This is a genomic window from Actinoplanes sp. NBC_00393, from assembly GCF_036053395.1.
Taxonomy (GTDB): Bacteria; Actinomycetota; Actinomycetes; order Mycobacteriales; family Micromonosporaceae; genus Actinoplanes.
In genome coordinates this window covers 8,087,884-8,201,516 of sequence record NZ_CP107942.1, presented here as the reverse complement: position 1 = coordinate 8,201,516, position 113,633 = coordinate 8,087,884, and the positions used below count along the sequence as shown (strand labels likewise).

The following is a 113,633-nucleotide window of genomic DNA, read 5'->3' as shown; positions in this document are numbered from 1 at the left end:
CCGGCAGTGTTCCCCGGTTTGTCGCGTCCGACGCGACTGCCGGTCGGTCGATCGTGGCCGACCGTCCGACGCTCGCCGCCCGAACCGATGGCCATCCCTGAAGCAAGGGGTCAGGTGTGAGTGCCCGGATGGTGTCCGTTGCGGCGACGACCTCGCCCAAGGCGGTCGGTGCGCCGATACAACCGAGCTGCAACCACCGGACCTTTCAACCGGCCGTGCCGTCGAGCGATGAGGCAGACCCGATCAACCGCATCGCCCGACCACGAAGTCTCACCCATGATGGCGGCCGATCGGCGTTCAAAATCTGTGAGAGGCAGGCTGTGAGAAATCGCTTCGTCCCGTCTGCCCCGGGCACGGGCACGTCGCCCCGCGGCGGGCGTGCCGGGAGGCTGATCGTCGCGCTCGTGGCGCTGACCCTGGCCGGAGGCGCGAGTTTCGGCGCTGCGCCCGCATACGCGGCCACCATGGCGCAGCGGCAGGCGATCGCGGGTGGCTACACCGTTTCGCCGGCCACCGGCGGCTTCACCCGGGCGGTGCTCGCCGCTGATGCCACCACCGCGGCCTTCCAGGACCGCTTGGACGACGCTTTGCAGCACATGCTGGACACCGTGCTCGGCCCCGGCCGCTCGACGGTCACCACCAACGTGGAACTCGACCTCGACCAGGTCGCGACCTCCAGCACCACCTACCAGCAGGATCCGTCCGCCGGCGCTCTGTCCGAACGGATCAGCGAGCGCTCCTACATCGGCGACAACGGCGGCACCCGGCACGACAGCAGCAGTGCGTCGCGCGTCAACGCCCTCGACGAACTGCACGAGACCCGCCGTGAAGCCCCCGGCGACATCATCAGACTGAGCGTCGCCGTCGTCGTCGACGAAGCCGCCGCGGCGAACCTCGACCTGGCTCAGGTTCGTGAACTCATCGCCGTAGCCGCCGGTGTTGATGCTGGCCGCGGCGACCGGGTGACGGTCGCCGCCATGCCCATGCGCACCGCTACAGCCACTCCCACCGACAACGCCGTCGCGCAGCCCGGCATCGAATCCCCTGCCGCGCTACGGACTGCACTCATCGCCGCGGTTCTGATCCTGTTGACTTGTGCCGCGCTGCTGGCCGTCGGCAAGCAACGGCGCCGGGCCGCGGCGGCCTCGGCGGCAGCCGACCGGCGAGAGCTGCTCCGTGCCCAACTGCACGTCCAGCGCACTTCGGTCCCGGCTGCGGCAATCGCTACTGCACTCGACGAGGACAGGCGGCAGCAACGGGCGGTCGGGTCGATCGACCCGGCGCAGGCCGCGCAGCAGCTGCGAGAATGGATCGACCCCGGTCGGTAGGAACGGGCGGCCGGCTCAGGACTTCACGAGGCGGGCGATCGCCGCGCTCGCCTCCTTGATCTTCGCGTCCACGTCGCCCTCCGCCGCGGCGTGGACCACGCAGTGCCTCAGGTGATCTTCGAGCAGGCCGACGGCTACCGCGTGCAAGGCGCTCTTGGCGGCCGAGATCTGGGTCAGGATGTCGATGCAGTAGGTGTCCTCGTCGACCATCCGCTGCAGTCCGCGGATCTGCCCCTCAACCCGCTTCAGCCGGGCCATCAGTGCCTGTTTCTCCGCCGAATACCCGTGCGGACCGGCCGGTTTCGCCTCACTCATGCCGTGCAAGATACCCGGCACCGGTATCAGCCGGTGCGGCTGCGGACACGTCCCGGCAGTCGCCGCGCCCGCCGGAGTGACCCGGCGGCCACCGAGCCCGCGATGTCGTAACCTGGCCCGGTGAGCCGATCCCGCCCGCCGGCAGCCCTGTGGCTGCTGCGCTGGCTGCTGGTCGTGATCACCCTGTCCGGTGTCGGGCTCGTGCAAAGTGCACACTGCGCCGACGGGCCGACCGGCGCACATGATGCGGGGCATTCGGCTACCGCAGGGCATCACCACGGCGTTTCGGATCACGGCGTGGCGGCGACCGGGCAGCACGTCACGGCAGGCCGGACGGCAGACACCACAGCCGGGCACTGCGAGGTCAGCGCCCCTGTCGCCGAACCCGCCGTGCGAGCCGGCACCGTCGCGCTTCCGGCGATGACCGCCTGCGCCGATACCAGCGCACCCCGTACGGCGGTGCCACCGATCGCGTCCCGGGCACCCGCCGTCGCCCTGACCCAACTCGGTGTAAGCCGCATATAGGACACCGCGCACGCCCACGCATCCCGGCATCGCCGGATGCGCGCTCGTGCCTGCTCGGCGGCCCGGCATACGTGGCCGTCACGCCCCCGCCCGGCGGTGGTGTCCACCTGTTCCCTGCGCGGAAAGCCGAACCCTCGTGAACCTTCACGCCCTCCCCGCTGCCCTGCTCACCCATCAGCGCCAACCCCAGCCGCATCGCTCGAGCGGCGGCCGCCACCTGCCGGACGCGGGGGCGCTGCCGTGACCGAGACCCTGCCGCCGCTGCGCACCACCCGCCTGTTCGACGCCGCCGGTGGACGGTGGTGCTTCGACCTGTGGGCCGGGACCGGCCGGCCGGTCGTCTTCATCCCCGCGGTGCTGTTCGACCGGACATGCTGGTGGCCGACCGCGGCCGACCTGCGCCCGTACGCCACCGTCGTCGCCGTCGACCTGCCCGGGCACGGCGGTTCACCTGGCCGGGACCGTTACGAACCCGACGACCTCGTCGACGATCTGGCCATGCTCGTCGACAGCCTGCAACTGCGGCGCGCCCCGGTGATCGTCGGGCACGGCGCGTCAGCGACGCTGGCGGCCCTGTTCGCGGCACGCTACGCCACCCACGCCGTGGTAGCCGTCGACCCGATACCCGCCGCGGGCCTGTGTGCCGACGTCGACACCTATCTGCGCGGCCTGCAGCTCACCGAGATCCCCGAGCAATACCGCGGCCTCGTGCGAACCTCGCATGACCCGCGCCTTTTGGCCGCCTACGCGACCGGTCTGCGGCACGGGCGCCCGGCGACCGCCACGATCGGCGTCACCCCGACCCGGCTCGCCGTGCACAGCCGGCCACCGTCCGAGCCCGAGACGGATCCGCAAGCCGCCGGCACGTGGCGACAGGAAATCTACGACGTTCCGGGCAGATTCGCGTCCCTCGCCGCAGGCCGCAGGTTCATCACCGACCTGCGGACACTGCTGTGACGCGGCACTGGGGGCATGCCGAGCTGGTCGCCCGCGCGCAGCGCCGCTGATCAGCGGAAATGAGGACGTCCCTTGGCGGGAGAGCGGACGGCGTGCCCTCCCGCCAAGGCCGTACTGACGCCTTCGGTCAGCGCACCAGCTGATAGCCGGCTGCGGCGACGGCCGCAGCCACGCTGTCATCGTCGAGCGCCGCGGCGCTGGTCACCGTGACCGCGCCGGTGACGACGTCGACGCTGACGTCACGCACGCCGGGAACATCGGTGAGTTGCTGACTGACCCGGCTGGCGCAGCCGCCGCAGGTCATCCCGGCGACCTGGTACATCGTTCGGGTGCCGTCCGGCGTCGTCGCCGGCTCGGTGACCGGGGTCGTGGTGGCGCAGGCGCAGGCGGTGTTGCTGCCGCACATCGGCTTCTCCTTGCTGTCGTATGACCGGTACTGAGCTGGGGAGCAGGTCACGCCCGCACGAGGCGGGCGATGGCGTCGGAGGCTTCCTTCAGCTTCGCGTCGGCGTCCGGCCCGCCCTCGCGGGCCGCGTCGACGACGCAGTGCGCGAGGTGGTCGTCGAGCAGCCCGAGCGCCACGGTCTGCAGTGCCTTGGTCGCGGCGGACACCTGCGTGAGGATGTCGATGCAGTACGTCTCGTCGTCGACCATGCGCTGCAGGCCACGGATCTGGCCCTCGATCCGGCGCAGCCGCTTCAGGTAGTCGTCCTTGTCCGTGATGTAGCCGTGAGCCATGACCCGGCTCCCTCCAACCGTCGCTACCGTACCCCCCTAGGGTATCTCGGTAAAGCGGCACGTCCAACGCTGTGACGCGGAAGCCAATCGACGCACCCCCTTGACCTCCTATACCCCCAGGGGGTAACAATGACGCCGTAAAGCAGATACCCCCTGGGGGTACCAAGGAGGTTCGGTCATGTCCCGCAATCCGCACCGGTGGTGGGCGCTCGCGCTCATCGCCCTCGCCCAGTTCATGGTCATCATGGACACCTCGATCATCGGTGTCGCCCTGCCGAAGATGCAGAACGACCTCGGCTTCACCCCGAGCAATCTGTCCTGGGTCTTCAACGCCTACGTCGTCGTCTTCGGCGGCCTGCTGCTGCTCGGCGGCCGCCTGTCCGACCTGTACGGCGCCCGCCGCATCTTCGCCACCGGCTGGGCCGTCCTGCTCGCCGGGTCCGCTGCCGCCGGGCTGGCCGGCACCGTCGAACTCGAGCTCGCCGCCCGCGCCGTCCAGGGCGCCGGGTCCGCCCTGATCGCCCCGTCCGCGCTGACCCTGCTGATGATGCTGTTCGGTGACCGGCCCGCCGAGCTCACCAAGGCGCTGGCCCTGTACGGGGCGGCAGCGCCGGCGGGCGGCACCGCAGGGGTGTTCCTCGGTGGCGTCATCACCGAGTACGTCAGCTGGCCGTGGGTGTTCTACCTCAACATCCCGATCGCGTTGCTGGCCCTGATCGCCACTCCGGCGCTCATGCCCTCCGGCGGTAAACGGCCCGGCAGCCTCGACCTGGCCGGCGCTCTCACCGTCACTGGCGGCTTGGCCGCCGCCGTCTACGCCATCGTCCGCGCCCCGGAGGTCGGCTGGAACTCCGCCTCGACCTGGCTGACCCTCGCCGGTTCTGCGGTCCTGCTCGCAGTGTTCCTGCTCATTCAGGCGCGTCGTCGTCAGCCGCTGATGCGGCTGGGTATCTTCACCAGCCGCAACCTGACGGCGGCGAACCTCGCCCAGCTGCTGCTCGGCGCGGCGTGGATCCCGATGTGGTTCTTCCTCAACCTCTACCTGCAGCAGGTCCTCGGCTTCAGCGCGTTCCCCAGCGGCGCCGCGCTGCTGCCGATGACCGTTCTCATCATGGTCGGCATGATCGTCCTGGCCCCGCGCGTCATCGGCCGGTTCGGCACCAAGACCACCCTGGTCGCGGGTCTCGCGGTGCTGGCCGCCGGTCTGGGCTGGCTCGCTCTGATCCGCCCGACCGGCAGCTACCTGACCGACGTGCTGCCCGCCTCCCTGGTCGCGGCCCTCGGCATGGCGCTGGCGTTCATCCCGTCGCTGGGCACCGCTCTGTCCAGCGCCCGCCCGGAGGAGGGCGGGCTCGCCTCCGGCATCGTCAACACCAGCTACCAGATCGGTTCCGCCCTCGGTCTGGCCGCCATGACGGCGCTGGCCGCAGCCAACGGCGCTGACGCCCTCGGAGACCCGGCCGCCCTCACCGGTGGCTACTCGGCAGCCCTGCTCGGCGCCGCCGGCATCGCCCTTGCGGCCGCCGTCCTCGCCGCGATCACCCTCACCGGCCGCGACGGCAAGCCGGCCGCCACGCAACCCGAGAACACGCCGGCCACCCGATGACCACCGGGTGTGCTGTCCCAGCGCTCCGCCGGAGCCCTCTCGGCTCCGGCGGAGCACCGGCCCCCTGCCCCACCCGCTTACCCGTGACCAAGAGAGGCGATCGAGATGCCCACTCTCCTGACCGGCACCAGTACCGAGCTGACCCACGCCACCGCGTCCAGCGGCAGGGCAAGACGAGCCGCCCGCGCCGGACTATGGGCACTACCGGCCTACGGATTACTACTCGGTTTGAGTACCTGGACCCACCAGCCGTCGATCGACGACTTCGACGCCTACGCCCGCTATGTCACCACCGAGGTGTTCTTGATCAGCCATCTCGGCGCGAGCATCTTCGGCGCAGCTCTGGCCGTCCTTGGCGCTGTCGCGGTCACCGTGCTGATCGCGCATGGCCGCGCCGCCCGTACCGCCATCACCGGATTGGTCCTGACCACGGTCACCAACGTGTTCCTGGCCTCGACCTTCGGCAGCGCCACCTTCGTCCAGCCCGGCATCGGCCGCGCCCACCTCGCAGGGGCGCCCGGGATGCCGGCCCTCAACGCCGACACCGCCTACGGGCCCACGTTCTTCGTCGTCGCCCTGACCGCCACGTTCTTCCTGATCGTGTCCGCGATCGTCCTCGGGACCGCCGTCGCCCGCACCGACCGGCGGCTGCGCTGGCACGGCATCGCCTACGCCGTCCTGCTCCCGGCCTTCGCCGTCACGGGCTTCGCGCTGCAAGCCGCCCAGCCGTGGACCGGCTTCGCCCTCGCCGCCGCAACCATCGCCCTGGCCGTACAGCTGAACCGGCTTGATCAATGACCATTGCGACCGCATCCCGGTAGAACCCGTCCGTATGCCACTCAGGCGTCGGGAAACCGCGGCGAACGGCGTCGGCCTGGTCGGCGAACATGACCCCGCGTTACGCCGGTAGCTCATCGATGTCCTACGCGGCGTCGAAGCTGACGGGCGATGCTCGGCCTTACCCACTCCACTCCACGATCTACGGCACGCCACGGCATGCATCGGCTCGACCACCGACCTGCATGGCTACGGATCGGTGCGGTGGGTCAGCTCGATGAGGCGGCGCAGGCAATGCTCACGTAACGGTTCAGGGAAGTCGGCGGCGAGCCGGTAGTAGATCACTCTGCCGGCGCGGCGGGTGGTGACCAAGCCGGCGCTGCGCAGCATCCGCAGTCCGTAACCGGTGGCGTCCATGCTGCTTTGCAGAGCGAGAGCGAGGTCACCCACGCACAGCTCCTCGACCGTGTCGAGGGCGTAGATGATCCGGGCACGGGTCGGGTCAGCCAGCATCCGTAGCAGGGCCGTCAGGCGCTGCGCGTCATCGTGGCTGATCAGCCGCGCCCGGGCGGCGGCCACCCGACCAGGGTCGACCGGATGGCTGTGCTCGGTAGCCGGCCGTTGTTCGGATGACGACATCAAAACCTCCCGCCTTCGGCGTTACCCGCGCACTCGTACGGGTATGCGGTCGAAGTCCCATCCCTGACGTGGAGGTCGTCATGACGAGCACCACCCTGCCCATGCTGGAGACCTACCCGCAGTCCATCAACCTGGACCGGCGCAAGCTGGCTGCCACCATCGATGCGCTGATCGCCTGCAGTGAGGCGTGCACCGCGTGCGCCGACGCCTGCCTGAGCGAAGGTATGGTCGCCGAGCTGACCAAGTGCATCCGTACCAACATGGACTGCGCCGACATCTGCGGTACGACCGCGCGGGTGCTCTCGCGGCACACCGGCTACGACGCCAACATCACTCGCACCCTGCTCGAAGCGTGCATCATGGCCTGCAAGTCCTGCGGCGACGAGTGCGCCAGCCACGCCGACATGCACGAGCACTGCCGGATCTGTGCTGAGGCGTGCCGGTCCTGTGAGCAGGCCTGCCAGGACCTGCTGGCCACCATCGCCTGACCCGCTCGAACCGTCAGACCTCAGAGAGCTGGCACGTCAACCGGCTCGCCGGGGCGCGGTGACCCTCGCCGCCACGCTGATGCCCGCGGGCTACAGCGCTCCACCGTCGTGCCGGTCCCCCGCCTCGGTACCGATCATCGCCGCCCCGGCCGTGGCATTGGCCGTCACCGTGCCGGTCAACCGGGGCACCGGTCCGCCACAGCACGCCACTCGTCGATCGAATGGCTCGCCCGAGCGCCGGTTGACGACGATCAAGCCCGAGGCAACCGGAAACGGACCGCCTCGCCATACGGAGGAAAGTCAAGACCTCGCGACGAAGGAACGGAGCCCGAAGCGGTGATAGACACGCAGAACGCAGACAAAGCCGGCCACGGCGGCGGGAAGTCGCACGACAAGAAGATGTACCTGCGGTTCGGAGCGATGATCTTGACCGCCATGGTGGTCATGTACGCCACGATGTTCGTCAGCAGCTGGCAGTGGGGCCATATCCGGTTCAGCGAGAGCCGGGTGTTCATGGCGCTGACCATGGGCGGCACGATGGGCCTGATCATGCTCGGCTACATGCTCAACATGTACCGCAACACCAAGGCGAACCTGGGCGTCGTCGCGGTGAGCTTGCTCCTGCTCGGCGGAGGCGTGTTCCTCGACCGCAGCCAGACCACAGTGCAGGACAGCGGGTGGATGAACTCGATGATCCCGCACCACTCGATGGCCATCACCCGCTCCGAGTACGCCGAAATCTCCGACGTGCGGGTCTGCGAGCTCGCGAGGCAGATCAGCAAGGCTCAGCGCGAAGAGATCCTCGAGATGAAGTGGCTCGTGGAGGACATCGAGCGCAACGGCGTGGCGGCGACCGCACAGGAGGCGCAGGCCCGGCCGGTTCCCGCTTTCGAGGAGCACGCCGATCGCCAGTGCGCGACAGAGTGAGCGAACCTCAGAAGATTAGGGGTTCAGTCCCTTCGGGCGCACAAGATTTAGTCGGGTCTGAACTGCGGAAACGTGGGTCAGGCCCCTCTTGTTGTCCGGCCTTGTTGAACGGTGGGTGTCAGTTGGGTGCCACATGGGTGTCATCACTTTCCGTGACGGATTGGGTTGCGGCGAGCGCGTGACCTGCGGTTGCGCTTCTTGGCGGTGGGCCGTTTCGCCGAAGGTGTTTGCTTTTCGTGGCGTCCGGCGGGCCGGTTCTTGGCCGTCTTTTCCTTGATGCGTTTGCGGGTGTGCCGGGCCGCGGCCAGGACCAGGGCGGCGGTAGCGTCGGCGCTGGGAATCGGGGAGCACGCTGGTGTAGGTGTCGGCGGTGACCACGATGCTGGAATGCTCGAGCAGATCCTGAAGCGTCTTCAGATCTGCGCCGGCCTCGTGGGCCAGGGACGCAGCGCCGTGCCGCAGGTCATGCAGCCGGACCGGCGGCAGTCCGGCACGTTCGGTGAGTTTCCGGAATCGGGTCGTGGCGTAGTTCGGGTTGATCGGCTCGCCGTCTTTGCGGGTGAACACGTATCCGGAGTCGGTCCAGAACTTGCCGGCGGCGTGTCGCCGGTCGCCGAAGTTGCGTTGTCGGCTGCGGTGGGCGCGCAGAATGCTGACGGTGTGCTTGTCGAGGGCGACGGCCCGGCGTCCGGCGGCGGTCTTCGGGTCACCTTCGACCACGGTGTAGCCGGCGGTGGTGCGCTGCCGCTCAACGAACAGCAGGCCGCGGTCGAGGTCGACGGCCGCCCATCGCAGGCCGCAGAGCTCGCCACGTCGCAGGCCGCGCAGGGCGGCGAGCCACCAGAACGCGAACAGCGAGTCCTCGGCGTTGGCTTCCAGGAAGGTGGCAAGCTGTTTCGCGGTCCAGACCGCCACTGACGGGTGTTCGCCGGTGCGTTCCCAGGCTTCGACGCGGCCGTCGGTCCAAACCTGGGCATGCGGGCGCCGGTAGCCGTGGATCTCGATGTGCCGGGCCGGGTTCGCGCCGATCAACTCTTCCCGGACGGCGAGGTTGAGCGCGGCGCGCAGGGTGCGCAGGTGGTTGAGCGCGGACGGCGACTGCGGGAGCCCTTTGGCGTTGGTGGTCTGCGCGATGTCGGCGAACACCGCCCGCAGCAGCGGCCCGTCGAGGTCGGAGAGCCGGTAGTGGCCGAGGTGGGGGATGAGGACGAGTTCGACGTCGCGGGTGTAGTGCAGCCGGGTGGTGGGCCGGATCCGGGTGCGGGTGTCGAGCCAGTGCCGTAGCCACCGTTCGACGGTCCAGCCGGCGCCGGTGCGCCGCGCAGCGCTGTCGGCCAGGGTTTTGTCGCGGGCTTGCCGGGCGGCGGCCTGTGACGGGTAGCCGCCGCGGCGGATGCGCTCGGAGCGGCCTAACAGGTTCGGAGCGGAGCAGTGGAAGTACCACGAGCCGTGACCTCGCTCGCTCAGGCGCGGGCAGTTCTGTTCCAGCCGCTGGCCTCGGCTGTTGCGGCATCCGCATCGTTTGAAGGTCTTGCCTGTCGTGGTCATCGCTGTCCTCCGCCGTCGCGCTTGTTGTATCGAGCGTGATGCCTGCGGGTGCTGTGCAGGATTCCCCTGGCGAGGGACATGAGCGGGTCGTGCCGCCGGCGCGGGCCCGGGGTTTGGCCCCGCGCCGGTGACGAACGTCAGACCGCGGCGGGTGCGGTGGCCAGTTGCCAGGCTGCGTAGCCGCCGAGCAGGTCGGAGACGTCGGGGTGGCCGGTGGCGCGCAGCAGGCTGGCGGCAACGGAGGAGCGGTAGCCGCCAGCGCAGTGCATGACGACCGGCCGGTCGGTGGGGATTTCGGTGAGCCGGCGGGGCAGTTCGGCCAGGGGGATGTGCGTTGAGCCGTCGATGGCACCGTGTTCGCGTTCGCCGGCGGTCCGGACGTCGAGGATCACGGGTGGTTGCGGGTTGTCGAGGGCGGTGCGCAGGTCGGCGGCGGTGATGCGGCTGGCGCGGGTGAGTTCTGCGGCCATCTGCGGCAGGGTGGTCTCGGGTTCGCTCAGGTAGCCGAGGACCTGGTCGAAGCCGATGCGGGCGAGGCGGATGAAGATCTCTTCGGCGCGGTCGGGGTCGGCGACGACGAGCAGGGTGTCGCCGGGTTGGGCGACGGTGCCGGCGGTTTCGGCGAACCGGCCGTCGGCCGGGATGTTGAGTGCGCCGCGCAGGTGTCCGGCAGCGTAGTCGTGTGGGTCGCGGGCGTCGATCACGAGGGCGCCGGCGGTGCGGGCGGCGGTGAAGTCGGTGACGGTGAGCGCCTGTGGTGCGGTGGTGTGGTCGAACAGGTCGCGGGCCTGGCGGTTGAGGGCGGCGTCGAAGGCGAAGTAGCCGGGTGCGGCGGGCTGTCCGGCGGTGACCAGATCGAGGAACTGCTCGACGCTCATCGGGGCGCAGGCGTAGTTGGTGCGGCGCTGCTCGCCGATGGTGGACTGCCGTTCGGTGGACAGGTTCTTGCCGCAGGCGGATCCGGCGCCATGGGCGGGGAACACCCGCACCTCGTCGGGCAGGGCCATGAGTTTGTGCTGGACGCTGTCGTAGAGCATGCGGCCGAGTTCGTCGGCGGTCACCCCCGCGGAGGCGAGCAGGTCCGGGCGGCCGACGTCGCCGATGAATAGCGCGTCGCCCGTGAGCACGCCGTGCGGCACGGAGTCGGTGGCGTGTTCGAAGACGAGCACGCTGATCGACTCGGGCGTGTGGCCGGGGGTTTCCATGATCTGCAGGGTGACGTCGCCGAGGCTGATGCGTTCGCCGTCGGTGAGTTTGCGGATCTCGTATTCGGTGTCGGCGCGGTGGCCGTAGCCGATCCAGGCGCCGGTGGCGGCGGCGACTTCGAGGTGTCCGGCGAGGAAGTCGGCGTGGAAGTGGGTGTTGATGACACCTTCGATGGTCAGGCCGTGGGTGCGGGCGTCGGCGAGGTATTCGCCGATGTCGCGGCGCGGGTCGACGAGCACGGCCCGGCCGGTGGTCTCGTCGGCGATCAGGTACGAGGCCTGTGACAGGCAGTCGAGGTAGTACTGCGTGAACAGCATGGTCTTCTCCCGTGGCCGGTGGTGTGAGGTCTCGGAGTGGGTCAGACGAGCCGGCCGGGTCGGCCGCCTTTGGCCTGCAGCGGCAGTCCGGCGCTGGTCCAGGCGCGCAGGCCACCGGTGAGGTCGTGCACCTGCCGGCCCTGGCGGGCGAGCAGGGCGGCGGCCTGCAGGGAGCGAGCCCCGGACCTGCAGACCGTGATCACGGGCAGGCCGGCGGGCAGCTCGGCGAGCCGGGCGGACAGCTGCCCGAGGGGGATGTGCCGGGTCCGTGGCGCGTGCCCGGCACGCCATTCGGCTGGTTCGCGCACGTCGAGCAGCACCGCCCGGTCGGCGACCAATGCGGCCGCCTGCTGCGGCCCGACGGACTGGTATGGCTTGCGGAACAGCTTGGTGAGCAGCGCGGCTATGGGCATCGGGTTCCCCTGGGTGCGTGGCTGGCGTGGGACGTACGGGCCTGACACTCATCCCATCGGATACCCCTGGGGGTATCTGAGAAAGGTGGGTGTGGCCTGCGCCATCCCGGGATCTGCCGGGGACGGTGGGTCAGGCCGTGACGGGGTTGATGATCGCCTGGATGGCGACGAACGCGGCGATGGCGATGACGAGCCAGGCGAAGGCGCGTTGCAGCTGTCGGGTGGGCAGCCGGGTGGCGATGCGGCCGGCGGCGAGAGAGCCGGTGATGGCGGCGAGGGTGAACGCCGCGGCGATGCGGTAGTCGATGGCTGCGTCGCCGGCGTGCGCGGCGAACCCGGCCGCTGAGTTCACCACGATGATGACCAGCGAGGTCGCGACGGCGGCGGGCATGCTCAGGCCGAGCAGCAGCACGAGGGCCGGGATGATCAGGAAGCCGCCGCCGACGCCGAACAGCCCGGTGAGGAAGCCGACCCCGAGGCCGGCGGCGATGGATTTGGGCAGGCAGCCACGCCAGTTGATCCCGCCGCCGGGCAGGGCGCAGTCGCCGCCGCAGTCGTCGGTGCCGCCCAGCATCCGCCACCCGGCGACCACCATGAGCACCGCGAAACCGGCCAGGACCAGCCGTGGGTCGAGCAGCCGGTTGACCGCGGCTCCGGCGAACGCCGCCGCGGCTCCGGTGCCGCCGACGATGGCGGCGATCCGCCACTGCACCAGCCCGGCCTTCAGACGCGGGAGCAGGGCGGTGGCTGACGAGATGCCGACCACCAGCAGCGAGGTGGGCACGGCCGCGGCCAGGGTGAGTCCGGCGCCGTAGACCAGGGCGGGGACGGCGAGGATCGAGCCGCCGCCGCCGAGCAGGCCGAGCAGGATCCCGATCAGCGCCCCGAACCCGACAGCGGCGATCACGATGGGTTCCGGCCCGCACGGGCCGGCCGGAAGCCGATACCGCGGTGACAGTGCATCGCCTCTACCGCCGGTCGCCGGTCAGAGCGGTGACGACCTGGTCGAGGTCGGTGCGCGGGCCGCGGTTGTAGGGCAGCTTGGCCAGCAGCATGCCCATCGCGCAGGTGTTGGTCAGCGCCGCAACCGTCAGGCCGGCGCCGATGAACGCGGCCACCCACTTGATCGGCTCGGCCAGGGTGCTGGCGAGCACGGCGAGCAGGACGATGCTGCCGGCGACGAGGCGGACCTGCCGTTCCAGGTCCCAGCGTGGTGTGCCGGTGGTGACCGGGGCGTGGGCGGTTTGCCAGGCGGTGATGCCGCCGGTGAGGACCCGCAGGTTGGGCAGCCCGGCGCCGGCGAGGGCTTGTTCGGCCTGGGCGGCGCGTTGCCCGGAGCGGCAGACCAGCACGACCTGCTCGTCGAGGTGGTCACGTAGTTCGTCGCGGTGTTCGCGCAGCAGGTCGAGTGGGACATTGTAGGAGCCGGGGATGTGTGCGGTCTCGAACTCGGCCGGGGTGCGCACGTCGATCAGCCGCGGCGCGTGGCCGGTGGAGAGCAGGTGTTGCAGGGCGGGGACGTCGAGGGCGGCTGGGGTGCCGGTCGGCGAGGTGGTCATGGGGTGTGGTGCTCCTGTTCAGTGTCCGGGGACGATGGGCAGACCGGCGCCGGCGGCGTCGGCGTAGGCGTCGTCGATGTGCACGACGTGGCGGCCGGCGCGTTGCAGCAGGCTGGTGGCGGCTGCGGCGCGGTAGCCGGAGCCGCAGTGCACCCACACCGTGCCCGCGGGCACGTCGGCGAGCCGGTGGGGCAGGTCGGGCAGCGGGATGTGCACGGCGCCGTCGATGTGGTCGGAGCGCCACTCGTTGCTCATCCGCACGTCGAGCAGCACATCCGCCTCGGGAAGACCGTCAGGCGCGGTGCCGGTGCGGGCTGCGGCCAGGTCGGCGAAGGTTGCGGTGGTGAGTTGGGTGAGGCGGGTGTCGTCGCCGCCGGCCCACTGCTCGGGGTCGCCGGTGGCCGCTGCGGCGGGCCGGTCGATACCGATGCGGGCCAGTTCCCGCTGGGCGTCGGCGACCTGCTGCTCGCTGTCACCGAGCAGGGTGACCGGGGCACCCCACGGGGCCATCCAGCCCAGCCACGTCGACATCGGCCCGTCCAGGCCGAAGCTGAGCGTGCCGGCCAGGTGCCGGTGCGCGAACGCCTTGCGACTGCGCAGGTCGACCACCCACTCGCCGGCCGCTATCCGGGCCGCGAGTTCGGCCGGGTCGGCGGCGGCCACCGGGGTGAGGTCGATCAGGTCAGCGCCTGCGGTGTTGCGGGCGCCCATGTGCGCGTAGTACGCCGGATAGGCGTCCAGGCCGGCCAGGGTCTCCCGCACGAAGTCGTCGGTCTCCAGGCGCAGCGCCGGGTTGGCGGTACGTTCCCGGCCGATCGTCGACTCCGGCGCGTCGGACTGAGTGGCGGAGCAGAAGCTGCCGAAGCCGTGGGTGGGCCACACCTGCGCGCCGTCGGGCAGCAGGTCCGCCAGCCGCCGCACCGAGGCGTGCTGGTGCTCGGCGAGGGTGTGGGCGTGCTGCTGGCCGAGCAGGTCGGTGCGGCCGGTGGTGCCGAACAGCAGCGACCCGCCGGTGAACACCCCGACCGGCCCGGCGGCGCTGTCGAGGACGTAGGACAGGTGGTGGAAGGTGTGCCCGGGCGTGGCCACCACCCGCAACCGCATCCGGTCGGACACGGTGATCTCGTCGCCGTCGGCCACCGGCCGCCGCTCGAATCCGACCTCGTCATCCGCGGCCACCAGGTAAGTGGCGCCGGTCAGCTTCGCCAGAGCGAGGCCGCCGGAGACGTAGTCGTTGTGCAGGTGCGTCTCGGCGACGTGCGTGATCCGCACGCCGAGCCGCCCGGCCAGGGCCAGGATCCGGTCGATGTCACGCTGCGGGTCCACCACGATCGCGACCCGCCCGTCATGGGCCAGGTAGGAGCGGTCACCCAGGGACGAGGTCTGCACGACCTCCACGCTCAGCTCAGTCATTGCACTCTTCTCCTCGCTCGGATGGCCGGTGGTCAGCGGCCGGTCTCGACCGGATGCCCGGCGCGCTGCCATGCCTCGGTGCCGCCGGCTAGCGACTGCACCCGGGCGCCGGCCGCGGCCAGCATCTGCGCGGCGGTCAGGCTGCGAGCACCGGAACGGCACACCGTCACCACGTCCTGCCCGGCATAGCGGGCGGCGACCGCGTTCAGCTCGTCGAGCGGCACGTTCACCGCGCCCGGCAGATGGCCCTCGGCGTACTCGCCGGGCCCACGGACATCCAGCAGCACCCCGTCGGTGCCGGCCTGGTGCAGCTCACCAACCGGGATCTGTCGTACGGTCACGATAAAACTCCAATCAGTGTATACCCCTGGGGGTATGCAAGAGACACAGTGCGGCCAAGGTCTCATCGTCCCGCCACCTCCGTAGGCGGCGAGGATGATTCGATCAGGAAAGGGAAAGGAACAGCTTCTCGAGTTCCTCGTCGGTCATCGGCGGCTCCTCGCCGCGCTCGCGGGCGGCCTGGCACTCGCGCATACCCGTCGCGATGATCTTGAAACCGGCCCGGTCGACGGCACTGGACACGGCGGCCAACTGGGTGAGAACCCGTTTGCAGTCGTCACCGTTCTCGATCATCGAAATGACTGCGCCGAGCTGCCCCTGCGCTCGCTTCAGCCGGGTCAACGCATCCCTGAGCAGGACCGGACTCATCTCCATGGGGTACCACCTCCATTGCAAAGATACCCCAGGGGGTATTAGAGGCCGGGCCGCCCCTCGTGTGAGGGCATAGGTCAACCGGCTGCGTTGTTGGCTGTCGCCAACCGGCGGTCCGCGTCTTGCGGAAGAGCCACGGCGCCCGTCGGTCGCATTGCCAATATACCCCCAGGGGTATGGTTGGCGGCAAGGTGACTTGAATCCCTCGAGTGCAAGCCGCAGTGAATTCGCACCTCACCTGCCGTCAGCTCGCGGCCATCGGCGTCTTCCGGCGTCCGTCCGAAGATACCCCCCGGGGGTGCTCCGATTGTGATCGCCGCAGTGTAGCCAGGAAGGCAAAGCCCGAGGAGGCGGTCATCGTGGGGTGCGGTGGCCGCAGGCATGTCGGCGGCATGGTTGCGCCGCCTCGATCCGTCTGGAACGGCCGGGGCCGGCAACGCCAAAGATCATGTCGTGATCCGTATCAGAGCTCACTAGTCGCCCTATGCCGGCGACCGGCCCCGTCCGCAACGTGGCCGACGTCGGCTCTCGTGGTAGCCCTGAGAGGAGTGGACTTGCGAGCCCGCTTGCGTTCGTACATAGCGGCGTCGGCGGCGGCGATCAACTCATCCGGCGAGAGGTTCCCGTCCTGGACGCTGGTAGCGGTTCCGACCGTCACGCCGATGCTCAGCGTCGTACCGTTCCAGAGAATCGGTTCCTTGAGGGCGTCTTCGACGCTGTGTCGCAGCGATCCGGCGGCGGTTCGGTCGACGCCGGGGCAGTACGCGAGGAACTCGTCACCACCGACGCGAGCAACGATGTCGCTCTCGCGCAGAGTGGCCGCGAGGCGGCGGGCGACGCATCGGAGCACCTCATCGCCGGCTTCATGGCCGTAACGGTCGTTGATTGGCTTGAAGTCGTCGAGATCGCAGTACAGCACGGTGGCCATCGAGGGTGGGCTGTGCGTTGCCCTCATGAGGGCGTGCTTGACGTCGGCGAAGAGCTTTCGCCGATTGACCAAGCCGGTGAGGTCATCATGGCTGGCCTGGTACTCCAACTCGTCTCGGTCTTGTGACCGCTGAGCCAGAAGCTGACGAGCACGGATCAGGACCATCGGCACCATGGCCAGGGGCCCGAGAGTAAGCAGTAACCCGTCTGGGGCCTGTCCGAACAGTTGTGGGATCCCGCCAACGACAGGAATGGCGATGAGCGCGCCGCCGAACAGGCTGAATCGGGTCTTGGTGGGCGCCGCATCGTTACTCGCAGCGCGTGTCGTGAGGGTGCCGGCCGTCGGGTGCAGGGCCGCCGCGCCCATCAGCAGGTAGCCGGCCATGTAGCACAAGCCGGTTACCGCCGAGGCGATGCCGGGGGTGTTCCCGGTGGTCGTGAAAGACACGTCGCCCGCGACCGCGCATGCAAGTGCGCCGAAGAACAGCCACACGCTGACCTGCTGACGACCGGCCGCCTGAGCGATACGCAGCATTGATCCAAGAATGCCCATCAACGGTAAAATCTGCACCAAAACACCGATATGTACATAAGTTGGTGTCTTGGCGGCCAATAATGCGGGGCGCAGCACATATTCCCAGACCGGTGCGGCGGCGGCAATGCCAAGGACTGCCGCATCGATGACCTCGCCGCTGTCATCGCGGGCACGTCGCCTCACCACCAGCAGACTCGCCGCCAGAAGAGCCAGGTAGCCGGCGATCTGGAACGGCGCGATCGGCCAGACGGAGACACCTCCATGCAGGGTGTCTCCCACCCAGGACAGGGCGTTGACCACAGTCAGCAGCGACAGCCCGAAAGCCACCAGGTTCCACGGCAGCCGGTACGCATGGCGATGTATGCGCCCAGCCGTCACGACCGCGACCAGGGCAGCGACACTTGCCGAGAGGAGCGCCATCTGATGCCAGGTCGCACCACCCGCGGCGAAAACCGTCACCAGCGCAGCAGACACGATCATGAAGTACACGGTCGCCGTGCGGCCGGGCTGGCGTGCCGGAGGATCCTCTCGAATTGCCACACCCGTGTATCGGCGCTGCGGGTCGAATTCTGACGATCGTGGCGAACGACGATCTACGCTATGGATCAGATGCTTCCTCGCGCTCGCTGTCAGCAACAGACTTCGGTGGCGGCTCGGGGTGATGGGCCGCGACCGTGTCTCGGATGGTGATCCGCAGGTGATCGCATGTCGCTACGGCGGATGTCACGAGGCAGTAGCCTCGGTAGCAGGGGCGTTGGCACTTCGCCCTGAGCAGCCCGATTGAAGCGGGCCTACACTGTGTGATGGTGTTGCGTGGTGATCCGGTGGTGATCGGACGTCGGTGACCGTTTCAGCACGGGCGCGACTAAATCAGCACGCGCGAGCGGCGGCTATCGGTGTGGGAGGCAAGTCAATCTTGGACTCGGCCTCGGCCTGCGGAAACGCAGAGTCGCCCTGAGCTGGTAATATGTCTTTGGGAACGGCTTTGAGTGCGCACGTAGCAGAGTGTACTCGCGACCACCTACGGATCAGAAGGTTAGGGGTTCGAGTCCCTTCGGGCGCACAAGATTTAGATGGGTCTGAACTGCGGAAACGTGGGTCAGGCCCTTCTTGCTGTCCGGCCTGATTGGACGATGGGTGTCAGTTGGGTGCCACATGGGTGTCATCACTTTCCGTGACGGATCGGGTTGCGGCGGCCACGTGACCTGCGGCTTCGCTTTTTGAGGGCGGGTCGTTTCTCCGAGGGTGCTTGTTTTTCGCCGCGGCTGGCGGGCCGGTTCTTTGCCGCCTTTTCCTTGATGCGCTTTCGGGTGTGCCGGGCCGCGGCCAGCACCAGAGCGGCGGTCGCGTCGGCGCAGCGCCGCTGGGAGTCGGGCAGCACGCTGGTGTACGTGTCTGCGGTGACCACGATGCTGGAATGCCCGAGCAGATCCTGAAGCGTCTTCAGATCCGCCCCGGCCTCGTGGGCGAGGGAGGCGGCGCCGTGGCGCAGGTCGTGCAGCCGGACCGGCGGCAGCCCGGCCCGTTCCGTGAGTTTGCGAAACCTTGTGGTGGCGTAGTTCGGGTTGATCGGCTGGCCGTCTTTACGGGTGAACACATACCCGGAGTCGACACAGATCTGGCCGGCGGCGTGGCGGCGGTCGCGGTGGTTGAGTTGCCGGCTGCGGTGGGCCCGCAGGATGCTGACAGTGTGTTTGTCGAGTGCGACGGCGCGACGGCCGGCTGCGGTCTTCGGGTCGCCTTCGACAACCTGGTAGCCGGCGGTGGTGCGCTGACGTTCGACGAACAACAGCCCTCGGTCGAGGTCGACAGCCGCCCACCGCAGGCCGCAGAGCTCGCCGCGGCGCAGGCCGCGCAGGGCCGCGAGCCACCAGAACGCGAACAGGGAGTCCTCGGCGTTGGCTTCCAGGAAGGTGGCGAGCTGCGTGGCGGTCCAGACCGCGACGGACGGGTGTTCACAGGTGCGTTCCCATTCTTCGACGCGGCCGTCGGTCCAGACCTGGGCGTGCGGGCGCCGGTAGCCGTGGATTTCGATGTGCCGGGCCGGGTTGCTGTCGATCAGCTCTTCGCGGACGGCGAGGTTCAATGCCGCGCGCAGGGTGGTGCGCAGGTGGTTGAGCGCGGACGGCGATTGGGGCTTGCCCTTGGCGTTGGTGGTTTGGGCGATCTCGGCGAAGACCGCGCGCAGCAGCGGTCCGTCAAGGTCACTGAGCCGGTAGTGGCCGAGGTGCGGAATGAGGACGAGTTCGACGTCGCGGGTGTAGTGCAGCCGGGTGGTCGGCCGGATCCGGGTGCGGGTGCCGAGCCAGTGCCGTAGCCAGCGTTCGACGGTCCAGCCGTCACCGCAGCGCCGGGCCACGCTGTCGGCCAGAGTCTCGTCTCGCGCGTGGCGCGCGTCCGCCTGGGACATGAATCCGCCGCGGCGGATCCGCTCGGAACGGCCGAACAGGTTCGGTGCGGAGCAGTGGAAGTACCAGGAGCCGTGCCCGCGCTCGGCGAGTCTGGGGCAGTGCTGTTCGAGCCGCTGCCCGTGATCGTTGCGGCATCCGCACCGTTTGAAGAGCTTTCCTGTTTCTGGCATCGCGCACCGCCCTGCTCGTTGTTCTTTGTTTCCAGGGTGAGTGGTGTGGCGCGATCGGGCAGCCGCCCGGCAGAGTGACCTCCGTGATTGGGTAGCGGCGTCGGGGTGGCGGATTGGCCGTTCAGTAGGTGAAGCGGGAGATCGCGGTCTGTAGTTCGGTGGACATGCGGGTCAGTTCGTTCGCTGACTGTTCCGCGTCGCCGACGGATTCGGCTGTGGCGCGGGCGGTCTGCGCGACGTTGTCGATGCTGGCGCTGATCTGTCCGGTGGCGTTGGCGGCTTCGGTGACGTTGCGGTTCATCTCGGCGGTGGTGGCGCTCTGTTCCTCGACGGCGGAGGCGATGGTGGTGATGTAGTCGTTGACGCTGCCGATCACTTCGGCGATCTGCTGGATGGCGGTGACCGCGTGTCCGCTGTCGGATTGGATGGCCTGGACTCGCTGGGAGATGTCTTCGGTGGCGCGGGCTGTCTCCTGGGCCAGGTCTTTGACCTCGCTGGCCACGACCGCGAAGCCTTTGCCGAGTTCTCCGGCGCGGGCGGCCTCGATGGTGGCGTTGAGGGCCAGCAGGTTGGTCTGTTCCGCGATCGCGGTGATCGTCTTGATCACGTCGCCGATCTGGCGGCTGGATTCGCCGAGGGTGGCGATCGTCTGGTTGGTCGACTCGGCTACCGCCACGGCCTGTCTGGCGACCTCGGCGGCTGCGTTGGCGCTCTGCGCGATTTCGCTGATCGCAGCGCCCATCTCCTCGGAACCGGCGGCGACGGTGCTGACGCCCGCGGATACTTCTTCGGAGGCGTCCGAGACGACCTTGGCCTGGGTCGACGCCTGTTCGGCGTTGCGGCTGATGCGAGTCGCGATCTCGGTGGTCTGCGCTGAGGCCGCGCTGAGGCGGGTCACCGCGCCGGCGACTGATCCGACGACGGTCCGTACCTCGGTCTGGGCGCGGTTGAGCATCTGTGCCATCTGGCCGACTTCGTCGTGGCTGGTCACCGTTGCCGCCACGGTCAGGTCGCCCTGTTCCATGGCTGCCAGTGAGCGGCGGACGCCGGCGAGGGGCCGCACGATCAGCCGGGTGACGTAGAGACCGAGCAGGACGGCCAGGGCCAGGCCGACGATCAGCACGATGATCAGGAGGCGTTCGGCTGCGTGCGCGGTATCGGTGTTCGCTTCGGTACGTGCTTTTGCTTTCGCGGCTTGAGCTTCGTTCTCGGCGTCGAGGGCGTCTGATGCCGTGGTGATGATCGGTAGCAGGGTGTCTCGGTAGTTCTTGGCGAAGGCCGCGGTGTTGCCCTTGTCCGCCAGCGGGAGCAGGGTGTTCTGTGAGTAGTCGACGAAGTCGGCGAAGTTGTCGCTGAAGACCGCCATCTGGGCGGGGTCCGCCGCATACGGCAGGTAGGCGGTCACACCGTCGGTCACCCGGGTCACCCGGGATTCGATTTCCTCGCGTAGATCGGCGCGTGTCGCGGTGGAGGCGACGCCGTACTCGAGGACCCGGCCCCGCATGCCCTGGAACGGCTGGTAGAGCGCTGCCAGATCGACGATGGGTTCGATACTGTCGGTGTAGAGGGCGTGGCTCTGGCGGTCCAGTTTCTGTAGCCGGGTGAAGCCGGTGTAGGCGATCGCCATGGAGGCGACCGCCATGACCGTGACGATCGACATGATCTTGAGGTTGACCGGCCGGTTGGCGAACCAGCCTCCTGGGGACCGGGTTGCCGAGGCGACGTCTGTTCCCTGATCGCGTGGTGTCATCGCATCTCCCGTGTCGAAGCCGACCGTGTTTCCTATCGGCGACAAGGGCAATGCGCTGAGCTGGGTGCTTTCGTTCGGCAGCCGGTCCGCCGTCCGGTATCCGGCTCAGCCGTCGAGGTGTCCGGATCCGGCGGGAAGTACGACGACGCCGTCGTCGTCGCTGACGACCTGGGCGCCGGGTGTGAATCGGCAGCCGCCGAATTCGAGGACGATGTCGCGTTCTCCGGCGCCGGTCTTGGCGCTCTTGCGCGGGTTGGAGCCGAGCGCCTTGATGCCGACCGGGAGTTCGCGCAGGGCCGCCACGTCGCGGACCGCGCCGTTGATGATGACGCCGGCCCAGCCGTTGTCGACGGCGAGACCGCCGATGATGTCGCCCATCAGGGCCGTGTGCACCGAACCGCCGCCGTCGACCACGAGCACCCGGCCGGCGCCGGGTTCACTGAGAACGGATTTGAGCAGGGCGTTGTCCTCGAAGCAGGAGACGGTGACGGCGGGACCGTGGAAGACGGGGGTTCCGCCGTATTGGCGTAGCTGGGTGTCGCAGGAGCCGAGCTTCTCGCCGTACTGGTCGTACAGGTCCGCGGTATTAGTCATGGTCGTTCCTTTCGGTGGGGTGCAAGCCCCCGGCGGCGATGGCCGCGCCGGCGAGACCTGCGGCGGTGAGGGCGAGGACACCGGCTGCTCCGGCGCCGATCGCCAGTAGTCCGGCGGTGCTGGGGATGACGACCTGGCCGAGGCGGTTGCCGGTCAGGCGCAGCGACATGGCTCGCCCGCGTAGGCCGGGTGGTGCGGATTCGGCCAGGAAGGACATGGTGAGGGGCTGGCCGGCGCCGAGACCGAGGCCGGTGACGACGATCAGGACGGCCATCAGCCACAGCGGCATGGGCGCCAGCATCAGGGCCAGGCCGGCGGCGGAGAGGGTGACGGTGCCGACGAGCAGGTGCCGGCGGCCGACGGCGGCGGCCAGCCGGCCGAGGAACAGCCGCGAGGTCATCGAGGCGACGGCGCGCAGGGTGAGCAGGATGCCGATGGTTCCGGCGGCGATGCCCCGTTCGGTGCCGAGGGCGGGCAGGTAGACCAGGGTGATGTCGACGGCGGCGAGCACGACGCAGCTGACCGTCAGCGCGCGGACGAGCCCGGGGCGGGCGAGCAGGTCACGGAATCCGCCGGGCTGCGTGCCGGCCTGTCGGCCGTGCTGGCCGGAGGGGCGCAGGAACAGCGAGACGGCGAACAGCGGGACGCTGACGGCGAGTGCACCGATGAAGATCAACCGCGTGTCGGGTACGGTCCGGTCGCCGCCGAAGAGGATGATCAGGCCGGGCCCGAGCGCCTGCCCGAGCGAGGCGGCGAAGGTGTAGTAGCCGAATGCGGTGTCGTATCGACCGGCAGCGGTGTTGTTGGCAACCAGTGCCTGCTGCCCGACCACGGCGCACAGGTGTCCGGTGCCGAGCAGCATGGTGGCGACGATCAGCCCGGCGACCGTGTCGCCGAGGGTGACGAACCCGGCAGCCGCGACGGTCAACAGGACCGGCCCGGCGATCAGCATGAGGCGTTCGCCGAGCCGATCGACGAGCTGTCCGGACGGTGCTGCCAGCAGCAACGGCACGACGGCGAAGCTGGCGCCGAGCACGCCGAGGTAGGCGGCGGGAACGTCGAGGTCGAGTGCCTGGTAGGTGGCGGTCGGCCGCATGACGAAGGTGAGCGCCTGGACGAGCACCGTGTGCATGATCAGCAGAGCTCGTTGCATGGTCAGGGTGTGGCGTCGAGCTTCTGCGCGTTGAGCCGGGAGGCGGCCTTGGCGCCGAGGCTGGTGTCGATGTGCCGGCGCATGACGTCGGCGGCGCCGTCGGCATCCCGGTTGATCACACAGTCGAGGAGTTCCTGGTGCTCGGCGGCCTTCTGGTCGCGTTCTTCCTGGCTGCGTTCGACCTCCAGGCCGAGCCGCCGGTAGCGGTCGGCCTTGTCCCACAGCGCGTCGAGCGTGGTGGTCAGGATTTCGTTGTGCGACGCGGTGTAGATCGCGGTGTGGAAGCGGCGGTGAGCGACCAGGTCGACGAAACCGGGGTTGTGCAGCAGCGGGCGCAAGCCCTCGATGGCGTCGCGGATCTCGCGGATGTCGGAGGTGCTGCGGCGCTCGGCGGCGAGAGCGGCGGCGAGCGGGTCCAGCGACATCCGGATCTCGAGCAGGTCGCGTGCCTCCTCGCCGGTCAGCGGGGTGACCCGGGCGTCGCGGTGCGCGTCGAGTTCCACCAGACCCTCGGACTTGAGCCGGCGTAGGGCTTCGCGCAGCGGGGTGGTGCTGATCCCGATCGTCCGGGCGAGGACGGCCTGGTTCAGCACGGTGCCGGGCTCGTATTCGCCGGACAGGATCAGCTCGCGCAGCCGGCTGTAGGCGAAGTCGCTCTTGGTGGAGTAAGGCTCCGTCATGCACCCTCCCGAGGTCGCTTATAACCTACACGATCCCGTCGGCCGGAGAAGCCGGGTGCATTGGATCCATATTTAACCCGCTTTACGGCGTTTACCCCTACGCTCTTTGAAGATTCTTCGGGCTGAGCTGTTGACGGCTATAGGTTATAACCTCCATCGTGAGTGGCGTTCCCCACAGCGATGTTTCCTCCGCATCAAGGAGCTGTGAATTTTGTCCAGTCCTCTTCGCCACCCCGCCACGCGGCGCCGCCTGCTCGCGTCCTTCATCGCCGTCACCGTCACCGCCGCTCTAGCGGCCTGCGGGGGCTCCGACGAGCCGGCCGCCCCGACCAACCAGATCGCCGAAGGTACCGCGCCGGACTACTACCCGGCCGAGTACAGCCAGCTCATCGAGTCCTCCAAGGGCGAGGGCGGCGAGCTGACCATCTACTCCAACACCGACCAGGAGAACTGGGCGCCGATCTTCCGGGACTTCCAGAAGAAGTACCCGTGGGTCACCAAGATCTCCGCGAATAACCTGGACAGCGATGAGGTGTTCCAGCGGGCCCTCGCCGAGCAGGCCACCGGCAACTCGCCCGCCGACATCCTGGTCTCCAACGCCGCCCAGGCCTGGGCCGAATACAACGAGCAGGGCAAGGGCCGCCTGCTGGAGTACACGACGCCTGAGGCCGCCAAGTTGCCGGACTTCGCGACGCTGATGCCCAACGTCTACGCGATGTCGATGGACCCGCTGACCATCGCTTACAACACCGCCCTGGTGCCCGAAGCCCCGACCGGACTGGCCAGCCTGGCCGCGCTGGTGAACAAGGACCGCAAGAAGTTCCAGGACAAGATCACCACCCGGGACGTCAAGGGCGCCTTCGGGTTCACCGTCTCCCGCGCCTTCGCCGAAGCCGACCCCAACAGCTGGAACACCCTGCAGCAGCTGCTCCCGCTGGCCCGGCCCGAGACCTCCTCGGGCACCCAGACCGAGAAGATCCTGGCCGGCGAATACCTGGTCGGCTTCTTCATCTCCGCCGCACCGGCCTACCCGGTGGTCAAGAACAGCGGCGGCCTGTTCAAGGTCACGTTCCTCGACGACGGCACCGTGGTGCTGCCGCGCGGGATCGGCATCGCGCCGAAGGCGCCGCACGCCGCCACCGCCAAGCTGTTCACCGACTTCGTCCTCTCGTCGGAAGGACAGCGAGCGGTCGCCGAAGGCGGGCTGACGTCCTACCGCGACGACGTGCCACGGGCCGAAGGTCTGCACACCTACCAGGAAGTCGTCGAGACGGTCGGCGAGGCTAAGGTCATCCGCGCGAAGTACGAGCTGGTCCCGGACGCCGAGGTCCAGGAGTTCGTGACCCGCTGGAACGGTCTGCTGGCACAATGACGACCGTTCTCGAAGCCCCCCGATACCGGCGCTTTCTCGGCGCCGGCCGGGAGTTATGGGTCCAGTACGCGGTCCTCGCGCTGCTCGCACTGCTGGTCCTGGCTCCCGTCGTACCGACTCTCTACCAGTCGTTCCTGGACCGCCCCCTCTACGAGGCGGGCGGGATCCTCACCGCCGACAACTACGTCCGGCTCTTCACCGACGCCGGGTTCGGCACCGTCATCCTCAACACCGCGCTGTTCGCCGTCGGTACGACCGTGCTGACGCTGCTCATCGCTGTGCCGATGGCCGTCATCGTGGTCCGCACCCAACTACCCGGGGCGCGGTTCTTCGCGGCGGCGATGCAGTGGCCGTTCTTCATCTCCTCGCTGATCCTCGGCTTCGGCTGGATCACCCTGTACGGACCGGCCGGATTCGTCAGCACCGAGATCCGGACCTGGATCGGCACCGTGCCGTGGAACCTGTACTCGATCCCCGGCATGGCGGTCACCGAAGCGGTGGCGTTGGCGCCGATCGCCTACGTCTTCTGCGCCAACGCGCTGCGCCAGTCGGACGCCTCCCTGGAGTCCGCAGCGCAGGTCTGCGGCGCGAAGCCGATGCGGATCCTGTTCTCGGTCATCGTGCCGATGCTGCGCCCGCCCATCGTCTACAGCTCGATCCTGGTGTTCAGCATGTCGGTGGAGACGCTCAGCGTCCCGCTGCTCTACGGCCAGCCGGTCGGCATCTCGGTGTTCTCCACCTTCCTCTACAGCAACGGCCTCCAGTCGATCGACCCGGACTACGGGGTGCTCGGCGCGGCGTCGGCGCTGATCCTGGTGGTCACCATCGGCCTGGTGGCGATGCAGGCCAAGCTGCTCAAGGACGCGCAGCGGTTCGTGTCGGTGCGCGGCAAGGCGACCCGTCCGCGCCGGCTCGACCTGGGCTGGCTCAAGTGGGTCAGCATCGCCGCGCTCGGTGTCTACGTGATCTTCGGGGCACTGCTGCCGATCGGCGGGCTGATCTTCCGATCGTTCACGCTGATCTTCACGCCGTTGCAGTCGCCGTTCCAGACCCTGACCACGGCCAACTACGAGCGCATCTTCTCGTTCGAGGCATACACCCGGTCGATCGTCAACAGCCTGATCATCGCGGCGGTCGGGGCGGTCCTGGTCAGCGCCCTGTCCGTGCTCGCCGTGGTCGTGGCCCGCCGGTCCACGTTCCGGTTCCGCCGGGCCGTCGAATACCTGGCCCTGGCCCCGCAGGCGATGCCCGGCATCATCATCGGCATCGGCCTGTTCTGGGCCTTCGCCTACGCGCCGTTCGGCGCAGGTGGTCTCATCCAGGGCACCCTGTTCGCACTGATCATCGGCTTCGGGCTGCGGGCACTGCCCAGCGGCTTCGGCTCGATCGCCCCCTCGGTGATGCAACTCGGCGCCGAACTCGACAACGCCGCCCGGGTGTCCGGCGCCGACTGGCTGCGCACCTTCACCCGCATCCTCGGCCGCCTCATGGTGCCCGCCTTCGCCGGCGCCATGATCCTCACCTTCGTCACGATGCTCAAGGAGTACTCGCCGGCGATCTTCCTCGGCTCCGCCGACACCAACATCCTCGGCACCACGATGCTCGAGCTCTGGGTCCAGGGCAACACCGGCTCCGTCGCCGCCCTGGCCACTCTCCAGATCGCCATCACCGCCGCATTCGTCGGCCTCGCCGGGCTGCTCATGAAGGGATACCGCGATGCCTGAGGTCACCGTCAGCAACCTCTACAAGAAGTTCGGTGACGTCACCGTCCTGCACGAGGTCGACTTCACCATCCGCGACGGCGAGTTCTTCACTCTGCTCGGCCCCAGCGGCTGCGGCAAGTCCACCACCCTGAACTGCATAGCCGGCCTCGAACAGCCCACCGGCGGCCGGATCACCGTCGGTGACAACACCTTCGTCGACACCAAGAGCAAGATCTTCCGTACGCCCGAGGAACGCAACCTCGGCATGGTCTTCCAGTCGTACGCCCTGTGGCCGCACATGACCGTGGCCGCGAACCTGGCCATGCCCCTGACCATCCGCAAAGCCAGTAAGAAGGACAAGCAGGAGCGGATCGCCGACGCCCTCGACAAGGTCGGCCTCGCCCACCTGGCCGACCGCTATCCGCACCAGCTCTCCGGCGGGCAGCAGCAGCGCGTCGCCCTGGCCCGCGCCCTGGTCTATTCGCCGTCGGTGCTGCTGCTCGACGAGCCACTGTCGAACCTCGACGCGAAACTGCGCGAACAGGCCCGGGCCTGGCTCAAGCGGCTGCAGGAGGAACTCGGCATCACCACCGTCTACGTCACCCACGACCAGGACGAGGCCCTGGCCCTCAGCGACCGGATCGCGGTGATGTCCGAAGGCCGGATGATGCAGATCGGCACCCCGAAAGAGATCTACGAAGCCCCGGCCGCACCCGAGGTGGCGGCGTTCGTCGGCCGCTGCAACTTCCTGCTCGGCCGCGTCGAGGACACCAGCGGCGGCCGCAGCCAGATCCGTCTCGACGCCAGCGGCGACGTGGTCACCGTCCAGAGTGACCTGCCGGTCACGAAGGGGCAGGACGTCACCGTCGCCATCCGCCCCGAACGCCTGCAGGTGAGGCCGAAGGGTGAGGCCGGCAGCGGCCCCAACCACCTCACCACCGACATCCTGACCAGCTCCTACGTCGGCTCGCGCTACGAGTACGACCTCAAGCTCGGCAGCCACGTCGTGCAGGTGTCGACGTCCCGGCCCGGCCTGACCGGCAGCGTGTCCCTGATCTTCGAACCGGACGCGGCCCTGCTCTACCCCAAGGCCGTGGTGCCGGACGCCGAAGCCGCCGAACTGCTCACCATCCCTTCCTGAAAGCGAGATCCACAGAGATGACCAACTACTCCCTCGGGGTCCTGCACGGTGACGGCATCGGACCGGAGATCGTCCCCGCATCGGTGAGCGTTCTCGACGCCGCGATCGCCGCCGCCGGCGCCGCCGCGATCGACTGGGTCACGCTGCCGCTGGGCGCCGCCGCGATCGAGGAACACGGCACAGCGGTGCCGGAGCAGACCCTGACCGCGCTCGCCGCTCTGGACGGCTGGCTGCTCGGACCGCACGACAGCGCCGCCTACCCAGAGCCGCACCGCTCCAAGCTGAACCCCAGCGGCACCATCCGCAAACACTTCGACCTGTACGCCAACATCCGTCCCGCCAAGAGCTTCGAGCGCGGCAACGCCATCGTCGAGGGCACCGACCTGGTCATCGTGCGGGAGAACACCCAGGGCTTCTACGCCGACCGCAGCACGTACGCCGGCACCGGCGAGTTCATGCCGTCCCCGGACGTGGCCATCGCGCTCGGCATCATCACCCGCCCAGCCGTCGAGCGCATCGCCCGGTCCGCGTTCGAACTGGCGATGCGGCGCGACAAGCGGGTCACCATCGTGCACAAGGCCAACGTGCTGAAGATGACCACCGGCCTGTTCCGCGATGTGTGCCGCGAGGTCGCGAAGGACTACCCGGAGGTGGCCCTCGACGACTTCCACATCGACGCGATGACCGTGCACCTGGTCCGGCGGGCCAACGCGTTCGACGTCATCGTCACCGAGAACATGTTCGGCGACATCCTGTCCGACCTGGCCGGTGAGATCGCCGGATCGCTCGGCATCGCCCCGTCCATCAACTCCTCCGACACCCACGCGATGGCCCAGGCCGCGCACGGCTCGGCCCCCGACATCGCCGGACGGGACATCGCCAACCCGATCGCCATGATCCTGTCCAGCGCGATGCTGCTGGACTGGCTCGCCGCCAAGCACGACGACGAGAAGCTGCGTGATGCCGCCCGCCGTGTCGAGGCCGGTGTCGAATCCGCCGTCCGCGCCGGTGTCAGCACCCGTGACCTCGGTGGCACCGCATCGACCAGCGGTTTCACCGCGGCGGTCGTCGACGCGATCCGCGCGGCGTGACACCCCGGGCCGGCGGTGACCGGGACACCGTCGGCCCGCATCTGGAAAGGACACCCGTGGCCGACAGCACTCCCCTCATCGCCCTCATCCACGCCACCCCCGCCTCCGTCACCCCCGCCGGCCAGGCGTTCACCGCCGAGTTCGCCGCCGCACGTCTCTGGAACCTCCTCGACGACCGGCTCATCAGCGAGGCCGAGCAGGCCGGCGGACTCACCGCCGGGCTTCACCAGCGGATGCAGAACCTGATCGGGTACGCCGTGGCCGGCGGCGCCGACGCGGTGCTGCTGACCTGCTCGATGTACGGGCCGGTCGCCTACGACGTGGCGTCGACCGTGAGCGTTCCCGTCCTCGCGTCCGACCAGGCGCTGTTCGACGAGGTAGCGTCTCGCGACCCGCAGCGAGTCGCGGTGCTGGGGCCCGTCCAGACGGGGGTCGACGACACCGCCGCACGGCTGCGGTCGCAGCTGCCGGGGCCGCAGATCACCGGATCGGTCATCGCCGGGGCCCGGTCCGCGACATCCGCCGGTGACCTCGAAGCACTGGATCGGGCCGTGTGCGAGGCCGCTCAGGCCGTACCCGATGATGTTGATCTGATCGTTCTCGGCCAGTTCTCCGTGTCGCCGGCGCAGCCGGCCGCGCAGCGGGCCGTGACCGTTCCGGTGCTCAGCCCGCCGCACCTGGCCGCGCAGCGGCTGCGGCGTCACTTCGGCGGAGCCGGCCGATGAGGCTCGGGTGCATCGCTGACGACTACACCGGCGGCACCGACGTCGCCGCCGCACTGCGACGGGCCGGGCTGCGCACCGTGCTGCTCTTCGGCACCCCGGATCCAGCACTGGAACTACCGGACTGCGATGCCGTCGTGGTCGGGTTGAAGACCCGGACCGTCACGGCTACCGACGCCGTCCAGCAGAGCCTGCACGTGCGCGACTGGCTCACCCGACACGGGGTCGACCGGGTCTACTTCAAGTACTGCTCGACGTTCGACTCGACCGACGACGGCAACATCGGGCCGGTCACCGATGCGCTGCTGGACACGGCGGACGAGGCGATGACCCTGATCTGCCCGGCGTCACCCGAGCACGGGCGCACCGTTTACCAGGGGCATCTGTTCGTGAACGGGGTGCTGCTGTCGGAGTCGCCGATGCGGCACCACCCACTGACGCCGATGACCGACCCATCGCTGGTACGGGTGATGAGCAGGCAGACACCGCATCCGGTGGGACTGCTCACCCTGCCGGTCGTGCGCGCCGGACACGAAGCGGTCCACACCGAGTTGGACCGGCTGCGGGCCGACGGTGTCCGGCACGTCGTCGTCGACGCCACCCAGGACAGCGACCTTGACACCGTCGCCGCCGCCGCGCAGCGATTCGGCGTGCTGACCGGCGGCGCCGGACTGGCCGGCGCCTACGGCCGGGTGGCCTTCCCGGCCCGCCTCGCCGCTGACACCACACCGCAGCCACCGTCCGGCGGCCCGGGCATCATCCTGGCCGGCAGCTGCTCGGCGGCGACCCTCGAACAGGTCGCCCGGGCACGCTCGGTGTTCCCGGCCTATCGGCTCGACCCCGCCGCCGAACCGGACCTGCTGAGGCGGGCCACCGCCTGGCTGACCGCCAACCTCGGCGAGACGCCCGTGCTGATCTACTCCTCCGCGCCACCGGAGCAACGCGTACCCGGCGCCGCGGACCTGCTCGAACGCACGCTCGGCGCGTTGGCCCACGCCGCCGTAGACCTCGGCGCCCGACGCATCGTCGTGGCCGGCGGGGAGACCTCCGGAGCGGTCGTCTCCGCGCTGGGCATCGGCGCCGTCATCGTGGCCGGCGAGGAGGACCGCGGAGTGCCCTGGTGCCACACCACCGGCACACCGGCGCTGCGCCTACTGCTCAAATCCGGCAACTTCGGCAGCCCTGACCTGCTCGTCCGAGCTATGAAAGAAGCATCATGAGCGACACCCGGCAGCAGATCGCCGACCTCGGGGCCTCCCTGTTCGCCCGCCGGCTCACCTTCGGGCGTACCGGCAACATCAGCGTCCGCGACGGCGAGCACATCCTGCTGACCCCGACCGGCGCCAGCCTCGGCAACCTCGACCCGCAAGCCCTGTCGGTCATCGACGTCAACGGCGACCACGTCGACGGACCCCGTCCGTCGAAGGAAGGGTTCCTGCACGCCGCGGTCTACCGATCCCGGCCCGCCGCCGGCGCCGTCATCCACCTGCACAGCACCTACTCGGTCGCCGTCTCCTGCCTCGACGGGCTCGACACCACCGACGTGCTGCCACCGCTGACCGCCTACTACGTGATGCGCGTCGGTCGGCTGCCGCTGCTGCCCTACCACGCTCCCGGCGACGCCACACTGAAAGACATCGCCGAGAACGTGGCCCGCGATCACCACGCGTTCCTGCTGGCCAACCATGGCCCGGTGGTGGCCGGGGCCGACCTGGCGGCGGCCGCCGACGCGATCGAGGAGCTGGAGGAGACAGCCCGGCTGTTCCTGCTGCTCGACGGCCGCAAGACCCGGCCGCTGACCACCGAGCAGGTCAGCGCCCTCCGGGAGGTCCGATGACCGACCTGATCGAGCTGGGATCGCGGATCCTGCGGTCGGTCGGCGTTCCTGAGGCCGACGCCCGGCTCGTCAGCGACAGCCTGGTCACCGCCGACATCTGGGGTCACCCGTCGCACGGGATGCTGCGCCTGCCCTGGTACGTCGCCCGGATCCGGTCCGGGGCGATGCGGGCGGTCACCCGGCCGCGCACCGTCACGGACGGCGGTGCCACCGCCGTCATCGACGGCGACGACGGCATCGGCCAGGTGATCACGCATCACGCCTGCCGGGAGGCGATCGCCCGGGCCGCTGTCCACGGGGTGGCGGCTGTGGCGGTCCGCAACAGCAACCACTTCGGCACCGCCGCCTACTGGACGCGGATCATGGCCGACGCCGGCTGCATCGGGATCCTGACCACCAACGGCAGCCCGGCGATGGCGCCGACCGGGGGCCGCGAGAAGAGCGTCGGCGCGAACCCGTGGTCGATCGCCGCGCCCCGCCCGGACGGGCACGTCGTGCTGGACATCGCTAATACCAGCGTGGCCCGCGGCAAGATCTACGCCGCCCGGGAACGCGGCGAACCGATCCCGCCGGACTGGGCGGTCGACGCCGACGGCGTGGCGACCACCGACCCGCAAGCGGCCATCGACGGCGTGCTGGCCCCGATGGCCGGGCACAAGGGGTACGCCATCTCGTTCATGATGGACGTGCTCTCCGGAGTGCTGACCGGCAGCTCGTACGCCACGGACGTGGTCGGCCCGTACGTGCCGGACCAGCGCAGCGGTTGTGGGCACCTGGCCATCGCGCTGCGCATCGGGACGTTCCTCGACCCGAACGCTTTCGGGCAGCGCCTCGACGACCTGATCGACGTCACCAAGCGAGTGCCACTGGCCCGCAACGCCGACGAGATCTTCTACCCGGGCGAGATCGAGAACCGGCGCAACGGCGTGAACCTGGCCCCGAAGACCCTGGAAGATCTCCGCGCCCTCGCGGACTCGTGCGGGGTGGCGTTCGACTGATGTTCACCGTGATCGTCACTCTCGACGTACGGCCCGACCGGCTGCCGGAGTTCCTGGACGGCATCGCCGCCAACGCGCGGGCCGCACTGCGCGACGAGCCCGGTTGCCTGCGCTTCGACGTGCACCGGGTCAACGACGAGCCGAACCGGTTCCTGCTGCACGAGATCTACCGCGACGAGCAGGCCTTCTTCCAGGCGCATCGGGCGGCGCCGCACTACGCCGAATGGCTGAAGGTCGTCGACCGGTGCGTGCAGACCAAGACGAACCTCTACGCGACACCCGTCGACCTTTCGGAGCGGCCATGAACTCCTTCAACACCGCTGCCACCTTGCGGGTCGGCGACGACAGTCATCGCATCCACCGCATCGACGAGCTGGCACCGGCGAACCTGCCCTACAGCCTGCGCATCCTGCTGGAGAACCTGCTCCGGCACGGTCACGACGACCAGGTGCAGGCGCTGCTCGGCTGGGACGGCACACCGGTCCCGGAGACAGCCGTCGACCTTCACCCGTCGCGGGCCTTCCTGCACGACACCAACGGCGTGCCCACGCTCGTCGACCTCGCCGCGATGCGCGACGCTATCGGCGGGCTCGGCGGTGACCCGGACCAGGTGAACCCGCTGATCCCGTCCGAGCTGGTGATCGACCACTCGGTGATCGCCGACGTGTTCGGCCGCCCCGACGCCCGCGACCGCAACGTCGAGATCGAGTACGGGCGCAACGCGGAGCGGTACCGGTTCCTGCGGTGGGGGCAGCAGAACCTGCGCGACTTCGCGGTCGTGCCGCCGGGCACCGGGATCATGCACCAGGTCAACATCGAGTATCTGGCCCGGGTCGTGATGGCCGAGGACGGCTGGGCGTTCCCCGACGTGTGCCTGGGCACCGACTCGCACACCACCATGGTCAACGGCCTCGGTGTGCTGGGCTGGGGCATCGGTGGCATCGAGGCCGAGGCCGTCATGCTCGGCCAGTCGCTGTCGATGCTGCTGCCCCGGGTCGTCGGAGTGCGGCTGCACGGGCGGCTGCCCGAGGGCTCCACCGCCACCGACCTGGTGCTCACCATCACCGAGCGGCTGCGCCGGCATGGCGTGGTCGGTAAGTTCGTGGAGTTCTCCGGCCCCGGCGCCGCCGAGATAACCCTCGCCGACCGGGCCACCATCGCGAACATGAGCCCCGAGTTCGGGTCCACCTGCGCCTACTTTCCCATCGACGACGAGACATTGCGCTATCTGCGGTTCACCGGACGGTCGCCGCAACGGGTGGCGCTGGTCGAGGCGTACGCCAAGGCACAAGGCCTCTGGCACGATCCGGCGCGCCCGGTCGCGTACACCGAAGTCGTCGATCTTGATCTCGGCTCGGTGGTGCCGTCACTCGCCGGACCGCGCCGGCCGCAGGACCGCGTCGCGCTCACCGACGCGAAGCGGGCCTTCCGTGAAGCGACACACGACCTCGCGGCCGCCGCAGTTCCGGTCTCCCTGCACGGGCAGGAAGCCGTGATCGAACACGGTCACGTCGCCATCGCGGCCATCACCTCCTGCACCAACACGTCGAACCCGGCGGTGATGGTGGCGGCCGGGCTGCTCGCCCGCAACGCGGTGGCGCTCGGGCTGCGCAGCAAACCGTGGGTCAAGACATCGCTGTCGCCCGGTTCCCGGGTCGTCACCGACTACTACGACAAGGCCGGGCTCACCGAACCCCTCGAAGCCCTCGGCTTCCACCTCGCCGGGTACGGGTGCATGACCTGCATCGGCGCGTCCGGACCCCTGATCCCGTCGGTGACCGAAGCGGTCCGTGAGCACGACCTCAGCGTGGTGTCGGTGCTGTCCGGCAACCGCAACTTCGACGGCCGGATCAACCCCGACGTGCGGATGAACTACCTGGCCTCGCCGCCGCTGGTCGTCGCCTACGCCATCGCCGGGACCATGGACATCGACCTCACCACCGAACCGCTCGGATTCTCCGGTGATAGGCCGGTGTACCTGCGCGACATCTGGCCGTCGCCGCGCGAGGTGCGCGAGGTCATCGACGCGACCGTCGAGCCCGCGATGTTCACCGACGCCTACGCCGACGTGTTCACCGGCGACAGCCGCTGGCAGGCCCTCGACACCCCGGCGGGGGCCACCTTCGCCTGGGACGATTCGTCGACCTACCTGCGACGGCCGCCCTACTTCGACGCCGTGACCACCTCACCGCCCGGCGCCGCCGACATCGTGCGAGCACGGGTCCTGGTCAAACTCGGCGACTCGATCACCACCGACCACATCTGCCCGGCCGGAGCGATCCCCGCGAACACCCCCGCCGGCCGCTACCTGACCGGCCTCGGCGTCGGCCCGTTCGACATCAACACTTATGCCTCCCGGCGCGGCAACCACGAGATCATGATGCGCGGCACCTTCGCCAACGTGCGCCTGCGCAACCAGCTCGTCCCGGACGTCGAAGGCGGATACACCCGCCTGGCCGGCTTCGACACGATCATCCCCGTCTACGACGCCGCCATGGCCTACCGGCAGACCGAAACTCCGCTGATCGTCCTCGCCGGCCGCGACTACGGCACCGGATCCTCCCGCGACTGGGCAGCCAAAGGCCCCGCCCTGCTCGGCGTCCGCGCTGTCATCGCCGAATCATTCGAGCGCATCCACCGCTCGAACCTCATCGGCATGGGCATCCTGCCCCTCCAGTTCCAGCCGGGCGATACCGCTGCCGGCCTCGGCCTCACCGGGGACGAGGAGTACAACATCACCGGGCTGACCGGGGCCGGGCCGGCGCCGCGCTCCGTCACCGTCACGGCTGGGGCGATCACCTTCACCGCGATCGTGCGGCTCGACACCGACCGGGAGGCCGAGTACTACCGGCACGGCGGCATCCTCCCGTACGTCCTGCGGACTCTGGCCCTCGTCAGAGATGCAGCGGCCGGTTCTCGACGACGGTCTTCATGACCAGGGTGGAACGCATCCGCTGAACTCCCGGCAGGGTGGCGAGCTGCCCGTCATAGACCTCCTGGAATGCGGGCAGGTCACGCGTGATGATCCGCAGCAGGTAATCAGGGTCGCCGAACAGCCGCTGGACCTGCTGGATCTCGACGACCGCGGCTACGGCCTGCTCGAACGCGTCGAGGGTGCGCCGGTCAGCGCCGTGCATGGTGACGAACACCAGGGCCTCGAACGTCAGGCCGAGTGCCTTGGCATTCAGATGGGCGCGGTAGCCGCTGATCGCCCCCGCCTGCTCGAGGGCGCGCAGCCGGCGATGACACGGCGAGACACTCAGCCCGACACGTTCGGCGAGCTCGGTGACCGTCAGCCGGCCATCACGTTGAAGCTCAGCAAGAATCTGTCGATCCAGCGCATCCATGAGGCAGATCTTCCCCCAATACCGGCCTGTCGACGAGATAGTCGCAAACATCCTCCTCGATTTTGCGCATAGCCTTTCCCGTAGGGACAACACGGTTCCGCTCCGCCGGAGAAGGACTGCTTCATGGCTGTCAGCACCATCGCCGCGTTCTGGGCCGTGTCCTTCCTGTTCGTGATCACGCCCGGCGCCGACTGGGCCTACGCGATCGCCGCCGGGCTCCGCCATCGCACGGTGCTGCCGGCCGTCGGCGGTCTGCTGGCCGGGCACCTGCTGGCGACCGCTGTCGTCGCGGCCGGGGTCGCGGCGCTGGTCGCCGGATCACCGATGGTGCTCACGGTGCTGACCGTGGCCGGCGCCGGCTACCTGGTGTGGCTGGGCGTCGGCATGCTCCGCCAACCCGCAGCATCACCGGCAGCCAGCGAGGAAGCACCACACTCCTGGGTCCGGCAGGCGGTGAAGGGCCTAGGGATCAGCGGCCTCAACCCGAAGGTGGTCCTGCTGTTCCTGGCCATGCTGCCACAGTTCACCCGGCCGACGGCGAGCTGGCCGATCGCGGTGCAGATCATCGCCCTGGGCCTGGTGCACGTGGCCAGCTGCGCGGTGATCTACCTGCTGGTCGGGAGCGGGGCCCGGCGGATCTTACGAGCCCGGCCGACGGTGGCCCAGGCCGTGACCCGCTTCTCCGGAGCTGCGATGGTCATCATCGGCGGCTTGCTCCTGGTGGAGCAGGCGGTCCGGTAACACCGACGGAATGTGATGCACGCTTGCGGGTGATCGCGCCGTCCTACACAAGGGGAACCGATGGAGCATCGCGACCAGGACCAGGTGAACGCCGAGGTTCGTGAACGCATCGAGGCAAGCTTCGCCCGGCAAGGCTTGATGCGTCATCTCGGCGCCAGGCTGACACAGATCACGGCGGGACGCGTGCACATCGAACTGAACAGCCGCCCGGAAGTGACCCAGCAGCACGGCTACATCCACGCCGGGGCCACCAGCGCCATCGCCGACAGCGCCGGCGGATACGCGGCCCTCACCCTGTTCCCGGCCAACACCGAAGTACTCACCGTCGAATACAAGGTCAACCTCCTGGCGCCCGCCGTCGGCGACCACATCGAAGCCGTCGGCACCGTACTCAAAGCCGGTAGGACCTTGACCATCTGCCGACTTGAGGTCTTCGCCTTTCCAGACGGCCAGCAGCGGCTGATCGCCGCCGGCCAGCAGACGCTGTTCCGCGTCCCGGACCCCGGCAGCGACGGCACCCAGCGACACTGATCATTGTTGCTGCTGGCGGGGTTGTGAAGGGCGTTGCGGTGGCGTGGATCATCGCGGGAGCTGACAAAGCGCGTTTTGAAGGTGGTGGCGTTCCGGACCGGAGGCTGCCCGGTGCCCCTTCCGGGAGCACCAGGCTGTCCGCATTCGGTGTTCAGCCGCGTGCTGCGGCTGTACGTCGGGTGGCCGCTCGCCTGTGAGGATGTCATGACCAGGCCCGGGATCTTGACTCAGCACGGTGAACGCCGGGGTCCGGAGCGTTACGGATTGACTTCTCCGCGTTGCTCCCGTTCGGCCGGCTATCGACCCAGTCGAATGACCTGGTAGGGAACGCCGATCTCGGGCATCACACGACGCAGGAGCTCCCGGGAACCGGCGTGCTCGATCGGTGCGCTCAACGACAGCACCGACACCCCGAGACCGGTGGCCACGAGCGAGCCGGTGGAGAGGGCCTCGCCGGCGTGCAGCCAGTCGATGTCTCGATCACCCGGTCCGTGCAGGACCGCGAAGGTCGCGGCCCGGTCGTGATCGCCGTGGGCGATGGACGGCTGTGCGATTCCGGTGGTTCCGGCGATCCGGTCACTGCCGGTCCACAAGGCGAGTTCCGCATGCCATCGGGCCTCAGCCGGACCGGGTTCCGAAACGTTGGCAGTCGTCAAAGTGAGGTCCAGGAGCTGGTCCGGGCGTAGCACCGCGAGGCGAACGTGCTGGGACTCCAATGCCGTGCCGATGGCCCGCAAAACCTCCGGTCCGATCGGATCGCCGGTGACCGGGCGTCCGTCGCTGGACCGGACACGGATGCAGCGGGCCAGGTTGGCGGTGGCCGGGCTCACCGGGGCGCGCCCGTCGATGTGCAGGCTTGCCAGCAGGCCCGGCACGCCGGGGTCGGGCAGCCGGGAGGTCGTCACGCGCCATCCGCGCGCCGCGAGAGTCACCCGGGCGTGATGCAGGGCGGCGCCACAGCCGAGCATGGTGAATCTGCCGTCCGGGTCGGGCAGACCTGACATCCGGGCTGGGGCGGCGAACAACTCCAGTGCTCCGCGGTTCAGGCGCCATCGCCACGGTCGCCGGTCGTGCGCCGACGGCGCCCGGTTGGCGGCGACGACAGCCCGGGAGAAAGCCTCGTTGACGATACGAGGGGTGACCGGGCGGGGCACGCGGGCCGCGAGGGGGGTCATCGGACCGCTCGCACGCGTGACAGGCCGAGACCGCCGCCCTCGGTCTCCCAGGTTTCCGTCTCCAGCCTTGCTTCCGTGCCGTCCGGGGCCGCAGGACCCGGGCCGGGCGGAACCACGCGCATCGTGAAGGTGCCCCCGTCGACGCAAACGACGGTCATCGTCCACGGTGGCGGGTTTGCTAGATAGTCGACGTCGACCGTACGCCCGTCCACGACCACCCGGTCCGGACCGTTGGCCCAGCCCTCGGCGCTCAGGGCCAGGCGTCGCACCGGTCCACGGACATGATCGAGCATCGGCAGCAGAACGCGCAGCTCGACATCGGTGTCGAGCGACTGGGGCCACCAGGTGCCGTCGAACGAAGCGCAATCGGGCCGCTCGGTAGGTGACAGGAATGCCGGGCGCAGGGTCATGACGTCACCGTCGTTCTCGACGATCGGGAGACGGCCGCGCCCGCGCGGTCGGCGGCTGCGGCGGCGTCGACGCTGAGGTCGGGGTGGTCGGCCGGTTCGGGCACGCACAACCAGAGCGCCTGCGGCATGACCTCGACGATCAGCCGGTCGCCGCTCTCGATGAGATCGCCGTCGAGTTGGCGCGGCTGTGGCCGGTTGCTGAGCACCTCGATGCGGCTGCCGCGGAAGACCTCCAACGCGGGAACCCGGCCGGTGCGCCGGAGGAGGCCCCACCCCAGCGCCATCCAGGTGCGCAGCTTGTTGGGGGTCAGGACGGCGACGTCCAGGACCCCGTCGTCCGGTTGAGCCTCGCTCAGCAGCCTCAGCCCGCCCTGCAGGCGGCCCACGTTGGCGACGAGGACCGACCGGGCGCGCCGGCGCATCGGCGTGCCGCCGTCGATGCGGATGGTGACCCGCATCGGCCGGTCCTTAAGATGCTTCATGGCGCCGAGAATGTACGCGGGCCATCCGATGTGCTTCTTCGCGGTGTCCGAGGTTGCGTCGAGCATGTGCGCGTCGAAGCCCATGCCCGCCATCACCGCGAAGTGCCGGCCGTCGAGAGTGCCGACGTCCAGGCGTCGCAGCCCGCCCTCCAACGCGACCGCGAGACCGGTCGCCAGATCCGTGGACAGCCCGAGGTTGGCCGCGAGCAGGTTGCCGGTACCGGCGGGCAGGACGGCCATCGACACCTCGGTACCGGCCAGCGCCGACACCGCGGACATCACGGTCCCGTCTCCGCCGCAGACGAACACCACCTCGGCGCCCGACTCGACAGCCGACCGTGTCTGGCCGAGCCCGGGGTCGTCCTCGGTCGTCTCGAACCATCGCGGCGCGGGCCAGCCGGCTCGGATCAGCGTGTCGTCGACGGTGCTGCGCAAACCGTCCCAGTCGTCGATCTTGGCGGGGTTGGCGACGACCGCCGATCGGGGCGCTCGGTTGGTGTGGCTGGTGGTTTCGGTCATCGTGACGGCCCGCTTTCGATGGGTGTTCCGGTGGGTGCTGGGTCGCTGCTGGGAACTGCGGGCTCGGCCGGCTCGGTCCCCGGCGGTTCGTGGTCCGGGGTGGGCTCGCCGTCCGGGTGGCTGAACAAATATCGGATGGCGGTGTTGAGGACTGCGAGCAGTGGTATGGCGACCAGCCCGCCGACGATGCCGGCGACAACCACGCCGATAGCGATCGCCAGGATCACGGCGAGCGGGTGCAGCGCGACGGCACGCCCCATGATCAGTGGCTGCAGGACGTGGCCTTCGATCTGCTGGACCGCGAGGACCACTCCCAGCACGATCAGCGCCTTGACCGGTCCGACGGTGACGAGCGCGACCAGGACGGCGACTGTGCCGGACAGGGTGGCGCCGATGACCGGGATGAACGCGCTGAGGAAGACCAGCGCGGCCAGTGGCAGGGCGAGCGGCACGCGCAGGATGGCGAGACCGATCCCGATACCGGCGGCGTCGACGAAGGCGACCAGCACCGTGGCCCGTACGTAGGAGACCAGGGTGTGCCAGGAGTAGTGCCCGGCCCGGGCGGTGGGGAGCCGGGCGGCGCGCGGCAACACGCGGCAGACGAACGTCCAGATCTGTCCACCGTCACGCAGGTAGAAGAAGAGGGTGAACAGCACGAGGAGGAATCCGGCCACGACTTCACCGAGCGTGGCGGCGGTGTTCCAAGCCCCGGAGGTCAGCGTTCCCTGGTTGTCGGTGATCGCTGTACGCAACCGTTCGAGCCCGCCGCTGAGCTGACTCTGCGACAGGTGCAGCGGACCCTGTGACAGCCAGCCTTGCACCTCGGCGAGACCGTCGGCGACCTGGGCGCTCAGGTCGTCCAACTGCGAGATGACCGTCTGCACGATCAGGGTGAGACCACCGAAGACCACGAGCAGACCGCCGACCAGTACGAGACCGGCCGCGAGTGAGCGATTGACGCCCCGGCGCCGCAGGGCGGCCGACACCGGTTCGAGGAGCGCGGCCAGCAGCAGGGCTATCGCGATCGGGACGACCACGATCTGCAGCAGGCTGACGACCCGGATCAGCAGGTAGGCGCAGGTGATGAAAAGGATGACGCGCCAAGCCCAGGCGCCGGCGATCCGTACGCCGTCCGGTAGCCGGTCGTCCACCGACGGGGCTTGTTCGACCAGGACGACGGATGACTCACCGAGCGCGGGATCCGCCGTGAACGGCGGTGGTGTCCAACCTCGCCGGGCAACGGCGAACCGGTCCAGCGTCTGCTTACGGGCGATGTCGGCCCACACCGGGGCCATCCTCAGGCCGCCTTGAGCGGGGACACGATGACGACGTCGTTGCTCATGGGGCGACTCCTTGAATCCTGCCGGCCGTGAATGGTGAGGCGAGGTCACATCGGGCAGACGATCGGATGCGGCCAAGAAGGGCCGCGGGAGTCTGGGCGGCCGCCGTGATCACGTAGGCGACATGGCCACGACATGGGGTTCGATCACATCCGTCATACCCCGCTACCCGGCCGGCGAAACGGCGCGGAGAGAGGCGTGCCGCTGGAAGGTGGCGATCAGGGCGAGAGTGGATTCGGCGCCTTGATTGAGGTTGGGCCCGGTTGGGGTGAGACCGTCGTATCCGCCGCCGGTTGAGGCGTCCCACATGGGTCGGCCGATGTCGTTGTCACCGAGGAACCACGCGATGCACCGGTGTACACCCGTATGCCAGGCCGGAGCGCCGGTGACGGCGGCGGCGGTGGCGCAGGCGTCGGCCAGTGCCGCGACCTCGATCGGTTGCTGGTCGTACCGCAGCCGCGGGGTTCCGCGTCGCCAGCCTGTCGCCGGCAGTACCGACAGGTGGCCGTCGCTGGTCTGGACGTCGAGCAGCCAGGTGAGCATGCGCAGGCCGGCGGCGAGGGCCGAGGGATCGCCGAGGAGATCGCCGGCGGCGATGAGCGCCTCGGCGAGCGCGGCATTGGCGTAGGTGAGCCGTTCCTCCGGCCATGGCCAGTGCGGATCGGAGCAGGGATGCCCGATCACCGTAGCGGCCGCCGACAGGAGCGAGGCGGCCGGTTCGTCGCCCGGATCGGCGCGGAGCACTTCGGCGGCACCGAGCGCGGCGAATGCCATGGCCCGTGGGCTGCCGGACCGGCGTGAGGCGCCCTGGACGAAAGCGTGGTGGGCCTCCTGGCGGATCCACGGGGCGGGGCAACGTGCCGCGGCGGTCCCGAGACCCCACAGGGCACGGCCCCACCAGTCCCCGAGACCGGGTTCATCCGACCACACCCGGTCGAATCCGAGCCGGTTACGGAAGGTGCCGGTGGCGTCCTGTGCGTGCGTGAGGAACGTCAGATAGCGCTCCGCGAGATGCAGCGCCTCGGCGGACGGGTCGACCTCGCGGCTGATGACGACCAGCCCTCGGGCGGCATCGTCGGTGCAGTAGCCGTGCTCGCGGCGGGCGACGGCGTGCCGGGCATGCTCGAAGAGGCCGGTGTCGTCGGTCAGCCGGGCCAGGTGGGTGAAGGTGACGGAGAAGAACCGGGCCGAGTCGGGTTCCGGCGTCGTGCTGATGGTCCTCGTGGTCACTTGCCGGCCACGGTGGTCAGGTGGCGGTCGGCAACGAGGGTCGCAGCCAGTTCGTGGTAACGCCGAGCCACAGCGGGCCAGCGCAGTGCCGGTTCGGCGTGCCCGCTGCGGTCGCGCAACGTGGCGGCGAGGGCAGGTTCGGTGAGGATGCGCCGGACGGCGGTGGCGAGCGCAGCGGGGTTCTTGTGCGGGACGAGCAGGCCGGGGCCGTCGGTGAGCAGTTCGATCGCGTGCGGGAAGGCGGTCGCGACGACCGGGATCCGTGCCGCCACCGCCTCGACCAGGACGCCTGACGTGACCTGCTCAGTGGAGTCGTACGGCAGCACGACGACATCGGCGGAGCGGATCAGACTGCCGAGTGCCTCATCGTCGAGGTAGGCCGACGCATAGCGCACCTGGTGCGCGATGCCGAGAACCGCGCCGAGTTTGTGCAGTCCGGCCCGATAATCCTCGCCGTGGAGTTCGGCAACCTTGGGGTGAGTTCGACCAGCCACCGTATACACGGGCACGGGTTTCAGGTCGCGTAGCCGGGCCAGGCCGCGCAGGGCCCATTCGATTCCCTTGCCCGGACCGAGCAGACCCCAGGTCAACAGGTGCGATTCCGAGTGCCGGCGGTTCGAGGGGCCAGCGTAGTCGGAGGCGCCGTGCGGGATCACCGAGATCTTCGTGGCATCGACGGCGTAGCCGTTGAGCAGCCGGTCGTGTGCGGCCCGGGTGATAGTAACGACCGCGCTGGCGTCCGCCACGATCTGTTCGAGCAGCGACTTCTGATTCGGGGTGGGATGAGTGAGCACGGTGTGCAGGACGACGAGGCTCGGTACGGTGAGCCGACGCAGCACGGACAGGACCTCGCCGCCGTCATGGCCCGGGTAGATGCCGTACTCGTGCTGAACGACCGCGATGTCGAAACTGTTCAGCGCCTCCGCGCTGTCGCGCCACCCAGCCGCCGTTCCGGCCGTCCACGTGTGCACCACCTCGGCCCCGGGTGTGAGGTCGTCGCCGTGCGCCGCAACCCGCACGACGCCGACAGCGGCGGCGGACCGGTCGAGGTGGGTGACGAGCGCGGAGTTGAACGTCGCGAGGCCGCATCGGGTAGGCGGATGGGTACTGAGGAATCCGTACTTGATGGTCATGAGCCGTACCCTCTGTCGGTCGGCCCGCCGCGAATCACGTGACGGGGCCTCACACGGCGCCGGCGCACCAACGCCGTCGGCACCGTTCGTCCTGTTGGATCCCACAGCCGAGGAGCAGGTGCCGAACCTCACACCTGGTCGGGTCCGGCCAAGGTGGAGAGATCGAGATGAAGCATGGCCAGCAGTCCGCCGTGATGTGACGGATCGATGCGGTCGGGCAATTCGCGTTCGACGAAATCGGCTCGAATCTGCTGGCCGCGTTCGCGGAGCACCGCGACCACTGTCGCCTTCATGATGATCATTGTCCCCGCTCCGAACGTTGCCCATGGATGAGGCCCACGGATGGGGGCCAACGAAAAGGGTCTCGAGCCGCCGGAGTCTGGAGCGACATCAGTCAGACTACGCCTGAATGACCCGAAGGGCCGAGCTGTGCTTCGGGAGGTGCTGCTCGCGGTGACGCGACACGGCCGTGACCATGACCGGCTCAGCCGTGGCCGGAACCGCCCGCGTCGTTGTGGTAGCACAGCCTCACCCGGGTGCCCGTGGTGTCCGTGGTGATATCCATGCTGGTGCAAGCGCGTTCGATGAGCTGGAATCCGGTGACCCGCCGCTGCCGCACGCCGGTTCGGGGGCGGTCGGCGTGAGCGGATCGCAGGGTCGTGCCGATTCCGGCGCCGTGGTCGCTGATCTCGCACCAGAGGCGACTGTTGCGGCCCCACAGCAGCAATTGGCCGAGGCCGCCGCCGTGCTGCACGGAATTGGCCATGGTCTCGTGCACGGCCAGCGCGAATCGGTCCGCGTCGGCACGGACCAGGCCGTGACGGATGCTGACGGTGTGGACCCGGATGCGCACCCGTCTCATCGAGGCATGGTCGAACCAGCGGACCAGTGGCGGCACGGCGGCAGTGGCATCGGTCCGCCGCGAGGTCAGGGCGATCGGCATGCCCGCCCCGGAAGCGTCCTGCCGGGCCTCGGTGAAGGCGCCGGTCCAGTCCAATCCGAGGCGTTCCAGGGTGAGCAACTCGGTGGCCGCAGCGGTCAGTTCCGCCGCGGTGGCCTGATCGGCGCGGGAAAGACTACCTGGCGTACGCCGGTACAGGTCGACGGCTCCGGCATGCCGGACGCCGCCGGCGTGTAAGGGCAGAGCGAACACCGCCCGCGCCCCGGAGTGCAGCGCTGCCGGGGTGAACCGCGGCCAGTGCTCACGCCACCACGGATCGCTCAGATCGGCGGCGTGCACCGGCCGGCGGGTGGAGGTGGCGTCGCGGCACGGGCCGTCGTCCAGTCTCTCCTGGGCGTCCTCGAGACTGGCGCTGCCCTGGTCGCTGCTGAATCGGATCTGCGGGAACGGGTCGCCCTCCGGGCCGGCCGAGAGACCGATCCCCGCGACATCCGGTATGAGTGCCGAGCCCGCGCGGCACAACCCGGTCAGGTCCGGGCCGTACATACGGATCAGGTTCCACACATGGCCCGGACGTGTTCCGCCGAAGTCCATGGCGCCGTGCTGGTACATCGCTGCTCCTTGACTGGGTGGCAGCGCTACCAGGGTCTGGGGCAGCGATTTCGACGCAGACCGAACGGGGTCCGTGGATCTGTGCGCATCGTAGGTCCTGGTGATGCCCGGACGATGCGGGTCACATTAGCGCGACGCAGTGAAGGCCGACGGACATTTCGTACGCCTGCCGTGTGGTGGCCCGCGTCCCGGATCGGGACTACGATTCGGTGTGCCGTCGGGGTGCTGATGTCTCGCAGGTGTCCCAAGTGTTGCAGCGGTGGACTGCCGTTCCCGGTGTCCCGCTGTCGGTGGTGGCGAGGCGGTGCTCACGATGACGGTGTCGGACCTCGGCCCGGAGGCCTGGGTGACGGTGCATCCGCCGGTCGACGGAGTGATCTTGGTTGTCGTGGCGGGTGAGCTGACACGGCCCGTGGACGCCACGGTGATCGAGCAGTTGATGGGCGCACTCGACCAACCAGGGCACCTGTTGCGGCTGGATCTCTCCCAGTTGAGTTTCTGCGATCTGGCCGGGCTGCGAATGCTGATCAGCTTTCAGGAGCGAGCCGGCGCTCGCGGGGTGCGGGTGCGGGTGGTCGCGATCTCCGAAGCGGCGCGGATGCTGGCCGACCTGACCGGCATGCAGCCTTTCGGTCAGTTGGGCGGTTCCGAAGACGAGCCCGGCCCGGCGGAATGACCTCGGACCCGGTGCGGCCCCAGCGCACCCGAGCCGCCTCAGCATCACGCACGTCAGGCGTGAGGTACCGCATCCGACGCTCCGAGTCGATATGTGAGATTTATGGGCACAACTGCGATCTTCGGCCTGCCGGTATAACGTTGGGCCGCGACGGTGTCCCATCGTCGTTCGCTGCTCCGGACCCAGGCGGCGCGCCTTCTGAGTAGGTGCCCTGGAGCAGCCGTGGATTCCGTAACACGTCCGGTGTACACCATGCTGGCCGCGCCGCCGGGTGCGTGGAGCCTTCTCCCACCCGGTCCCGGTGCGGGCGACGGCGGCCGATGACCGCCGTGGAGCGGCGCGAGGGAGCACCGCCCCTTCGATCGCCGTATCTGGTGGCGACGGTCACTGACCGTCGTGGGGTATCGGTGGGTGTCGTCGCCGATGCGAGCAGCAGCGTGGTCGAGATCAAGGTGCACGGTCACTGGTCGCAGCAGCTCGGCGAGCAGATCATCGCGGGACTGGAACTCTGCCTCGCCGGGCCGTCCGAGGCCATCATCATGGACCTGCGTGACTTCAGCGATCTGCACGGACTGAGCCTGCGGTACTGGCTGGCGGCACAGCGGAAGGTACAAGGCGGCGCGCTGCCGGTCATTCTGGCGCTGTGCATGCCACCGGCGACGATGCTCGGATACCGGTTGCGGCATCACGACGGGAACTCGTTGCCGCTGTTCGCCACGATGGGTGAGGCGCGGGCCGCGGTCGTCGGCAGGCTGAGACGAAGTCACCGGTGGCAGACCCGTCTGGCGCCGGTCCCGGTCTCCGTCCGGGCGGCCCGTGGGCTGGTGGAGCGGGCATGTGATGCCTGGCAGTTGCACGATCTGCGGCAGGGCGCCGCACTGGTCATGTCAGAGTTGGCCGCTAACGCCGTCGAGCACGCCGGCACGGATTTCGTGCTCACCGTGCTCCGGCGCGGCCGGGATCTGCATCTGGCTGTCCGGGACGGTGACACCCGCTATCCGCGTCTGGTCGAGTCCACCCGCGCGGGTCAACGGCTTCCGATCACTGAGGGTGGGCGGGGTCTGATGCTGGTGCATGCGGTCGCCGCGAGGTGGGGTGCCATACCGGCCCACGGTGGCAAAGTCGTGTGGGCGACGTTTTCCGCGTGACAAACGCCTGTCGATCGGCGGGCGCGCTCGATCACGGCGGGGTGTCGGGAAACCGGTAGTCACGTCGCCCTAACCATGTCCACGCCGTGGCACGGCGCCTGCCGAGTGAGGAGCCACACGTTCACGTGTGGTCGACGGAGGGAACCGTGGCTATCTTCCGGGTGACGACCGGCATGCCGGAGCAGGCTGAAGCCGTAGCGTCATCGGGTGAAGGACCTACGCATGTCGCTCCAGACCTCGGCGGCACTCCCACTCGCCGTTGAATGGAGCACCATGACGGACATCAGAGACGGCCCGGCCAGAAGAACACCTTCCGCCGGCATCAATGGCGACTCAAGCGACACCATGTTGCTCGAAGCGGTCTCGAAGGGCAGCGTGCTCGCGTTCCGCGTCCTGGTCGAGCGGACGTCGGGGGTCGTCGGCGCCGTGCTGGCAGAACTCCTGTCCGACCGTGTATGCCGAGACGAAATACTCGCGGCCACCTATCTGGAGGTGTGGTGGCTGGCCGGCTGTCACGTTCAGCCGGACATCGAAGCCGCGAAATGGATTCTCGGGATCGCGCGGCGACGGGCGGCGGAGACCTGCGCCGACCCCGTGCCGGGCGGCGAAGGGCCGCGGACCGGGTACGCACACTTGGAGTTCGCCACTCTGCTCCGCCGGCCGGACAGTGCCCCGCCGGTGACGGTCAGGGCTGCGCCAGACCGGGCAGTGATGCCAGATCGGTGACGATCAGCGCGGCAACCTCGGTGAGACGCCGGTTGTGGTTGCGGGCGTAGGCGCGGATCCGGCGGAACGCCTCATCGACGCTGACGTCGTGGACCTGTGCGAGAGCACCCTTGGCCTGCTCGATGATGATCCGGCTGTTCAACGCCCCCTGTAGTTGTTCGGTCAGCGCCTCACTGCGGCGGATCGCGCGTTCCTGCATCAGCCCGATGGTCGCCACGTCAGCGAGAGCCTGCATGATCGGCACATCGGCGGCCCCGAAATCGCCGCCGGTGGTGCTGCCGAAGATGTTGAGAGCACCGATCACCTGGGAACGCAGCCGCAACGGGAAGGCGTGCACGGATCGGAAGCCCGCCTCCGAGGCCCGGGGCGCGAAGCGAGGCCAGCGGCTTGCCGCCGCCGCCAGGTCGACGTTGATGACCGGCTGTCCGGTCCGGTACGCCTCCAGGCAGGGGCCCTGATCATTCTGCAGCTGGAACAATTCGATCAGGCGTACGTTCTCGTCCGAACCGGCCATGAACTCCAGCCGTCCGCGTTCGTCGGCCAGCATCAGTCCGGCGGCGGCCGCGTTCACCAGACTGCGGGCCCGGTCGGTGAGCATGTGCAGAAACTCGAGGAGGTCGAACTCGTCGACCAACGTGTCGGCGACCTCCACGAAGATGCTTGCCAGTCGCTCAGCCGAAACGCCGCTCATGCCCTGTCTCCCGGTAGTTCGGTACCCAACAGCCACTCATCCGTGTCAACCGTCAAATCGCAGCCGGCGCTGCACGATGTCGTGGGCGACATCCTCCAGGCGACGGTTTTCGGCGAAGGCATATGCCCGGATCCGTACCAGAGCCTCACTGATGGATACCCCCAACTGCATCATGACCATCCCCTGTGCCTGGAACAGTTCAGCCCGGCGCCCGACGTCCAGAACCGTGGCACCGTCGTCAGCGGCGGTCTCATCCTGCTGCAGGTCCAGCAGGACCTTCACGGTGAGCTCCGCGAACGTGAACGCCAACTGCAGTTCCGCGCCGCTCATCGGCCCGACCCGGTCCCGGAAGACGTCCATGACACCGAGCCGGGCGGCGCCGACCTGCAACGGGAAGGCGAAGACAGCCTGGACGCCGGCGTCCTGGGCGGCCGGGGTATAGACCGGCCAACGGCGGCCACCCCCGTCGGACAGATCCGCCGCGAGAACCGGACGGCGAGCGGCGAAGGCATCGATACAGGGCCCCTCGCCGAGAGTGAACTGCAATTCCTCGACACGTTCGCTGACCGGATCCGACGTCGCACACACCCCGCGTGTCCCGTCAGCGGTCATCACGCTGATCCCGGACCCACTCGCCGACAACGCCCCGACGGCGGCGAGACAGATCCGCCGTAACAGACCCCCATCCGCCGGCTGGGCCTCGACGAGACGCCGGACGAGCGCACCGTGGTCATCGCCGCGGGCAGGCGAGGTCATGATGCCGCACCGTCTGGGCTGGAACGGAACGATCCGCACGTCAGTGCCGACACGGCCGCCCCTTCCCCGCACAGACGCCGAGGACCAGGGCGGCTTGAGTCAATAGATAATTACACCTTACGCCCGGCACCGGCGCGAACCGGCACAGGAACTTGCCCACGCTTACCGATCAGACGGTTGGTCGAAGCGGTCACGCCCGAAGTCGCTCGTGATGGTGTCGAGGCCGGTCGGCTCGGCTCGGGTGCCGGCGGCGGTCCTCGGTCAGTGGGCGTCTCGCAGCGGTGCCCCGACCTCGTGCAGGTAACGCAGGGCCTGACGGTACGACTCGATCAGCCCGGTCTGCTCGTAGGGCACACCGATCTCCGCGCAGTACTGCTGAACGATCGGCTGAACCTTACGCAGGTTGGCCGTCGGCATGGCCGGGAACAGGTGGTGCTCGATCTGGTAGTTCAGGCCGCCGAGCGCGACGTCGACGAACCATCCGCCGCGGACGTTGCGGGAGGTCAGCACCTGTTTGCGCAGGAAGTCCTCGTCACCGGTGGGATGCGGCATCCCCTTGTGATTCGGTGCGAAAGTCATGCCCAGGTAAACGCCGAACAGACCCTGATGCACCACCAGGAAGACCAGCGCCTGCAACGGCGACAGCACCAGGAACAGCGCGCCGAGATAGCAGACCGCGTGGACCACGAGCAGCCCCGACTCCAGGACCGGGCGTTTGACCGCGCCTGCTCGCAGCGCCTTGATGCTGGAGATCTTCAGATCGAGGCTGAGCAGTGTCAGCAGCGGAAAGAACAGGCCGGCCTGGTGACGGGTGACGAAGGCGGCCAGCCCGCGGCGGCCGACCGCTGACTCGGTGGCCCAAATCAGCACCTCCGGTGCCACGTCCGGGTCGAGGTCGTCATGGTTGGGGTTGTTGTGGTGGCGCGTGTGCTTCTCCATCCACCAGCCGTAACTCATGCCGATACCGAGGTTGCCGGCGATGCGGCCGGCGATCGCGCTCGGGCCCTTGGTGCGAAAAACCTGCCGGTGAGCGAGATCGTGGGCGACCAGACCCAGCTGGGCGAACGCGACGGCGAGCACCACCGCGACGGCCAGCGTCCACCAGGAGGACCCGATGACGAAGAACGCGGCCCAGCCTCCGGCGGCCAGCAGACCGACCAGCGCGAACCGCAGAATGTAGTAGGCGGGCTGACGCCGCATCAGGCCGAGAGCGTTGACCCGGCGGTTGAGTTCCGCGAAATCGCTGCCGGCCGGTGAGGTACGCCGGAGTGTGGTTGCCGTCATCTGCTCAGTGTCGTCTCGCAAGACCGAATGGTCAGGAGTATCAGCGCCCCACCGGATTGGGGTGTTAACACCCCTTGCCGTGGCCTCGGCACCATCCGTGGATACGCGAGAGGATGGTGACATGTCGTTGCGGGATCGATGTCGCGCCGGCCTGTCCGCGACCGGGCACGGCGTGTTCGCGATCGGTCTCGGCTTACTCAACGGGCCGGTGCTCGCCTTGTGGTTGGTCGCTCTCGTGCTCAGCCCGGTGCCGATGCTAGGCGCTGACCTGCTGCATATCGCCACCATCGTCGTTCGGTGGCGGGCCGACATCGAGCGACGCCTCGGTGCCCTGGCGGGGGTGCCGATCCGTCGCCCGTACTGGCCTTCGCCGGATCGAGCCGAGCTGGGCAGCCGCCGGTGGGTCAGGTGGATCATCACCGATCCGGCGACCTGGCGTGACACGGCCTGGTTACTGCCGGGCGCGGTGGTCGGGGTGACACTCGGTGTGATCATGGTGGCGATTCCGGCGTACGGCCTGGTCGGCGTCGTTCTGCTTCCGCTGTGGCTGTTTCTGGGCGACGTGTGGTTCGGGTACGGCGTGTTCTGGCCGACCGCGACCCTCGCCGAGGCCTGGCTGGCGTTTCCACAGGGCCTGATTCTGGTGGTCGTGAGCCTGGGCGCGGCCCCGTTGCTGCGCCGCACCGACATATTGTTCGCCCGGCTCTTCCTCGCCCCGACCAAAGCGGCTGAGCTGCGCTTGAGGGTCGCCCATCTGACCACGACCCGAGCCGATGCCATCGGCGCGCAGGCCGCAGAGCTGCGGCGCATCGAGCGGGACCTGCACGACGGCGCGCAGGCCCGGATGGTGGCGGTCGGCATGACGATCGGGCTCGCCGAACGCCTCGTTCTCCGGGACCCGGGCGCCGCGCTCAAACTGCTGGCCGAGGCGCGCACGTCCAACACGGCCGCGCTGGTGGACCTGCGGCATCTCGTCCGGGGCATCCACCCGCCGGTGCTCGCCGAACGCGGGCTTGAAGGCGCCGTCCAAGCGCTGGCGCTGCACCTGCCGGTACCCGTCGAGGTGACTTCGCAGTTGCCGGGCAGGCTGGAGACGCCGATCGAATCGGCGGTCTACTTCGCGGTGGCCGAGGCGCTGGCCAACATCGGCCGGCACAGCCGGGCCGGCTCGGCCTGGGTTCACCTCCGGCACGCTGAGGGACGGTTGTTCGTCGAGGTCGGTGACGACGGGGTCGGCGGCGCCGACGCGACCCGCGGAACAGGTCTGCACGGCATCGAACGGCGGCTGGGTACTTTCGACGGCACGATGATGATCACTTCGCCGTCGGCCGGCCCGACCGTCATGACCATGGAGGTACCGTGCGCGTTGTCATCGCCGAAGACCTGACGCTGCTGCGAGACGGGCTCACCCGCCTGCTCGAGGCGTTCGATTTCGAAGTGGTCGCGGCCGTCGACAACGGGCCCGCGCTGCTTCCCACCCTGCTGCAACACCGGCCGGACGTGGCCATCGTCGATGTACGGCTGCCGCCGACCTACACCGACGAAGGCCTGAAGGCCGCCATCGCCGCCCGCATAGCGATTCCCGGACTACCGGTCCTGGTGCTCTCCCAGCATGTCGAGCCGCTCTACGCCCGCGAGTTGCTCACCGACAGCGGCCGAGGCGTCGGCTACCTGCTCAAGGACCGCATCTCCGACGTCGAACAATTCGTCCAGGCGGTCCAGCAGGTCGCCGCGGGCGGGACAGCCCTCGACCCGGAGGTCGTCAGCCAGCTCCTGGCCCGCCGGGAACCACTGAAAGGCCTGACCCCACGCGAGCACGACGTCCTCAAACACATCGCCGAGGGACGCTCGAACGCGGCCATCGCAGCCCAACTGTTCATCACCGAAAAGGTGGTCAGCAAATACATCAACAACATCTTCAGCAAACTCGGCATGCCGCCGTCCGACGACGACAACCGGCGCGTGCTGGCGGTTCTTCGATACCTCGACGTTTGATCACCGTGGATCGTCGGACCAGGATGTGCCACCTGGAGCGTGAATCGATCAGCGGTGTCCGGGCGGTGAGGCATCGGACGGGTGCACCGTGAGCTGGTAGCTCGTTGCCTGGGTGTCCAGTTCGACCGGTATTGTTGTCCGGCAGGTCGCCCTGTGGTCGGCTACGCAGGACTGCGGGGCTGCGAGGTTCGCGGATGTCGGGCTTCATCGCGTATGGCGTGACAGTTAACTCAGTGGAAAACCAGCAGGCCGCGTGGATCATCTCGGACTGTTAGCGTCGTGATCACTTTCGGTGGCGAGGGTGAGGGGGACGAGGTGTCGGGGCTGTATGCGGCAAGCCCGGCCGGCGAGGAACGCTGGCAGGTCAACTGGGTGCCGGTGGAGCGGCGTCTGCTGGGCCTGGACAGACGGACGCTGCTGCCGGCGGCGTTGGTCGCGATGTTGTTCGCTGTTGCGGGCTGGATCCTGCCGGCGATCAATGACCAGATGACGGTCGATGACCCCATCCGTGCCGGAGATGTCGTTCAGATCGGTCCGGATGTGCAGTTCGTGCCGGTCACCGGAGCGAATCTGGTGAGCGGCCTGCGGCAGGGACAACCGGATGTGGCCGGGTATCCGCGCGCTGCGGCGGTCACCTACAGCGGCATAGTGTTCCAGGTGACCACGGACACCTTCCGGGGAACACCGGTGCAGCTGCTGGAGCAGATCAGGAAGACCGACGACGGGCTGCGTATCCCGGGCGACGCGGGCTTTCACGTCACCAGCGACCCGGTGACCATCACCAACGGAGCCGGTCAGCACGGTGCCGCCGCGCATCTCGACGGGACCAACGCGGTCGGGCTGGTGGCGGCCTTCGTTTTCGGTGAGACCGGGGTAGAGATCCAGGCGATCGGCCCGCAGGCCGCTCCCGGCGCTGTGTCCGCGCAGGTCGCGGCCATGCTTCAGTCGGTACGCCCGGTCGAGGGGAGTGGCTCGTGACCGCTGTTTCGCAACCTGTTCCGGTCGACGAGCCGGACCCTGCGATCACGGCTCGGGAGGCTGCGATCGAGCGGACCGGCTCGGGCAACCTGGTCTACCTGTGGCAGCCGCGTAACGCGTGTTTCTGGGTCTATGTGTTCGGGGTCGCCTATGGCCTATGGGTGTTGTACGGCCAGATCAATGCGGCGATTCGGCTCTACGCGCCCGCTCTGACGGCGAGCGCGATCATTTTCGCGGTCTACGGCATGCTGTTCTGGTGGTTCACGGTCCGCATCGACCGTTACTCCCGTCAGCCGCTGCGGCTGGTGATCGCGGCGTTCGTGTGGGGTGGAGTGGCCGCGGCCTGGGGCATCGCGTTGTCGGGCAACAGTGCGCTGCTCAGCATCTACCAGAAGTTGTTCGGTCAGGCTTTCCAGGTGGCCTGGGGCGCGGGTCTGACCGCGCCGCTCTTCGAGGAGCTGGGCAAGGGCGCCGGCGTGTTGCTGCTGGTGTTCCTGGCGCCCCGCGTGGTCCGGACCGCCTATGACGGGTTCATCCTGGGCGCGTTCGTCGGCTTGGGCTTCGAGATCCTCGAGGACATCTCCTACGGTTACAACTCGGCGAACGAGCAGTTCGGCAGCGACCAACTGGGCACGAGCCTGAGCACCGTGGGAATGCGGCTGTTGACCGGCTTCTCCTCGCACATCCTCTACTCGGCGCTGGTCGGCGCCGGCATCGTCTACCTTCTCGGCACGGTGGCGCAGCGCCGACGCGCCGGATTCGGCACCATGCTGATCGTGGTGGCGATGCTGCTGCACGGGGTGTGGGACGCCAACGCGGGTATCAGCGGCGGCAACGGCGCGCTGCTGCTGCCGCTGTTGATCGGGGAGATTCTCATCAGCCTGGCCGTGGTGATCGGGTTGTTCCATTACACCGTCCGCCCGGAACGCGCGGCGATGCGTGCCGTGATGGCGCCCGAGGCCGAACAAGGTGTGATCACCACCGAAGAACTCGACGCCCTGTCCGGCGGGTGGAAGCAGCGACGGGCGTACCGCAAGGCGGCGAACAGCCGAGCCGAAAGCCGGGTACGGCGACACCGGCTCGAAGCGGCGCACGATCTCGCCGATCAGATCGCGGCTTCGGCGGGCGCCGAGACCGACCGTGTGCGATTCGCCCGTGCCGAACTGGTTCGGCTCGAGTCGGCTTGACCGGCGGACCGACATGACTCGCGGGGCCCGCACATCGGGATGTGCGGGCCCCGGATCGTCTCCGACGTGAACGGACTCCGCCACCTGCCGTACGCGGGGCGCTCTTCGTCTGTCAATTTTCGCCCTCTCGTCTGTCCAGCAGGTGAGCTCGGTGATCGAGTGCTGCCTGCCGGTCGTCGAGCACGGCTTCCCGCTGTGCTTGTGTCTCGTCACGGCGGTCGGCGGCTTCGGCCCGCTGGTCGAGGGCGTCGTGACGCCGGTCCGCGGCCTCCTCCCGCCGGTTCGCGGCGTCGGATGCGCTCGCGGTGGGCTGTCGGTCATGCCGGTCGGCTTGGCGATCATTGCTGACCCGGCGGAGCCGCTCCAACGATGCCGTCATCTCGGTGGTGAGGTGGTCCTCGGACATGGATTCACTGTGCACCATGACGGTCGGGTCGCGGGCAGTGATCGCACTGTCCACTGGACCGCCAGAATCAGTCGGCCGACCCGCCGGTGATCCGAGACGCCGTCAGCTGAACGCAGTTCGCTCGCAGGCCCGGTCAGTGCGAGGATCACGTGGTGAAGCGATACCCCCCTGGCACTGCTCGCATCGTAAGGCCATGAGCGAGCCGGCTCGTCGGCCCTCCGACGACCTGCCGGCGATACTGCACCGCCCGACGCAGGAGGCCATCTTTCCGGCGCTGCTGGAGGACGACATCGATGACCTTTACGACAACGCGCCGTGCGGCTTTCTCTCCACCCTGCTGGACGGGACGATCGCCAAGATCAACGCCACTCTGCTGGCCTGGCTCGGTCACTCTCGCGACGACCTGGTCGGCAGGCGGCGTTTCGCCGATCTCCTGGCATCCGGCAGTCGCCTCTATTACGAGACGCACGTCGCGCCGCTGCTGCGGATGCAGGGAAAGGCCAGCGGCATCGCGCTGGAGGTGCTCACCGCCGACGGGACGAGACTGCCGGTCCTGGTGACCTCCGCCGTCAAGACCGGCGGTACCGGCGAGCCCGTGCTGATCCGGATCACCGTCTTCGACGCCCGCGAGCGGCGCGCTTACGAGCAGGAACTACTCCGGGCGCGACAGAGCGCCGATCACGATCGCGAACGGCTGCGCCTGCTCGTGGCCGGATTGCAGCGCAGCCTGTTGCCGGCCACGCTGGCGGTGCCGCCGGGCATGGCGACCTCCGCCCTCTATCACATGGCTTCGCCCGATGAGGTGGGTGGCGACTTCTACGATCTGTTCCCGCTGGGCGGTGACCGGTGGGGTTTCTTCCTCGGCGACGTACGCGGCAAGGGGATCGGCGCCGCGGCGGTGACCGCCGCCGCCCGCTACACGCTGCGAGCCGCGGCTGTCTACGACCCGGAGCCCGCCGCGGTACTGGCGAACCTCAACGCCGTGCTCTACCAGGACTATCGGAGCCAGGAACACCGGCATTGCACCGTCATCTTCGGCGTGCTCGAACGAGACGGCCCGGGATACACCGCCTCGATCGCCGCCGGTGGGCATCCGCCCGCCCTGCTGGTTCGGGCGAACGGTGCCACCGACTATCAGAGCACCGACGGCGGTGCCCTGATCGGCATCCTGTCCGAACCGCGGGTGGCGACCCGCACGATCCGGCTGGAACCCGGTGACACGTTGATCCTCTACAGCGATGGGCTCACCGAGGCGCGCACCGCTCCGCACGGGGAGCGCTTCGGCGACGACGCGCTGCGCGATTTCGTCCAGCGCCAGGGCCCTACCGAGGCCGCCGCCGCCGTTCGGGCCCTCACCGGCCTGCTCGCCGACATGGCGGATGTCGATGACGATGTAGCCGTCATGGCATTCAGTGTGTCCGGCGACTGAACCGTCAGTGGACGGAACCGGTGGCCGGTTCGGCACGGACTGCGAACGGGTGGCGGAGCTTGTGCATCGCCTCAGCTCGGTGGTCGGCCGCCGGAAGAGCCCGGCTGTTCCGCTGAGCGTCCTGGCTGGAGGCCGGCGCTACGAACAACGTGGCCCGGTGGTAGGTCGGTGTCATGCAGGTCCTTGTCGTTCGATTCGTGGGGATGAGGCTTCAAGGTGGCGCTCACCCGTGGGAACGGCGGTATCGAGCGCGGCGCCGACGGCGCACGACCTCGAAGACTCTCGGTGATCACCGAAGAGATCTTGTGCGGCTGGGCCGGCCGGCTTCCGGCGGGCGAAGACGACCGCCGCGCCTACTGTACGCGTCTTTGCCGGTACCCGGCGTACAGTGGTGGTCAACGACCTCTCCACGATCTCCGACGAGCGCAAATCAGCGCCCGCCCTCGGCGGTGCGGAGGTCGTCCATCGAGAGGTAGCCGCCATGGCACCGACCACCCTGTCCACCCCACCGCAAACGCGGAATGACGCCGTACGTCTGCTGATGGACCCGCATCCTTCCCGGGTGACCGTCCTCGACGGCGCCTGGTGGCCCCGGTCAACGGACGTGACGGCCGAACTTCCCCGGCTGGTGGACGCCTTGACGGGCCTGCGCGGCAGGATCACGCATGTGCTGATGAGCTCCGCCGAGTGGGACCTGCCCCACTCGCCACGAGTCGCCGTGGGCGGCGAGTCGGTGCGGATCGGTTGGTACCTCTCTCAGCCGGCCGGTCTGGTCACCGTCATGACCGATTTCGGGAACGACCGCTTCGACCTTTTCGTCGTGCCACCAAACGCCACCCCGGCATCGGCCGACGCGGCCCTGGCCGCCGCGGCGGCCGCGAGCGACAGACGCCGTGCACCCGACCTGCTCACCGACATCGAATACACCCGATGATGTGCTCTCAATGACCGGAACGCCCGGCGGAAGGGTAACGGTGTTGCGTGGTGATCCGATGGTGATCGGACGCCGGCGACTGTTCCGGAACGGGCGTGACCAAATCAGCACGTTCGAGCGGAGGCTATCGATCGTCGAGAAGCTCGAATCATGCACTCGGCCTCGACCAGCGGAAACGCAAAGGCGCTCTGACCTGGCAGATTGCCTTCGGTACGGTCTTGAGTCCGAGGGGTGACAGAGTGCACTCGCGACCACTAGTCATCTGACTACGGATCAGAAGGTTAGGGGTTCGAGTCCCTTCGGGCGCACAAACATGATTAGGCCGTCAGGCGCGGAAACGCGGCTGGCGGCCTTGTTGCTTTCCGTGGCGGCTCTCGATTCTGGCCGGGCGGGCTGCCGGGTGTTGCGGAGGCACCGCGGAACCCGGGCGGATGAACCGGGGCGAAAGCGGCTGAGCACCCCTAAACATGATCGTTACGGTGCGGGGGTGACCATCGAGAGAGATCTTGAGAACGGCGGCCTCCGGCGACGCGTCGGCCGGGGTGTCGCTGTGGCCGTGATCGGGCTGCTCGCCTCCGCCACATATGCCACCGCCGCGTACGCCGACCCGGGACCCGCGCTCGCCCCGCATGCGGACGCCGCCCGCGTGGGCGTCGGCGCCGGGTCCCGCAGTGTCATGCCTGGCATGGCCGGGATCATCGCTGTGCGTCCGGACGGGGAAGTGTTCGCCACCGTCGGCCACGGGAAGGTGAAGCTGTGGGACATGGCTACCGGCCGCCGGACCGGGCCGGCCTTCGCCGCTGACACCGGGGCCATCTATTCCGTCGGGTTCAGTCCGGACGGCAAGCTGCTGGCTGTCGCCGGCGAGCGGGAAGTAGCGCTGTGGGATTCCGCCACCGGACGGCGCTCCGGGCCGGCGCTGGCCGGGCACACCGGGCCGGTGCGTTCGGTCGGCTTCAGCCCGGACGGGGAGCTGGTGGCAACGGCCGGGGACGACGGCACGGTTCGGCTGTGGGATGCCGCCACCGGGAATGCGGTGCGCACTCTGACGGGGCATTCCGGCAAGGCGCGTTCGGTCGTGTTCAGCCCGGACGGTGAGCTTCTCGCGAGTGCCGGCGCCGACGACAACTCTGTGCGGCTGTGGCAGACCGGCACCGGCCGGCCCGTCGGTGAGCCGCTCACCTTGAGCCCCGGCCCGGTGCACGCGCTGAGCTTCAACCCCGCGGGGACTCTGCTGGCCACCTCCGGCGGCGGCAACGCTGTCCGACTGTGGAACCCGGTCACCGGTGCATCCGTCGGCCAGCCGCTCACCAGCAGTGCCGGGCCGGTGTACGCCCTCACGTTCAGCCTCGACGGAAAGCTGCTGGCGACCTCGTCCGGCGGCGACAACACCGTTCAACTGTGGGATGTGGCGACCCGTCAACCGGCTGCCGGCCCCCTCACCGGGCACACCGGGCCGGTGCGGGCCATGCGGTTCAGCCCGGACGGGAAACTGCTGGCCACCGGCAGCGACGACGGGACCGTGCGGCTGTGGGACGCGGCCACCGGACGCCTGGACGGGACGCCGCTGACCGGGCATGACGGGCAGGTGTGGGCGCTGCGATTCAGCCCGGACGGGGAGCACCTGATCACCGCCGGCGCGGACGACGAGGCGCGTCTGTGGCACCTGGCCGAGAGAGACGCGGCCTGACATTCGAAGGCCCGGCCCACCCGGTTTCGGGTCGGCCGGGCCTCGCCGGATGATCAGCCGAGCGTCAGGTTGAGACGCTTCGTCTTGGCAGCCGGGATGTTCACCGTGGTCGCCGTGCTCTGGTCGGTCGCGTGGTCGTACCAGCCGGAGGCGATGGTCTGCCCCTCGGACCGCGCCGTCCAGCGGATCTTCACCTGCTGGCCGCCGATCACCGGCATCTCGTAGGCGCCGTCCGGGCCGACGTTGTAGCTGTCGAACTCGGCCATCTCGTCGCCGGTCACCGCGTTGATCACGGTGAGCCGCCAGCCGTCCGCCGGGAGGCCGGCGGCGAGCGTGACCTTGCCCTGCAGGGACGAGGTACGGGTCAGCGCGATGTCGTACGTGGCAGTGCCGCCGGCGGTGACGGGGATGTGCACCGCCTTGAAACGGTTGCCGACGTTCCCGGACCACTGCCGCGGGTGACCACTCGCGGTCACGGAGAGCGGCCAAGCGTACGGGCCAAGCTTCTCGATCGTGTATTTGCCCTTCTCGTCCGTGCTCACGCTGTGCGAGGAGCCGGCCCCCAGGCTCCAGGCGGTGAACGAGACGTCGGCGTCGGCGATCGCGGCGCCGTCCGCCCCGGTCACCACGCCGGTGATCGAGCCGGCCGGGTCGAGCCGAGCGGCCGGAGCCGTCACCGTCTTGCCGGCCTTGACGACGATCCGGGCCGCAGCCTTCTGGTTCCCGGTGCCGCCGGTCGCGCCGACCCACTGGTGCCCGTACGTGCCCGGGGCGAACGCGAACGCCTCATAGGTGCCCGGCGCCAGCGTGCCACCGACCAGCTTGCCCTGGGCGTTGGTGCAGTCTCCGGTGCCGTCCGGCAGGCCGCCGCTGCCGATGGTCTCCAGGACGAAGCAGGTCTCCTCCACCGGAGCCCCGGTTGCCTTGTCAGTGGCGGCGAAGGAGACCTTGCCGCCGGTGGCGAGCCGCACCGTGGCGGTGGCCGTCTGGCCCGCGGCGAGCGTGACCTGCGTGTCCTCGTTCAGGTAGTAGCTCGCCGCGTCCGGCGTGATCTCGAGGCTGTACTTTCCGGCAGGCAGATCGGTGACGGTTGCCGTGCCGTTCGTCGTGCATTCGCCGGCGCCCTCGATCTGGGCACAGAAATCGGCCACGGCGGCGCCGGTGACTGCGTCCACGGCCTTGACCGTGAGCGTCGCGCCGGGCAGCCAGGTGTCGTTCACGGTGACCGACTCCCCGCCGGCGATCGAGAAGACCTCGGCGTCCTCGGCCTTGGACTTGCCGTACGCGTACTGGGTGCGGCTCCACGACGGGTTGTTGAAGGACACGCGGTAGTCGCTCGGCTGCACGTCCGTCACCCGCCAGCGACCGTCGGAATCGGTCAGGTCGCCGTAGCCGTACTCGTCATCGGTGGAACTGACGAAGACCTGGAAGCCGGCCTGCGGGCGCCCGGCGGAGTCGACCAGCCGACCCTGCACGGTCGCCGGGCCGACCACCGAGTCGTCGGCGACGACGGTCTGCCCGGCGGCCACGGTGTGGACGCGTGCCTTCGACAGTTCCGAGGCGCCGGGAACGAACTGTTCCGGACCGTTCCACTCGGCCCGGAACGACACGACGTAGTCACCGGGGAGCACCGGGAACGAGTAGCCGCCGTCTTCGTTCGTGCTGGTGGACGCGATCGACTCGGCACCGCGGTAGAGGAAGACGTCGACATAGGCCAACGCTGTGCTGCCGTCCTCGCCGGTGAGCCGTCCGCCGATCGTGCCGGTCGCCAGCAACTGCTCGTCGAGTTCGACGCTCCCGCCGGCCACGACCGTGTAGGTGTCGGCATCCTTCTCGTCGGCCGCTCGCGGCGCCCACTGCCGAGCCGACTCCGGCCCGAAACCGACGTGATAGTCACCGGTCCACGCGGTGATCGAGTACCGGCCGGTCTCGTCGGTGTAGGCGTTCACGTGGCCGCTGGTTTCCAGCTCACGCGCGTCCACCAGCACCCCGGCGGCAGGCGTGCCGTCCGAGCCGGTCACCACGCCCGAGATCGTGCCGGTGGGCAGGCGCCGCTCGTTGACGGTGACCGTCTCGTCGGCCACCACCCGGTAGGCACCGGCGTCCTCCTGGCTGAGCTTCCCGGGCGCCCACTGAGTCAGCCCGGCGCTGGTGAACGACACCTTGACGGCACCGGCCGGCACATCGGTCGCCTGGAAGCGGCCGTCGCCGTCGGTCGCCGCGTAGGTCAGCCAGCCACCGTCCTCGGCGGAGAAGATCTCCACCCATCCGTCGGCCACGGGCGAGCCCGCAGCATCGGTGAACACGCCGTCGACGGTGCCCGTCCCGGCCGCCAAGGCAGGCGTGGCAAGCCCGCCCACCGCTAGTAGGCCGGCAGCGACCGCGCTGCCGAGCCGCACAACAAAGGATTTGATCAAGGGAAGCCCCCGCAGTCAGGTCAGGTCGACGCGGCTGCCCATGAATCGATGACCATCGCCGCGTTCGCGCGGAAGCATAGATCAGAGCCGAAACCCAAGCCACGACGTACGACCGGAGCGTGGCACTGTGTCAGTGGTGTCATACCCGTGGACTTCGGCCGGTCAGCCGGTCGGTGGGTCGTAGCGGCAGGTGACACCGGTGCGGACGGTGCGGTCCAGGTAATCGCCGAGGTCCGGGTGGACCTCGGCGATGTGGCGGATGGCGTCGCGTACCCGTGCTGTGACGGCTTTGCGGGCGCGCTCGGTGGCGCTCGGTCCCAGCGGCCGGGCGGTCCCGCCCGGCCGGGTGGCCCGGCGCAACTCCGCGAGCAGCTGTTCCCGTTCGTCGGTGGCGCGCTGCCGGCGGGCCTCGTCGTGCAGGGTCTGCGCGCTGTCCAGCTCGTCCTCGAGATCGGCCAGCCGTTGGCGGTAGGCCTGCAAAGCCCGCCGGTCGAGCATCGGGTCCTGGCCGTGCGGTTCGGTGGGGTACGCCGGGCCGGCCAGTTGCAACGCGGGCACGGCCTCCCCGGGCCAGCTGAGCAGGGCTGCCAGGTCGTGCACCTCCAGTGCCCGGCGCAGCCACTGCTCGGCCTCCTGCGGGTTGCCCAGTGCCGAGTACAACAGGCCGACGCGATGGGCGTGGGCGCCCATGAAACAGACCAGCGCAGCGTTGACGGCGCAGGTCTCCGCGTGCGGGAGCAGGTCGTTCAACAGCCTGGCGCAGAGTGGCCGGTCGGCCAGCGCGATCGCGGCCGTCACGAGTTCTCCGACGAACACCGACCACAGGTACGAGCGGTCGGTCCGCCACTCCTTCAGGGCGAGCACGGTGTCCACCTCGCGCCGGGCGGCGGTGAGGTCACCGGCTCGGGCGTAGAAACCGGCGGCGACCGCGTGCGCATGCGCCGGGGGCGCCGATCCACCATTCGACGGCGGCCGCGGCGGTCGCCCGCAACTCGGCCGGGTCGGCCCGGCACCGGACGATCTCCAGGCGCTGCGACATCCGTACGTTTCCGGTGTCACTGTCGCCGACCGCCTCGCCGAGCCGGGCCGCCTCGTCCGCGAGTCGTTCGCCGAGATCGATGTCGCCGTCGAGCAGTGCCTGCGCCGCCTCGCGAATCCGCAGGTAGTAGGTTTGGCGCGGCTGGCGGAGTCGCTCGGTGACGTAGCCGTACTGGTTCAAGGTGGCCCGGAACGCCGCTGACCCGGACTCCAGCTGCGCGGTGGCGGTGAGCAGCAGCGCCTGCGCGTGCCGTTCCGAGTCACCGGCGCGGCGGGCCAGTTCGGCGATCTCCGTCGCGATCGCCTCGCGCGCGCGGGCCGTGCCGGCCGTCCACAGTGTGTCGTGCTGTGCCAGCAGGCAGGTCGCCAGGGTGACCGGGTCGTCCAGATCGCGGGCGATCGCCACGGCCCGCTCGGCCAGGAGACGCGCCTGCTGCCGATCCACCGACACGGAGTGCTGTAGCTGCCGGGCGATTGCCGCGATCACCTGCGCCTCGGCCGAGGTGCCCCGGCCGGCCAGCCCGGCCCGGGCGGTCTCCAGGACAGCGACCAGGTCGGTCCGCGGCATCGCGAACCGGGCGCCGATCCGGTCCAGGCCGAGCGCGACCGCGCCGAGCAGGTCGGCATCTCCGGTCGGCTCCGCTCTTGCCCATGCGGTGTCCAGGAGAGCCCTTGCCGTCCCGGCGTCGCCGCCGCGCAGCCGCAGGTCGGCCTCCTCGGTGAGCAGCAGCACCAGCTCGGCGGCGGTGAGCCGGTCACCGGCGTCGGTGACGGCCTCCCGGGCCCGGGCCAGCTGGCCGGCGGCGTCGGTGAACGCGTACCCGGCCCGGTCGGCGTCGGCGGCGGCCCGTGCCCAGCTCAGCGCCGCGGCGTCCAGCATCACCGTGCACGCCGTCGGCAGGCGGGCCAGCCGGCGGCCGATCGCCTCGCGGACCGCGACCGGCACCGCAGCGCGCCACGCGTCGTCGCCGTCGGCGGTGAGCAGCCGGCACAACTCCCCGGCGAAGAACGGGTGCCCGCCGCTACGTTCGTACACCGGGCCGGCCCACTCAGCTGCCGCCGCGTCCCCGGCGATGGTGCGGACCAGATCGGTGACGTCGCCGGCCGGCAGTCCGCGCAGCGGCACCAGCTCGGCGGCGTTGGACAGCTCGGACAGCGCCACCGCGACGACGTCGCGTGCCTCCCCCTGCCGGTACGCCCCGACCAGCACCACCCCGCCGGTCCGCGGCCGGTGCGCCAGGAAGCGGATCAGGTCGACCGTCGACCGGTCGGCCCACTGGAGGTCGTCGAGCAGGACGGCCACCGGTGCGGCCCGGCCCACCCGGCTGAGCAGGCGACCGACCGCGTCGAAGACCTCGAACTGCCCGGCGGTGCCGACCGGCGATGCGCCGCCCAACTCCGGCACGATCGCCGCGAGCGCCGGATCCGCTTCGGCGCGCAGGCCGTCGTGCTGGTCCAGCAGCGCGCGCAACGCCTGCGTCCACGGCCACCAAGCGGGGGCCTGATCACCGTCCCAGCAGGTGCCCCACGCCACCGTCGCACCGCGGGCCGCCGCGTCGGCGGCGAACCGGGTCAGGAGCGCGGTCTTGCCGATCCCGGCCTGGCCGGTCACCAGCACCAGGCCGGCCGGGCTGTCCGGGACCGCGGACGCCTGACAGACCGCGCTGAGCCGGGCCAGCGGCTCGGCCCGGCCGACGAAGAGGGCCACCCCCGGATTGTCCACCCTGCCAGCCGGTTTCTGGCGGCTCGCCAGGCCGGTTCTGGCGCGGTACGGGTGTCAACTCATCGACTCACCGGAGGACCCGATGACCACCGCATTCGACCCGCAGAAGTACAGGGAGACCACCCGCGTCCAGTGGCAGGACGCGGCCGAGGCGTGGCACCGCTGGGGGCCGACGATCGAGCGCTGGCTCGGTCCGGCCACCGAGCGGATGCTCGATGCCGCGGGCGTGACCCGGGGCAGCCGGGTGCTGGACGTCGCCGCGGGCGCCGGAGGGCAGAGCCTCGTCGCCGGTCAGCGGGTCGGCCCCGACGGCGAGGTGCTGGCCACGGACATCGCCCCGGCGATCCTGGCGTACGCCGCCAAGTCCGCGACCGACGCCGGTCTCAGCAACGTCACCACCGCCGAACGCGACGGCGAACAGCTCGGCCTCGACGGCGCCGGCTTCGACGCGGCCATCTCCCGGGTCGGTCTCATCTACTTCCCGGACCAGCAGGCCGCGCTGTCCGGCGTCCGGGCGGCGCTGCGGCCCGAGGGGCGGTTCTCCGCGATCGTCTACTCCACCGCCGACCGCAACGGCTTCTTCGCGGTTCCGGTCGGCATCATCCGCCGCCGGGCCCAGCTGCCGCCGCCCGTTCCGGGTCAGCCCGGCCCGTTCAGCCTGGGTGCCCCCGGTGTGGCCGAGCAGGCTTTCCGCGCGGTGGGGTTCCGGGACGTCACCGTCGAGACGATCCCGTCGCCGGTGATGATGGCGAGCGCCGCCGAGTGCGTCCGCTTCGAGCGCGAGTCGTTCGGCGCGCTGCACCAGATGCTCAGCGGCCTGCCGGTCGCCGAGCGGGAGGCCGCCTGGACCGAGATCGAGGAGGCGCTCGGCCAGTTCGAGGGACCGGGCGGATTCGTCGGTCCCTGCGAGATGCTGGTCGTCACCGGCACTCGCTGACCGAGATCGCGGGGCGGCGTAAAAGATCGACTTAAGCCAGAATCGGGCCGTGTACGAGCGTGCGGGGGACTGGATACGGGGGCTGCCGCCGTGGGCGGTGGATGTCGGGCTGGCGGTTGTCGCGCTGATCGCGCAGCTCGCTCCGTTCGTTTCCGGTGACGGGGAATGGCCGGTCTCCGCGTACGCCGTAGCTGTTGCCGTTTCTCTGCCGTTGATCTGGCGTCGTAAGGCGCCGTTCGCCGTGCTCCTGGCGAGCGAAGCTGCCGCGGCCGCCTACGCGCTCGTGCCGGACGGCCCGCGCCAACCGCTGTGGTACGGCGCGCTGATCGCCATGTTCACCGTCGCCGCGCAGGCGCCGCGCTGGCAGCGGATCAGCGCGATCGTGATCATCGGCTGGGGTGCGTTCATCCTGACCGGCTCGCTGGAGACCGCGGCCCGGGGTGCGCTGCTCTGGACCACCGCGTACCTGTTGGGCCGCGCCTGGGCACGCCGTCAGGAGGAGGTGCGGGTGCTGCAGGAACGGACGCGGCACCTGGAACGGGAGCGGGAGCTGGAGGCCGAGCGGGAACGGTCCCGGATCGCCCGGGACATGCACGACATCCTCGCGCACGCGGTGAGCATCACGATCGCGCAGGCCGAGGCCGGCCCGGTGGTGATGAAGCAGGGGCCGGCCCGTACCGAGGCGGCTTTCGACGCCATCGCCGAGGCCGGCCGGGATGCCATGGCCCAGTTGCGCCGGATCCTCGGTGTCCTGGACGCCGGGGCCGAGCGCACCCCGCAGCCGACGCTCGCCGAGATCGCCGACCTGGTCGATCAGGTCTCCGGGGTCGGATCAACATCGGTCACGCTGAGCGTCGTCGGAAGTCCTCGGGCGGTGACCGCCGATGCCGAGGTGGCGGCGTACCGGATCGTTCAGGAGGCACTGACCAATGTGCTCAAACACGCGCGGGCGAAGTCGGTGACGGTGACGCTCGACTGGCGCGACGACGGCCTCGTCCTGACCGTTGCCGATGACGGCCGAGGGCCCCGCACGACGGACGCTCCTGGACACGGACTCATCGGGATCCGGGAACGTGCCGCCTCCTGCGGAGGGTCCGCGACGGCCGGTCCGGTGCCCGGCGGTCGTGGCTTCCGAGTAGAGGCGAAGTTGCCGTGACCATCCGCATTGTGGTCGCCGATGACCAGGAGCTGGTACGCGGCGCGTTCGCGATGATCCTCGACAACGAGGACGACATGGAGGTCGTGGCCGAGGCCGGTGACGGCGCCGAGGCGGTGGCTGCCGTCCACGAGCACTCGCCGGACGTGCTGGTGCTCGACATCCGGATGCCGTTGATGGACGGGATCGAGGCCACCCGGCGGTTGAGCGACGAGCCGGTACGCGTGCTCATGCTGACCACCTTCGGACAGGACGACTACGTGTACGACGCGCTGCGCGCCGGCGCCAGCGGCTTCCTGCTGAAGGACGTCCGCCGTGCCGAGCTGGTCCATGCGGTGCGGGTCGTCGCGGCCGGTGAGTCGCTGCTCGCCCCGGCGGTCACCACCCGGCTGATCGAGACGGCGGTCCGTGGGCAGGCGCCGCCGCTCCACCCGTGGGCCGGGCTCGACCGGCTCACCCCGCGGGAGCGGGAGGCGTTGCAACTGCTCGGGCGCGGGCTGACCAACGCCGAGATGGCGGCCGCCCTGGTGGTCAGCGAGCACACCGTGAAGACGCACGTCAGCAGCGTGCTGGCCAAGCTCGGGCTGCGGGACCGGGCCCAGGCTGTGGTGGCCGCATACGAGTCGGGTCTGGTCGTCGCCGGGGAGCCTTCTCCCTCTGGAGAGTGAGATCGGAACCGCTCGCGGCGGCGATGGAGGGGCACGCAAATTCATCGATGCTCGTTCCATGATCGAACGCATCGTCCGCATCCTGGTCCTGGCGCTCGCCGCCGTCGCGCTGATCAGTGCCCCGGCCGCCGCCGGGGAATCCGTCCCGGCCGATCTGACCACGACCGAGGTCAGCATTCCCACGGCCGACGGAAAGACCCTGATGGGTACGGTCTACGCGCCCCGAAACGCACCCGGTGCAAAGCCCGGCCTGGTGCTGGTGCACGGCTCCGGCAACGGCAAGCGGACCGGTCTGCTCCCGGAGGCGATCGCGTTCGCGCGGCAGGGGATCGCCGTCCTCACCTACGACAAGCGGCCGCTCGACAACCCGGTGTACTCGCTGCTCGCCGACGATGTCGTCGCCGCGGTCGGCGTCCTGCGGGAACAGCCCGGGGTGCGACCGGACGCCGTCGGGCTCTGGGGGATCAGCGAGGGCGGCTGGGTCATGCCGCTCGCCGCTGACCGGTCGAAGGACATCGCGTTCCTGGTCCTCGCTTCCGCGCCGGGGTTGTCGCCGTTGCGCGTACAGAACTGGAACATGCGCAACAAGCTGGCCGGCGCCGGGGTTTCCGGTGCGCTCGCGGACACGCTTTCCGACCGGTTCTACCGGCTCGCGGACGACGCCGGGCTCTTCGCCGAGGCGAGTTTCGACCCGCGGCCGGCGTTGTCGGCGCTCACCCAGCCGGTCCTCGCTGTCTACGGCACGGAGGACACGCAGGTGCCGGCCGCTGAGAGCGGCGCGGTGTTGCAACAGATGATCCGTACGCCGCTGACGGTCCGATTCCTCCCCGGTGCGGGACACACCCTGCGGGTCCTCGACGAGGACGGCATGTACACCGACGAGCTGTATCCGGCGTACGCGGAGACCGTCGGTAGCTGGGTCCGAACCGCCGGAACCTTGACGCCGCGGGTCGATCCGGCCCCGACACAGCCCGCGACCAGCGCTTCTCTGGCTCCGTCGGCCTGGTGGGAGTCTTGGCCCGCACAGCTGACCGCCCTCGCCGTGTTCCTGATCGGCTTCCTGTCGTACCCGGTCGTCGCGCTCGTCCGGCGCGCGCGTCGCCGTACCGTCGCTGTTGCCCGCCCGGCCCGCATCCTCGCCGCCGCCGGCGTCACCGCGGTGATCGGCTTCGTCGCCTACTTCGTGACGGTGGCCGACAGCGCGAACTGGAAGGGCATCTCACCCGGCCCGATGCTCGCCGGTCGCCCGGTGTTCTGGCTGGCGCTGCAGGCCCTCGCGCTGATCACCGTCATCACCACCGCCATGACGATCCACGGCTGGCGGACCGCCGGCGCCGACCGCGTCCGGCAGGCCATCCTGATCGTGCCCGGAATCCTGTTCCTGCCGTGGGCCCTGTACTGGGGCCTGCTGCTGCCCTGACCGGCACCGCGAAGGGGCCTGAACCGCACGGTTCAGGCCCCTTCGCTTGTCCTGCCGCTAGCGAAGTCCTGCCGCTAGCGCGGGTCGCGGTTGAACTTCGCAGTCGACCAGAAGTAGCCGAGCACCGCGAGGCCCAGGCACCAGCCCACCGCGAGCCAGCCGTTGTGGCCGATCCCGGTGCCGAGCAGCAGGCCCCGGAGGGTTTCGATCGCCGGGGTGAAGGGCTGGTACTCGGCGATCGGCTGGAACCAGCCGGGCATGGCCTCGATCGGGACGAACGCGCTGGACAGCAGCGGCAGCAGGATCAGCGGCATCGCGTTGTTGCTGGCGGCCTCGGCGTTCGGGCTGACCAGGCCCATGCCGACGGCGATCCAGGTGAGCGCCAGGGCGAAGAGGACGAGCAGCCCGAACGCGGCCAGCCACTCCAGGGCGGTGGCGTCGGTGGACCGGAAGCCGATGGCCACGGCGACCGCGCCGACCAGGACCACGCTCATCACCGACTGCAGCACGCTGCCGACCACGTGGCCGACGAGCACCGAACCGCGGTGGATCGCCATGGTGCGGAACCGGGCGATGATGCCCTCGGTCATGTCGTTGGAGACCGAGACCGCGGTTCCGATCACGGTGCTGCCGATGGTCATCAGCAGCAGGCCCGGGACCAGATAGGCGATGTACTCGGCGCGGCCGCCGCCCAGACCAGCGCCGAGAGTGTCGCCGAATATATAGACGAAGAGCAGCAGCAGCATGATCGGCGTCAGCAGCAGGTTGAGCGTGAGGGACGGATAGCGCCGGGCGTGCAGCAGGTTGCGGCGCAGCATGGTGGACGAGTCGCGTACGGCGAGGGCGAGGGAACTCATCGAACAATCTCCTTGTTCTGGTCGGTGCCGGTCAGGTGCTCGTCGGTGCCGGTCAAGTGCTCGTTGGTGCCGGTCAGGGCGAAGAACACGTCGTCGAGGTCGGGGTTGTGCACGGTCAGTTCGTCCGCCTCGATGCCGGCGGAGTCCAGCCGGTCGAGGATGAAGCGCAGGTCGCGCTGGCTGCCGCCGCTCGGGATCTGCAGCGTCAGGGACTCGTCGTCGCGGGTGACGTCGCCGAGGGCGAGGGCGGCGCCCTGGTAACCGGCCGGGTCGGTGAAGCGGAGCCGGACGTGCCCGCCCGGGATCTGTCGTTTCAGCTGCTCGGCGGTGCCCTCGGCGGCGATCTTCCCGTTGTTGAGCACGGCGATCCGGTCGGCGAGCTCGTCCGCCTCCTCCAGGTACTGCGTGGTGAGGAAGACGGTGACGCCGTCGGCGACCAGCTCACGGATGATCTGCCACATGTTGTGCCGGCTGCGCGGGTCGAGGCCGGTGGTCGGCTCGTCGAGGAAGATGATCCGCGGGTCGCCGACCAGGGTCATCGCGATGTCGAGGCGGCGCTTCATGCCGCCGGAGTAGGTGGCCGCCGGCTTCTTCGCGGCCTCGACCAGGTCGAAGCGCTCCAGCAGCTCGGCGGTGGTGCGGCGGCCCTCAGCGCGGGACAGGTGGTGCAGGTCCGCCATGAGCAGCATGTTCTCCTCGCCGGTGATCAGGCCGTCGACCGCGGAGAACTGGCCGGTGACGCCGATCGCGGCGCGTACCGCCTGGGGGTCTGCGGTCAGATCGTGACCGCCGACCCGGATCTCGCCGGACGCCGGCCCGGGAGAGATCAGCGTGGAGAGGATCTTGACGGCGGTGGTCTTGCCGGCGCCGTTCGGGCCGAGCAGGGAGAAGATGGTTCCTTCCGGAACCGCCAGGTCGACCCCGTCGAGGACGACCTTGTCGCCGTAGGACTTGCGCAGCCCGTTCGCTGCGATGGCCAGGTTGGTCATGATGGTCTGCTCTCTGCTCAGAGGCTGCGGGCGACGATGTCGCCGTAGGCGGTGGTGGCGTGGATGTGGAGATCGGCGGCGCCGTCGTTGCGGAGGTCGTTGGTGACGCGGCCGAGGCTGGTGCCGGCGTCCAGGGCGGCCGAGACGCCGCGAGCGGCGCCGACCGAGATCGCACCTGCCTGCGTACGCAGAACGACCTTGCCCTTGACTGCCTCAGCGATCTTGATGTCGCCCTTGGCGGTGGTGATCTGGCCTGATCCGTTGAGGCGCCCGAGCGAGACGTCGCCGGCGGAGGCGGTGAGGCGTACGCTCGCCGCCTCATCGATCTTGATGGCGCCGTGCGCGCCCTCGAAGGTGACGTCCCCGAGGCGTCCGACCACCCGGAACTCGGCGCTGGCCGCCTTGGCCTCGACCCGGGATCCGGCGGGCAGCTGGACCGTCACCTCGATGGATCCGGACGGGCCGAGAACCTGGTTCTTCGCCGACGCCTCGATGCGCAGGACGCCGTCGGTGTACTCCACCCGGGTCTGCTCGGCCACCTTGACGTCGCGGCCCTTCGAGGCGTCGACCGGCCGGACCTCGACCCTGGTGTCGACCCGGTCGGCGGCGATGAACCGGACGTTGCCGGCGGGGATGTCGAGGACGGCGGTGATCGGGGCGGGGGTGTCGAAGTTCTGCATCATCTGCTCCCGTGCTCGTTGTTTCCGATGTGGGAAAAGCTACGTTGCGTTCGCGGATTCGGCAACAAGCTTGTTGCACTCACGTGGCTTAACAGCAGCTCACTGCCGCCATTTCATTGCAATGGCGCAAGAAAATAACGCAACGAAGATCGCGTTGTCGTTGCAATGGAAGCGCGATGAACGCTATGCTCGGTGCATCGAGGGAGCGTGAAGGAGATCGCGATGCCGGGAGGCAGACTCACCCAGCAGGAACGTCAGCAGATCGCGCTGGGGCTGGCCGACGGCCTCGCCTACGCGGAGATCGCCCGGCGCATCGACCGTCCTACGTCGACTGTCACGCGCGAGGTGATGCGAAACGGCGGGCCCCTCGGCTATCGAGCCGAGCTGGCCCACCATGCCACCGAGCGCCGCGCCCACCGGCGCCGGCCGGCCGCTTCCCGAGGGCCCGGCGCGCCCACGCGGGCTGACGGGCGCGACCCCGACGCCGTGCGGGACTACGAGGACGTCTTCGCCACCCTCTTCATCCAGCAGGGCCTGCCCAAGATGACGGCCCGCGTGCTGACCTGCCTGTTCATCGCCGACTCGGGCAGCATGACCGCCTCCGAGCTGGCCCAGCACCTGCAGGTCAGTCCCGCGTCGGTGTCCAAGGCGGTGGCCTTCCTGGAAACGTTGGGACTGCTGCGCCGGGAGCGCGACGAACGCCGCCGCGAACGCTACGTCGTCGACGGCGACGTCTGGTATCAGTCGACGCTCGCCGCCGCCAAATCACAGTCCGACCTGGCTGACACGGCACGACAGGGTGTCAGCGTGCTCGGGGCGGGCACCCCGGCAGCCAACCGCCTGGAGAACATCGCGCGCTTCCTCGACTTCATCGGCGAGAACATGGTCCGTGCCGCCGAGCAGGCCCGCGACGTTCTCTTCGCGCAGGCGCCGGATCAGGGCAACTCAGGTCGCTGAACGTATTTCCAGGACTCGCCGTCCGCGGACAGCCAGGTGCTGTAGTTGTTGTCGTCGGTCGGGATGCGGGCCGTCGAGCTCGACGATCGCCCCGGCCTGCCAGGTCAGCCCGGCGTCGGTGCTGGTGTGGATGCGTGCGGAGGCACGGCGCTGCTCGATCGCGTAGATCACCCGGCCATCGGCGGTGGCCGGCTGGGGGACGGTCCCGGTGCGGTCCTTGTTCGTCAACGCCGGCTCGCCGAGGCGGCGTACAGGTCGCTTGGTTTCGGCGAGTGGCGTCGCGACGCTACCGTCCTGTTCGTGGTCCGCTGCGCCGAACGGGGGAATGAGTGGCGATGAAGCGCGTACGAAATGGTGCAATTGCCGTGACGACTGCGGTTGCCGCAGGCCTGCTGGCGGCGACGCCCGCGCAGGCCGCGGAGCCCGCGCTCTACTCGGTTCTGATCAACAACAACGGCCTTGTCCACATGGGAGTCGGGGGATCGGAGACCGCCACGTTCCCGGTTGTGGCCAATGTCAGCCCGGACATCGCGACGATTCGCGGGCAGATCGTGACCTACGGTGCGAACTTCTCCGATGATCTGGAGGAGGTGCCGGGCAGCGAGAACAACATGGTCTGCGTGCCGATCCGGCAGGGGACCGCGCAGAGCTGCACCGGGACCGCAATCCTCGACCAGCGTCAGATGACCAACGACCTGGCCGGCCGGGCGCTGCACCTGCGGATCACCGGCTATACGAAGGACAACCAGCCGTACGTGCTGCAGGAAGGGCACGCCACGGTGTCCCGCCTGCAGAAAGCGACCAGGCTGGCGCCGGCGGACGCGACGCCCGAGCCGGTCCGTAAGGGCGCGAGACTCACCGTCACCGGGCGGCTCACCGCGCCCGATTGGGGCAACCTGGACGCCAGCGGCCACACCAGGATCGTGGGCTACGCGGGGCAGTCGGTGTACTTGACGTATGCGAAGTACGCCAGCGCCGGCGCCTACACCCGGATCAAGACGGTGACCTCGGGCCCGGACGGCGCCTTGCGCACGACTGTCCCGGCCACCGCGTCCGGTGCCTGGAAGTGGATCTACTGGGGCAACACCGGTGCCGCGAGCACGAGTTCGCTCCCCGACACGGTCACCCTCTACAAGGTCGCCAAGCTGACCGTGAACGCCTCGCCCGAGCCGGTCAAGAAGGGCGGCAAGCTCACCGTGACCGGCCGGCTCACGCGCGCCACAACGGACGCGGCGACCAAGTTCGTAGGGTACGGGAAGCAGCCGGTGCGGTTGCAGTTCCGCAAGGCCAACGGCACCTACCAGACGGTCAAGACGGTCTGGACCGACGCCCGCGGCTACCTGAGAACGACCACGAAGGCGAAGGCGTCCGGGTACTGGCGCTGGTCGTACGCGGGCAGTTCCGCCGTCGCCTCGGTCTCGGCCACCGGAGACAAGGTGGCCCTGAAGTGATCCGTCGCAGGACAGTTGTGAGCTGTTCGCGATCCGACCCTGACGAACCAGCCGCCGTGGCCTGCGGAAAGTGGATCTCGGCGGCGCCGCGACGAACCGGTTGCGTCTCGACGCGGTAGGCCGTACTGTTCCCTCACTCTCTTGATCATGGGGGAATTTGCATGCGTAACTCTCGGGTCGCGCTCGCGGCTGCGGTCCTGACCGGGTTTTCGGCGCTGGCCTTCGCGGTGAGCTCGGGCACCGCATCCGCCGAAACGCAGGCGGCGTTGCCGATCAGCTACTTCGGTGACATCGTCGTCGACGGCGTGCACGACCGGGTCTTCATCAGCGACCCGCAAGGCGGAAAGATCATCGCCACCGACTTCACCGGCAAGGTCCTCGTGGAGAAGTCCGGCCTCCCCTGGGTGAACGGCCTCGCGCTCTCCAGCGACTCCACCAGGCTCTATGCCGCGGTGTCGCGCGGGCATGCGATCGTGGCCCTGGCGACGGACACGGTCGCCGAGACGGCTCGTTACCCGGTCGGCACCGAGGTCTATCCGGAGTCCGTCACCGCGGCCGGCGACAAGGTCTGGTTCGGCTACTCGGGTCCGGAGGACGACGGCGACTTCGGTTCGGTCGACCTGGCCGACTCCAGCGTCTATCTGAACACCGCCCTCTACCAGGGTGATCTGCCTTCGGCGCCGCACGTCTACACCAGCGCGGCGGCGCCCGGCGTGCTCCTGGTCGCCGACTCGGCCGGTAAAGACCTCTGGAAGTACGACGTCTCGTCGGGTTCCCCGGTCCTGGGCCCGCACATCGATCCAGCCGGTGGCTTCGCGGTCGCAGAGTCAGCCTTCACCGCTGACGGCAGCGACGTGGTCCGGGCGGCGAACGGCGATGTGCACCGCGTCGGTGTGAGTGATCTCGCGACCACGGGGACCTATCCGGCGCTGGCCCGGGCCAACGGCGTGGATGTCAACGCGGCCGGCCGGGTCGCGATCTCGGTGGCGAACCAGGCGACCGGCGACGACGTCTACGTCTTCGAGGGCGACTCGACGACCGCCTCGCAGACGATCCGCCTCCCGGAGAAGGGAGGCGAGGCGGCGCCGGGCTCCGGCGCGCCGGCCACCGACGGCATCCAGGACCGGGGGATTGCCTGGGAGCCGGGTGGTCCGCGGCTGTTCGGGGTCGCCAAGTACGACGGCGCCTACCGACTCTGGGTGATGAACGGGCCGGCCACTCCGGCGACGCCGCAGCTGACCCTGAACGGGAACGGTTCGGTGCACGCGTACGGCAAGGTGGTGACGTTCACCGCGCACCTCGGCGCCACCGGCACCAACCGGACCGTCGAGATCTGGGCCGACCCGTACGGCCCGGAGAAGAACCGCCTGGTCAAGAAGGGCGTGGTGAACAGCGCGGGCAACCTCAGCGCGAGCTTCAAGCTGACCCGCAACACCACGCTGACCGCGAAGTTCGCCGGTGACGCCAAGTACGCCGCGCGGACAGTCACCTCCCGAGTCTCCACGCAGGTCGCGGTCAGCACGGCGATCTCGAAGCACTACAAGACCGCCAGGATCGGGTCGACGAAGTACTTCTTCTTCCGCAAGGCCAAGACCCCGGTCTTCACCACCACCATTACCGCGTACGCCGGACGCAAGCAGAAACTCGTCGTCGAGACGTGGTCGAACGGCAAGTGGCGGCCGCGCAGCGCGACCTTCGTCGCGGTGAAGGCGAATGGTCTCTCCGCCGCGAAGCTGACCGGCGCCCACCCGCTGAACGTCCGTTTCCGGGTCCGGTCGGTGTACATCAAGGGCACTTCGGGCGACAGCGCGAACGCCACGACGTACGGCGCGTGGAAGTACTTCACCTTCCGCAAGTAGCGATTAAGGGTTGCCTATCCTAATCGCATGCTTCAACTCTCCGAAGTGTCCGTGCGACACGAGGTGTACGACGCCGAGGGCGCCGTCGATTACGGCGTCCCTCGGCCGCACGGTGTCTCGGCGGAGCTGCGAGCTGGCGAGGTGGTCCTGCTCCTCGGCCCGTCCGGGTGCGGGAAGTCGACGCTCACGCTCACTTTCAACGGCCTGATACCGCACGTCGTCGGGTCGCATATGGACGGAACCGTCGCGGTTCGGGGCGTCGATACCCGTACCGTGCCGGTTCCGCGTCTGGCGGCTGAGGTAGCCATGGTCTTTCAGGACCCGGACGCCCAGATCGTCACCGCCACGGTCCTCGACGAGGTCTGCTTCGGGCCGGAGAACCTGTGCCTGCCGGTCGACGAGGTGCTGGTCCGGGCCGAGGACGCGCTGCGCCGTGTCGGTCTGTGGGACCGCCGCGACGATGATCCGGCGCATCTGTCCGGCGGGGGACGGCAGCGGCTGGCGATTGCTTGTGCGCTGGCTCTGCGTACGCCGCTGCTTGTTCTTGATGAACCGACCGCGAACCTCGACCCGGCCGGCGTCGAGGACGTGTACCGGGCGCTGCGGGAGATCGCTGCCGGGCGTGACCGGGCCGTCCTGCTGGTCGAGCACAATCTGGATGCCGCGATCGATTTCGTCGACCGCGTGCTCGTGCTGGATGCGGACGGACGGCTGGTGTTCGACGGCCCGGCCCGGTCCACGATCGTCGACAACGTCGAGCGGCTGGTCGAGCTCGGCGTCTGGCTTCCGGTCGCCGCGCTGGCCGCGCTGCGGCTGCGAGCCGCCGGGATCCGGCTGGATCCGCTGCCGCTGACCCCGCGTGAGCTGGCCACCGCGCTGGACGCGCGGTCCGATCTGCCGGCGCCGCAGCTGATCGGCCAGGCAGCGGCCGGTTCGGCCGAAGAAGCAGTCCGGGTACGCGAGCTGACCGTCCATCGCGGAGAAAAGCCGGTGGTACGGGACGTGTCGCTGGCCGTCGGCACCGGTGAGTTCGTCGCGATCGTCGGGCCGAACGGCGCCGGCAAGACCACCCTCGCGCAGGCCCTCGCGGGCGTCATCACCACGCGGCGCGGCGCGGTCACCGTCGACGGCCTCGACCCGTCCCGGACCGATCCGCGGGTGCTCGCCGAGCGGGTCGGTTTCGTCTTCCAGAATCCCGAGCACCAATTCATCACCGGCCGGGTGGAGGACGAGCTGGCGTACGGGCTGCGGGTGCGCCGGGTGCCGCCGGACGAGATCGCGGTACGCGTGAACGAGCTCCTCGACCGCCTGGACCTGCGCGAACTCCGGGACGTGCACCCCTTTCTGCTTTCCGGCGGCCAGAAACGCCGGCTCTCCGTCGGCACCGCGCTGGTGACCCGGCCGCGGGTGCTGGTCCTCGACGAGCCGACGTTCGGCCAGGACCGGGAGCGTGCCGCCGAGTTGCTCGACCTGTTGGCCGGTCTGCATCGGGCCGGCACCACGGTGATCGTGGTGAGCCACGACATGAACCTGGTCGCCGAACACGCGACCCGGGTGCTGGTGATCGACTCGGGCCGGGTGATCGCCGACGGTCCACCGGCGGCCGTCTATGCCGACGCCGACCTGCTCGCCGCCGCCGACCTGCGGTCCCCGCCGATCGCCCAGGCCGCGCGGATGCTGGCCAACCATCCCGGCTGGCACGGCCTTACCCGGCTCGCCGATCTGCCCGGCCGGCAGGTCGTGGCGTCGTGACCGACTCGGTGTTCGCGCTGCGCTCGTACAACCCGGTGGTGAAGGTGCTCGCGCCGGTCCCGGCCATGGTGGTGGCGATCGGCTCCCGGGATCTGTGGACGCCGGCCGTGTTCGGTGTCCTCGCGCTGCTCATGCTGCTGATCGGTGGCCGACTCACCGGTCGCACCCTGCTCGCGGTCCTGGTCGGCCCGATCGCGCTGGTCGCGGTGATGACCGTGTCGTTCGGGGTCTGGACCGATCCGGCGCGGGTCGACGACACCACCCGGCTGCTGGAGATCGGTCCGTTCACCCTCTGGTCCGGTGCGCTGACCACCGGGCTGGCGACCGGTCTGCGGGTGGTGTCGGTGCTGCTCCTCGCGCTGCTGTCCGGCCTCACCACGGACGGCAACGATCTGGTCCGGTCGATGATCTCGCACCTGCGGATGCCGTACCGGATCGGCTACGCCGGGTTCGCGGCGATGCGGTTCGTGCCCCGGTTCCGCACCGACCTGCAGGTCATCCGGCTGGCCCACCGGGTGCGCGGGGTCGACGGCGGGCGCGGACCGCTCGCCACGGTACGCCGCTATGGCGGATACACCGTCCCGCTGCTGGCCGGGGCGATCCGGCACGGCGACCGGGTCTCGCTGGCGATGGAGTCCCGGGGGTTCGGCGCGCACCGGACCCGTACCGAACGCCGGCAGGTCCCGCTCCGGCTGCGCGACGCGGTCCTGGCGGCCTGGCTGCTCTCCCTCTGTTACGTCGTCCCGCACGTCTTCGTCCCCTACCTGTCTGGAGCTTTCGAATGAGACTGACCACCCGTTTCCTCATGGCGTGCGCGGCGATCGGCGCGGCCACCGGCGTACTTCTGATCCCGGCCAACTTCCTGGCCTTCGCCGTCTCGGCCACGGTTCCGCTGGTGTACGCCGCGTTCCTCGGGGTCTGGCTGCTCGGCCCGGTCGTCGCGATGGCGGTGCTGCGGCGGCCGGGTGCGGCACTGCTCACCATGCTGATCGCCGGCATCATCAACATCCCCACCCCGGCCGGGCCGTCGGCGATCGTCACCAACCTGATGGTCGGTGTCGCCCTGGAGCTGGGCTTCCTGGTCACCCGGTACCGGATCTGGCGGCCCTGGCTGTTCTACGTGACGGCGCTGGCATTCGAGACGTTCTACGCGATTTCGGCGTACACCTTCTTCAACATCGACGACATGGCGCTCGCCGTGCGGGGTGTCTTCTTCGGACTGATGGCGCTCAGCGCCGTGCTCTTCACCTGGCTCGGGCTGGTGATCGCCGGCCGCCTCGCGGCCACCGGTGTCGCCCGCGGCATCGCGCCGGCGAAACGGGCGGCGGCGACGTGAAAATTTGTCAGGTCGGGCCTGACAAAACATGATCGTCAGGCGTAACCTGACGATCATGTCGAACCGTGACGATGTGTGGACCCAGATCGACGCCGATTCCCCCTACACCGACGACGCCCGTGCGCTCGTGGTGCTGGCGACGATCGCTCGCGAACTCTCCGACTCGGCCCGTGCCCTCGTCGCGGCGAACGGCCGGCCCGAGCCGACCCTGGTGGTCGAGGCGGCCCGCGTCGTCGCCAACGCCGAGCGGCTGCTCGCCGCGTCAGTCGTGACCTGCCGCGCCGCCGGCATCTCCTGGAAGGATGTCGGCGAGGCGCTCGGCGTCACGAAGCAGACCGCGCAGGGCCGCTTCACCTCGGCCGTGGAGCAGTGGGAGGACGCGCTCGCCAAGCCGGAGGCGGTCGACGAGCACGGGCGGCGCTACTCGCGGCTGCCGCACGGCGCGGTCTTCACCGCGGCGGTCGCCGCCGAGCTGGACGGTTGGGCGGTCCGCCACCGGGAGGCCCACCAGTTCGTCCCGCGGGACAACCCGAACGCGCCGCTCTCGGCCGGCCTGCGACGGATGGGCCCGTTCGAGGAGCAGCTGGACATCAGCAGCCGGCGCCGGCGCCTGCTCGAGGACCACATCTTCCCCGCGGCGCAGCTCGCCCCGCTCTACGACCGGGAGGCGATGCTGCACGACCGGCTGGCCGATGCGGGCATCGAGCCGGTCAGCAACCGGGCCCAGGCCGACAAGGCGCGGGCCCGTGCCGAGGAGTGCCGAGAGCACCTGGCCAAGACCTACCCGCCGCTGACCATCCAGACGGAGAACGGTCCTCGCATCGCTGCGACCTGGGAGGCGAGCGTCGGTAAATACCGGTGCCCGGTCTGTCCCGCGCTGAACGGCACGACTGCCGCGGCCATCAAGCACGCCGAAATCGGTCACGAGCTGCCGGTGCCGGAGAATTACTGATCTGCCCGACGCGCCCGTTGTGGACGACGCAACGGGCGCGTCATCTCCACCATTCGGCCGAGGCGACGCCGAAACGGTACCGTTCTATACTTCGATGATCTTTCCCCCACGATCGTCTGGGACTGTAGACATGACTTCCGTACGCGCCCGGTTCGCTGCCGCCCTGATCGCCCTGATCCCCGCCGCCGGGTTGCTGGCCGCCGGTTCCCCCGCGCAGGCCGCCACCGACATCACCGTCAAGTCCGTGTCGGTGAGCAAGCCCGCCTTCGTGCTGAGCGCCAAGGCCGGCTGCAAGACGAGCGTGACCTTCACGGCCGTGATCAGCGGCCCGCTGCCGACCACCGGCTACGAGTACGCCGGCGTCGGCGTCGACCTGAACGCGCCCGGCGGTGCGAACGTCGACGGTGTGGAGTTCAAGCGGGTCGGCTCGACCACCACGTACAAGGGCAGCCTGAAGCTCTGCGGGAAGTACGCGCCCGGCAAGTACACGGCCGAGATCTACGGCGCGCTCCTCCCGGTGGGCGGCGAGTTCGAGTTCACCAACGTCGTCAAGAAGTCCATCACCATCAAGCGCCCGTCGAAGCTCACCCTGAACGCCGCGCCCGAGCCGGTGGCGAAGGGCAAGAAGCTCACCGCCAAGGGCACGCTGAAGATCGACGGCAAGGCGCTCTCCGGCGCCAAGGTGAAGGTGTACTTCAAGGCGACCGGCGCGACCGCCTGGACCTACAAGGGCACCGCGGTCACCACCGGCACCGGGGCGTACAGCAAGAAGTTCACCGCCACCAAGACCGGCACCTGGAAGGCGATCTACGAGGGCACCGGCAAGCGCAACTACGCCGCCGCCACCGACGCCGTCAAGGTCAAGTAATGCGGTCGATGCGAACCCGGTTGTTCGCCGCGCTGGCCGCCCTGCCGTTGGCCGCCGGGCTGCTGGCAGCCTCGCCCGCGCAGGCCGAGCCGGCGCCCATGAGCCTGACCAGCATCTCGGTGAGCAAGCCCTCGTTCGTGCTGAGCGGAAAGGCCGGCTGCACGACCGTCGCCACCTTCACCGCCGTGTTCAGCGAGCCGTTGCCGCCGATGAGCGAGGGGTGGGAGGCCAGCGAGGTCATCCTCAACCTGCTGCCGCCGGGCGCCACGCGGTGGCCGTCGCGGCCGAGTCTCGCCACCTTCCAGCAGGTCGGCACTTCCGCGACCTACCGGGGCAATCTGCCGCTGTGCGGCCGGAACGCGCCCGGCGCCTACCGGGCCAAGATCCATGGCTTCCTGATGCGGGGACCGACCACGTCGGACGCGGATCTTCTGTTCACCAACGCCCTGGAGACCTCGTTCAGCATCAGGCGGCCGGCGAAGCTCACGCTGAACGCGGCGCCGGAGCCGGTACGGAAGGGCAAGAAGCTCACCGCCAAGGGCACGCTGAAGGTCGACGGCAAGGCGCTCACCGGTGTCCAGGTGAAGATCTACTTCAAGGCGGCGGGCGCGACCACCTGGACTCATCGGGGTACTGCGGTGACGTCGAAGACCGGGGCCTACAGCAAGAAGTTCACCGCTACCCGGACCGGCACCTGGAAGGCCGTCTACGCCGGCGCCGGCACGCGCACCAGCGCGTCCGCGGCCGACGCTGTCAAGGTCAAGTAGTTCGTCGGGGGACCACCAGCGGGGTGCCGGTGCGGGGATGGTTCAGCACCTCCACCTCGTGCTGGTAGACGTCGCTGAGCAGTGACTCGGTGAACACCTCGGAGGGCGGGCCGGACTGCCGGACCCGCCCTTCGGCCAGGATGTACGCGCGGTCGGCGTACGCCGCTGCCAGCCCCAGATCGTGCAGGACGACCACCACCGCTGCGCCGCTCGCGGCGCGGTCTCGCGCCGCGCGCATAACCAGCTCCTGATGCCGCAGGTCGAGCGCGGCGGTGGGTTCGTCGAGCAGCAGCACCGGCGTACGCTGCGCGAGCACCCGGGCCAGCGCCACCCGGGCCTGCTCGCCGCCGGACAGCGCGGGGAACGGCCGCCGGGCGAACCCGCTGGTCTCGGTGACCCGCATGGCCTCGGCGACCTCGCGCTCGTCGTCGGCAGCCTCCGGCCGTCCGGTCCACGGCGCCCGCCCCATCCGGATCACCTCGCCGGCCTCGAACGGGAACGACAGGGTCGCCCGCTGCGGCAGCATCGACCGCTGCCGGGCCAGTTCGACCGGCTTGTAGGAGCCGATCTCCCGCCCGCCGATCTCCACCCGCCCGGCGAAGTCCAGGTCGCCGGAGAGGGCGGCGAGCAAAGTGGACTTGCCGGCGCCGTTCGGGCCGATCAACGCCACTACCTCGCCGGCGTCGGCATGCAGGTCCACGTCGTCGACGACCCGGCGGCCGCCGAGCTCGACGCGGATTCCGGTCGCTTTCATCCCCCACCCCCGGCGCTCACTGGGCACGTCGCAGCAGCCAGAAGAGCTTTCATCCCCGGCCTCCGGCCCTCGCTGGGCGCGTCGCAGCTGCCAGAAGAGCTTTCATCCCCAACCTCCGGCCCTTGCTCGGGTGCGGCGCAGCAGCCAGAAGAAGGCCGGCCCGCCGACCACCGCGGTGAGCACGCCGAGCGGCAGCTCCTGGTATTCGATGACGGTCCGGGCGATCAGGTCGCCGGCGACCACGACGACCGCGCCGCCCAGTGCGCTGGCCGGGATCAGCACCCGGTGACCGGGCCCGGCGATCATCCGGACCAGGTGTGGCACGACCAGCCCGACGAAGCTGATGATCCCGGTGAAGGCCACCGCCGACGCGGTGAGCAGCGCGGTCGCCACGATCGCGGTGATCCGGAGCCGTTCGGTGTCGACGCCGAGGTGCCGGGCCGGGCGTTCCCCGAGGGCCAGCAGGTCGAGGCGGCGTGCGCAGGCGGCGGCCACCGCGAGGCCGATCACCGCGCCGGGTCCGGCCACCGCCACGGCCGCCCAGGTGGCCTGGGCCAGGCTGCCGAGCTGCCAGAACGCGATGGCGCGGACGCCGTCGTCGTCGGTCAGGAACATCAGCAGGCCGAGCAGGGCGCCCGCGGTGGCGTTGACCGCCACGCCGGTCAGGACCAGCGTGACGACTTCGGTGCGGCCGGCGGCGCGCGACATCGCGTACACGATCAGGGTGGTCACGATGCCGCCGGCAAAGGCGGCTGCCGCCGTGCTCCACGCACCGAAGAGGGTGACGCCACTCACGATGGCTGCGGCCGCTCCGACCGCAGCGCCGGCCGAGACGCCGACGACGCCGGGCTCGGCGAGCGGATTGCCGAACACGCCCTGCATCAGCGCGCCGGCGCAGCCCAGCGACGCTCCCACCACCACCGCGAGCACCACCCGCGGGAACCGGACCAGCCACAACGCGTTCTCGCCCTGCACGGCCGCCGGCAGCGGCCCGATCTCGAGGCCGATGCGATGCAGTAGCGACCCCAGCACCTCGGCCGGCGAGATCGGCACCTGCCCCTTACCCGCCGCGACCAGGCAGACCGCCAGGAGCAGAAGGGCCAAAGAGCCGATCAAACCCAGTTTCCGGTACGACCGAAGCGTTGCCGTTGCACTCAGTTGCACGGGCCGTATACCGCCTTGGCCAGGGCTTCGACCGCCTTGCCGGTACGCGCGCCGAAGTTGAGCAGGATCCCGTCGTCCATGTCCACGATCCGCCGGTTGATCCCGGCCGGCGTCTGCGCGACCCCGGGCAACTTCAGCAGCCCGTCCACTCCGTCGACCGAGTTCAGCCCCTCAGTCATCACCAGGATCACGTCGGGCGCCGCGTTGATCAGACCTTCGCTGGTCAGCGGCCGGAACTTGCTGAGCCCGGCCGCTTTCCCGGCGTCCACCGCGCCGATCGCCTCGATCATCGCGTCCGAGCCGGCGTCCTTGCCGCCGATCAGGAACACTCCGGCCGTGCCGCGGACGTAGAGGAACGCGATCCGGGGCGGGGTGCCGTCCTTCGGCGCGCTCTTCCTGGCCGCGTCGATCTCCGACTGCACGCGCTGGACCAGCTTCTCCCCGGCGTCCGGAACACCGAGCGCCGTGGCGACCGCCCGGATGTGCCGGGGCACCGCTTCCAGGTTCTGCTCGTCGTCGACGAGCACCACCGGGATGCCGGCCTTGCGGATCTGCTCCAGGACAGTAGGCGGCCCGATGCTGTCGTCGGCGAGCAGCACGGTCGGGTTCAGCTTCAGGACCGCCTCGGCGGACAGGTCGTGCCCCTGCGGCGTGACCAGCGGCAACGCGGCCGCAGCGGGGAAGGTCGTCGAGGTGTCCCGGCCGATCATCCGGTCGCCGAGCCCGAGGCTGAAGACGATCTCGGCGAGCGAACCGTAGAGGTTCACCGCGAGGATCCGGTCGGCGCTCTTCACCGTGACCTTGCGCTTGTCGGCGGAGTCCACAGTGACCGGCAGCTGCGGGGTGGGCCGCGGGTCGAGCGGGGTGATGTCCTCGCTGGCCAGCTTCGCGGTGGTGACGCCGCAGCCGGCGGCGGGATCGGCCTCCGGCCCCACCTCGCTGACCGCGGTGCACCCGCCGGCCAGCGCCATCGTGGCCGTCAGCAGTCCGGTCAGAACAAGCCGGTTCATGCGTTCTCCTGCTTGCGGCGGCGGATCCGGCCGGCCACGCTCGCGGCGAGCAGGCCCACCACGAACGCGCCGCCGATCGCCCACCAGTGACCCAGCGGGGTGGCGGCACTAGTCCGGTTCAGCGCCGGCTCGGCGGCCTGCAACGCCATGGCGGCGGTGGGCTCCGGGGGCGCGGCGGTGGCGAGGCGGCCGGTGGGCGGTCCGACCGGGGTGGTCTGCTTCCCGGTCGGTTTCCTGGTTCCGGTGGCGGCCGGATCGGCTTTCACCGTGGGCGCGGCGACGGTCGTCGTGGCGGCGAACCGCACCGCCACCCGCTTGTCCTGCGACCGGTCACTGGTCCGGGTGTGGTCGGCCCGGGTGACGATCGCGCATCCACGGACCGCGCAGTCGACGTCCCCGATCATCTGACTGACCTTGATGGACACCCGGAACGAGCCACCCTTCCCGTACGGCTTGGCGAGCCCTTCGCCGTACGAGGGCGGGTTCGACGAGATCCACGCCGACGAGCCGGAACCACCGGACATGTCGGCGCCGCCACCGCACGGCGACGGCATCACGCCCGGCCCGTTGTCCAGGCAGAACGCGACGTAGATGCCCTTCGTCGTGTCGTAGCCGCTCCCGGAGACGGTCACCGTCTCACCGGCCCGGTCCAGCCCCTTGGTCTTCGAGACCGTGAGCCGCTTCGCCGCCTGTGCGGGTGTGCCGACCGTGGCACCCGACAGCAACGCCAGAACCGCTATCGCGGCCCCCACGCCTTTGCGCACGGTTGTCCTCCACCGAGTTTTCCGCCGAGACGATCTTGTTTTGATCTCGAGATTAGGTGAGGCTAGCCTAACTTCGCTCGTGCAAGCGAGCACTGCCCTCATCGGAAGGAACAGAGACGAGCATGGGCACAAACAACGGCCCGCATCGGGTCGCCATGTGGGCCGGTGCGATCGCGATCGGCGCCGCCACGGCGCTGACCGGGGCCGCACCCGCCCTCGCAGCACCGGTCGACGTGGCTGGTGGCAGCCTCGACTGGGGATTCAAGGCGTCGTTCCGGACGTACGTCTCGACCGGCAACGGCACCCCGCCGATCGCGGTCAGCGACGGCGCCACCCGCAACACCGACGGGACCTTCGACTTCCCGGCGAAGGGTGGCACGTACGACAGCGCAGTCGGAACCGCCACGGTGAACTACAGCGGGACGGTCGTCTTCTCGTACCCGTCGCACATGTTCGAGATCACCCTCGCCAACCCGACCCTGGTCGTGGACGGCGACGGCACCGGCTCGCTGCTCGCCGACGTGGACCTGGTCGCGAACGGCGGCACCACGCAGCAGCACCTCGACCAGGCCGAGATCGCCACCGTGGCGACCACCGCGCCCACGGTCGCGGACGGTGACGTGACGTTCTCGAACCTCGCCACCACGCTGACCGCCGCGGGCGCCAGCGCGTTCACCGGCTTCTACACGGCCGGCACCGCGCTCGACCCGCTGACCGCCACGGCCTCGGACCAGGCGACGGACCCGACGGACCCGACGGATCCCACCGATCCGACGGACCCGACCGATCCGACCGACCCCACCGACCCGGAGCCGGGCACCGGTTCCGCGGCGCAGCGGATCACCGCGGCCGTCACCGGCGGCGCGCTGACCCTGACCTCGGCCGGCTCGGCCGTGGCCCTGGCCGGCGCCACCCCGGGGCAGACCGCGACCGGCAGCCTCAACGCGGTCACGGTCAGCGACCTGCGCGGCACCAACTCCGGCTGGGACCTGGTCGGCCAGGTCACCGACTTCACGTCCACCGGTGGCGGCGCCATCCCGGCCGCCAACCTGGGCTGGGAGCCGACCGCCGCGGTCGTCAACAGCGGCCTGGTCGCCGCGGACGGCGTGCAGAACGCGGTCACCCCGGGCAACCCGGTCGCGCCGGGCACCGGCCTGGGCACCAGCCGCACCCTCTGCAGTGCGGAAACCGGGAGCAGCCTCGGCAGCTCCACCTGTGGCGCGGCGCTGAAGCTCGGTGTTCCCGAGTCCAGCGCGGCGGGTGAGTACAGCGCCGTGCTCACTCTGACGCTCGCCTGATCTCTCGAGGCGGGGAACCGGCCGGGGATACCGCAACTATTCCCGGCCGGCTCGTCCCCCATCGTAAGGAGCAACATGATCGTCCGGGGCGTGCTGGCCGCCGTACTTCTTCTGATCCTGGCACCTGCGCCCGCGTCGGCCGCGCCGGGCGACACCGGCGTGCGCTGGTCCGTGCAACCGTCGACCGCGAAAGGTCCGGACGGGCGGGACTTCATCATCCGGCGCGCGGCCCCCGGCGAACGGCTCACCGACTACGTCGGCATCACCAACCTCACCGCGAAACCACAGACCTTCACCGTGTACGGCACTGACGCGTACAACACCGACGACGGTTCGTTCGCGCTGCTAGCGGCGGCGGAGAAGCCCACCGACATCGGGTCGTGGATCGCGCTCGGCGCCCGCGAGTACACCGTGCCGGCGAACACCCGCCTGGACGTGCCCTTCTCGATCACGGTCCCGGCGAACGCGACGCCCGGTGACCACGCGGGCGGGGTGATCGCCTCGATCGCCGAGGAGCAGACCGACGCCAACGGCCAGAAAGTGCTGGTGGATCGCCGGGTCGCGGCCCGCGTCTATCTCACCGTGGCAGGCGCGGTCGCGCCCACCTTGAAGATCGACACCGTACGCCTGGAGTACGCGCAGTCCGCGAACCCGGCCGACGGCGGCGTGATGACCGTGAGCTATCTGGTCCGCAACACCGGCAACCAGCGGCTCGACGGCACCGGCTCGGTACGCGTCACCGGCCCCTTCGGCTGGCAGTTGGCCCGCACGGAGGCGATGGAGATCCCGGAACTGCTTCCTGGCGGTTCGGTGACGATCACCGAGAGGATCGTCGGGGTGCAGCCGGCGATCCGCCTCTCCGCGCACGTCGACGTGGAACCCGCCGCTTTCGACCAGAAACTCCCGGCGGTCTCCCGCGGCACCGGCGTCTGGGCCTGGCCGTGGGTCCTGATCGTCGTCCTGGGCGTCGCCGTCCTGTACCTGTTCTTCCGCTTCATCCGCTTCATTCGTCGACGCCGGGCGATGGCCCGGGCACAGTCGGTGGAAGCGGGTCTGGACACCGTGACCACTCCATGAGGATCATGAACACGACATCGGTGTCGTGCCTCGTCCCCGTCGTCAGCTGAAGCACCAGGAAGGACCGAGCCGACATGACCGGATTCGCGACCCGCATCCGCCGCGCCACGATGGTCGAGCACCGGGAGGCCGAGAACCGGACCTTCATCTCCCGCCTGATGGCCGGCACCGTCCCGCTCGACGGGTTCGCCGAGCTCACTGCCCAGTACCTGGCGGTCTACCGGGAGCTCGAGTCGGCCGCCGACCTGATGCGCACCGACGCGGTGGCGGGCCCGTTCGCCGATCCGGCCCTGTTCCGGGTCGCCGCCCTCGAGTCCGATCTGGCCCACCTGTACGGGCCGGACTGGGAGAGCCGGGTCACGACGCTGGCCGCCACCGAGCGCTACACGCAGCGGCTGCGCGAGCACTGCCGTACGTCGCCGGCCCACTTCATCGCCCACCACTACGTCCGCTACCTGGGTGATCTCAGCGGTGGCCAGCTGATCGGCCGCTCGCTGGCCGCGACGTACGGCCTGGACCAGGCCGGCACCTCGTTCTACCGCTTCGAGCAGATCCCCGACCCGCGCGCCTACAAGACGGCGTACCGGGAACGGCTGGACGCCCTCGATCTGCCGGAGGAGGAGCTGGCCGCGATGGTCGCCGAGGCCCAGCTGGCCTTCGGTTTCAACGGTGCGGTCTTCCAGGAGCTCGGCACCGCCTACCCGGACGACGTGGCCGCCGCGGCCTGAGTCAGGTCGCGGAGCAGCTCGGAGGCGGCCACCGGGTCCAGCCGGCCGAGAGGAAGCCGGCCGCCCGCGCCATCGTGCAGGTAGATCTCGGTCAGCTTCTGTTCCGGGAAGTTCCGCGGTGCGCTGACGGCGATGCCGGGCTCGAGCTCGACGGCCACCTCCAGGTCGGGGGTGATCGGGAGCTCCATCCGGGTCTGCATGCCGGCGTCCTGGGGTTTCGCGCGCCGCCAGCCGTGCCGTTCCAGAGCGAGGAGCCTCGTGGTCGCGACCGTGCGGTTCTCGAAGCGGGTGAGCTGATCACCCGCCGCCTCGTCCGCGGTCAGGGTGTAGACCTCGCGGCTGAGCTGCGGGAACGGCTGCACGGGGAAGGTCCGGGTCCAGGTGGTCACCGCATCGCCGAGTTGCAGCGGGTGCGCGATGCCCACGATCGCCTCGTCCTTCTCATCCTCCAACGTGGAAGAGGCGCGGATCAGTGCGCCGGCCGTGTCGTAGATGCCCCACACCAGCTGCCCGACCAGGGGCCCGAGCAGCGGGTGGCCGACGAGGACCCGGCGGAACTCGGCGCCGGTCCACCGCCGGCCGGTCACCATCGCCCGTTCCAGCCACGCGGGGCCGTCGGTGACCAGACGGTCGCCGAGCTGTTCCGGGGTGAGCCCGCGGGCGAGGGCGACCTCGGTGATCTTCTGCTGGGCGGCTGATCGCAGGCCGGCGAAATCGGCGCCCTCGGCGATCCCGTTCAGATGCGTCAGGGCGACGTCGCTGCCGATCGCGGCCAGGACGTCGACGCCGGTGACGGCCTTGGCGTGCCCGCCCGTCCCGGGCCAGGCGCGGATCAGCGGGGTGAGCCGGCGTGCCGTCTCGTCGTCGCCGAGAAGGCCCAGGGCGGTGAGCGCCCAGTTCTGCTTCGCCTCGGCGCCGGACGACTGCCAGTGCTGGAACACCTCCCAGGCGAACTCGGCCAGGTCGGCCGGCTCGCACACCTGCCGGACGATCGCGAGACCGGCGTACGGGTCGTCGAGTGGGGAGATCGCGAGCATGGTGAGCAGGTGGGCGGTCGCGGTGGTGGGCAGGATGCCGGAGCCGTCGCGTAGGCGTACCGGGGTGGAGATCTTCCAGGCCGGGATGGGTGGGATCTTCGGCGGGAGGACGGTCAGCGGGTCGGTGGCCAGCAGGGTCGTGATCGCGGCCTCGGCCTCGGGTCCGTAGGTGGTCGCGGCTGCGCGAACGGTGTCGGCGGGCAGGGTGAGCAGGGCGCGTTCGGCCTGCCGTCGGGCGGTGCCGGCCTTGGCCAACGCCGGTGGTACCAGGGCGCGGGCGGCCTCGGCGGGGTGTCGTCGCAGCCAGGTCGTCGCGGTGCGCCGCAGGGTCTTGAGCCGGGCCAGCCAGTCGGCCATCAGCGTGGCGATCTCGGGTGCGGCGTACGGCAGAAGCGCGGCCGCCACCTCCGGCGTCCCGTCCCGGGCGATCGCCAGGGTCACGGGCAGGGCGTCGAGTTCGTAACGGGCGACGAGGATCCGCAACCACGCGTCGGCCGCCCAGACCTCCTCGGTCCGCCAGCCGGCGAGCAGTGGCCGCGCGAGTTCCTCGGGGGCGTCGGTGAAGAACTCGATCTCGTCGTACCAGACCGCGGTCCTGCTGGCGATCGCGGCGGCGATGCCCGGCCAGTCGCGCTCGCCCTCACCGATCCGTTGGAAACGGGTGCGGCGCCACTGCTCGCGCTCACCCGGCAACCAGCTGATGGTCGCCGGGTCGGTGCAGGCCAGGCCCGGAATCACTACCGGCTTGGCCGGTTTGACCGGATGCAGCCACGGCGGGTCGGTGAGCAACGGCGGCAGCGCGGTAGCCGGAGCGACGATCATCGATGCAGCCTAGCGGCGCGACGCAACGATCTGGGATTATCCGGCGATGTCGGACAACACGCGTCAGCACCGTCTGGCCGCCATGCGGGCCTGCGACCGGATCCTCTCCGGCGTCCGCCCGGTGACGATGCGCGAACGCCTCGCCGAGCTGGACGCCCGCGGTGACCTGGACGATCCCACCGACTTCTACGGCGACGGGCCGGTGGCCGTGCTGGAGGAGCGGGTGACGGACCTGCTGGGCACGGAGGCCGCGGTCTTCTTCCCGACCGGCACGATGGCGCAGCAGGTGGCGCTGCGGTACGGCGCCGACCGGACCGGTCGCTCGGCCGTTGCCCTGCATCCGCTGGGGCACCAGGAGGTGCACGAGCGGCATGCGTACGCGCAACTGACCGGCCTGCGTGCCGTCCGGTCCACCGGCGAGGCGCGCAACCCGATCGCCGCCGACATCGCCGCGCTGGGTGAGCCGGTCGGGACCGTGGTCATCGAACTTCCGCTGCGGGACGCCGGGTTTGTCCTGCCGGCCTGGTCGGAGCTGACCGCGACCTGTGCGGCGGCCCGCGCGACCGGTGCCCGCGTGCACTTCGACGGCGCCCGGATCTGGGAGTCGACACCGTTCCTCGGGCGCACGTTGCGGCAGGTCGCGGCCCTGGCCGACAGCACCTACGTCTCGTTCTACAAGTCCGTCGACGGGATCAGCGGCGCCGCGCTCGCCGGGACGGCGAAACTCGCCACCTACGCCCGGGCCTGGCGACACCGTTACGGCGGCAACGTCTTCCAGCAGTGGCCGGCCGCGCTGCTCGCCCTCACCGGACTGGACCGGGAACTGCCGCGACTACCCGGGTACGTCCGGCACGCTCGCGCGATCGCGGAAGCTTTGTCCACTCTGCCCGGTGCGCGAGTGTTTCCGCTGCCGCCGCACACCCACCAGTTCCGGCTCTGGCTGCCGCACCCGGCCCGCGACCTGGACGCCGCGGCGCTGGCCCTGGCCGAGCAGGAGAAGTTCTGGTTCGTCGGCGGCTGGCGCGACTCCGAGGTGCCGGGATATGCGATGACCGAGGTGACCATCGCCGCCGAGGCCCTGGAGTGGACCGCTGCCGACGTCGCCGAGGTGGGCCACCGCTTCCTGCATCGCATCCCGGGATGATCCAAGCCGGCGCCGACACGACCACGGACCGGCGCCCGCCCAGCCCTCCGGACCGGCGCCGACCCGACCACCCGGGCCGGGCCCGCCCAGCCACCTGCTTAAGCCCGGCGGTCGCCGGGCGGCCCGGAGTGCTGCCCGGCCCGCGCGGCTCGGCGGAACCTTTCGTAGCCCGTACCGTGAAATGCCTCTTGTCCTTCAGCGACCTATAAGCCTACGCTGCCAGCAGCAGGAAAGCGCTTTCCTACAGATCGCTCGGAGGACTCGCATGGCAGCGCGCAGATCGATCGGAACCGTCATCAACGGGGTGACCGGTCGGATGGGCTATCGGCAGCACCTGGTCCGTTCCCTGCTCGCGATCCGCGAGCAGGGCGGAGTTCCGCTCGCCGGTGGCGGACACATCTGGCCGGAGCTGGTCCTGGTCGGCCGGGATCCGGACAAGCTGGCCGCGCTCGCGGCGCGGCACGGCCTGACCGAGTGGACCACCGACCTGGATGCCGCGCTGGCCCGCCCGGACGTGGAGATCTACTTCGACGCGCAGGTGACCGCGCAGCGGGAGAAGGCGATCCGGCAGGCGATCGCGGCCGGCAAGCACGTCTACACCGAGAAGCCGCTCGCCGAGAGTTCCGCGGCTGCCGAGGAGCTGGCCGAGCTGGCCGCCGCGGCCGGCGTGCGCAACGGTGTGGTGCAGGACAAGCTCTTCCTGCCGGGCCTGCGCAAGCTGAAGCGGCTGATCGACGGCGGTTTCTTCGGGCAGATCCTCTCGGTGCGCGGCGAGTTCGGCTACTGGGTGTTCGAGGGTGACTGGCAGGAGGCCCAGCGTCCTTCGTGGAACTACCGGCTGGCCGACGGCGGCGGCATCGTGATGGACATGTTCCCGCACTGGAACTATGTGCTCGAGGAGCTGTTCGGCGCGGTCCGCGCGGTGCAGACCACCACGGCCACGCACATCACCAGGCGGGTCGACGAGCGCGGCGAGGAATATGTGGCGGACGCCGACGACGCCGCCTATGCGATCTTCGAGCTGGAGGGTGGCATCGTCGCCCAGCTCAACTCCTCCTGGACAGTTCGGGTCAACCGGGACGAGCTGGTCGAGTTCCAGGTCGACGGCACGCTCGGCAGTGCGGTCGCCGGCCTGCGCGGCTGCAAGATCCAGCACCGGGCCACCACGCCGAAGCCGGTGTGGAACCCGGACCTGCCGCTGACCGGCGCGTCGTTCCGCGACCAGTGGACCGAGGTGCCCGACAACGACGAGTTCGACAACGGCTTCAAGGTGCAGTGGGAGGCGTTCCTGCGGCACGTGGTCGCGGACGAGCAGTTCCACTGGGACTTCGGCTCCGGCGCCCGCGGGGTTCGGCTGGCCGAGGCGGGCCTGCAGTCGGCGCGCGAGGGCCGACGGATCGAGCTGGCATGAGCGTCGTCAATCTGCCCGACGGACGCAAGCTGACCCTGGCCGGTGAGCAAGCCTGGACGAAACCGGCGAACCCGCCGGCCAGCCGGATTGCGTATGCGGCAGCGCACGTGGTGGCCGACCCGCGCGCGGAGAACGCGCCCGGCGCGCCGGCCGTCCTCGACTGGGAGACCACCCTGGCGTTCCGGCACCACCTCTGGTCGCACGGGTTCGGCGTCGCCGAGGCGATGGACACCGCGCAGCGCGGGATGGGCCTGGACTACGCGGCCACCCGGGAGCTCATCCGGCGCAGCGCGGCCTCGGCTGCCGCCGCCGGCGGCAAGATCGTTGCGGGGGTCGCTACGGATCAGCTGCCGCCGGGTCCGGCGTCGCTTTCCGCGGTACGCGCGGCGTACGAGGAGCAGCTCGCCGATGTGCTGACGGCCGGCGCGAACCCGGTGCTGATGTGCAGCCGTCACATGGCTGCCGCTGCGGTCAGCGCCGACGACTACCTAACCGTTTATCGCGATTTACTCGATAAATCAGACAAGCCGGTCGTGCTGCACTGGCTGGGCACCGCGTTCGACCCGGCCCTGGAAGGCTACTGGGGCTCGTCCGACGTGGACAAAGCCACCGAAACCGTTCTGGAGCTGATCAACGCCAACCCGGCCAAGGTCGACGGCATCAAAATCTCGCTGCTCGACGCCGACCACGAGATCCGGCTGCGCCGCCGACTGCCCGCCGGGGTGCGGCTCTACACCGGCGACGACTTCAACTACCCGGAGCTGATCCGCGGCGACGAGCAGGGTTACTCCGACGCGCTGCTCGGCATCTTCGCCGCCATCGCACCGGCCGCCGCAGCCGCGCTAGCCGCCCTGGACCGCGGCGAGCTGGACGAGTACGACCGGATCTTCGCGCCGACCGTGCCGCTGTCCCGGCACATCTTCAAGGCGCCGACCTTCTACTACAAGACCGGCATCGTCTTCCTGGCCTGGCTCGCCGGGCACCAGGAGCATTTCACCATGGTCGGCGGCCTGCAGTCCGGCCGCTCGGTGCCGCACTTCGCCCGGCTGATCGAGCTGGCCGACGCGGCGGGCCTGCTGCCCGACCCCTCCCTCGCGGCACACCGCGCCAACCGATTCTTCGAGGTGACGGCCGGATGAAACGGTTCTCCTTCAACCAGATCACCGCGAAGCACTGGGCGCTGACCGACATGGTGAAAGGCTGCGTCGAGGCCGGCGTCGACAAGGTGGCGCTGTGGCGCGAGCCGGTCGCCGAGTACGGCCTGGACCGCTCCGCCGCCCTGGTCCGCGACGCCGGCCTGTCGGTGACCACGCTCTGCCGCAGCGGCTTCTTCCAGGCGCCGGACTGGTTCGACGACAACCGCCGGGCGATCGACGAGGCCGCCGCACTGGGCACCTCGGTGCTGGTCCTGGTCTCCGGCGGCCTGCCCGAGGGCTCGAAGGACATCGCCGGGGCGCGCGCTCACGTCGCCGACGCGATCGCCCAACTGGTGCCGCACGCCGCCGAAGCCGGGGTGACCCTGGCGATCGAGCCGCTGCACCCGATGTACGCCGCCGACCGCTGCGTGATCAGCACCTGGGACCAGGCCATGGCGATCGCTGAGCAGCACCCGGTCGGCCACGTCGGCGTCACCGTCGACACCTACCACCTGTGGTGGGACGACACCGTCCTGCCGAAGATCGAGCAGGCCGGCGAGCGGATCGCGATCTACCAGCTCGCGGACTGGATCACCCCGCTGCCGGCCGGCGTGCTCACCGGCCGTGGTCTGCCCGGCGACGGCTGCGTCGACATGCGGGCGTTCCACGATGCGGTGGAGAAGGCCGGCTACACCGGGCCGATCGAGGTCGAGGTGATGAACGACCAGCTCTGGCAGCGCCCGGGCCGGGAGATCCTGGCCGCGACGATCGCCGGTTACCGGTCGGTCTGAGGCGCGGCACGGACTCCGGGACCGGGGCGGGGTCAACGACGCCCCCTGCCGCCGGTCCCGGTTCGCCTCTGCCGCCGGTCCCGGTTCGCCTCTTCGGATGATCTTGGTGGGGAGGCGGGGTCGTAGTCTCGTTCCCAAGAGGTCTCGAGGGGAGCTGATAGGTGGACGCGGCGCGCGGTCCGGGCATCGATACGCCGGCCGGTTACACCCGCCTGGAACGGACGGGTTCCGGTGCCGAGGCGGATGTGTACCGGGCCTGGGACGAGCGCGCCGGTCGATGGGCCGTGCTGAAGCTCTTCCACCGCTATGCCGGTGGACGTGCCGAGGAAGCCGCCTTCGCCGCCTACTGCGCCGCCACGATCGGACTCGGCCGGCACCAGTCGATCGTCCCGGTCCGGTTCGGCGGGATCACCGCGACCGGCCGACCCTGGCTCGCCCTCGACCTCGTCGAGGGCCGCACCCTGGCCGAGGCGCTGACCAGCGAAGACCCGCCGTCGGCCGCCGAAGGGCTACGGATCGTCAGCGCTCTGGCCGAGGCGCTGGCCCGCACCCACGCGATGCGCCCGCCGATGGCGCACGGCCGGCTACGGCCGGAGGACATCCTGTTGGACGCGTCCGGCGCTCCGCTGCTCACCGAGTTCGCGGCACCGGTGGGACGGCCAGCTCCCACCCCCGGCGACGACGTGGTGGCGCTGACGCTGTTGCTGTTCCGCCTGGTCACCGGCGCGCCGTGGCCCGGCTCGGGCGACGAGGCGCTCGCCGAGTGGCCCGGACTGGCACTGCTCATCGACGAGGCGCTGGCGCCGATCCCGACAGTGGCGACGATGGCGGACTTCGCGGAACGGCTGCGCAAGGTACGCCGGTCGGCCGGTCTGGTGGACCCCCTGCCCGTCACACCCCCGGTCGCGCCGGCCGATCCTTCGCCACCAGCTCGTCGCCGGTCCTGGCAGGAGTGGCTGGGCACGCTGACCCGGCTGGCTAAGGACGGTGTGTGCGCAGTTCGACCAGGAGGCCGTCGCGATCGGTGAGGACCGCGCCGAGGATGCGACGGCCGGCGGCGAGCAGGTCGGCGACGGCGAGGGTGCTCAGCGCGTACATCACCAGCGGACCGTCACGGAACGACGTCACGATGCCGGCCCGGCGCAGTACGGCGAGCTGCTGAGACAGGTTCGAGGCTTCCACGTCGATCTCGGCGAGCAGGTCCCGGACCGGTTTCGGGCCGTCCTGCAGCAGCTCCAGGACGCGGATGCGGACCGGGTGGCCGAGGGTGCGGAACATCTCGGCCTTGGCCTGGTACAGCGGCACGGACACGGCGTCCCCTCCTGGCTCTACCCACCGCACAACGGCGGGGACGCCGGCTCGGTAACGGCATGTGCGGATTTTCGGAGTTGCAGAAATCTTCAACTGGCTCGGCAGACATGTAATGAATCCCACGTCGCGGTCGCGGCCAACCGGACATCGTGTGCGACCTGATCCCACCGGGGTCGTACAGGCTCGAATACAGACCTGGAACGACCACGGGAGGGACCCGAGATGCCGGACATGGACGTAGCGCTCAAGGACGCGATGCAGATCGACGGCGCCATCGGCGTGGCGCTCGTCGACCGTTCGAGCGGGATGGCGCTGGGCCTCGCCGGAGGCAGCAAGGATTTCGATCTGACGGTGGCGGCCGCCGTCAACACCGAGGTGATCCGGGCGAAGTTGCGCACCATGGAGATGCTCGACCTGCGCGAGAACATCGAGGACATCCTGATCACGATGGACAGTCAGTACCACCTGATCCGCCCCCTGACCGGCCGGTCCGGCCTGGGCCTCTTCCTCTACCTGGCGCTGAACAAGGACCGGGCCAACCTCGCGCTCGCCCGGCACCAGCTCAAGCGGATCGAGGCGAACCTGGACATCTGATCGCCCCTCCTGGTGAAAAATGGGCCAGGGGGTGGTCGATGTGCTCGCTCCGCCGATGGCCGAGATCGGCACCGCGATGATGATCCAGCAGTGGCGGCAGTTGACGTTCCTGCACTGGCGCTATCCCGCGGAGGCGGTGAGCCGGCTGCTGCCGGCCGAGCTCACCCCGCACACCATCGACGGCGAGGTGTGGGTGGGCCTGATCCCGTTTCTGATGTGCGAGGTGCGCCCACCCCGCTTCCCCGAGTTGCCGTGGCTGTCCCGGTTCCCGGAGACCAACCTCCGCACCTACGTGCAGGGGCCGGACGGCGGCACCGGCATCTGGTTCTTCTCCCTGGACGCGGCCCGACTGCCGGCCGTCGCATTGGCCCGGGCCGGCCTGGGCCTGCCGTATCGCTGGGCACGCATGTCCCTGCAGGCCGAGGGAGACGTCACCACATACCAGGGCATTCGACGGTACGAGCCACGCGGCGCCAACTACCGCATCGGCATCCGTGCCGGTGCGGCGTACCCCGAGCCCGATCTCGGCCCGCTCGACCACTTCCTCACCACCCGGCACCGTCTCTACACGGTCAAGATGGGCCGCCTGGTCACCGTGGACGTGTGGCATCCGAGCTGGCAGCTGCACCGGGCCGAGGTGGTCGAGCTGCGCCAGAACATCACCGAGGCGGCTGGACTGCCCCGGCCGCACGGCGCGCCGCTGGTGCATTACGCGCCGGGTGTGCGCACCCGGATCGGCCTCCCGAAGGTCATCCGCTGACCGGATTAGCACACCCGTTCGAGTTATCCACAGCCTGTGTACTCAGCCTGTGTATTACGGATCAGCGCCCGGTGAGCCGCCGGTTGACCAGCATCCAGGCGGCCGGCAGCAGGGCGGCCGCGAGCGCGGTCTTCAGCACGTCGCCGATCAGGTAGGGCACGAAGCCCTTGGCCAGGGCGGTAGCCAGGTCCATGCCCGTGGCGAAGGCGAGCCAGGGCACCCCGACCAGGTAGATCAGGGCGTTGCCGGCGGCCATCAAGCCGATGGTGTGCCAGGGACGCCGATCCGCGCCGAGGGCGGCGAGTTGGCCGGTCAGGGCGGCGGCCAGGATGAAGGCGAGCAGGTAACCGGCGGTGGCGGCGGGCCAGCCGGCGGTGCCGTCAGCGAACCACGGGACGCCGAGTGCGCCGGCCGCAACGTACAGCAGCATGCCGGCCGCGCCACGGGAGGCGCCGAGGGTGGCGCCCACCAGCAGGACGGCGAAGGTCTGCCCGGTGATCGGGACCGGCGAACCGGGAACCGGGATCACGATCTGGGCGGCGGCGCCCACCGCGGCTGCGGCGCTGACCGTGAGGATCACGTCCCGCACCGCGGACCGGCCCCAGGCATCCGCCAGAACTCCGGTCGGACGGCCGGGAACCACCACCGTGCTGAACGTTCCGTCGGTCACGTGAGCCCCTCCTGTACACCTTGGAGGGAACCCTAGATCGCGAACTGCCGGAAAGGCAGAGGTGAACGGCGAATGTGATGTTGTGGTGATCGCACAATGAAGTCAGCTGCCGACCTTGCTGATTTCGACGAGTGGTGCTCCGTTCCACCACTGCGCATGCACGATGAAGCTGTTCCCGGTCGACGTGAAGTAGACGGCGAGGTTCGTGTCGGAGCCGGTCTTCTGCACCGTGAATCCATCCGCGGGGGTCGCGGTCACCAGCGAGACGGTCCCCTTGCTGGTCATCTTGATCACGGCCTGGCCGCCCTCACAGGAGAACGAGCGCACATACGTCTTCATCCCGTCGTTACCCATGGTGACGGTCCAACCGTCCTCGGTGGTGGTCGACGGCTTCGTCGTGGGTTGCTGCGCCGGCGCGCTGGTGGGCGGTTTCGACGTCGGCTTCCGCTTCGTCTTGGACGGGGTGGGGCGGGTCGGTTCGGTCGACGAGACGGACGGCTCGGGACGCTCCACCGCGGCGGGCGGCGGTGTCGGCGCGGCGGTCGTGGTGACCGCGACCTCGGCGGCCGGCAACTGATCCAGATCCGGCAGCTCGTCGTCGGCCCGAGCCGCGTTCAGCACCGGGGACAGCGCGAACGAGGAGAGCACGATGCTGGTGGCAGTGGCCACACACCACCCGGCTATCGGCAGCCACCTGGAAGATCGCACGACGCCCATCCTCTCACCTGGCCCTATGGTTGTCGCCATGGCGATGATCCTGTTGGTCGAGGACGACCGCATCATCACGGCCGCCCTGACGCGTGCCCTGACCGATGCCGGGCATGTGGTGCGCCCGGTCGGTCAGGCGGCCCTGGCGTTGCGGATCGTCACCCAGGAGCGGCCGGATCTGGTCATTCTCGATCTCGGGCTGCCCGACATCGACGGCACCGATGCGCTGCGGATGATGCGGACCGTGTCCGACGTACCGGTGATCGTCGCCACTGCCCGGCGCTCCGAGGCGGACATCATCGCACTGCTGCAGGCCGGCGCCGACGACTACGTGACGAAGCCGTTCTCCGGCGGGCACATCCTGGCCCGGATCTCGGCGGTGCTGCGCCGGGCCCGCACCACCCAGGAGCAACAGCCGAACGCCATCACCGTGGGTGAGCTCGTGATCAAGCCGCGGCAGCGCCGGGTGGAGTTGCGGGGCGAGCCGTTGCAGCTGACCCGGCGCGAGTTCGACGTGCTGGCGTACCTCGCTGAGCGGGTCGGCCAGGTGATCAGCCGGCGCGAGCTGATGAACCAGGTCTGGCAGCAGGCCCGGATCGGCGAGGAACAGACCATCGACGTACACATCTCCTGGCTGCGCCGCAAACTCGGCGAGACCGCGGCGAAACCCCGCTTCCTGCACACCGTCCGAGGAGTCGGCGTGATGATGGTCGATCCGCAATGAGGTGGGCGCTCAACCGCCTGGCGCTGGCCATCACGTCGATGGTGGCGCTGGCGTTCCTCGTGCCGTTGGCGGTCGCGGTCCGGCAGATCGCCTATGACCAGGCCATCTCGGAGGCCAAGCAGCAGGCCACCTCGATGGTGACCGTGCTCGGGGTGGACAGCGACCTGGTGGCACTGACCAACGCGGTGGCCAGCACCGCGGCCGGCAGTGCCGGGCAGCTCGCCATCCACCTGCCGGGCCTGGACCCGATCGGCACCTCGCACCTCAGCGACGCCACTGTGCAACGGGCGGTGCAGGAACGGCGTTCGGCGACCGCGCACGCCACCGGCGGCGTCGCTTACCTCCAGCCGACTGTGCTGACGGACGGCCGTACCGTCGTGGTCGAGGTCTTCGTCCCGGAGGAGGAGACCCGGCGCGGCGTCTGGTCGGCCTGGCTCGCCCTCGGCGGCCTCGCGATCGTGCTGGTCGGCGGCTCGGTGCTGCTCGCCGACCGGCTCGGCAGCCAGCTGGTCAAGAGCACCCGCCAGCTCGCGGCGGCCACCCGCCGCCTCGGCGGCGGCGAGCTCAACGAACGCATCACCCCGACCGGGCCGCGCGAGCTGCGCGACGCGGCCCGTGACTTCAACACGATGGCCGACGATCTGCGCCGGCTACTGGATCGCGAGCGCGAGCTGGCCGCCGACCTTTCCCACCGATTGCGTACGCCTCTGACGGGTCTTCGCCTCGACGTGGAGGCGATGCCGCCCGGCCCGATCGCCGAACGGATGCGGCAGGCCTGTGACCTGCTCGACGAGGAACTCGAAGCGATCATCACCGGCGCCCGGCTGGGCAGCATCGAGAAGCGCGGCACCGAGGAGTGCGACCTGGTCGAGGTCCTCGCCGACCGGCTGGCCTTCTGGTCGGTGCTCGCCGAGGACCAGGAACGCCCGTGGGAGGTGGTCGGCGGCAACGAGCCGGTCCCGGTCCCGATGCCGGCGAGTGAGGTGATCCTGGTGGTGGACGCCTTGCTGGGCAACGTCTTCTCGCACACCCCCGACGGGACCGCGTTCCGGGTCAGCGTCTCGGCCAGCGGCCTGCTCGTCGACGACGCCGGCCCCGGCATCCCGGATCCGGAGAACGCGGTGAAGCGCGGCTTCAGCGGCGCCGGCTCGACCGGTCTGGGTCTGGACATCGTGCGCCGTGCTGCGGAAACTGTCCGTGGGCAAATGGTTCTCGACCGTAGTCCACTGGGCGGCGCACGCATCGGATTTCTTCTGCACGCCGCACCTCCCGAGCCCGTCGCGCGCTTTCAGAAGGGTTTTCGGTCTCTTTAAGGCTCCGTTATGGCGGCTCCCCATAACGTTCCGGCTCGTAACTGCCAGGACGACATGTTCGGAGAGCTGACATGCGCAGGAAGATCGCCTACCCGCTGGCTACCCTCGGGATGGTCGCTTCGACCGTCGTTGTCGCGTCACCCGCCCTGGCGCACGGATACATCTCCTCGCCGCCGAGCCGCCAGGCGCAATGCGCCGCCGGCACGGTCACGAACTGTGGCGCCATCCAGTTCGAGCCGCAGAGCGTCGAGGCTCCGAAGGGCTCAACACAGTGCAACGGTGGAAACGCCAACTTCTCGCAACTCAACGACGACTCGAAGGCCTGGCGCGCGACCAGCGTCGGCACCTCGGTGACGTTCAACTGGGTGCTGACCGCGCGGCACCGGACCGCCACCTGGGAGTACTTCGTCGGCGGTACCAAGGTCGCCACGTTCAACGACAACAACGCGATCCCCAACGCTTCCGTCTCGCACAAGGTCGACCTCAGCAAGTTCCCGGGCCGGCAGAAGGTGCTCGCCGTGTGGAACATCGGGGACACGGCGGCCGCCTTCTACAACTGCGTGGACTTGAACGTTGGTGGCGGCGGCTCCTCGACGCCGACGGCCGCGCCGACCACGGCCGCTCCGACTACGGCGCCCACCACCGCGCCGACGACCGCCCCGACCACCGCCGCCCCGACGGCGACAGCGACCGCCACCGTGGCGCCGACCAAGACCGCGACCTCGGCGCCGGCGAACGGGACCGAGTGGGCGCCGGGAGTGGCGTACAAGACCGGTGACGTGGTGACCTACAACGGCGTGTCGTACCAGTGCCGCCAGGGCCACTCCTCGATCCGCAGCTGGGAGCCGTCGATCTTCACGCTCGCCCTCTGGCTGCCGCTGTGAAGCGCCGGCTGGTAGTCCTCGCGCTGACCGCGCCGCTGCTGCTGGGCGCCTGCGGCACCGCCAAAGAGCCCGCCGCCCCCGCGGCGGAAACCGCACAGACGCAGAACGTCAAGAACGTCTCCGAGATCACCGCCGGTGCCACCTTCAACGACACCGACGTGATGTTCCTGCAGATGCTGGTGGACAACCAGGAGCAGGGGCTCGAGATGGTGGAGATCGCGGCGCAGCGGGCACAGCGCCCGGAGATCGTCGATCTGGCGAAGGCCGTCCAGGCCACCCAGAAGGACGAGATCACGATGATGAAGAACTGGCTCACCGAGTGGGGCAAGCCGACCACGGTCGACAAGCGGGTCAGCCTGCACGCCGACCACGGCGGCCTGCCCAGCACCGGCGAGGAGGAGATCTCGTCGCTGCGTACGATCGGGAAGAAGAAGTTCGAGACCGCGTTCCTGAACCTCTTCCTGGCGCACCAGCACAACGCGGTCGAGGTGGCCGGGCTGGAGCTGGACAAGGGCAGCAACGAGCTGGCCAAGCAGTTCGCGGAGCGGGTGAAGCAGTCCCGTTCCGACCAGGTCCAGCAGATGCTGAAACTGCTCGCCGGCTGAGTTCTGCCCTCTACGTTGAGGGTTGTGATCCGTACCTTTTCTCTGATTTCGTCCTTTGCCTTTGCCTTTGCCCTTGCCGGCGTCGCGACGGTTGCCCCCACCGCTGCGGCGCCGGCGTCGGCCGTCTGGGACCACCCCGGCTACGACGCCGAGAACAGCTACTACAACCCGGCCGAGTCGATGATCAACGCGGGCAGCATCCGCGGGCTCACCGAGAAATGGTCGACCGTGCTCCGGACCAGCGACTTCAGCTGCTCCGGACCGTCCGCCCCGATTCTCTCCGATGGCCGGATCTTCGCCACCGATCAGCTCGGCATCTCCGCGTACGCGGCCGACGCCGGCGGGCTGGCCTGGCGTTTTGATTGGGACTACCCCGGTGACAACGACATCCCGGCGATGGCCGTCGCCGACGGCCTGCTGATCGCGGCGAACGGCGGCTGCAACTCGCAGAGCGACCCGGACGGCAAACTCACCGCCCTCGACGTCGCCAACGGCAAGCCGCGCTGGACCCTGCCGATGGACATGCCCATCCGGACCGTGGTCGTGGACAAGGGGATCGTGGCGATCTCCGGATCGTCGCCGTCGGACGAGGACGCGGTGGTCGCCTATCGGGTGCGGGACGGCAAACAGCTCTGGCGCAAGCCGAACTTCGGTGCCGGCAGTGTCTCCGCCGACGGCGTTCTGCTGATCTACAAGACCGACGGGTTCGGCGTGCACGCGGGGGAGATCGCGGCGGTCGACATCGTGACCGGCACGGTTCGCTGGAGCCGGGCCGGTGACGAGAAAGCGCAGGCGGCGAGCGCTACGCATTTCTACGCGACCGAGGCGGACCGGGATCTCGTTGCGCTGGACATCGCCACCGGCGCGGTGAAGTGGAGCGCCGGCGGTCAGGCGAGTGAGCTGATCGCCACCGATGGGCGGCGGGTCTACCGAGCTGATGGGCGCGAGGTCGAAGCACTCGATGCCGACACCGGGCGCCGGCAGTGGGTCACCCGGCTGCCCGGCGAGGCGTTGCAGCCGGTCCGGGCCGGGGGTCTTCTGTACGCCGGAAGCACGGTCCTCAAAGCTGCGGACGGGAGTCGGGCGGGGGCGGCGTACCCGGGCTCGGTGATCGTCGGCGGGGGACGGGTCTACCAGGTGAGCGGGAGTGTCCTGCGAGCGTTCGCACCGTGACGTGCGGCCGTTCGTCGCCGTGCGGCCCGGTGCCTTATGGCCTCGCGCAGGGCCACGGCGGGACGGTTTCCGTTGCTTTTGGGGAGTAGTAGGCGTACCGAAAATGATCAGCAACCATCTGGGTTGCGATTGCGGTGTGCTGGGCCGAACGGGCGAAGCGGTACGCGAGCCCGGCCCGATGGGAAGGCGACGCCGAAAGCCGGCGTCGCTTTCCTGTTGGGGGTGCCGCCACCTTGGCTCCGATGTTCGCGCCGCTTCGAGAGCGCAACTACCGCCTGTGGGCGGCCGCTGACCTGGTCTCGGTCGGCGGAACGTGGATGCAGGTGCTGGCGCTCAACTGGCTGATCCTGTCCGCGACCGGCTCCGCGACCGCCATGGGCGCGGTCGTGATGCTGCAGTCCCTGCCGGTGCTGCTCCTCGGCAGCTGGGGCGGGGCCCTCGCCGACCGGCTCCCCGCCCGTCCGATGCTGATCATCTGTCAGGCGATCCGCGCCCTGCTCGCCCTGGCCCTGGTGCTACCGGCCGGCAGCAACTGGATGATCTACGGCGTGGCGCTGGCCTCCGGCGTGATCAGCTCCTTCGAGGGCCCGGTACTCGGCCGTTTCGGCTCGTCCCTGGTCTCCCGCGACGCGCTGGCCTCGGCCCTGGCACTCGGCTCGGTGCTCAGCTCGGCCGGCCGCATCGGCGGCATGGCGCTGGGCGGCGTGCTGATCGGCATCACCGGCCCGGCCGTGCTGTTCTTGATCAACGCCGTCTCCTACGTGGCCGTCATCGCCGCCCTGCTCGCGATGCGCACCCGCGAGATGCGCGACCTGGCCCGCCCGACGTCCTCGGACGGCGGTGTCCTGGCCGGCCTGCGCTACGTCGTCCGCCAGCCGGTAGTGCTGATCATCCTGGCGTTGTCGTTCGTGCTGGGCTCCTTGGGCCGCAACTACCAGGTGTCGATGGCCGCGATGGTCTCCGGCCCGCTGGGCGGTTCCTCCGGCTCCTACGGTCTGCTGTCGACAGTCTTCGCCGTGGGCGCGGTAGCCGGCGGCCTGCTACTGGCCGGCACCGGCAAGTCCACGCTGCGTGTGCTGCTCGGCACCGGCTTCCTGATCAGCGCCTTGCAGCTCTGCTCGGGCCTGGCCCCGAACGTCCTCGGCTTCGCCGCCCTGATCCTCCCCATCGCCGCCGGCGCAGTCATCTTCGACACCGTGGTGTCCACGCGCATCCAGCTGGACACACGCGAGGAAATGCGAGGCCGAGTCCTGGCCACGGTAGGCATCGTGTCGTCCCTGTCCGGCATCGTCGGTGCCCCAGCCATCGGCTGGCTGTGCGACACCTTGGGCCCCCGAGGCGCCCTGCTCCTGGCCGGCGCGGTAACCACAGCCGCAGCCCTGGCCGGCGCAGCCGCCCTGATCCGAGTGAAGGGCCGCTCCCTGAACTGGTCCTTCGTCCTGGGCCGCCCCGTCCAACAGCCCGCCTGACCTCTTGAATTCCAAACGTGCCGCCCGGTCGAAGAGGACCGGGCGGCACGTTTTTCTATGCGATAGCAGCGGCGAACTGTGCGTAGAGGTCGCCCGAGAGCGGTTGCTTCAATCTCCAGGTCACTGCCATCGGACGTTCGCCTTCGTGGCTGACGTACGTGGCTGGCCCGAGGAACCAGAAGGCACGCTCGGTGATGTGTGTACGCGCGAAGAGCAAAATCGTGCGGTTCATCGCCACGTGATTCTGATACCGACGCCCGGTCGGGCTGTCAGCCGCAGTGATCGACTGACTCTCCCAGTGGATCAACTCTCGGCTGATCGCGTAGTCCCGATAGCGGGTGGTCGGCGAGAATCCGCCGGTGGTTTTGTCCAGCGTGAAGGCCAGGAGGTCGGCGCCCACGCCCTTAGCGTCGTAAACCCCTTCACGCCAGGGCGGCGTCTTCGCATTGGTGCCTTCACCGACCGCTGCGAGGATCTCCATGCGCGTGTATCGGCTGTGAATCTGCAGCGGTACATCCGGAAGCGCAGGCATCGCCACGTGGTTCGGTGCGTCCTGAAGAGCGAAGAGAAGCTCGCCGAGTTCATCGAGCGCCTGCGGATGGGCCCAGACCAGGTCGACCGCTGTCTCGAGAGAGTCCGTCTTGCCGATGACCTGATCGGTGAGAGAGGCCGTCAGCATTCGCAGCAGGCGACGGTTGGTGCCACTCAACGAATGACTGTTCGGCTTCGCATCGCCAGTGACCATGGCCAGGTACGTGTCCAGGCGCTGCCTGTCGTCGATGTGTTGAAGCCGACCTAGGGCGCGACGCAGGGCCTTGTCATGCGTACCGGCCTGCGCGACCGTCACGTTGGCCGCCTCCAGCAGATCAGACCAGCTGCGGTTGTTGGCATAGATGTCGGCGAGATCGAGGCCGGTCTCGGCCAGGTACTCCGTCAGTGACACAGCGCCCCGCACCTGGTGCAGAACCTGTAGCTCCCGCACCTTAGCCGGCCAAGTGGTCGGCACCGCCTCGCGGATGTTGCGCAGAACGATGTCGCGGGCGACCCGGCTGAGCTCCATGTGACAACCGGCGGGTAGGTAGGGAAATCCGTCCTCGACCGCTCGTTCGACATCTCGACGGGTACCACCCAGCAACGCCCGGTAGCGCAGATCGAACCGGAATTCACGGCGGTGCAGCCCTACGAAGTCCAGCACCGTACAGACGGTCTTGCCTTCCTTCAGTCGCAGACCACGGCCCAGTTGCTGCAGGAACAGCGTGCTGCTGTCCGTCGGTCGGAGGAACATGACGGTGTCGACCGCGGGAACGTCGACGCCTTCATTGAAGAGATCGACGGAGAAGACGACCTGGATCGTCCCCCTCTCCAAGCCTGCGAGGGCGTTCCGTCGTTCCTCATCCGACGTGGTGCCGGAGACAGCCACGGCTTCCACACCGAGCTTGAGAAACTCTTCGGCCATATAGCGGGCGTGGTCGACGCTGACGCAGAATCCCAGGCAGCGAATGGTCGACAGATCGTCGACGTGTTGCTGGAGTTGGTCGTAGACGAACCGGACCCAGGTGGTGTTTCCGACGTACGTGTGCGTCAGCGCGTCAGTGTCGTAGCCCTGTCCGCGACGCCACGGTACGGCGGTCAGGTCGGTGCCGTCGTGGATGCCGTAGTAGGCGAAGGGCGACAATCTGTGCTGCTCGATCGCATCCCACAACCGCAGTTCTGCGGCGATCCGGTCACCGAACCAGTGCAGGACCGGGAGCCCGTCCGCCCGCTCCGGGGTGGCGGTCAGGCCCAGGAGTTCCCGAGGTTGCAAGTGTTGCAAAACTGCCTCGTAAGACTTCGCGGCAGCGTGATGGAACTCGTCGATGACGACAACATCGAAGTGATCCGGCTTCAAGTGGGCTAGACCGTTGCTGTTCAAGCTCTGAATGGAAGCGAAGACGTGATCGAAGGCCGTCGGGCGTGATCCGCTGACCCACACCTCGCCGAACGAGTAGTCGCGGATGGCTTGCTGGAACGTGCGCAGACTCTGCTCCAGAATCTCGCGGCGGTGCGCGATGAAAAGAAGGCGAGCCCGTGGAAGCCGCTGCCGGAGGCGGGCGTAGTCAACCGCTGCCATGACTGTCTTCCCGGTGCCGGTTGCCGAGACCAGGAGGTTCCGGTGGTGCCCGTTCTGGCGAGACACCTCGACCTGCTCCAGCATGCGCTCCTGGAAGGGTTCGAGGCGGATTTCGATAGGGCTGAGGAAGGTGTGGTGCCGCTCGTCGCGTCGCCGGCCGCGATCAACCTCGCGGCGGAACTCCTCCTCGACATAGGGGACGAAGTCGCCGTTCTGCCAGTAGGTCTCGAAGACTGCGGCGATCTTGTCGACCACGTCGGGGTTGCGGGCAGCGGATACGCGTACGTTCCACTCCTTGCCGTCGACCTGGGCGGAGTGGGTCAGGTTCGAGGAACCCACATATGCCGTGCTCAACGCGGAACGTCGGTGGAACAGCCAAGCCTTGGCGTGCAGCCGCGTGGTGGCCAGGTCGTAGGAGACTCGTACCTCGGCGCCCAGTTCGCTGAGGAGCGAAAGGGCCTCGAGTTCGGTCGAGCCGGTGTAGGTGGTGGTCAGCACTCGGAACGGTTTACCGAGTTCCCGGTGTCTGCGGAGAGAGGTGAGGAGGGGACGAAGGCCGCTGCGTCGGATGAAAGCCATCAGCACATCGATGGAGTCCGCCGAATCGATCTCGGTGAGGATCTGGTTTCCCACTCGAGGCTCACCGGGTGCATTGGTGAGCAGGGTCGTGTCCACGAGCGGAATGAGCGGGCGCCGAGGAAACAGGACACCGCCGGCCGGATCGTACGAACCGATCGCCGCGAGTGCCCGTCCCGGCTCCTCTGGCCTTTCTAGGTCCGCTCCCGAGCGCGGCAGTCGGGCGTGCAGGGTTTCCAGCACATGCCGCGCGATCTCAACGCCCACCGCAACCCGCTCGGATTCCGGAACAGTGTTGAGGGCTCGCTCGACCTGCCGAGCGACCAGTCGGGCAATCCGGTCGGATGCGTCCGCCGACCGCAATTCCTGCAATTTGACGAGTTCGTCGTTGACGCCGGCCAGCTGATGGAGAAGGGCTTCGGTAATGACATTCTCATAAAGACCGGCAGTCAACTCGTCAGGCACCGGGTCAGTCTGCCGGATCGGGCGACGTCTGGCGGAGGGGCGGGGTTCGATAGCGTGAAACCGCACGCCTACCACCACACCCGAGGGGAAGCTGTGAAGCTCCTGCACTCCGGCAAGGTCCGGGACGTCTATGCCGACGGCGACGACCTCCTCCTGGTCACCTCCGACCGGATCTCGATCTATGACGTCATCCTGCCCACGCCCATCCCGGACAAGGGCAAGATCCTCACCCAGCTCTCCCTCTGGTGGTTCGACCAGCTCGCCGACGTGATCCCCAACCACGTCATCTCCGCCACCGATGTGCCGGCGGAGTTTGCCGGCCGGGCCATTCGGTGTGAGCGCCTGGAGATGGTCATGGTGGAGTGCATCGCGCGCGGCTATCTGGCCGGCTCGGGGCTCAAGGATTACGAGCGGGACCGGGCCGTTTCCGGCAATCCGCTGCCGGAAGGGCTGGTCGAGGCGGCCAAGCTGCCCGAGCCGATCTTCACGCCTAGCACCAAGGAGCCGGTCGGTGGCGGGCACGACGCGCCGTTGACGTTCGAGGAGACGCAGGAGCGGGTGGGGAAGGACCTGGCCGAGGAGCTGCGCCGGGTGACGCTCGAGGTGTACCGGCGGGGGTCTGAGATCGCGGCCGGCAAGGGCATCATCATCGCCGACACGAAGATCGAGGTCGGGCACGGTACGGACGGCCGGTTGAAGCTTGGGGACGAGGTGCTTACGCCGGACTCGTCTCGGTTCTGGGGCGCGGACGAATGGAAGCCGGGCAGTGTGCCGCGCTACCTCGACAAGCAGTTCCTGCGGGACTGGTCGGCGGGGCTCGCCGAATGGAACCGGACCGCGCCCGGCCCGGAGATTCCGGACGAGGTGGTCGAAGCCACCCGCAACAGGTACATCGAGGTCTACGAACGCCTGACGGGCGACCGCTGGCGATGAAGGAACCGGCCCGGCGGCATGCCGCCGGGCCGAAAAGGGTCAGGCCCACTGCACCGTGGTCTCCGGAGACAGCCGCGGCAGCCGATCCCGCCAAGGCCGCTCCCCGGGGTGACCGAGGTTGACCACCGCGAGCGACCGGAACCGGCCGTCCGGGAAGAACTCCGCGTCAGTTCCTCGTTGGCCTCGTGAACGTCGAACAGGCCCGGGCTCGGTGGGAAGACCTGCGGCACGTGCCGCATCACGCTCACAGCAGGTCAGAGGCGCCTTCTCCGCCGCTGTCATAGCGATCAAGCCTACCGGCAGGAGCACTACGATCAACGGGTGGATTACGGCCACCCGCTGCAGTTCGGGACCTTCCTGACCCCCTCCAACGCCGACCCGCAGGCGGTCGTCGAACGGGCCCGCCTCAGCGAGGAACTCGGCTATGACCTGGTCACTTTCCAGGACCATCCGTATCAGCCGGGCTTCCTCGACACCTGGACCCTGTTGACCTGGGTGGCCGCCCGGACCGAGCGGATCGGTCTGGCGGGCAACGTGCTCAACGTACCGATGCGCCCTGCTCCTGTGCTGGCCCGCGCGGCTGCCGGCCTGGACCTTCTCTCCGGAGGCCGGCTCGCGCTCGGCCTCGGTGCCGGTGGTTTCTGGGACGCCATGGAGGCGATGGGTGTCACCCGGCGCTCGCCGGGCGAGTCGGTGGACCAGCTCAGCGAGGCGATCGACGTGATCCGCGAGTTGTGGCGCACCGACGAACGGGCCCAGCTGCGCTACGGCGGCACCTATTTCCGGCTGACCGGCGCGAAACGCGGTCCGGCGCCGGCACACCAGGTCCCGATCTGGGTCGGGGCGTACGGCCCGCGCATGCTCCGCCTGGTCGGAGCGAAGGCCGACGGCTGGCTGCCGTCCCTCTCCTACCTCAAGCCCGGCGCGCTGGAGACCGGCAACGAGATCATCGACGAGGCAGCCCGAGCCGCCGGACGGGATCCGCGCGAGATCCGCCGGCTCCTGAACGTCTTCGGCGACCCGGCCAAGTCCGCCGCCCAGTGGGTCGACGAGTTGGTCCCGTTCGCCCTGGACCACGGGATCGGCACGTTCATCCTCGGCTCGGACGACCCGGACGAACTGGAACTTTTCGCGACCGAGGTGATCCCGGCCGTACGCGCCGCGGTGGGCCGGCGCAGCACCGAGGTGATGCGTCCCGCGGCCGCGCTGGCGAAGCGCCGCGACGGCATCGACTACGACGGCCTGCCGGCCGAACTCGCTGCCGTGGCGATCGAGCCCGGCGACTTCGAGTACGCCCGGGTCCGCTCCACCTATCTCCGCGGCGGCGCACCCGGCCTGGTACTGCAGCCGCGGACCGTCGACGAGGTGGTCGCGGCCGTCGCGTTCGCCCGCGACCAGGAGGTTCCGCTGGCGGTCCGCAGCGGTGGGCACGGCATCAGCGGCCGCTCGACAAACGATGGCGGCATCGTCATCGACGTCGCAAAGCTCAACTCCATCGAGGTCCTCGATGCAGGGAGCCGCCTGGTCCGCATCGAGGCCGGCGCCCGCTGGAAGGACGTCGCCGCGGCACTCGCGCCGCACGGCTGGGCGCTGAGCAGCGGCGACTACGGCGGCGTCGGGGTCGGCGGGCTCGCCACCGCCGGCGGCATCGGCTGGCTGGCCCGGGAACACGGCCTCACGATCGACCGGATGCGCGCCGCCGAACTCGTCCTCGCCGACGGCACCCGGCTCCGCGCCGACGCGAACGAGAACGCCGACCTGTTCTGGGCGATCCGCGGCGCGGGCGCGAACTTCGGGGTAGTCACCGCCTTCGAGTTCGAGGTCGACGAGGTCGGGCCGGTGGGTTTCGGGCAGTTCGTCCTCGACGCCGCCGACGGCGCCGGCCTGCTGGAGAGTTGGGGCGCCGCGATGGAGGCCGCTCCGCGCGACGTGACCACCAACCTGATCATGGGCCCGCCCCGGCGTGGCCACGCTCTGGCGCAGATCTACGGCGTCGTCGACTCCGCCGACCCGGACACGATCATCGACCGTTTCACCCCGATCGCCGGCGTAGCGCCGCTTCTGCAGCAGCAGGTCCAATTAGTACCGTACGCCGGAGTGATGAACGTCCCCGACGCCCCGCACGACGGCCAGGGCGAACCGGCGGTCCGATCCGGCCTGATCGACCACCTGACCCCGGAGTTCTGCGCCGCTGCGGCCAAGCTGATCACGTCCGGCACGGTCTACTTCTTTCAGGTCCGCTCGGTGGGCGGCGCCGTCGCCGACGTCCCCTCCGAAGCCACCGCCTACGCCCACCGCGCCGCCAACTTCTCGGTCGTCGCCTTCGGCGGATCAAAAGCCTTGCTGGACCGCGCTTGGCACGACCTCGCCCCGCATTTCCGCGGCCTCTACCTCTCCTTCGAGACCGACCAGAGCCCCGAGCGCATCACCGAAGCGTGGCCGCCGGCAACCCTCACCCGCCTCCGCGCGCTCAAGCACCGCTACGACCCGCAAAACCTCTTCAGAGACAACTTCAACATCATTTAAGAGCGTCCGGCGATAGGTCCAAGATCCGGACATGCGGGGCCTGCGAGCAGCGAACAGGCACGGGTCCATTGATCATCGGAGTTCTCTACGCTTCGTGACCGATGGAGTCCCGTGCCTGCGCTGCCATCTTCGTTGTTCGAACCTGTCTGGGTCCAGTTCGCCGCGCTGTGGCCTGAACGACCCGAGTTCGATCCGTCGCATCCGCTGGGCTGCCACCGCCGCCGGATCCCGGACCGGGTGGTGTTCGAGCGATGTCATCGCGGCTCTGGTTCACGGCTCCGGCTATGAACGCGTCGCGTCGGCTGCCTGTTCGGATCGGACCATCCGCCGCCGTCTGCGGGCGTGGGCCGCTGCCGGTCTCGGTGAACAGGTCCATGAGTTGGCCCTGGATGCCTATGACCGGATGATCGGCCTGGATCTGGCCGACGTCAGCGCCGACGGCGCGATCACGAAAGCGCCGTGCGGCGGTGACCGGGCCGGCCGGTCTCCTGTCGACCGCGGCAAGGGCGGCATGAAGCGCTCGACCGGTGTGGACGGCTACGGGATCCCGCTCGGGATCGTCGGCGCCCCGGCGAACCGGCACGACTCGCCGCTGCTGCGCGACACCTTCCAAGCGTGCAGCACCCAGCTCCGTTACTACTGGCCTGAGCAGGTCACTGCCCACCTGGATCGTGGTTACGACAGCAAACGCAGCCGGGAACTGCTCGACGAGATCGGCTTCGACGCCCAGATCGCCCGCAAGGGCGTGCCCGCCCCGATCCAGATCGGCAAACGCTGGGTGGTCGAGCGGACGAACTCGTGGATGAACGGCTTCGGCAAGATCCGCCGCTGCACCGACCGCAACGCCCAGATCATCGACTTCTACCTGTACCTCGCCGCCGCGATCGTCACGATCCGTCAACTCATCCAACGAGCCCGCACGCTCTACCGCTGGGACACCAGACCCACCACCCGCCGGCTCAGGTGAAACCTATTGCCGGTCGCTCTAAACCGATATTTCTACGAGTGGCGGGTCCCACCGAATCCACACCTGCACCGCTCTACCAGCGCGATCAAGCACGCCTCCCGGCCGCAGCCGCGACCGCCGGGGGCGATCAGTGGTCGAGGTCCACGCCGTTACCCACTCGTGATCTCCAATCCAGAACCAGGTCTGGAACCTCTGCATCGCACTATCTGACAGAGCACGAGAGATGCAGAGAAGAGACACCACGATGCGACGCACGATTCCGTTCCTCGGCGCGATCCTCGGCCTGGCGCTGGTCGCCACCGGCTGCACCTCCGGGCCTGAGCAGGTCGCGGGTGCGGCCGCCCCGGCCGCGGGCGTGACCGAGTCGCCGAGCGCGGCGGCGAGCCCGTCGGCGGCGAGTTCGGCGGCCGCGAGCGTGGATGCGTCGCCGGTAGCGACTGCCACCGCGAAGACGACGACTGAGCCGGCCGAGAACTCGCTGGTCATCGGCCCGGACGGAATGGGCGCGCTCAAGTTGGGCATGAGCCGGAAGGCGCTGCTGGCCACCGGGCTGGTCGAGGTGCGGAAGGTGGACCCGGACGCGCTGCCGAGCAACTGCGCGCAGGATCTCGCCATGAAGGACGACGAGAAAGGCATCTTCTTCAACGAAGAACTCGGCATCGTCGTCCTCCACGCCCGCAGCGGTGTGGTCACGCCGGAGGGAGTCCGGATCGGCAGCACCATCAAGCAGGCGCAGCGCGCCTACCCGAAGGCGTTCGACACGGTCGGCGAGCGGGAGTACGGCGAGTCGCGCGTGACCGTTCCGGGCAACAGCAAGGCGAACTACGGGTTCGGCCTCGCGAACGACAACAAGATCAAGAGCATCTGGATCGAGCTGAAGAGCCAGCCCGGCTGCATCGGCTAGGCCCGCGTCAGGCGGACGGTGCGGAGGATCTCGTCAGTGCGGTCTACGGGGGTGGACTGCCGGATCTGGACGTACAAGGTGCCGCCGCCGGTGTTGAGCAGCGTCTCGCTGTAGGAGACCGACGATCCCGCGCAGTCGGTCCACCGCTCGATCGGCCGGACCAGCCCGGCGAGGCGAGCCGGGCGGTCGGGAGCACGAACACAGTCGGGGTGCGCGGGAAGCTTCGCTCCGACGGCCGGGCCGGTCAGGCCGGCGAAGACACCCGGCTGGTCGTTTCCCGGAGCGGTCCACGACTCCAGATCAGCGCCGACCAATAGGCCACGCTGGGTGCTCGACGGTAGGCCGACGGCGGCCGGATCCCAGCCGCTGCCCTTGACCTGGCGCGCCCAGTCGGCGGGCACAGCGACGGAAACTGTCGAGGACTGGTCGAATACCCGTACCCAATCCTGGGGTGTGCCTTGGGGGTTGATCGCGCCGCCGGCGGCCGCTGTGGCGGCGACCGCGACAGCAACGCCGACCGACCGGCCGAGCCAGCGCAGCGCCCGGCGCCTACGGGACGGGCGAGGATCGATCGCCTGGTCCAGGGCCTCGGCGAGCGCGTCGGTGGTCGGCCAGCGACGTTTCCGATCCGGGTCGAGGGCGCGCAACACGATCCGGTCGATCTCGCGGGAGACGCCGGGCCGCAGCTTCGAGGGCGGCACCGCGCCGGCGCCGGGCGTCCGGCCGGTCAGCATCTGGTACGTCATCGCGCCGATCGCGTGCACATCGGCGCGCACGTCCAGACCGCCACCCGGCAGTTGCTGCTCCGGCGCCATGTAGCCGGGCGTGCCGGCCACCACGGTGAACCCCGAGGCCTGCGCGATCGACTTGGCGAGCCCGAGATCCGCCACCAGCACCCGCTCGTGACCACGCACTGTGTCAAAAAGGACATTCGACGGCTTGAGATCGCGGTGCAGAACGCCGGACTCGTGCAGAACCGTAACGGCCTGGGCGATCTCGGCCGCGATGCGCAGTGCGACGCGGACCGGCAGCGGACCGTGCTCGAGACGGTCGGCCAGGGTGCCACCGGCCGCATACGTCATCACCTGGTACGGACGCCCGTCCGG

General features: G+C 69.5%; 109 protein-coding genes and 1 pseudogene (1 of these 110 running past the window's edge). 62 read left to right on the top strand and 48 right to left on the bottom strand.

The features are described 5' to 3' along the window. Positions 1–116 precede the first annotated feature (116 nt). Positions 117–1,328, top strand: coding sequence for a flagellar M-ring protein FliF C-terminal domain-containing protein (locus tag OHA21_RS37930; RefSeq protein WP_328463444.1), 1,212 nt, complete (start codon positions 117–119; stop codon positions 1,326–1,328). A gap of 15 nt (positions 1,329–1,343) precedes the next feature. Here the strand turns inward: OHA21_RS37930 and OHA21_RS37925 are convergent, their stop codons facing one another. Further along, positions 1,344–1,643, bottom strand: a complete 300-nt coding sequence (locus tag OHA21_RS37925; protein WP_122980656.1) for a metal-sensitive transcriptional regulator — start codon at positions 1,641–1,643, stop codon at positions 1,344–1,346. Positions 1,644–1,763: 120 nt separating this feature from the next. Here OHA21_RS37925 and OHA21_RS37920 point away from each other — a divergent pair, with 120 nt between their 5' ends. Then, positions 1,764–2,168, top strand: coding sequence for a hypothetical protein (locus OHA21_RS37920; RefSeq protein WP_328463440.1), 405 nt, complete (start codon positions 1,764–1,766; stop codon positions 2,166–2,168). Positions 2,169–2,408: 240 nt separating this feature from the next. Continuing rightward, positions 2,409–3,125 (top strand): alpha/beta fold hydrolase, encoded by a 717-nt coding sequence (locus OHA21_RS37915; protein WP_328463438.1) that lies wholly within the window; start codon positions 2,409–2,411, stop codon positions 3,123–3,125. A 127-nt stretch (positions 3,126–3,252) separates the two neighbouring features. On the opposite strand, the gene OHA21_RS37910 is transcribed toward OHA21_RS37915, so the two are convergent. Further along, entirely contained in the window at positions 3,253–3,531 is a 279-nt protein-coding gene (locus OHA21_RS37910; RefSeq protein WP_328463436.1) for a heavy-metal-associated domain-containing protein, read from the bottom strand. A gap of 47 nt (positions 3,532–3,578) precedes the next feature. Continuing rightward, the gene (locus OHA21_RS37905; RefSeq protein ID WP_328463434.1) at positions 3,579–3,863 is read right to left on the bottom strand and encodes a metal-sensitive transcriptional regulator; all 285 of its coding nucleotides are present in this window, start codon (positions 3,861–3,863) and stop codon (positions 3,579–3,581) included. A 178-nt stretch (positions 3,864–4,041) separates the two neighbouring features. On the opposite strand from OHA21_RS37905, the gene OHA21_RS37900 reads away from it, so the two are divergent. Both OHA21_RS37900 and OHA21_RS37895 read left to right on the top strand, forming a co-directional pair. Next, on the top strand, positions 4,042–5,469 hold the full coding sequence (locus OHA21_RS37900; protein ID WP_328463432.1) for an MFS transporter: 1,428 nt from the start codon (positions 4,042–4,044) through the stop codon (positions 5,467–5,469). A gap of 105 nt (positions 5,470–5,574) precedes the next feature. Beyond that, positions 5,575–6,267 carry a hypothetical protein gene (locus OHA21_RS37895; RefSeq protein WP_328463430.1) on the top strand — a complete coding sequence of 231 codons (693 nt, stop codon included), beginning with the start codon at positions 5,575–5,577 and terminating at the stop codon, positions 6,265–6,267. Positions 6,268–6,495: 228 nt separating this feature from the next. On the opposite strand, the gene OHA21_RS37890 is transcribed toward OHA21_RS37895, so the two are convergent. Further along, positions 6,496–6,885, bottom strand: coding sequence for an ArsR/SmtB family transcription factor (locus OHA21_RS37890; RefSeq protein ID WP_251801594.1), 390 nt, complete (start codon positions 6,883–6,885; stop codon positions 6,496–6,498). 80 nt (positions 6,886–6,965) lie between these two features. Between OHA21_RS37890 and OHA21_RS37885 the strand changes: the two genes are divergently transcribed. Both OHA21_RS37885 and OHA21_RS37880 read left to right on the top strand, forming a co-directional pair. Continuing rightward, positions 6,966–7,373: a four-helix bundle copper-binding protein gene (locus OHA21_RS37885; protein ID WP_328463426.1), complete on the top strand. Its 408-nt coding sequence runs from the start codon at positions 6,966–6,968 to the stop codon at positions 7,371–7,373. A 336-nt stretch (positions 7,374–7,709) separates the two neighbouring features. Next, on the top strand, positions 7,710–8,300 hold the full coding sequence (locus OHA21_RS37880; protein ID WP_328463424.1) for a DUF305 domain-containing protein: 591 nt from the start codon (positions 7,710–7,712) through the stop codon (positions 8,298–8,300). 15 nt (positions 8,301–8,315) lie between these two features. Here the strand turns inward: OHA21_RS37880 and OHA21_RS37875 are convergent, their stop codons facing one another. From OHA21_RS37875 to OHA21_RS37810, 14 genes are all read right to left on the bottom strand, one after another. Continuing rightward, positions 8,316–9,848 carry a tyrosine-type recombinase/integrase gene (locus tag OHA21_RS37875; RefSeq protein ID WP_328463422.1) on the bottom strand — a complete coding sequence of 511 codons (1,533 nt, stop codon included), beginning with the start codon at positions 9,846–9,848 and terminating at the stop codon, positions 8,316–8,318. A 137-nt stretch (positions 9,849–9,985) separates the two neighbouring features. Beyond that, a complete protein-coding gene (locus OHA21_RS37870; RefSeq protein WP_328463420.1) occupies positions 9,986–11,371 on the bottom strand; it encodes an MBL fold metallo-hydrolase in 1,386 nt (461 codons plus the stop codon). Positions 11,372–11,412: 41 nt separating this feature from the next. After that, positions 11,413–11,784 (bottom strand): rhodanese-like domain-containing protein, encoded by a 372-nt coding sequence (locus OHA21_RS37865; protein WP_328463418.1) that lies wholly within the window; start codon positions 11,782–11,784, stop codon positions 11,413–11,415. Between the two features lie 130 nt (positions 11,785–11,914). Next, entirely contained in the window at positions 11,915–12,691 is a 777-nt protein-coding gene (locus OHA21_RS37860) for a sulfite exporter TauE/SafE family protein (RefSeq protein ID WP_328463416.1), read from the bottom strand. Positions 12,692–12,752: 61 nt separating this feature from the next. Beyond that, positions 12,753–13,343, bottom strand: coding sequence for a rhodanese-like domain-containing protein (locus tag OHA21_RS37855; RefSeq protein ID WP_328463414.1), 591 nt, complete (start codon positions 13,341–13,343; stop codon positions 12,753–12,755). An 18-nt stretch (positions 13,344–13,361) separates the two neighbouring features. Continuing rightward, a complete protein-coding gene (locus OHA21_RS37850; protein ID WP_328463412.1) occupies positions 13,362–14,756 on the bottom strand; it encodes an MBL fold metallo-hydrolase in 1,395 nt (464 codons plus the stop codon). Between the two features lie 32 nt (positions 14,757–14,788). Then, positions 14,789–15,097 (bottom strand): rhodanese-like domain-containing protein, encoded by a 309-nt coding sequence (locus OHA21_RS37845; RefSeq protein ID WP_328463410.1) that lies wholly within the window; start codon positions 15,095–15,097, stop codon positions 14,789–14,791. Positions 15,098–15,200: 103 nt separating this feature from the next. Continuing rightward, a complete protein-coding gene (locus tag OHA21_RS37840; RefSeq protein WP_328463408.1) occupies positions 15,201–15,470 on the bottom strand; it encodes a metal-sensitive transcriptional regulator in 270 nt (89 codons plus the stop codon). A 460-nt stretch (positions 15,471–15,930) separates the two neighbouring features. Further along, positions 15,931–17,409 carry a sensor domain-containing diguanylate cyclase gene (locus OHA21_RS37835; protein WP_328463406.1) on the bottom strand — a complete coding sequence of 493 codons (1,479 nt, stop codon included), beginning with the start codon at positions 17,407–17,409 and terminating at the stop codon, positions 15,931–15,933. 685 nt (positions 17,410–18,094) lie between these two features. After that, positions 18,095–19,510 (bottom strand): tyrosine-type recombinase/integrase, encoded by a 1,416-nt coding sequence (locus tag OHA21_RS37830; RefSeq protein ID WP_328463404.1) that lies wholly within the window; start codon positions 19,508–19,510, stop codon positions 18,095–18,097. A 121-nt stretch (positions 19,511–19,631) separates the two neighbouring features. Next, complete coding sequence (locus OHA21_RS37825; RefSeq protein ID WP_328463402.1) at positions 19,632–21,260, bottom strand: methyl-accepting chemotaxis protein; 1,629 nt, start codon at positions 21,258–21,260, stop codon at positions 19,632–19,634. 105 nt (positions 21,261–21,365) lie between these two features. Further along, positions 21,366–21,854: a ribonuclease E activity regulator RraA gene (gene rraA, locus OHA21_RS37820; protein WP_328463401.1), complete on the bottom strand. Its 489-nt coding sequence runs from the start codon at positions 21,852–21,854 to the stop codon at positions 21,366–21,368. Further along, complete coding sequence (locus tag OHA21_RS37815; RefSeq protein ID WP_328463398.1) at positions 21,847–23,007, bottom strand: MFS transporter; 1,161 nt, start codon at positions 23,005–23,007, stop codon at positions 21,847–21,849. Before OHA21_RS37815 ends, rraA begins: the two co-directional genes overlap by 8 nt. A 2-nt stretch (positions 23,008–23,009) precedes the next feature. After that, positions 23,010–23,687 (bottom strand): GntR family transcriptional regulator, encoded by a 678-nt coding sequence (locus tag OHA21_RS37810; RefSeq protein WP_328463396.1) that lies wholly within the window; start codon positions 23,685–23,687, stop codon positions 23,010–23,012. A 211-nt stretch (positions 23,688–23,898) separates the two neighbouring features. Here OHA21_RS37810 and OHA21_RS37805 point away from each other — a divergent pair, with 211 nt between their 5' ends. From OHA21_RS37805 to acnA, 10 genes are read left to right on the top strand one after another with little or no spacing between them, the layout of a single operon-like run. Next, the gene (locus OHA21_RS37805) at positions 23,899–25,059 is read left to right on the top strand and encodes an ABC transporter substrate-binding protein (protein WP_328463394.1); all 1,161 of its coding nucleotides are present in this window, start codon (positions 23,899–23,901) and stop codon (positions 25,057–25,059) included. Then, entirely contained in the window at positions 25,056–26,783 is a 1,728-nt protein-coding gene (locus tag OHA21_RS37800; RefSeq protein WP_328463392.1) for an ABC transporter permease, read from the top strand. The genes OHA21_RS37805 and OHA21_RS37800 overlap by 4 nt, the downstream gene beginning before the upstream one ends. Next, on the top strand, positions 26,776–27,903 hold the full coding sequence (locus OHA21_RS37795; RefSeq protein WP_328463390.1) for an ABC transporter ATP-binding protein: 1,128 nt from the start codon (positions 26,776–26,778) through the stop codon (positions 27,901–27,903). The genes OHA21_RS37800 and OHA21_RS37795 overlap by 8 nt, the downstream gene beginning before the upstream one ends. A 17-nt stretch (positions 27,904–27,920) precedes the next feature. Further along, a complete protein-coding gene (locus OHA21_RS37790; RefSeq protein ID WP_328463388.1) occupies positions 27,921–28,994 on the top strand; it encodes an isocitrate/isopropylmalate dehydrogenase family protein in 1,074 nt (357 codons plus the stop codon). Further along, positions 28,991–29,719, top strand: coding sequence for an aspartate/glutamate racemase family protein (locus OHA21_RS37785; RefSeq protein ID WP_328463386.1), 729 nt, complete (start codon positions 28,991–28,993; stop codon positions 29,717–29,719). Before OHA21_RS37790 ends, OHA21_RS37785 begins: the two co-directional genes overlap by 4 nt. After that, positions 29,716–30,936, top strand: a complete 1,221-nt coding sequence (gene otnK, locus OHA21_RS37780) for a 3-oxo-tetronate kinase (protein WP_328463384.1) — start codon at positions 29,716–29,718, stop codon at positions 30,934–30,936. Before OHA21_RS37785 ends, otnK begins: the two co-directional genes overlap by 4 nt. Then, positions 30,933–31,553, top strand: a complete 621-nt coding sequence (gene otnC / locus OHA21_RS37775) for a 3-oxo-tetronate 4-phosphate decarboxylase (RefSeq protein ID WP_328463382.1) — start codon at positions 30,933–30,935, stop codon at positions 31,551–31,553. The genes otnK and otnC overlap by 4 nt, the downstream gene beginning before the upstream one ends. Beyond that, positions 31,550–32,551 carry an Ldh family oxidoreductase gene (locus OHA21_RS37770; protein WP_328463380.1) on the top strand — a complete coding sequence of 334 codons (1,002 nt, stop codon included), beginning with the start codon at positions 31,550–31,552 and terminating at the stop codon, positions 32,549–32,551. The genes otnC and OHA21_RS37770 overlap by 4 nt, the downstream gene beginning before the upstream one ends. Then, positions 32,551–32,856 (top strand): putative quinol monooxygenase, encoded by a 306-nt coding sequence (locus OHA21_RS37765; RefSeq protein WP_328463378.1) that lies wholly within the window; start codon positions 32,551–32,553, stop codon positions 32,854–32,856. Before OHA21_RS37770 ends, OHA21_RS37765 begins: the two co-directional genes overlap by 1 nt. After that, positions 32,853–35,486 (top strand): aconitate hydratase AcnA, encoded by a 2,634-nt coding sequence (gene acnA / locus OHA21_RS37760; protein ID WP_328463376.1) that lies wholly within the window; start codon positions 32,853–32,855, stop codon positions 35,484–35,486. The genes OHA21_RS37765 and acnA overlap by 4 nt, the downstream gene beginning before the upstream one ends. On the opposite strand, the gene OHA21_RS37755 is transcribed toward acnA, so the two are convergent. Then, complete coding sequence (locus OHA21_RS37755) at positions 35,446–35,898, bottom strand: Lrp/AsnC family transcriptional regulator (protein WP_328463374.1); 453 nt, start codon at positions 35,896–35,898, stop codon at positions 35,446–35,448. The two genes, acnA and OHA21_RS37755, sit on opposite strands and share 41 nt — an antisense overlap. A 123-nt stretch (positions 35,899–36,021) precedes the next feature. Between OHA21_RS37755 and OHA21_RS37750 the strand changes: the two genes are divergently transcribed. Further along, positions 36,022–36,639, top strand: a complete 618-nt coding sequence (locus OHA21_RS37750; RefSeq protein WP_328463372.1) for a LysE family translocator — start codon at positions 36,022–36,024, stop codon at positions 36,637–36,639. 60 nt (positions 36,640–36,699) lie between these two features. Next, positions 36,700–37,170 (top strand): PaaI family thioesterase, encoded by a 471-nt coding sequence (locus OHA21_RS37745; protein ID WP_328463370.1) that lies wholly within the window; start codon positions 36,700–36,702, stop codon positions 37,168–37,170. Positions 37,171–37,466: 296 nt separating this feature from the next. On the opposite strand, the gene OHA21_RS37740 is transcribed toward OHA21_RS37745, so the two are convergent. The 8 genes from OHA21_RS37740 to OHA21_RS37705 form a co-directional block, all read right to left on the bottom strand. Beyond that, entirely contained in the window at positions 37,467–38,345 is an 879-nt protein-coding gene (locus tag OHA21_RS37740) for a nitroreductase (protein WP_328463368.1), read from the bottom strand. Next, positions 38,342–38,755: a DUF5994 family protein gene (locus OHA21_RS37735; RefSeq protein ID WP_328463366.1), complete on the bottom strand. Its 414-nt coding sequence runs from the start codon at positions 38,753–38,755 to the stop codon at positions 38,342–38,344. The genes OHA21_RS37740 and OHA21_RS37735 overlap by 4 nt, the downstream gene beginning before the upstream one ends. Further along, the gene (locus tag OHA21_RS37730) at positions 38,752–39,756 is read right to left on the bottom strand and encodes a diacylglycerol/lipid kinase family protein (protein ID WP_328463364.1); all 1,005 of its coding nucleotides are present in this window, start codon (positions 39,754–39,756) and stop codon (positions 38,752–38,754) included. Before OHA21_RS37730 ends, OHA21_RS37735 begins: the two co-directional genes overlap by 4 nt. After that, positions 39,753–41,051, bottom strand: a complete 1,299-nt coding sequence (locus OHA21_RS37725; RefSeq protein WP_328463361.1) for an AI-2E family transporter — start codon at positions 41,049–41,051, stop codon at positions 39,753–39,755. The genes OHA21_RS37730 and OHA21_RS37725 overlap by 4 nt, the downstream gene beginning before the upstream one ends. 210 nt (positions 41,052–41,261) lie before the next feature. Continuing rightward, positions 41,262–42,326 (bottom strand): glycosyltransferase, encoded by a 1,065-nt coding sequence (locus tag OHA21_RS37720; RefSeq protein WP_328463359.1) that lies wholly within the window; start codon positions 42,324–42,326, stop codon positions 41,262–41,264. Then, entirely contained in the window at positions 42,323–43,459 is a 1,137-nt protein-coding gene (locus OHA21_RS37715; RefSeq protein ID WP_328463357.1) for a glycosyltransferase, read from the bottom strand. Before OHA21_RS37715 ends, OHA21_RS37720 begins: the two co-directional genes overlap by 4 nt. Before the next feature lie 128 nt (positions 43,460–43,587). Beyond that, positions 43,588–43,752: a hypothetical protein gene (locus OHA21_RS37710; protein ID WP_328463355.1), complete on the bottom strand. Its 165-nt coding sequence runs from the start codon at positions 43,750–43,752 to the stop codon at positions 43,588–43,590. 191 nt (positions 43,753–43,943) lie between these two features. Next, on the bottom strand, positions 43,944–44,972 hold the full coding sequence (locus tag OHA21_RS37705) for an ATP-binding protein (RefSeq protein ID WP_328463353.1): 1,029 nt from the start codon (positions 44,970–44,972) through the stop codon (positions 43,944–43,946). A 313-nt stretch (positions 44,973–45,285) separates the two neighbouring features. Between OHA21_RS37705 and OHA21_RS37700 the strand changes: the two genes are divergently transcribed. From OHA21_RS37700 to OHA21_RS37690, 3 genes are all read left to right on the top strand, one after another. Then, positions 45,286–45,648 (top strand): STAS domain-containing protein, encoded by a 363-nt coding sequence (locus OHA21_RS37700; protein ID WP_328463351.1) that lies wholly within the window; start codon positions 45,286–45,288, stop codon positions 45,646–45,648. A gap of 407 nt (positions 45,649–46,055) precedes the next feature. Next, positions 46,056–46,796 (top strand): ATP-binding protein, encoded by a 741-nt coding sequence (locus OHA21_RS37695; RefSeq protein WP_328463349.1) that lies wholly within the window; start codon positions 46,056–46,058, stop codon positions 46,794–46,796. Between the two features lie 207 nt (positions 46,797–47,003). Beyond that, the gene (locus OHA21_RS37690) at positions 47,004–47,522 is read left to right on the top strand and encodes a hypothetical protein (protein ID WP_328463347.1); all 519 of its coding nucleotides are present in this window, start codon (positions 47,004–47,006) and stop codon (positions 47,520–47,522) included. On the opposite strand, the gene OHA21_RS37685 is transcribed toward OHA21_RS37690, so the two are convergent. From OHA21_RS37685 to OHA21_RS37675, 3 genes are all read right to left on the bottom strand, one after another. Further along, positions 47,482–48,213 (bottom strand): GAF and ANTAR domain-containing protein, encoded by a 732-nt coding sequence (locus tag OHA21_RS37685; RefSeq protein WP_328463345.1) that lies wholly within the window; start codon positions 48,211–48,213, stop codon positions 47,482–47,484. The two genes, OHA21_RS37690 and OHA21_RS37685, sit on opposite strands and share 41 nt — an antisense overlap. 45 nt (positions 48,214–48,258) lie before the next feature. Beyond that, entirely contained in the window at positions 48,259–48,969 is a 711-nt protein-coding gene (locus OHA21_RS37680; RefSeq protein ID WP_328463343.1) for a GAF and ANTAR domain-containing protein, read from the bottom strand. A gap of 261 nt (positions 48,970–49,230) precedes the next feature. Then, on the bottom strand, positions 49,231–50,253 hold the full coding sequence (locus OHA21_RS37675) for a fatty acid desaturase family protein (protein WP_328463341.1): 1,023 nt from the start codon (positions 50,251–50,253) through the stop codon (positions 49,231–49,233). A gap of 121 nt (positions 50,254–50,374) precedes the next feature. Here OHA21_RS37675 and OHA21_RS37670 point away from each other — a divergent pair, with 121 nt between their 5' ends. The 4 genes from OHA21_RS37670 (at position 50,375) to OHA21_RS37655 (ending at position 54,413) form a co-directional block, all read left to right on the top strand. Continuing rightward, positions 50,375–51,640 carry a sensor histidine kinase gene (locus OHA21_RS37670; RefSeq protein WP_328463339.1) on the top strand — a complete coding sequence of 422 codons (1,266 nt, stop codon included), beginning with the start codon at positions 50,375–50,377 and terminating at the stop codon, positions 51,638–51,640. Continuing rightward, entirely contained in the window at positions 51,613–52,248 is a 636-nt protein-coding gene (locus tag OHA21_RS37665) for a response regulator transcription factor (RefSeq protein WP_328463337.1), read from the top strand. Before OHA21_RS37670 ends, OHA21_RS37665 begins: the two co-directional genes overlap by 28 nt. Positions 52,249–52,620: 372 nt before the next feature. Further along, positions 52,621–53,226 (top strand): hypothetical protein, encoded by a 606-nt coding sequence (locus OHA21_RS37660; protein WP_328463335.1) that lies wholly within the window; start codon positions 52,621–52,623, stop codon positions 53,224–53,226. After that, complete coding sequence (locus OHA21_RS37655; protein WP_328463333.1) at positions 53,223–54,413, top strand: PrsW family intramembrane metalloprotease; 1,191 nt, start codon at positions 53,223–53,225, stop codon at positions 54,411–54,413. The genes OHA21_RS37660 and OHA21_RS37655 overlap by 4 nt, the downstream gene beginning before the upstream one ends. 112 nt (positions 54,414–54,525) lie before the next feature. Here OHA21_RS37655 and OHA21_RS37650 read toward each other — a convergent pair whose 3' ends face one another. Further along, complete coding sequence (locus tag OHA21_RS37650; RefSeq protein ID WP_328463331.1) at positions 54,526–54,819, bottom strand: hypothetical protein; 294 nt, start codon at positions 54,817–54,819, stop codon at positions 54,526–54,528. A gap of 193 nt (positions 54,820–55,012) precedes the next feature. Here OHA21_RS37650 and OHA21_RS37645 point away from each other — a divergent pair, with 193 nt between their 5' ends. The 3 genes from OHA21_RS37645 to OHA21_RS37635 all read left to right on the top strand — a co-directional run bounded on the left by OHA21_RS37645 (position 55,013) and on the right by OHA21_RS37635 (position 58,872). Further along, a complete protein-coding gene (locus OHA21_RS37645; protein WP_328463329.1) occupies positions 55,013–56,248 on the top strand; it encodes a PP2C family protein-serine/threonine phosphatase in 1,236 nt (411 codons plus the stop codon). Between the two features lie 481 nt (positions 56,249–56,729). After that, the gene (locus OHA21_RS37640) at positions 56,730–57,182 is read left to right on the top strand and encodes a DUF5994 family protein (protein ID WP_328478791.1); all 453 of its coding nucleotides are present in this window, start codon (positions 56,730–56,732) and stop codon (positions 57,180–57,182) included. Between the two features lie 487 nt (positions 57,183–57,669). After that, positions 57,670–58,872: a WD40 repeat domain-containing protein gene (locus OHA21_RS37635; RefSeq protein ID WP_328463327.1), complete on the top strand. Its 1,203-nt coding sequence runs from the start codon at positions 57,670–57,672 to the stop codon at positions 58,870–58,872. 53 nt (positions 58,873–58,925) lie between these two features. Here the strand turns inward: OHA21_RS37635 and OHA21_RS37630 are convergent, their stop codons facing one another. From OHA21_RS37630 to OHA21_RS37620, 3 genes are all read right to left on the bottom strand, one after another. After that, the gene (locus OHA21_RS37630) at positions 58,926–61,178 is read right to left on the bottom strand and encodes a carboxypeptidase regulatory-like domain-containing protein (RefSeq protein ID WP_328463325.1); all 2,253 of its coding nucleotides are present in this window, start codon (positions 61,176–61,178) and stop codon (positions 58,926–58,928) included. A gap of 273 nt (positions 61,179–61,451) precedes the next feature. Next, positions 61,452–62,153, bottom strand: coding sequence for a hypothetical protein (locus OHA21_RS37625; protein WP_328463323.1), 702 nt, complete (start codon positions 62,151–62,153; stop codon positions 61,452–61,454). Between the two features lie 31 nt (positions 62,154–62,184). After that, entirely contained in the window at positions 62,185–64,035 is a 1,851-nt protein-coding gene (locus OHA21_RS37620) for an ATP-binding protein (RefSeq protein WP_328463321.1), read from the bottom strand. Positions 64,036–64,132: 97 nt separating this feature from the next. Here OHA21_RS37620 and OHA21_RS37615 point away from each other — a divergent pair, with 97 nt between their 5' ends. From OHA21_RS37615 to OHA21_RS37600, 4 genes are read left to right on the top strand one after another with little or no spacing between them, the layout of a single operon-like run. After that, positions 64,133–64,987 carry a class I SAM-dependent methyltransferase gene (locus tag OHA21_RS37615; RefSeq protein WP_328463319.1) on the top strand — a complete coding sequence of 285 codons (855 nt, stop codon included), beginning with the start codon at positions 64,133–64,135 and terminating at the stop codon, positions 64,985–64,987. 49 nt (positions 64,988–65,036) lie between these two features. Further along, complete coding sequence (locus OHA21_RS37610) at positions 65,037–66,143, top strand: sensor histidine kinase (protein ID WP_328463317.1); 1,107 nt, start codon at positions 65,037–65,039, stop codon at positions 66,141–66,143. After that, positions 66,140–66,811 (top strand): response regulator transcription factor, encoded by a 672-nt coding sequence (locus OHA21_RS37605; RefSeq protein WP_328463315.1) that lies wholly within the window; start codon positions 66,140–66,142, stop codon positions 66,809–66,811. The genes OHA21_RS37610 and OHA21_RS37605 overlap by 4 nt, the downstream gene beginning before the upstream one ends. A 58-nt stretch (positions 66,812–66,869) precedes the next feature. Then, positions 66,870–68,231, top strand: coding sequence for an alpha/beta hydrolase family protein (locus OHA21_RS37600; protein ID WP_328463313.1), 1,362 nt, complete (start codon positions 66,870–66,872; stop codon positions 68,229–68,231). Between the two features lie 74 nt (positions 68,232–68,305). Here the strand turns inward: OHA21_RS37600 and OHA21_RS37595 are convergent, their stop codons facing one another. Genes OHA21_RS37595 through OHA21_RS37585 form a run of 3 tightly spaced genes read right to left on the bottom strand, consistent with a single transcriptional unit; the run spans position 68,306 to position 70,757 of the window. Continuing rightward, positions 68,306–69,088 carry an ABC transporter permease gene (locus OHA21_RS37595; RefSeq protein ID WP_328463311.1) on the bottom strand — a complete coding sequence of 261 codons (783 nt, stop codon included), beginning with the start codon at positions 69,086–69,088 and terminating at the stop codon, positions 68,306–68,308. Then, the gene (locus OHA21_RS37590) at positions 69,085–70,077 is read right to left on the bottom strand and encodes an ATP-binding cassette domain-containing protein (protein ID WP_328463309.1); all 993 of its coding nucleotides are present in this window, start codon (positions 70,075–70,077) and stop codon (positions 69,085–69,087) included. Before OHA21_RS37590 ends, OHA21_RS37595 begins: the two co-directional genes overlap by 4 nt. Before the next feature lie 17 nt (positions 70,078–70,094). Beyond that, positions 70,095–70,757: a DUF4097 family beta strand repeat-containing protein gene (locus OHA21_RS37585; RefSeq protein ID WP_328478789.1), complete on the bottom strand. Its 663-nt coding sequence runs from the start codon at positions 70,755–70,757 to the stop codon at positions 70,095–70,097. Positions 70,758–70,979: 222 nt separating this feature from the next. Here OHA21_RS37585 and OHA21_RS37580 point away from each other — a divergent pair, with 222 nt between their 5' ends. Next, entirely contained in the window at positions 70,980–71,714 is a 735-nt protein-coding gene (locus OHA21_RS37580) for a GbsR/MarR family transcriptional regulator (RefSeq protein ID WP_328463307.1), read from the top strand. Here OHA21_RS37580 and OHA21_RS37575 read toward each other — a convergent pair. After that, the gene (locus tag OHA21_RS37575) at positions 71,703–71,942 is read right to left on the bottom strand and encodes a hypothetical protein (protein WP_328463305.1); all 240 of its coding nucleotides are present in this window, start codon (positions 71,940–71,942) and stop codon (positions 71,703–71,705) included. The genes OHA21_RS37580 and OHA21_RS37575 overlap by 12 nt on opposite strands. A gap of 137 nt (positions 71,943–72,079) precedes the next feature. On the opposite strand from OHA21_RS37575, the gene OHA21_RS37570 reads away from it, so the two are divergent. From OHA21_RS37570 to OHA21_RS37535, 8 genes are all read left to right on the top strand, one after another. Further along, positions 72,080–73,165, top strand: coding sequence for a hypothetical protein (locus OHA21_RS37570; RefSeq protein WP_328463303.1), 1,086 nt, complete (start codon positions 72,080–72,082; stop codon positions 73,163–73,165). Between the two features lie 161 nt (positions 73,166–73,326). Further along, a complete protein-coding gene (locus OHA21_RS37565; RefSeq protein ID WP_328463301.1) occupies positions 73,327–75,024 on the top strand; it encodes a hypothetical protein in 1,698 nt (565 codons plus the stop codon). A gap of 27 nt (positions 75,025–75,051) precedes the next feature. After that, positions 75,052–76,776: an ABC transporter ATP-binding protein gene (locus tag OHA21_RS37560; RefSeq protein ID WP_328463299.1), complete on the top strand. Its 1,725-nt coding sequence runs from the start codon at positions 75,052–75,054 to the stop codon at positions 76,774–76,776. Then, on the top strand, positions 76,773–77,561 hold the full coding sequence (locus tag OHA21_RS37555) for an energy-coupling factor transporter transmembrane component T family protein (RefSeq protein ID WP_328463297.1): 789 nt from the start codon (positions 76,773–76,775) through the stop codon (positions 77,559–77,561). Before OHA21_RS37560 ends, OHA21_RS37555 begins: the two co-directional genes overlap by 4 nt. Further along, positions 77,558–78,112 carry an ECF transporter S component gene (locus OHA21_RS37550; RefSeq protein WP_328463295.1) on the top strand — a complete coding sequence of 185 codons (555 nt, stop codon included), beginning with the start codon at positions 77,558–77,560 and terminating at the stop codon, positions 78,110–78,112. Before OHA21_RS37555 ends, OHA21_RS37550 begins: the two co-directional genes overlap by 4 nt. A gap of 55 nt (positions 78,113–78,167) precedes the next feature. Then, positions 78,168–79,064, top strand: a complete 897-nt coding sequence (locus OHA21_RS37545; protein ID WP_328463293.1) for a hypothetical protein — start codon at positions 78,168–78,170, stop codon at positions 79,062–79,064. A 130-nt stretch (positions 79,065–79,194) separates the two neighbouring features. Further along, positions 79,195–79,932 (top strand): hypothetical protein, encoded by a 738-nt coding sequence (locus OHA21_RS37540; protein ID WP_328463291.1) that lies wholly within the window; start codon positions 79,195–79,197, stop codon positions 79,930–79,932. After that, positions 79,932–80,699 (top strand): hypothetical protein, encoded by a 768-nt coding sequence (locus OHA21_RS37535; RefSeq protein WP_328463289.1) that lies wholly within the window; start codon positions 79,932–79,934, stop codon positions 80,697–80,699. The genes OHA21_RS37540 and OHA21_RS37535 overlap by 1 nt, the downstream gene beginning before the upstream one ends. Here the strand turns inward: OHA21_RS37535 and OHA21_RS37530 are convergent. The 4 genes from OHA21_RS37530 to OHA21_RS37515 all read right to left on the bottom strand — a co-directional run bounded on the left by OHA21_RS37530 (position 80,692) and on the right by OHA21_RS37515 (position 84,391). Next, complete coding sequence (locus OHA21_RS37530; protein ID WP_328463287.1) at positions 80,692–81,453, bottom strand: heme ABC transporter ATP-binding protein; 762 nt, start codon at positions 81,451–81,453, stop codon at positions 80,692–80,694. The genes OHA21_RS37535 and OHA21_RS37530 overlap by 8 nt on opposite strands. 102 nt (positions 81,454–81,555) lie before the next feature. After that, positions 81,556–82,557: a FecCD family ABC transporter permease gene (locus OHA21_RS37525; protein WP_328463285.1), complete on the bottom strand. Its 1,002-nt coding sequence runs from the start codon at positions 82,555–82,557 to the stop codon at positions 81,556–81,558. Between the two features lie 50 nt (positions 82,558–82,607). Further along, positions 82,608–83,627 (bottom strand): heme/hemin ABC transporter substrate-binding protein, encoded by a 1,020-nt coding sequence (locus OHA21_RS37520; protein WP_328463283.1) that lies wholly within the window; start codon positions 83,625–83,627, stop codon positions 82,608–82,610. After that, complete coding sequence (locus tag OHA21_RS37515; protein ID WP_328463281.1) at positions 83,624–84,391, bottom strand: hypothetical protein; 768 nt, start codon at positions 84,389–84,391, stop codon at positions 83,624–83,626. The genes OHA21_RS37520 and OHA21_RS37515 overlap by 4 nt, the downstream gene beginning before the upstream one ends. A gap of 122 nt (positions 84,392–84,513) precedes the next feature. On the opposite strand from OHA21_RS37515, the gene OHA21_RS37510 reads away from it, so the two are divergent. The 3 genes from OHA21_RS37510 to OHA21_RS37500 all read left to right on the top strand — a co-directional run bounded on the left by OHA21_RS37510 (position 84,514) and on the right by OHA21_RS37500 (position 87,494). Further along, positions 84,514–85,689: an HtaA domain-containing protein gene (locus OHA21_RS37510; protein WP_328463279.1), complete on the top strand. Its 1,176-nt coding sequence runs from the start codon at positions 84,514–84,516 to the stop codon at positions 85,687–85,689. 75 nt (positions 85,690–85,764) lie between these two features. Then, a complete protein-coding gene (locus OHA21_RS37505; RefSeq protein ID WP_328463277.1) occupies positions 85,765–86,766 on the top strand; it encodes a WxL protein peptidoglycan domain-containing protein in 1,002 nt (333 codons plus the stop codon). A gap of 74 nt (positions 86,767–86,840) precedes the next feature. Continuing rightward, positions 86,841–87,494 carry a biliverdin-producing heme oxygenase gene (locus OHA21_RS37500; protein WP_328463275.1) on the top strand — a complete coding sequence of 218 codons (654 nt, stop codon included), beginning with the start codon at positions 86,841–86,843 and terminating at the stop codon, positions 87,492–87,494. On the opposite strand, the gene OHA21_RS37495 is transcribed toward OHA21_RS37500, so the two are convergent. Continuing rightward, positions 87,464–89,353 carry a DUF4132 domain-containing protein gene (locus OHA21_RS37495; protein WP_328463273.1) on the bottom strand — a complete coding sequence of 630 codons (1,890 nt, stop codon included), beginning with the start codon at positions 89,351–89,353 and terminating at the stop codon, positions 87,464–87,466. The genes OHA21_RS37500 and OHA21_RS37495 overlap by 31 nt on opposite strands. A 46-nt stretch (positions 89,354–89,399) precedes the next feature. On the opposite strand from OHA21_RS37495, the gene OHA21_RS37490 reads away from it, so the two are divergent. The 5 genes from OHA21_RS37490 to OHA21_RS37470 all read left to right on the top strand — a co-directional run bounded on the left by OHA21_RS37490 (position 89,400) and on the right by OHA21_RS37470 (position 94,863). Then, the gene (locus tag OHA21_RS37490; RefSeq protein WP_328463271.1) at positions 89,400–90,497 is read left to right on the top strand and encodes a threonine aldolase family protein; all 1,098 of its coding nucleotides are present in this window, start codon (positions 89,400–89,402) and stop codon (positions 90,495–90,497) included. 265 nt (positions 90,498–90,762) lie between these two features. Next, on the top strand, positions 90,763–91,908 hold the full coding sequence (locus OHA21_RS37485) for a Gfo/Idh/MocA family protein (protein WP_328463269.1): 1,146 nt from the start codon (positions 90,763–90,765) through the stop codon (positions 91,906–91,908). Continuing rightward, positions 91,905–93,047, top strand: a complete 1,143-nt coding sequence (locus OHA21_RS37480; protein ID WP_328463267.1) for a dihydrodipicolinate synthase family protein — start codon at positions 91,905–91,907, stop codon at positions 93,045–93,047. The genes OHA21_RS37485 and OHA21_RS37480 overlap by 4 nt, the downstream gene beginning before the upstream one ends. Beyond that, positions 93,044–93,835 (top strand): sugar phosphate isomerase/epimerase family protein, encoded by a 792-nt coding sequence (locus tag OHA21_RS37475; RefSeq protein ID WP_328463265.1) that lies wholly within the window; start codon positions 93,044–93,046, stop codon positions 93,833–93,835. Before OHA21_RS37480 ends, OHA21_RS37475 begins: the two co-directional genes overlap by 4 nt. A gap of 161 nt (positions 93,836–93,996) precedes the next feature. Next, positions 93,997–94,863, top strand: a complete 867-nt coding sequence (locus tag OHA21_RS37470; protein WP_328463263.1) for a hypothetical protein — start codon at positions 93,997–93,999, stop codon at positions 94,861–94,863. Here the strand turns inward: OHA21_RS37470 and OHA21_RS37465 are convergent. Beyond that, positions 94,814–95,146, bottom strand: a complete 333-nt coding sequence (locus tag OHA21_RS37465; protein ID WP_328463261.1) for an ArsR/SmtB family transcription factor — start codon at positions 95,144–95,146, stop codon at positions 94,814–94,816. The two genes, OHA21_RS37470 and OHA21_RS37465, sit on opposite strands and share 50 nt — an antisense overlap. 222 nt (positions 95,147–95,368) lie before the next feature. Here OHA21_RS37465 and OHA21_RS37460 point away from each other — a divergent pair, with 222 nt between their 5' ends. Together OHA21_RS37460 and OHA21_RS37455 are read left to right on the top strand one after the other, a co-directional pair. Further along, positions 95,369–95,740: a hypothetical protein gene (locus OHA21_RS37460; RefSeq protein ID WP_328463259.1), complete on the top strand. Its 372-nt coding sequence runs from the start codon at positions 95,369–95,371 to the stop codon at positions 95,738–95,740. A 19-nt stretch (positions 95,741–95,759) separates the two neighbouring features. After that, positions 95,760–96,500 (top strand): YqjF family protein, encoded by a 741-nt coding sequence (locus OHA21_RS37455; RefSeq protein WP_328463257.1) that lies wholly within the window; start codon positions 95,760–95,762, stop codon positions 96,498–96,500. A gap of 61 nt (positions 96,501–96,561) precedes the next feature. Here OHA21_RS37455 and OHA21_RS37450 read toward each other — a convergent pair whose 3' ends face one another. Further along, on the bottom strand, positions 96,562–97,170 hold the full coding sequence (locus tag OHA21_RS37450; protein WP_328463255.1) for a biotin transporter BioY: 609 nt from the start codon (positions 97,168–97,170) through the stop codon (positions 96,562–96,564). A 102-nt stretch (positions 97,171–97,272) separates the two neighbouring features. Beyond that, positions 97,273–97,887 carry a DNA mismatch repair protein MutL gene (locus OHA21_RS37445; RefSeq protein WP_328463253.1) on the bottom strand — a complete coding sequence of 205 codons (615 nt, stop codon included), beginning with the start codon at positions 97,885–97,887 and terminating at the stop codon, positions 97,273–97,275. Positions 97,888–97,915: 28 nt separating this feature from the next. Between OHA21_RS37445 and OHA21_RS37440 the strand changes: the two genes are divergently transcribed. From OHA21_RS37440 to OHA21_RS37415, 6 genes are all read left to right on the top strand, one after another. After that, positions 97,916–98,602 (top strand): response regulator transcription factor, encoded by a 687-nt coding sequence (locus tag OHA21_RS37440; protein ID WP_328463251.1) that lies wholly within the window; start codon positions 97,916–97,918, stop codon positions 98,600–98,602. After that, on the top strand, positions 98,599–99,915 hold the full coding sequence (locus OHA21_RS37435; RefSeq protein ID WP_328463249.1) for a HAMP domain-containing sensor histidine kinase: 1,317 nt from the start codon (positions 98,599–98,601) through the stop codon (positions 99,913–99,915). The genes OHA21_RS37440 and OHA21_RS37435 overlap by 4 nt, the downstream gene beginning before the upstream one ends. A 71-nt stretch (positions 99,916–99,986) precedes the next feature. Continuing rightward, positions 99,987–100,799 (top strand): lytic polysaccharide monooxygenase, encoded by an 813-nt coding sequence (locus tag OHA21_RS37430; RefSeq protein ID WP_328463247.1) that lies wholly within the window; start codon positions 99,987–99,989, stop codon positions 100,797–100,799. Further along, positions 100,796–101,404, top strand: coding sequence for a DUF305 domain-containing protein (locus OHA21_RS37425; RefSeq protein ID WP_328463245.1), 609 nt, complete (start codon positions 100,796–100,798; stop codon positions 101,402–101,404). Before OHA21_RS37430 ends, OHA21_RS37425 begins: the two co-directional genes overlap by 4 nt. Positions 101,405–101,428: 24 nt before the next feature. Continuing rightward, complete coding sequence (locus OHA21_RS37420) at positions 101,429–102,577, top strand: outer membrane protein assembly factor BamB family protein (RefSeq protein ID WP_328463243.1); 1,149 nt, start codon at positions 101,429–101,431, stop codon at positions 102,575–102,577. Between the two features lie 242 nt (positions 102,578–102,819). Then, positions 102,820–104,046, top strand: a complete 1,227-nt coding sequence (locus OHA21_RS37415; RefSeq protein ID WP_328463241.1) for an MFS transporter — start codon at positions 102,820–102,822, stop codon at positions 104,044–104,046. A 55-nt stretch (positions 104,047–104,101) separates the two neighbouring features. On the opposite strand, the gene OHA21_RS37410 is transcribed toward OHA21_RS37415, so the two are convergent. Next, the gene (locus OHA21_RS37410; protein WP_328463239.1) at positions 104,102–107,197 is read right to left on the bottom strand and encodes a DUF3427 domain-containing protein; all 3,096 of its coding nucleotides are present in this window, start codon (positions 107,195–107,197) and stop codon (positions 104,102–104,104) included. Here OHA21_RS37410 and OHA21_RS37405 point away from each other — a divergent pair. From OHA21_RS37405 to OHA21_RS37390, 4 genes and pseudogenes are all read left to right on the top strand, one after another. Next, entirely contained in the window at positions 107,138–108,130 is a 993-nt protein-coding gene (locus tag OHA21_RS37405; RefSeq protein ID WP_328463237.1) for a phosphoribosylaminoimidazolesuccinocarboxamide synthase, read from the top strand. The genes OHA21_RS37410 and OHA21_RS37405 overlap by 60 nt on opposite strands. 321 nt (positions 108,131–108,451) lie before the next feature. Continuing rightward, positions 108,452–110,656 (top strand): LLM class flavin-dependent oxidoreductase, encoded by a 2,205-nt coding sequence (locus OHA21_RS37400; protein WP_328463235.1) that lies wholly within the window; start codon positions 108,452–108,454, stop codon positions 110,654–110,656. 111 nt (positions 110,657–110,767) lie between these two features. Further along, positions 110,768–111,623 (top strand): annotated as a pseudogene (locus OHA21_RS37395) (IS5 family transposase). A gap of 244 nt (positions 111,624–111,867) precedes the next feature. Then, positions 111,868–112,527 carry a hypothetical protein gene (locus OHA21_RS37390; protein ID WP_328463233.1) on the top strand — a complete coding sequence of 220 codons (660 nt, stop codon included), beginning with the start codon at positions 111,868–111,870 and terminating at the stop codon, positions 112,525–112,527. Here OHA21_RS37390 and OHA21_RS37385 read toward each other — a convergent pair. Continuing rightward, a protein-coding gene (locus OHA21_RS37385) for a serine/threonine-protein kinase (protein ID WP_328463231.1) crosses the window boundary here: on the bottom strand, positions 112,524–113,633 show its 3' portion. 237 nt of this gene lie beyond the right edge of the window; 1,110 of the gene's 1,347 nt are visible here — the last part of the coding sequence; the start codon falls outside the window, past its right edge; its stop codon occupies positions 112,524–112,526. The two genes, OHA21_RS37390 and OHA21_RS37385, sit on opposite strands and share 4 nt — an antisense overlap.

Bases quoted from the DNA above. Each gene is read 5' to 3' on its own strand.
- OHA21_RS37540 (WP_328463291.1), top strand. From the start codon at position 79,195: ATGACTTCCGTACGCGCCCGGTTCGCTGCCGCCCTGATCGCCCTGATC.
- OHA21_RS37585 (WP_328478789.1), bottom strand. From the start codon at position 70,757: ATGCAGAACTTCGACACCCCCGCCCCGATCACCGCCGTCCTCGACATC.
- rraA (WP_328463401.1), bottom strand. From the start codon at position 21,854: ATGACTAATACCGCGGACCTGTACGACCAGTACGGCGAGAAGCTCGGC.
- OHA21_RS37505 (WP_328463277.1), top strand. From the start codon at position 85,765: ATGATCGTCCGGGGCGTGCTGGCCGCCGTACTTCTTCTGATCCTGGCA.
- OHA21_RS37705 (WP_328463353.1), bottom strand. From the start codon at position 44,972: ATGTACCAGCACGGCGCCATGGACTTCGGCGGAACACGTCCGGGCCAT.
- OHA21_RS37900 (WP_328463432.1), top strand. From the start codon at position 4,042: ATGTCCCGCAATCCGCACCGGTGGTGGGCGCTCGCGCTCATCGCCCTC.
- OHA21_RS37645 (WP_328463329.1), top strand. From the start codon at position 55,013: ATGAGCGAGCCGGCTCGTCGGCCCTCCGACGACCTGCCGGCGATACTG.
- OHA21_RS37545 (WP_328463293.1), top strand. From the start codon at position 78,168: ATGTCGAACCGTGACGATGTGTGGACCCAGATCGACGCCGATTCCCCC.
- OHA21_RS37535 (WP_328463289.1), top strand. From the start codon at position 79,932: ATGCGGTCGATGCGAACCCGGTTGTTCGCCGCGCTGGCCGCCCTGCCG.
- OHA21_RS37475 (WP_328463265.1), top strand. From the start codon at position 93,044: ATGAAACGGTTCTCCTTCAACCAGATCACCGCGAAGCACTGGGCGCTG.
- OHA21_RS37670 (WP_328463339.1), top strand. From the start codon at position 50,375: ATGTCGTTGCGGGATCGATGTCGCGCCGGCCTGTCCGCGACCGGGCAC.
- OHA21_RS37640 (WP_328478791.1), top strand. From the start codon at position 56,730: ATGGCACCGACCACCCTGTCCACCCCACCGCAAACGCGGAATGACGCC.
- OHA21_RS37405 (WP_328463237.1), top strand. From the start codon at position 107,138: ATGGAGAAGGGCTTCGGTAATGACATTCTCATAAAGACCGGCAGTCAA.
- OHA21_RS37550 (WP_328463295.1), top strand. From the start codon at position 77,558: ATGAGACTGACCACCCGTTTCCTCATGGCGTGCGCGGCGATCGGCGCG.
- OHA21_RS37485 (WP_328463269.1), top strand. From the start codon at position 90,763: ATGGCAGCGCGCAGATCGATCGGAACCGTCATCAACGGGGTGACCGGT.
- OHA21_RS37650 (WP_328463331.1), bottom strand. From the start codon at position 54,819: ATGTCCGAGGACCACCTCACCACCGAGATGACGGCATCGTTGGAGCGG.
- OHA21_RS37725 (WP_328463361.1), bottom strand. From the start codon at position 41,051: ATGGCCCCGGTGTGGGCCGACATCGCCCGTAAGCAGACGCTGGACCGG.
- OHA21_RS37855 (WP_328463414.1), bottom strand. From the start codon at position 13,343: ATGACCACCTCGCCGACCGGCACCCCAGCCGCCCTCGACGTCCCCGCC.
- OHA21_RS37520 (WP_328463283.1), bottom strand. From the start codon at position 83,627: ATGAACCGGCTTGTTCTGACCGGACTGCTGACGGCCACGATGGCGCTG.
- OHA21_RS37815 (WP_328463398.1), bottom strand. From the start codon at position 23,007: ATGCAACGAGCTCTGCTGATCATGCACACGGTGCTCGTCCAGGCGCTC.
- OHA21_RS37685 (WP_328463345.1), bottom strand. From the start codon at position 48,213: ATGAGCGGCGTTTCGGCTGAGCGACTGGCAAGCATCTTCGTGGAGGTC.
- OHA21_RS37715 (WP_328463357.1), bottom strand. From the start codon at position 43,459: ATGACCATCAAGTACGGATTCCTCAGTACCCATCCGCCTACCCGATGC.
- acnA (WP_328463376.1), top strand. From the start codon at position 32,853: ATGAACTCCTTCAACACCGCTGCCACCTTGCGGGTCGGCGACGACAGT.
- OHA21_RS37710 (WP_328463355.1), bottom strand. From the start codon at position 43,752: ATGAAGGCGACAGTGGTCGCGGTGCTCCGCGAACGCGGCCAGCAGATT.
- OHA21_RS37730 (WP_328463364.1), bottom strand. From the start codon at position 39,756: ATGACCGAAACCACCAGCCACACCAACCGAGCGCCCCGATCGGCGGTC.
- OHA21_RS37810 (WP_328463396.1), bottom strand. From the start codon at position 23,687: ATGACGGAGCCTTACTCCACCAAGAGCGACTTCGCCTACAGCCGGCTG.
- OHA21_RS37765 (WP_328463378.1), top strand. From the start codon at position 32,551: ATGTTCACCGTGATCGTCACTCTCGACGTACGGCCCGACCGGCTGCCG.
- OHA21_RS37480 (WP_328463267.1), top strand. From the start codon at position 91,905: ATGAGCGTCGTCAATCTGCCCGACGGACGCAAGCTGACCCTGGCCGGT.
- OHA21_RS37745 (WP_328463370.1), top strand. From the start codon at position 36,700: ATGGAGCATCGCGACCAGGACCAGGTGAACGCCGAGGTTCGTGAACGC.
- OHA21_RS37925 (WP_122980656.1), bottom strand. From the start codon at position 1,643: ATGAGTGAGGCGAAACCGGCCGGTCCGCACGGGTATTCGGCGGAGAAA.
- OHA21_RS37735 (WP_328463366.1), bottom strand. From the start codon at position 38,755: ATGACCCTGCGCCCGGCATTCCTGTCACCTACCGAGCGGCCCGATTGC.
- OHA21_RS37825 (WP_328463402.1), bottom strand. From the start codon at position 21,260: ATGACACCACGCGATCAGGGAACAGACGTCGCCTCGGCAACCCGGTCC.
- otnC (WP_328463382.1), top strand. From the start codon at position 30,933: ATGAGCGACACCCGGCAGCAGATCGCCGACCTCGGGGCCTCCCTGTTC.
- OHA21_RS37870 (WP_328463420.1), bottom strand. From the start codon at position 11,371: ATGCTGTTCACGCAGTACTACCTCGACTGCCTGTCACAGGCCTCGTAC.
- OHA21_RS37800 (WP_328463392.1), top strand. From the start codon at position 25,056: ATGACGACCGTTCTCGAAGCCCCCCGATACCGGCGCTTTCTCGGCGCC.
- OHA21_RS37740 (WP_328463368.1), bottom strand. From the start codon at position 38,345: ATGACCCCCCTCGCGGCCCGCGTGCCCCGCCCGGTCACCCCTCGTATC.
- OHA21_RS37445 (WP_328463253.1), bottom strand. From the start codon at position 97,887: ATGGGCGTCGTGCGATCTTCCAGGTGGCTGCCGATAGCCGGGTGGTGT.
- OHA21_RS37560 (WP_328463299.1), top strand. From the start codon at position 75,052: ATGCTTCAACTCTCCGAAGTGTCCGTGCGACACGAGGTGTACGACGCC.
- OHA21_RS37830 (WP_328463404.1), bottom strand. From the start codon at position 19,510: ATGCCAGAAACAGGAAAGCTCTTCAAACGGTGCGGATGCCGCAACGAT.
- OHA21_RS37590 (WP_328463309.1), bottom strand. From the start codon at position 70,077: ATGACCAACCTGGCCATCGCAGCGAACGGGCTGCGCAAGTCCTACGGC.
- OHA21_RS37500 (WP_328463275.1), top strand. From the start codon at position 86,841: ATGACCGGATTCGCGACCCGCATCCGCCGCGCCACGATGGTCGAGCAC.
- OHA21_RS37565 (WP_328463301.1), top strand. From the start codon at position 73,327: ATGCGTAACTCTCGGGTCGCGCTCGCGGCTGCGGTCCTGACCGGGTTT.
- OHA21_RS37510 (WP_328463279.1), top strand. From the start codon at position 84,514: ATGGGCACAAACAACGGCCCGCATCGGGTCGCCATGTGGGCCGGTGCG.
- OHA21_RS37495 (WP_328463273.1), bottom strand. From the start codon at position 89,353: ATGATCGTCGCTCCGGCTACCGCGCTGCCGCCGTTGCTCACCGACCCG.
- OHA21_RS37750 (WP_328463372.1), top strand. From the start codon at position 36,022: ATGGCTGTCAGCACCATCGCCGCGTTCTGGGCCGTGTCCTTCCTGTTC.
- OHA21_RS37790 (WP_328463388.1), top strand. From the start codon at position 27,921: ATGACCAACTACTCCCTCGGGGTCCTGCACGGTGACGGCATCGGACCG.
- OHA21_RS37415 (WP_328463241.1), top strand. From the start codon at position 102,820: ATGTTCGCGCCGCTTCGAGAGCGCAACTACCGCCTGTGGGCGGCCGCT.
- OHA21_RS37885 (WP_328463426.1), top strand. From the start codon at position 6,966: ATGACGAGCACCACCCTGCCCATGCTGGAGACCTACCCGCAGTCCATC.
- OHA21_RS37840 (WP_328463408.1), bottom strand. From the start codon at position 15,470: ATGGAGATGAGTCCGGTCCTGCTCAGGGATGCGTTGACCCGGCTGAAG.
- OHA21_RS37680 (WP_328463343.1), bottom strand. From the start codon at position 48,969: ATGACCTCGCCTGCCCGCGGCGATGACCACGGTGCGCTCGTCCGGCGT.
- OHA21_RS37755 (WP_328463374.1), bottom strand. From the start codon at position 35,898: ATGGATGCGCTGGATCGACAGATTCTTGCTGAGCTTCAACGTGATGGC.
- OHA21_RS37875 (WP_328463422.1), bottom strand. From the start codon at position 9,848: ATGACCACGACAGGCAAGACCTTCAAACGATGCGGATGCCGCAACAGC.
- OHA21_RS37865 (WP_328463418.1), bottom strand. From the start codon at position 11,784: ATGCCCATAGCCGCGCTGCTCACCAAGCTGTTCCGCAAGCCATACCAG.
- OHA21_RS37600 (WP_328463313.1), top strand. From the start codon at position 66,870: ATGATCGAACGCATCGTCCGCATCCTGGTCCTGGCGCTCGCCGCCGTC.
- OHA21_RS37435 (WP_328463249.1), top strand. From the start codon at position 98,599: ATGAGGTGGGCGCTCAACCGCCTGGCGCTGGCCATCACGTCGATGGTG.
- OHA21_RS37895 (WP_328463430.1), top strand. From the start codon at position 5,575: ATGCCCACTCTCCTGACCGGCACCAGTACCGAGCTGACCCACGCCACC.
- otnK (WP_328463384.1), top strand. From the start codon at position 29,716: ATGAGGCTCGGGTGCATCGCTGACGACTACACCGGCGGCACCGACGTC.
- OHA21_RS37890 (WP_251801594.1), bottom strand. From the start codon at position 6,885: ATGTCGTCATCCGAACAACGGCCGGCTACCGAGCACAGCCATCCGGTC.
- OHA21_RS37910 (WP_328463436.1), bottom strand. From the start codon at position 3,531: ATGTGCGGCAGCAACACCGCCTGCGCCTGCGCCACCACGACCCCGGTC.
- OHA21_RS37595 (WP_328463311.1), bottom strand. From the start codon at position 69,088: ATGAGTTCCCTCGCCCTCGCCGTACGCGACTCGTCCACCATGCTGCGC.
- OHA21_RS37850 (WP_328463412.1), bottom strand. From the start codon at position 14,756: ATGACTGAGCTGAGCGTGGAGGTCGTGCAGACCTCGTCCCTGGGTGAC.
- OHA21_RS37615 (WP_328463319.1), top strand. From the start codon at position 64,133: ATGACCACCGCATTCGACCCGCAGAAGTACAGGGAGACCACCCGCGTC.
- OHA21_RS37580 (WP_328463307.1), top strand. From the start codon at position 70,980: ATGCCGGGAGGCAGACTCACCCAGCAGGAACGTCAGCAGATCGCGCTG.
- OHA21_RS37440 (WP_328463251.1), top strand. From the start codon at position 97,916: ATGGCGATGATCCTGTTGGTCGAGGACGACCGCATCATCACGGCCGCC.
- OHA21_RS37700 (WP_328463351.1), top strand. From the start codon at position 45,286: ATGACGGTGTCGGACCTCGGCCCGGAGGCCTGGGTGACGGTGCATCCG.
- OHA21_RS37455 (WP_328463257.1), top strand. From the start codon at position 95,760: ATGGGCCAGGGGGTGGTCGATGTGCTCGCTCCGCCGATGGCCGAGATC.
- OHA21_RS37905 (WP_328463434.1), bottom strand. From the start codon at position 3,863: ATGGCTCACGGCTACATCACGGACAAGGACGACTACCTGAAGCGGCTG.
- OHA21_RS37430 (WP_328463247.1), top strand. From the start codon at position 99,987: ATGCGCAGGAAGATCGCCTACCCGCTGGCTACCCTCGGGATGGTCGCT.
- OHA21_RS37675 (WP_328463341.1), bottom strand. From the start codon at position 50,253: ATGACGGCAACCACACTCCGGCGTACCTCACCGGCCGGCAGCGATTTC.
- OHA21_RS37770 (WP_328463380.1), top strand. From the start codon at position 31,550: ATGACCGACCTGATCGAGCTGGGATCGCGGATCCTGCGGTCGGTCGGC.
- OHA21_RS37835 (WP_328463406.1), bottom strand. From the start codon at position 17,409: ATGATCGTGTCTGCTGCGCTGGTGACGGTTTTCGCCGCGGGTGGTGCG.
- OHA21_RS37390 (WP_328463233.1), top strand. From the start codon at position 111,868: ATGCGACGCACGATTCCGTTCCTCGGCGCGATCCTCGGCCTGGCGCTG.
- OHA21_RS37795 (WP_328463390.1), top strand. From the start codon at position 26,776: ATGCCTGAGGTCACCGTCAGCAACCTCTACAAGAAGTTCGGTGACGTC.
- OHA21_RS37490 (WP_328463271.1), top strand. From the start codon at position 89,400: ATGTCGGACAACACGCGTCAGCACCGTCTGGCCGCCATGCGGGCCTGC.
- OHA21_RS37460 (WP_328463259.1), top strand. From the start codon at position 95,369: ATGCCGGACATGGACGTAGCGCTCAAGGACGCGATGCAGATCGACGGC.
- OHA21_RS37530 (WP_328463287.1), bottom strand. From the start codon at position 81,453: ATGAAAGCGACCGGAATCCGCGTCGAGCTCGGCGGCCGCCGGGTCGTC.